This window comes from Frigoribacterium faeni (assembly GCF_007988805.1).
GTDB classification, from domain to species: Bacteria; Actinomycetota; Actinomycetes; order Actinomycetales; family Microbacteriaceae; genus Frigoribacterium; species Frigoribacterium faeni.
Window position 1 is genome coordinate 1 of record NZ_BJUV01000009.1, and the last position, 106,525, is coordinate 106,525.

The window sequence follows — 106,525 nt, forward strand, 5'->3', positions numbered from 1 at the left end:
GGGCATGGTGAGTGAGGCGCCTGACCCGGCCCCCGGTGGTGGGTCGCCGCTCCTGTTCCGCGGCCCCGCTCCCCCGGACACGACGAAACCCGTGACCGACGGGCGGTCACGGGTTTCGTGGTGATGGGGGCTGACGAGCGATCAGGATCGGACGGTCACACCGGCCAGCGTCTTCTTGCCCCGACGGAGGACGACGAGCCCCCCGGCGAGCATGGTGTCGGCCACGGGCGAGTCGCCGTCGGTCACTCTCGCGTTGTTCACGTAGACCCCGCCTTCGCCGGCCGCCCGGCGGGCCGCCCCGAGCGACGCGACGAGTCCGGTGTCGACGAGCGCCTGCGCCACGGTCGTGGTCGTCGTCGCCTCGGCCGACGGGAGCTCCGCCACGGCGCTCCGCAGCGTGGACTCGTCGAGCGAGTCGAGATCGCCGTTGCCGAACAGAGCGCCGGCGGCATCGATGGCCGACCGGGTCGAGGAGTCTCCGTGCACGAGACGGGTGACCTCCCAGGCCAGGGTGCGCTGCGCCTCCCTGGTGAACGGGGTCTCGGCCACGACCGACTCGAGCCGCTCGATCTCGCCGCGGTCGAGGAAGGTGAAGACCTTCAGGCGCGACACGACGTCGGCGTCGTCCGTGTTCAGCCAGAACTGGTACATCGCGTAGGGGCTGGTGAGCTCGGGGTCGAGCCACACCGCGTTGCCCTCGCTCTTGCCGAACTTCGTGCCGTCGCTGTTGGTGATCAGCGGGGTTCCGATGGCGTGGACGGACACGCCCTCGGTCCGGCGGATCAGGTCGGTGCCGCTGGTGAGGTTGCCCCACTGATCGCTGCCTCCGGTCTGGAGGACGCACTCGTACTGGCGGAACAGCTCCCGGTAGTCGAGCCCCTGGAGGATCTGGTAGCTGAACTCGGTGTAGCTGATGCCGGCGTCGGAGTTGAGGCGGGCGCTGACCGCGTCCTTCTTGAGCATCGTGTTGACGCGGAAGTTCTTGCCGATGTCGCGCAGGAACTCGATGGCGCTCAACGGCGACGTCCAGTCGAGATTGTTCACGACCCGAAGACCGTTGTCGCCCTCGGCGGAGAGGAACTTCTCGACGTGCACCCGGATGCTCTCGACCCATTCGGCCGTCTGCTCGGGGGTCTTGAGGACGCGCTCGGCGGTCGGTCGAGGATCGCCGATCAGACCGGTCGAGCCGCCGACGAGTCCGAGAGGACGGTGGCCTGCGAGCTGCAGACGCCGCATCGTCAGGAGCTGGACCAGGTTGCCGAGGTGCAGGCTCGGAGCCGTCGGATCGAAGCCGCAGTAGTACGTGATCGGCGGGCCGGCGAGGAGGGATTTCAGAGCATCGGCATCCGTCGAGACGTGCACGAGGCCGCGCCAGTTCAGTTCGTCCCACACGTCGTCGAACGTGGGGTCGTTCCGTTGGCCGGCCAGGACGTCCGCGGTCGTTTCACTGGTCACCCGAGAACGGTACCAGCGTCAGCCCGATCGCCCCGCCCGGCGGACGGCCGGGCGGTACGACGAGACCGTCGGATCGTCCGTGATCCAGAACCGCCAGGGGAAGTCGGCGCCACCGGCCTCTCCCGCGACGCCGACCCGAGGCCCCGCCGACACCGCCCCGACGGGGGTCTCGGGCAGGGTCAGGGCGATCCGGCCCGCACCCAGGTGCGAACCGTCGTCGGCGAGGTCGATTCCGAGCGCCGACCCGAGCCTCCCCGGCCCCCTCGCGAGATCGCGGTCGTCCCGCGACGTCGGCCTCCGCGATCGAGCCGTCTCCAGGCCGCCGACCACGGCGCCGGCCCTGAGCAGGACGCCGGACCCCTCGCCCGCGGGACCGCACACGAGGTTGACGCACCGGTGGATCCCGTACGACAGGTACACGTACACGGTGCCGGCCCCGCCGAACATGCTCGCGTTCCGGGCGGTCGGTCCGCGGTGCGCATGCGAACCCGGGTCGGCGCCCTCACCGAGATAGGCCTCGACCTCGGTCAGTCTCAGCGAGACCCCGCCGACACGCAGAACGGCCCCGAGGAGGCGCGGTGCCACCTCGAGGGCCGTTCCCGACAGCAGACGCATCGCATCGCCGGGCGTGGTCTCGGTCACGGGACTAGAAGAAGTCCTGCCCGGTCGTGATCACGATCACGACGACGGCCACCAGCACGACGACGCTGACCGCGACGACGATCGGCAGCAGCCACGGCCGCCGCACGGGCGGGGTCGGTCGGCGGTCGGTCACGACGCCCTCGGCGCGAGGTCGCGGACCAGCCCGGCCGTGCGCTCGGTGAGCGCCGCCAGCTGTTCGGCGACGCGCTCGGGCGCGGTGCCGCCCGCGCCGTCGCGACTCGCGATCGAGCCCTCGACCGTCAGGACCGGACGGATGTCCGGTGTGAGGTGAGGCGACACTGCGGCGTACTGCTCGTCGGTCGGCTCGTCGAGCTCCAGACCGTTCTGCTCGCAGAACCGGACCAGCTCGCCGCTGATCTCGTGGGCGTCCCGGAACGTGACGCCCTGCCGGACGAGCCACTCGGCCACGTCGGTCGCCAGCGAGAAGCCCTGCGGTGCGAGCTCGGCCATCCGCTTCTCGTCGAACTGGAGCGTGGCGACCAGGCCGGTGAAGGCGGGCAGGAGCACCTCGAGCTGCGTGACCGAGTCGAAGACCGGCTCCTTGTCCTCCTGGAGGTCCCGGTTGTAGGCGAGGGGCAGGCCCTTGAGCGTCGCCAGGAGACCGGTGAGGTTGCCGATGAGCCGCCCCGACTTGCCGCGCGCGAGCTCGGCGATGTCGGGGTTCTTCTTCTGCGGCATGATCGACGACCCGGTCGAGAACGCGTCGTGCAACCGGACGAAACCGAACTCGCGCGTCGACCAGAGGATGATCTCCTCCGACAGGCGCGAGAGGTCGATGCCGATCGACGCGGCGACGAAGGCGAACTCGGCGACGACGTCGCGACTGGCCGTCGCGTCGATCGAGTTCTCGGTCGTGCGGTCGAAACCGAGGTCGGTGGCGACCTGCACGGGATCGAGCCCGAGCGAGCTGCCCGCCAGGGCGCCGGCGCCGTAGGGCGACGCGGAGGCACGGTGCGACCAGTCGCGGAGCCTCTCGAGATCGCGGACCAACGGCCAGGCGTGAGCGAGCAGGTGATGCGCCACCAGCACCGGCTGCGCGTGCTGCAGGTGGGTGCGACCCGGCATCACCGCGCGGGGGTGCGCGGTGGCCTGGGCGGCGATCGCGTCGACGAGGTCGACCACGTGCCGAGCGATGACCGTCGCGTGATCGCGGAGGTAGAGCCGGACGAGCGTGGCGATCTGGTCGTTGCGGCTGCGGCCGGCGCGCAGCTTGCCGCCGAGCTCGACCCCGGCGATGCCGATCAGACCGCGCTCGAGCGCGGAGTGGACGTCCTCGTCGGACTCGGCGGCGACGAAGCGGCCGTCCGCGACGTCCGACTCCAGCCGGTCGAGAGCCGCGATCATGGCATCGAGCTCGGTGTCGTCGAGGTAGCCGGCCGTCGCCAGCGCCCGGGCGTGAGCCCGAGACCCGGCGATGTCGTACGGAGCCAGCTGCCAGTCGAACTGGGTCGACTTGCTGAGCGCGGCGAGCTCGGCGGACGGCCCGGAGGCGAAGCGGCCGCCCCAGAGGGCGCCCGCCTCGCCTGCGCGCTGGTTCGGCGTCGTCGCGTCGGCCACTACTGCTGGGCCAGGTCGCGGCGGGCCGAGATCTTGCTCGGCAGCGACCAGATCTCGATGAAGCCCTTGGACAGCGACTGGTCGAAGGTGTCGCCGGTGTCGTAGGTCGCCAGGTCGAAGTCGTAGAGGCTGGCGTCGCTCTTCTGGCCGGTGACGACGGCGCGGCCGCCCTGCAGCTTGAGCCGGATGTCTCCCGAGACGTATTTCTGGGTGTCGTCGATGAAGACGTCGAGCGACCGCTTGAGACCCGAGAACCAGAGACCGTCGTAGACGAGGTTCGACCACTCGGCCTCGACCCCGCGCTTGTATCGACCGAGGTCGCGCTCGATGGTCAGCGCCTCGAGCGCCTCGTGCGCCTGGATCAGGGCGATCGCGCCGGGGGCCTCGTAGACCTCGCGGCTCTTGATGCCGACGAGGCGGTCCTCGACCACGTCGATGCGGCCCACGCCGTGAGCGCCGGCGAGCTCGTTCATCTTCTCGACGATGCCGAGCGGCGTGTACGCCACGCCGTCGATGGCGATCGGGACGCCTGCCTGGAACGTGATGACGACCTCGTCGGCGTCCTTGATGACCGCCGGGTCCTGCGTGTACTCGTAGAGGTCCTCGATGGGCGGGTTCCACGGGTCTTCGAGGAACCCGGTCTCGACCGCGCGGCCCCAGACGTTCTTGTCGATCGAATACGGGTTCGCCGCACTCTGCCGGATGGGCAGGTTGTGCTGCTCGGCGTAGACGATCGCCTTGTCGCGGGTCAGGGCGAGGTCGCGGACCGGAGCGATGCTCGTGAGGTCGGGAGCCAGGGCGGCGACGGCCGCCTCGAACCGGACCTGGTCGTTGCCCTTGCCGGTGCAGCCGTGGGCCACGCTGTCGGCTCCGAGCTCCTTCGCGACGCGGGCGAGGTGCCGGGCGATCAACGGACGGCTGAGAGCGCTCACCAGCGGGTAGGTCTTCTGGTACATCGCGTTGGCCTTGAGGGCCGGCATCAGGTAGTCGCGGCCGAACTCCTCCTTGGCGTCGACGACGACCGACTCGACCGCGCCGCAGTCGAGTGCGCGCTGGCGGATGTCGTTCATGTCCTCACCGCCCTGTCCGACGTCGACGGCCAGGGCCACGACCTCCTTGCCGGTGGCATCGGCCAACCAGCCGATGCCGACCGAGGTGTCCAGACCTCCCGAGTATGCGAGGACGACGCGTTCCGCCATGGTTCTCCTAAGTTCGTGTGTGGGTGGGTGATGCCGGTGGCCCCGCCGGGGCCGGGCCACCGGGTCGTTCAGGATGCGGTCGTGAGCCGACCGCGACCGCTCAGTGCTCGAGCAGCCAGGTGAGCAGGGCCTTCTGGGCGTGGACGCGGTTCTCCGCCTCGTCCCAGATGACGCTGGTGGGTCCGTCGATGACGTCCGACTCGACCTCGTAGCCGCGGTCGGCGGGCAGGCAGTGCAGGAAGATGGCGTCGTCGTCGGCGTGCGCCATCAGCGCCCGGTCGACCTTGAAGCCGCCGAAGACGGCGACGCGCTCGTCCTTCTCGTCTTCCTTGCCCATCGAGACCCAGGTGTCGGTGACCACGACGTCGGCGCCGTCGACCGCGGTGCGGGCGTCGGTCGTGACCTGCACCGAGCCTCCGGTGGTCTCGGCGATCCGCTCGGCGTCGCGGATGACGGACTCCTCGGGCTGGAAGCCGTCGGGGGCTCCGATCCGGACGTGCATGCCTGCCGTGGCACCGGCGAGCAGGTACGACTGACCCATGTTGCAGCGGCCGTCGCCGACGAACGCCACCGTGAGACCCGCCAGGCGGCCCTTCTTCTCTCGGATGGTCTGGAGGTCGGCCAGCAGCTGGCAGGGGTGGAAGTCGTCGCTGAGCGCGTTCACGACGGGTACGGTCGTGCCGGCGGCCATCTCCTCGAGACCGGACTGCGCGTAGGTGCGCCACACGATCGCGGACACCATGCGCTCGAGGACGCGAGCGGTGTCGGACGGGGTCTCCTTCCCGCCGAGCTGGCTGTTGGCCGTCGCGATGATCAGCGGGCTGCCGCCCAGATCGGCGATGCCGACCGCGAACGAGACGCGGGTACGCGTCGAGGACTTGTCGAAGATGACGGCGACGGTCTGAGGACCCTCGAGCGGGCGGCGCGACCAGCGGTCCGCCTTGAGCTCGTCGGCCAGATCGAGGACCTCGATCAGCTCGGTGGGGCTGAGGTCGTCGTCGCGGAGGAAGTGCCGGGTCATGCGAGGCCTTTCAAGACGGAGCTGAACAGGGTGATGAACTCGTCGATCTCGGACTCGCCGACGATGAGGGGCGGCGCGAGACGGATGCTCGAGTCGTTCGGTGCGTTGATGATCAGGCCGGCCTCGAGTGCCCGGGCGTTCAGCTCGGCGGCGACGGGCTGCGTGAGACCCAGGCCGATGAGGAGCCCACGGCCCCGGATCTCGCCGATGAGCGGCGAGCCGATGGCGGCGATCGCCTCGCGCAGCTGATCGCCCCGCGCGACGGCGTTCAGGATGAGGTCGGACGCCTCGATCTCGCCGAGCACCGCATTGGCTGCGGCGGTCGCCAGCGGGTTCCCGCCGAACGTGCTGCCGTGCTGACCGGCCTCGAAGAGGTCCGACGTCTCGCCGAAGGTGACGAGTGCGCCGATCGGGACGCCGCCGGCGATCCCCTTGGCGACGGTGATGGCGTCGGGCACGATGTCGAACTGCTGGAACGCGAACCACGATCCCGTCCGGCCGACTCCGGTCTGGATCTCGTCGAGGACGAGCAGCGCTCCGTGACGGGAGGTGAGCTCGCGGGCCTTCTCGAGGAAGCCCTCGGGGAGGTCGAGCACGCCGGCCTCGCCCTTGATGGGCTCGACGAAGAGCGCGGCCACCCGGTCGTCGAACGCGGCCTCGAGAGCGGCGATCGTCGTCTCGATGTGCTCGACGCCGGCGACCATCGGCTCGAAGGGCTCGCGCAGGGCGGGCTTGCCGGTGAGGGCGAGCGAGCCCATCGTGCGTCCGTGGAACGAGTTCTGCAGCGCGAGGATGCGCGTCTTCGAGCCGTCTCCGCGGTTGAGGCGGGCGAGCTTGAACGCCGCCTCGTTCGCCTCGGCGCCGCTGTTGCCGAAGTAGACCCTGCCGCGCTCGCCCGCACCGGTGATGCGCTTGAGACGCTCGGCGAGCTCGATCTGCGGCGCGCTGGCGAAGTAGTTCGACACGTGGATCAGTGCGGCCGCCTGGGTCGCGAGGGCGTCGACCAGCACGGGGTGGGCGTGTCCGAGCGCGTTGACGGCGATGCCGCCGAGGAAGTCGAGGTAGCGCTTGCCGTCGACGTCGTGGACGTGGCAGCCTTCGCCGTGCGAGAGCATCACCGTCGGCGTGGACAGCGAGCCCATCAGCGAGTCGCCGAATCGGCGCTGCCAGGTACCGCCTTGGGTCTGGATCATGGTCACGACTGTCCTTTCGTCTCGGCGCCGGCGTGCGCGGCGGTCTTTCCGGTGGAGGTGACGACCGGGGCGCCGTAGGACGCCGCCCGATCGTCGGGGATGACCTCGGTGCCCGACCCGCGCTGGGTGAAGACCTCGAGGAGGATGGAGTGCGGGATCCGTCCGTCGATGATGGTCGCTCCCCCGACGCCGCCCACGACCGATTCGAGGCACGCCGTCATCTTCGGGATCATGCCCGACTCGAGCGACGGCAGCAGATCGGTGAGGGCGGAGACGGTGATCGCCGCGACCAGCGACTCCCGGTTCGGCCAGTCGCTGTAGAGCCCCGCGACGTCGGTCAGCATGACGAGCTTCGTCGCCTCGAGGGCGATCGCCAGGGCGCCGGCCGCGGCGTCCGCGTTCACGTTCAACGCTGAATCGGGATGATCCTCGTTGGTCGCGATCGACGAGACGACCGGGATGCGCCCCGCACGGATCTCGGTCAGGACCGAGCTGGGGTCGACCTCGGTGATGTCGCCCACGTGTCCGAGATCGAAGGTCTCGCCGTCGACGACGACTCCGCGGCGACGCCCCTCGAAGAGGGTGGACCCCTCGCCCGAGACGCCCCGGGCGAGATCGCCGTGCTCGTTGATGAGGTCGACGATCTCACGGTTGACCTCGCCGGCCAGGACGTCCCGGACGACCGAGATGGCCTCGGTGCTGGTGTAGCGGTATCCGCCGCGGAACTCGCTCGGGATGCCCGCGGCCTCGAGCGCCGCCGAGATCTGCGGCCCGCCGCCGTGCACCACCACGGGGAAGAGACCGGCGTAGCGGAGGTAGACCATGTCCTCGGCGAAGGCGCGCTTCAGGGCGTCGTCGACCATGGCGTTGCCGCCGAACTTGACGACGACGACCGTGCCGGAGAACCGCTTCAGCCAGGGCAGCGACTCGATGAGGGTGGCGGCCTTGACGGCGGCGAGCTCCTGCTCGTCGCTGTGCACCACGTCGGAGACGGCCATCAGCTGGAGTACGCGCTGTTCTCGTGCACGTAGTCGTGCGTGAGGTCGTTCGTCAGGATCGTCGCCTCGGCGTCGCCGACCTTGAGGTCGACCAGCACGTGCACGGCCCGCGGGGTGAGGTCCACGGCGTCGCTCGGCTGGTCGGGTGCACCGGCGTGACAGACCCGGACGCCGTTCATGGTCACGTCGACGTCGTACGGGTCGAACTCGGCCGAGGTCGTGCCGATGGCGGCGAGCACCCGGCCCCAGTTGGGGTCGTTGCCGAACACGGCGGCCTTGAAGAGGTTGTTCCGGGCGATGGAACGGCCGACCTCGACGGCCTCGACGTCGCTGACCGCCCCGACGACCTCGATGCGGATGTCGTGCGCGGCCCCCTCGGCGTCGGCCTGCAGCTGCTCGGCGAGGTCGGCGCAGAGCTCGGTGACGGCGGCCTGGAACGCCGCCTGGTCGGGGACGACGTCGGACTCGCCGCTGGCGAGGAGCACCACGGTGTCGTTCGTCGACATGCAGCCGTCGGAGTCGAGGCGGTCGAAGGTCACCCGCGTCGCTTCGCGGAGCGACGAGTCGAGGACCTCGGACGGCAGGTCGGCGTCGGTCGTCAGGACGACCAGCATGGTGGCGAGGCCGGGAGCCAGCATGCCCGCGCCCTTGGCCATGCCGCCGACCACCCAGCCGTCTCCGGCGACCACGGCCTGCTTGGGCTTCGTGTCGGTCGTCATGATGGCCGTGGCGGCGGCGAGACCGCCGTCGTCGTCGAGCTCCGCCGCCGCAGCGGTCGCGCCGCCGAGAACCTTGTCGCGGAAGATCTGATCGCCCACCCCGATGAGCCCGGTCGAGCAGACGACGACGTCGGTCGCCGAGATCCCGAGCGCGTCGGCCACGGTCTCGGCCGTCGCGTGGGTCGTCTGGAAGCCGAACGGACCCGTGAAGCAGTTCGCGCCTCCGGAGTTGAGGACGACCGCGTCGGCGATGCCGTCGGAGACGACCTGCTGCGACCAGAGGACGGGGTGGGCCTTGGCCCGGTTGCTGGTGAAGACGGCCGCGACCGCCTTGCGGCGACCCCGGTTCACCACGAGGGCGACGTCGGGCCTGCCGGTGCTCTTGAGGCCGGCCACGACACCGGCGGCGAGGAATCCCTGGGCTGCGGTGACGCTCACGGTGCCACTCCGTTCACGGTCAGGCCGGCGGTCTCGGGGAGGCCGAGGGCGATGTTGGCGGACTGCACGGCCGCTCCGGCCGTGCCCTTCGCCAGGTTGTCGATGGCGCTGACGACGACGAGCCGGTCGGCGTCGGAGTCGACGGCGAGCCCGATCAAGGCCGTGTTGGCGCCGACGGTGTCGGCCGTGCGGGGGAACTCGCCCTCGGGCAGCAGGTGCACGAACGGCTCGTTCGCGTAGGCGGCCTCGTACGCGGCGCGGACGTCGCCGGCGCTCACCCCCGGCTCGAGGGTGGCCGTGGAGGTCGCGAGGATGCCCCGCGACATCGGGACGAGGACGGGAGTGAAGGAGATGCTCACCTGAGCGGCACCGGCCACCCGGAGGTTCTGCTGGATCTCGGGCACGTGGCGGTGCACCCCGCCGACGCCGTAGGCCGACGCCGAGCCCATGAGCTCGCTGGCCAGCAGGTGCGGCTTCAGGGCCTTGCCCGCACCGGACGGCGCCACCGCGAGGACCGAGACCAGATCGGTGCTCTGGACGACCCCGGCGCGGATGGCCGGTGCGAGAGCGAGGGTGATCGCGGTGACGTTGCAGCCGGGAGCGGCGATGCGTCGCTCGCCGACGAGCAGGTCGCGCTGGCGGGTGCCGTCGGAGTGGACGAGCTCGGGCAGGCCGTAGGCCCAGGCGCCGTGGAACTCGCCGCCGTAGAACCGCGCCCAGGCGGTCTCGTCGGTCAGGCGGTGGTCGGCGCCGCAATCGACGACGAGCGTCTCGCGGGGCAGCTCGGCCGTGATCGCGCCCGACTTGCCGTGCGGCAGGGCGAGGAAGACGACGTCGTGGCCGAGGAGGTTGGCGGGCGTCGTCTCGACGAGAGTGAGGTGAGCGAGCGAGCGAAGCTGCGGCTGCAGCGCGATGAGGGGCTGCCCGGCGTTCTGGAACGCCGTGACGGTCCGCACCTCGAAGTCGGGATGCGCGGCGAGGAGCCGCAACAGCTCGCCGCCGGCGTAGCCGCTGGCGCCGGCGACGGCAACGGAATATGGCATGGGTCCACCCTAATGTTCGATTCGGTCGAGGATCGGGGGCGGCGACGCCGGGCGAGTGTCAGTCGCGGAGCGCCGCCCCGAATCGCTCGCCCGCCAGGCGGACGGACCCCTGCTTGGCCTCGGTCGCCTCGGCGGCCGTGAGGGTGCGGTCGTCGGCACGGAACCGGAGCGCGAAGGTGAGGGACTTGGAGTCCTCGGGCAGACCGGCCCCGCGGTAGTCGTCGACCAGTCGGACGGACTCGAGCAGCGGGCCTCCGCCGTCGCGGACGGCCGAGAGCACGTCACCCGCCGGCACCTCGACGCGGACGACCAGCGACAGGTCCTGAGTCGCTGCCGGGAAGGACGAGATGGCCGTCGGCTGGACCTCGCCGGCGGACGAGCGGAGCACCGCGTCGAGGTCGAGCTCTCCGACCGCGACGACCCGGGGCAGGTCGAGCGCCTCGGCCACGCGGGGCAGGAGCTCTCCGGCATAGCCCACGACCTGGCCGTCGACCAGGATCTCGGCCGTCCGGCCGGGGTGCAGCGAGACGTGCGACCCCTGACGGAACACGAGCATGGCGCCGGCGGCGTGCGCGGCGACCCGGAGGTCGTCGAGGACGTCGGCGAGAGACGCCGCGACGGCGGGCTGGCCGGGCTGGCGCTCGACGGACTGGCCGAGCGACAGGACGGCGACGTGACGCGGCTGGGGCGGCAGGCTCGCCTCGAGCTCGGCGAGCAGGTCGTCTCCGGGGCGCTGGGGCCCGGGAGGCACGGTGTCGGTGCCGTAGGACCGACCGGACTCCGGGAGGAAGACCGTGCCCGTCTCGAAGAGCGCCAGGTCGACGAGACCGCGCGACGCGTTGCGGCGGGCGATCTCGAGGAGGCCGGGGACCAGCGAGCGGCGGAGTTCGGGCGCGGCGACGTCGAGCGGGTTCGCCAGACGGACGGCGGGTGCCGGCGAGCCGTCGGCCGAGCCGAAGAGGGCGTTCTGCTCGTGACCGACGAACGGATAGGCCGCGACCTCGACCAGGCCGGCTGCCGCCAGCGCGGACGAGACCTGCCGACGGAGCTTCTGCTCGCGCGTCAGACCGCGACCGGGAGGCGCGACGGGGAGGACGGACGGGATCCGGTCGTACCCGGTGATCCGGGCCACCTCCTCGACGAGCGAGGCCGGGTCGACGAGGTCGGGACGCCAGGTGGGCGGTGTCACCGACCAGCCGCCGTCGATCGGGTGCACGTCGGCGCCGATGGCCGAGAGGGAGTCGGCCACCTCGGCGTCCGGGTAGTCGACGCCGATCAGCTGAGCGGCCCGACCGGCGGGCAGGACGATGGATCGCGGAGGCGTCGAGGCGTCGAGCGTCGAGCCCAGGGAGTCGATCGTTCCGCCCGCGAGCTCGACGAGGAGGTCGAGGACCCGCTGCGCGGCCGCGAGGGAGACCTGCGGATCGACGCCGCGCTCGAAGCGACGCGAGGCCTCGCTGGGGAGCTTGTGGCGACGCGCCGAGCGCGCGATCGAGACGGGGTCGAAGGTCGCCGCCTCGATGAGGACGTCGGTCGTGCCGCTGGTGATCTCCGTGCGGGCACCGCCCATGACGCCGGCCAGGCCGACCGGACCGGTCTGATCGGCGATCACGAGGTCCTCGCGGTCGAGGGTGCGCTTCTGGCCGTCGAGGGTCTCGAGCGTCTCGCCGGACGCGGCGCGGCGGACGGTGAGTCCGCCGTCGAGCCGGGCGAGGTCGTAGCCGTGGATCGGCTGCCCGAGCTCGAGCATGACGTAGTTGGTGATGTCGACGGGGAGCGAGATCGATCGGACGCCGGCGAGGCGGAGCCGCGCGGACATCCACGGAGGGGTCGACCGGCCGGCGTCGATGCCGCGGACGGTGCGCGTGACGAACGTGGTCACGGCGGCGGCCCCGCGGACGGGCGCCTCGTCGACGACCTCGACCGGGAACCCGTCCGCCGCGACGGGCGAGACGGCGTCGGCCGGGTCGCGGAACGACGCACCGGTCGCGTGCGAGTACTCGCGGGCCACGCCCCGGATGCTGAAGGCGTAACCGCGGTCGGGCGTGACGTTGATCTCGACGGCGGCCTCACCGAGACCGAGGAGGGCCACCGCGTCGGTGCCGACCTCGGGATCGAGGCCGAGGCTCGACAGCAGGAGGATGCCGTCGTGCTCGTCGCCGAGACCGAGCTCGCGGCTGGAGGCGATCATGCCGTCGGAGACGTGGCCGTAGGTCTTGCGGGCCGAGATGGGGAACGGACCGGGCAGGACGGCCCCGGGCAGCGAGACGACCACCTTGTCGCCCACGACGAAGTTGTGCGCCCCGCAGACGATGCCGCGGACGTCGTCCGGGCCGACCGCGACCTGGCACCAGTTGATCGTCTTGCCGTTCTTCTGCGGCTCGGGAGACAGCTCGAGCACCTGGCCGACGACGAGGGGCCCGGTCACCTCGCCGAGGTGGACGTCCTCTTCTTCGAACCCGACGGAGACGAGCGCGGCGTGGACGTGCTCGAGGCTCACGTCGTCGGGCAGGTCGACCCACTCGCCGAGCCAACTGAGCGGAACCCGCATCAGACCACCATCCCGAACTGCTCGCTGAACCGCACGTCGCCCTCGACCATGTCGCGCATGTCGTTGAGGTCGTTGCGGAATTGGAGGGTGCGCTCGATGCCCATGCCGAACGCGAAACCCTGGTACTCGTCGGGGTCGATGCCCGCGGCGCGGAGGACGTTGGGGTTCACCATGCCGCAGCCGCCCCATTCGACCCACCGGGCGCCGCCCTTGGCGTTCGGCTGCCAGACGTCCATCTCGGCGCTGGGCTCGGTGAACGGGAAGTAGTTGGGCCGCAGTCGGATCTGCGCGTCGGCGCCGAACATCGACCGGGCGAGGTGCTCGAGGGTGCCCCGCAGGTTGGCCATCGTCAGGCCTTTGTCGATGGCGATGCCCTCGATCTGGGTGAAGACCGGCGTATGCGTCGCGTCGAGCTCGTCGGTGCGGAAGACGCGGCCCGTGGCGACGTTGTAGACCGGCAGCTGCTTCGACAGGAGCGTGCGGATCTGCACCGGCGACGTGTGGGTGCGCAGCAGGAGGTGGTCGTCGACGGGGTCGACGAAGAAGGTGTCCTGCATGGCGCGAGCCGGGTGGTCGGCGTCGAAGTTCAGGGCGTCGAAGTTGAACCACTCGTGCTCGAGCTCGGGGCCTTCGGAGACCTCCCAGCCCATGCCGACGAAGAGGTCGAGCATCGACTCCTGCAGGAGGGCCAGCGGGTGGCGGGCTCCGACCCTCCGCCGGGTCGGCAGCGCCGTGACGTCGACGGCCTCGTCGGCCAGCCGCGCGGTCTCCTCCAGCTCGACGAGCTCGGTCTCGCGCGTCGCGACGGCCTGGTTCACCCTGCCCCTCGCCTGACCGACGAGCTTGCCCGCGGCGGCCTTCTGATCGTTCGGCAGATCGCGGAGACCGGCGTTCATGCGCGCCAGCATCGACCCGTCGCCGGTGTGCCGGGCGCGGGCGGCCTTCAGCTCGGCGACGGAGGCCGCGGTCGTGATCGCCACGAGGGCGGAGTCGACCGCGGACGCGACGGCGTCTTCGGTGATGGGGACGGTGTCTGACACGAGAACCAAGCTTAGCGATGCCGAGGAGGTGCGCCGCGCCTCCTCGGGGACCGGCGGCGGACGAGACGGCTGGGGAGGACGGAGGCGAGACTCAGGGCTGGGTCGTCTGGGAGTCGCCCGTCGTGGCGTCGATGTCCGGCCGACCGGCGGCCGCGAGGGCGCCGGGGCCGCCGAGTCCGCCACGACGCGGCTTCGTCAGGACGCCGCGCCGGCCGGTCCGTCGGTCGACGACGCGCACCACGTACGAGAACGCCAGGTTGGTCAGCAGGTAGACGACCAGCACGACCGCGAAGAGGGTGAAGGTGTAGGTGCTGCCGTACGACGTGCCGAGCCGGTTGAGCCCCACGCGCGTCAGCTCGACGTAGCCGACGATGTAGCCGAGCGAGGTGTCCTTCAGCAGGACGACGAGCTGCGCGAGGATGATCGGCAGCATCTGGCGGAACGCCTGCGGGAACTCGATGGCGAACCGGGTGCGCACGGGCGAGAGGCCGATGGCCAGCCCCGCCTCGCGCTGCCCCTTCGGCAGGGCGGCGATGCCCGAGCGGAGGGCCTCGCCGATCAGGGCGCCGTTGTAGACCGCCAGCGCGGCGACGACCGCCCAGAACGGCCCCGTCGAGAAGACGAGCAGGATGAACAGCATCATCAGCAGCACGGGCATGCCGCGGAAGAACTCGAGCACGACGGTCGTCGGGACACGCACCCAGGCGGTCCGCGCCGTCCGCAGGAACGAGAACAGCACGCCGATGACCACGGCCAGGACGGACGCGACCGCCGCGGCCTGCACGGTGGCGAGCCAGCCGCGCCCGATGTTCCGCCAGAGGTTGCGGTCGAGCAGGATGTCCCAGCGGTACGGGTCCAGCACGCTCGCGGTGACGGCGCCGTTGGCGCTGACCCGGGGGCGGCCGAGCAGGTAGACGACGTAGGCGACCAGGGCGAGGACGAGCACGACGCCGACGATCGAGATGACGCGCGACGTGCGGCGGGCCTTGGGGCCGGGAGCGTCGTAGAGGACGGAGGTGCTCATCGGAGGACTGCGACCTTCTTCTCGACCACGGCGGCGAGACGGCCGAGGGTGATGGTGACGACCAGGTAGAAGAACGCCACCGACAGGAGCACCGTGATGACGGCGTCTCCGCGGTCGTTCGCGATGAAGCGGCCGGCGGCGAACATCTCGGCGACGAAGAACCCGCCGGCGACCGAGGTGTTCTTCGTCAGGGCGATGATGACGTTGATCAGCGGAGGGATCACCATGCGGATCGCCTGCGGCATGATCACGAGCGTGAGCGTCTGGCTGAAGCCGAGGCCGATGCTGCGCGCCGCCTCGGCCTGGCCCACGGGCACGCCGTTGACGCCGGACCGGACGGCCTCGGCGACGAACGGCGAGGTGTAGAGGGTGAGGCCGATCACCGCGAGCGGGAAGTAGCCGATGCCGACGCCGAGGTACGGCAGCACGAACGCGCAGAAGAAGAGCACGAGCGTCAGCGGGATGTTGCGGATCGCCTCGGTGTAGACCGTCGCGAAGGCCCGGAACGAGCCGACCGGCGAGATGCGCATGGCGGCGATCACGAAGCCGATCACGATCGCGCCGACGCCCGACAGCGCCAGGAGCTGCAGCGTCGTGACGAAGCCGCCCCAGAAACGGGGCCAGTTGTCGGTCACGGCGTCGAAGCCGGGGATGACGTCCAAGGGGTTCACCGGGACTCCAGGTCAGAGGGCTGCCGCGGGGGCAGGAGGCGGTGGTGGGCACCGCGCGCACGGAGCGTCGCGGTGCCCACCGGGGTGGTGATCAGTACCGGTCGATGGCCGGGGGCTCGGGCGTCGGCAGGACGGCGCCGGCCGTGGCCTCCCAGAGCTCGTCCCAGGTGCCGTCGTCCTCGGCGTCCTGCAGGGTGTCGTTGATGAACATGCGGAAGTCGGTGTCGTCGAGACCCAGACCGATGCCGTAGGGCTCCTCGGTGAAGGGCGCGCCGACGACCTCGAACTCGCCCTCGTTCTGGTCGGCGAGGCCGGCCAGGATGACGTTGTCGGTGGTCACGGCCGCGACGGCGCCGGTGCGCAGGGGCTCCAGGCAGTTCGAATACGTGTCGGTCGCGATGATGTCCGTCGTGTACTCGGCGACGTTCGCCTCGCTGGTCGAGCCGCTGACCGTGCAGACGGCCTTGCCCTCGAGGTCGTCGGCGCCCTCGATGCCCTCGGGGTTGCCTTCGAGGACGAGGAGGTCCTGACCGGCCGTGTAGTACGGGCCGGCGAACGAGACGACCTCCTTGCGGGCGTCGTTGATCGTGTACGTCGCGATGACGAGGTCCACGTCGCCGTTCTGGATGAACGGCTCGCGGTTGGCGGAGACGGTCTCGACCCACTCGATGTCGCCGGCGGCGATGCCGAGCTTCGCCGCGACGAGCTTGCCGATCTCGGCGTCGAAGCCCTGGGGCACGCCCGAGCCGTCGTCGAGACCGAACAGCGGCTGGTCGAACTTGGTGCCGATGGTGATGGTGCCGGCCTCGGCGAGGCGGGCCATGGTCGTGCCGTCCTCGAAGTCGGCGACCTCTTCGACGTCGACCGAGCTCTCGGGGGCGGCCGAGTCGGTGCAGGCCGAGAGGCCGAGCACCGTGACGGCGGCTGCGGCTACGGCGACGAATCCCTTGCTGAGTCGCATTCTGTTCTCCTTGCTGTGTGACCCGAGCGCCAGGCGGCGGACGGGGGCTCCGGGGTCGCGCCTCCCGACGGAGGCGCGACGACGACGGGGTCGGTCAGTGCGTGAGGATCTTGGATAGGAAGTCGCGGGCGCGGTCGGACGAGGGCGCCGTGAAGAACTGCTCGGGCGTGCTCTCCTCCACGATCTCGCCGTCGGCCATGAACACGACGCGGTCGGCGGCCTTGCGGGCGAAGCCCATCTCGTGGGTCACGACGATCATCGTCATGCCGTCCTTCGCCAGCTGCACCATGACGTCGAGCACCTCGGTGATCATCTCCGGGTCGAGCGCGCTCGTCGGCTCGTCGAGCAGCATGACCTTCGGGTCCATCGCGAGGGCGCGGGCGATGGCGACGCGCTGCTGCTGACCGCCGGAGAGCTGCGATGGCATCTTCTGGGCCTGGTTGGCGACCCCGACGCGCTCGAGCAGCTCCATGGCGCGCTTCTCGGCCTCGGCCTTGCTGCGCTTGCGCACCTTGATCTGGCCGAGCGTCACGTTCTCGAGGACGGTCTTGTGCGAGAACAGGTTGAAGCTCTGGAACACCATGCCGACGTCGGCGCGCAGCCGGGCGAGCTCGGAGCCCTCCTCGGGGAGGCGCGTGCCGTCGATGGAGATGACCCCGTCGTCGATGGTCTCGAGACGGTTGATCGCACGGCACAGGGTCGACTTGCCGGAACCGCTGGGACCGATGACCACGACCACCTCACCCCGGGTGACGGTCGTCGTGATGTCCTTCAGAACGTGCAGTTCACCGAAGTGCTTGTTGACGTGGTCGACGACGACGAGGGGTTCCATGCGTCCACACAAACAGCTGGGTCTGGTGCACGCAAACTCACAGCGGATTCGTAACAGAACCGAAACGACGCGTCCGGTCCCCTGAGGAGCCGATCCGCGCCTCCTCGGTCGTCAGCTGCGGTGGGCGAACGCGCTCTCGTACAGGCAGACCGAGGCGGCGGTGGAGAGGTTCATCGATTCGGCGTGACCGTAGATGGGGACGACCACGGCGCGGTCCGCCAGAGCGAGGTCGTCGTCCGTGAGACCGCGCGCCTCGTTGCCGAACAGCCAGGCGGTCGGAGCGGCGAGGACGCCCTCGACCCGGGCGTCGAGCAGGTCGTCGCCCTTGACGTCGGCGGCCAGCACCTGGATGCCCGCCTCGGCGCACCGGGCGACGACACCGGCGAGATCGATCCCCACGGCGACGGGGACGTGGAACAGCGAGCCCGTGGTCGCCCGCACCACCTTCGGGTTGTAGAGGTCGACGCTGCGGCCGGTCATGATGACCGCGTCGGCGCCGGCCGAATCGGCGGCCCGGATGATCGTGCCCGCGTTGCCCGGGTCGCGCACCTCCTCGAGGATCGCGATCAGACGGGGCCCGCCGTCGCCGGTGTCGGCGAAGACGTCCTTGACCGCGGTCGGGAACTGCCGGCACACCGCGACGATCCCCTGGGGGGTCACGGTGTCGGCCATCGCCGCGATGACGGCCTCGCTGACGAACTCGATGTCGAGGTCGGCCTCGCGGGCGGCCTCGGCGACCTGCGGGTGACGCTCGAGCGCGGTCGGCGTGACGAAGAGGTCGACGAGCAGCTCGGGGCGGAACGCGAGCGCCTCGCTGACCGACTGGGGCCCCTCGAGGAGGAACAGCCCGGTCTCGGTGCGCGCGTCGCCCTTGGCCAGCTTGGCCACCGCCCGGACTCGGGGCGAACGGGGGTTGTCGAGGAGGGAGGAGCTCATCCGTTCACTATGCCGCACGGGGGCGCGCAGTCCGGGGCCCGCGCCGTGGCGGGCGGGTTAACGACGACGACCCGGGCGGCGGGGCCGTCCGGGTCGTCGAGGTGGTGCGGGGTGGATCGCTGTTACGCAGCGGCCTTGGGGGCCGACGTGTCGGCGGGCAGCGCGGCCTTCGCGGTGGCGACGAGGCCGGCGAAGGTGGCGGGCTCGTTGACGGCCAGCTCGGCCAGGATGCGACGGTCGACCTCGACGCCGGCCAGGGACAGGCCCTGGATCAGACGGTTGTAGGTGAGGCCGTTCTGACGCGACGCGGCGTTGATGCGCTGGATCCACAGGCGACGGAACTCACCCTTGCGGGCACGACGGTCACGGTACGAGTAGACGAGCGAGTGGGTGACCTGCTCCTTGGCCTTGCGGTACAGGCGCGAACGCTGACCGCGGTAACCCTCGGCGCGCTCGAGGACGACGCGACGCTTCTTGGCGGCGTTGACCGCTCTCTTGACTCTTGCCATTTTCTTGTTCCTCTACGTTCGTGTCAGCGGTCAGTGACCGAGAAGCTTCTTGGCGACCTTGGCGTCGGCGGGGGCGAGCACCTGGTCCTGGTTCAGGCGAGCCTTGCGCTTGGCGCTCTTCACCTCGAGGTTGTGGCGCATGCCGGCCTGCTGCTTCATGATCTTGCCGGATCCGGTGACCTTGAAGCGCTTCTTGGCGCCGGAGTGGGTCTTCTGCTTGGGCATGTCTTACTTACTTTCTTCTGTCGGTCGTTCGGCCGGTGCGTCGGCCGGGACCTCGTCGGACGTCGGGTGCTTCGGCGCCTTGTTGGCCGCCTTGCGAGCTTCTGCCTCGGCCTTGGCCTCGGACTTGTTCTTGTGGGGGCCGATCACCATGACCATGTTGCGGCCGTCGATGGTCGGGGTCGACTCGACGCTGCCCCACTCGGAGACGTCTTCGGCGAAGCGCTGCAGGAGGCGGACACCCTGGTCGGGTCGTGACTGCTCACGACCACGGAACAGGATCATGGCCTTGACCTTGTCGCCGCCCTGGAGGAAGCCCTCGGCGCGCTTGCGCTTGGTCTCGTAGTCGTGCTTATCGATCTTCAGGCGGAAACGGACCTCTTTCAGGATCGTGTTCGCCTGGTTGCGACGCGCTTCCTTCGCCTTCTGCGCGGCCTCGTACTTGAACTTTCCGTGATCCATGATCTTGGCCACGGGAGGCTTCGAGTTGGGGGCCACCTCGACCAGGTCGAGCTCGGCCTCTGCCGCGAGACGCAGGGCCATGGCGATGGGGACGACACCGACCTGTTCTCCGCCAGGTCCGACGAGGCGGACCTCGGGGACGCGAATACGGTCGTTCGTACGGGGATCGCTGATGCGGAGCTCCTCTGTCGTTGCTTCGTCACCCGCCGGACCGGTGGTCTCGGCAGGGAAAGAGGAGGTTCGCGACACCATGCCCCGGCCGAACAGGTCTGCTCGGACGGTGCGACAGCTCGTCGCTGCACCCTGGCTGCCTGCCCTCGGAGAGGATCGGCGGGGTGCCAACAACCCGGTAACCTAATCGAACGGTCAAGCGCGGGTGGGAGAATCTCCACTTTCGCACCGAAGCAGATGCTTCGGAGCCTGGACGAGCTTAGCAGAGGATCTTCACGTGAGCCACACCCCCGACGACAACCCGACCGGCGCCTCCTTCACCGATGGCCCCGGCGACGAGGTCCGCGACATCGCCGACGTCAACGCGGTCGAGGTGATCAACACCGTGGCCGTCCACCTGATGAGCGCCGCGGCCGTCAAGGTCGGGCTCGCCGACGACCCCCGAGCCCAGACCGACCTCGACGAGGCGCGCAAGCTGATCACCTCGCTGGCCGGCCTGATCACGGCCAGCGCCCCGGAGATCGGCGACCAGCACGCCCGGGCCCTCCGCGACGGCCTGCGCTCGTTGCAGCTCGCGTTCCGCGAGGCCTCGGCGTTCCCCGACCCGATCGGTCAGGGACCGGGCGAGAAGTGGACCGGTCCCGTCAACTGACCCGCCCTCGGGGTCCCCGGTCGGTCCGCCGCGCGGGTGTGGCCTCCGCGATCCTGTCGTCTAGACGGACACGACCTTGACGGCCATGCTGTCGACGCGGTCGGCGATGACGGCGTCGGCCGACCAGGCTGCCTGCAGTCGCCCGAGCAACGCGGTGAGCCCGTCGCGGTCGAGCCCTGGACGGACGCCCAGCTGCACGACGATCTCGGGCCCGCCCAGCCGGGCCGCCTCGTAGCCGGGGGCGATGACCAACCCGACCAGCGCCTCCTCGGCTGCGGACCCGTCGAGGAAGGCTCGCAGCACGGCCTCGTCGGCGTGGCTCGGCACCCACGGGAGGTCCTGCGCCACGGCCCACACGGCCGGACGTCGCAACGCGAACGCCGTCGGCGAGCCGGGATCGAGCATCAGCCGGTCGGTCGACTCCGCCGCGGCCGCGAGGGCTATCCGCCGTGCGTCGGCGGGGACGGGACGAGCCGTCGGGCTCCACGCCGCGAGGGTCGCGACCGAGGTGAAGGCGGGCAGCACGTCGCGGCCGTCGGGGCCGGCCACGGTCACGATCGAGAGCTCCTGGGTCTTGTCGACCCGTCGTCCGTTCTCGTCGAGCCCCTCCTCCCCTGCCACCGCGACGAGCGGCACGAGCAGGCGCGCCGGCCTCAGGGCGTCGACCACGGCGTCTTCGCCCAGCTCTCCCGCATGGAACCGCTGGAGGGCCTCGAGGAGGCGCGGGTCGGCCGAGCCGTCATCACCCGCGTAGGCGGTGTCGTGATGCTGGAACGTCCGCCCCGCCCACGGGTGGCCCGCGCTGTCGGAACCCGTCGGGGTCATCAGTCGGAGGCGACGTCGAGGGCCGCGGCGAGGGTGAACGCCCCCGAGTAGAGAGCCTTGCCGACGATGGCGCCCTCGAGGCCCTGGGGAACGAGCTCGCGCAGGGCGACGAGGTCGTCGAGGCTCGAGATGCCGCCCGACGCGATGACGGGACGCTCGGTGCGGTCCATCACCTGGCGGAGCAGGTCGACGTTCGGACCCTGGAGCGTGCCGTCCTTCGTCACGTCGGTCACGACGTAGCGGGCGCAGCCGGCCTCCTCCAGGCGAGCGAGGACCGTCCAGAGATCGCCGCCCTCCTCGGTCCAGCCACGGGCGGCCAGGGTGGTGCCCCGCACGTCGAGGCCCACGGCGACCGCCTCGCCGTACTCGGCGATCACGTGGGCGGCCCACTCGGGGTTCTCGAGGGCGGCCGTGCCGAGGTTGATCCGCTTCACGCCGGTTCCGAGCGCATCCTCGAGGGATCGGTCGTCTCGGATGCCGCCGCTCAGCTCGACGTTGATGCCCTTGACCTGCTTGATGACCTTCTTGATCACACCGCGGTTGTCGCCCCGCCCGAACGCGGCGTCGAGGTCGACCAGGTGCAGCCACTCGGCGCCCTGGTTCTTCCAGTCGTCGGCGGCCGCGACCGGGTCGCCGTAGCCGGTCTCGCTGCCCGCCTCGCCCTGGGTCAGGCGCACGGCCTGACCGCCGGAGACGTCGACGGCCGGGAAGAGGGTCAGGGAGGGAGTGGTGCAGAAGTCGCTCATGTCGTCTCTCTCGCGGCGATGCCGCGCGGATCGTCCGCCGCCTGCCGGAGCAGGACGGGTTGCGGGTTCGGGGTGCTGGTGCGTGACTGCCGATTCGGGCTCAGAGGGTGCCGAGCCAGTTCGAGAGGAGCCGGATGCCCGGCCGCCCCGACTTCTCGGGGTGGAACTGCGTGGCCCAGAGGGGGCCGTTCTCGACCGCGGCGACGAAGCGTCCGCCGTGGTCGGCCCAGGTGACGTGCGGTTCGGGGAACGGCGGGATGACGTCCAGCGTCCACGACCGCGCGGCGAAGGAGTGCACGAAGTAGAACCGCTCGTCGGCCACGCCGTCGAACAGGACGCTTCCGTCGGGGACGTCGACGGTGTTCCAGCCCATGTGCGGCAGGATGTCGGCCTCGAGCCGGTCGACGATGCCCGGCCACTCGCCGAGCCCGCCCGCCGTGGCGCCGCGCTCGACTCCCCCCTCGAAGAAGACCTGCATGCCGACGCAGATGCCCATCACCGGGCGGCCGCCGGCGAGCCGCCGATCGATGAGCTCGCTCCCCCGGACGGACTCGAGCGCGCTCATGACCGCGCCGAAGGCGCCGACCCCCGGGACGAAGAGCCCGTCGGCGGCCTGGACGCGGCCGCGGTCGGCCGTCAGCTCGACGTCGGCTCCGGCCAGTTCGAGGGCCTTCACCGCGGAGTGGACGTTGCCGCTGCCGTAATCGAGGACGACGACCGAGGGACGCGCGGTCACAGCGCACCCTTGGTCGAGGGGATCCCCACGACGCGCGGGTCCGGCTGGACGGCCTGACGCAGCGCCCGGGCGAAGGCCTTGAACTCCGCCTCGGCGATGTGGTGCGGGTCGCGCCCGCCGAGCACACGGACGTGCACGGTGATGCCGGCGTGGAACGTGATGGCCTCGAAGACGTGACGCACGAGGGAACCCGTGAAGTGCCCGCCGATGAGGTGGAACTCGAAGCCCTCGGGCTCGCCGGTGTGCACCAGGTACGGCCGACCGGAGATGTCGACGACCGCCTGGACCAGCGCCTCGTCGAGCGGCACGAGCGCGTCGCCGTATCGGGCGATGCCGGACTTGTCGCCGAGCGCCTGCCGGAGGGCCGTGCCGAAGGCGATGCCGATGTCCTCGACGGTGTGGTGCGCGTCGATGTGCGTGTCGCCCGACGCCGTCACGTCGAGATCGATCAGGGAGTGCTTCGACAGCGCGGTGAGCATGTGGTCGAAGAACGGGACCGACGAGTCGATCGAGGACGCTCCCGTGCCGTCGAGGTCGAGCGAGAGCGTGATCCGCGATTCGCTGGTCTGTCGCTCGAGGGACGCCGTGCGGCTGCTGGTCTGTTCGGTCACGAGGAGAGCCTAATGTCGCGCAGGGCCTCGAGGAACGCGGTCGTCTCGGCCTCGGTGCCCGCGCTCACCCGCAGGTGGTTCGGGATGCCCAGATTGCGCACGATGATGCCTCGCTCGAGGAGTCGCTCGAAGACGTCGTCGGGATCGTCCACTCCGCCGAAGAGCACGAAGTTGGACCAGGTCGGCCACGGCGTGTAGCCCAGCTCGGTGAGGACCGAGACGATGCGGTCGCGTTGCGTCGAGATCTCGCCGACCATCGCCAGCATCTCGTCGGCGTGCGACAGAGCGGCCACCGCTGCGGCCTGGGTGAGGGACGACAGGTGATAAGGGAGGCGCACCAGACGGAGCGCATCGGTCACGGCCGGGTGAGCGGCCATGTACCCGACCCGTGCTCCGGCGAAGGCGAAGGCCTTGCTCATGGTGCGCGACACGATGAGGCGCTCTCGCCCCTCGAGGAGCGTCAGCGCCGTCGGCTGACCGACCGGCATGAACTCGGCGTAGGCCTCGTCGACGAAGACGAGCCCGTCGGTGGCGTCGTAGGCGGCTTCGACCGTGGCGAGGTCCAGAGGGGTGCCGGTCGGATTGTTCGGACCGCAGAAGAACACGATGTCGGGGTCGGTCCGTCGGATCTCGGCCACGGCCGTCTCGGGCGAGATCGTGAACCCCTCGTCCCGGGCGCCGTCGATCCAGGTGCTGCCGGTGCCGGCCGCGATGATCGAGTGCATCGAGTACGTGGGCGGGAACCCGAGGACGGACCGGCCGGGCCCGCCGAACGCCTGCAGGATCTGCTGGATGACCTCGTTGGAGCCGTTGGCAGCCCAGATGTTGTCCCGGGTCAGTCCGTGCCCGAGATACCCGGCGAGAGCATCGCGCAGGATCGTGAACTCGCGATCGGGATAGCGGTTCACCTGGAGCACGGCCTGAGCCACCGCTTCGACGATGTCTCGTGCGACGTCCTCCGGAATGGGATGCGTGTTCTCGTTGACGTTCAGAGCGACCGGCACGCTCTTCTGCGGCGCACCATAGGGCGTCAGACCGCGGAGGTCGTCACGGATGGGAAGGTCGTCGAGACTGAAAGGCACCCGACCATCGTAAGACGCGCACCCTCGGCCGTTCGAACGCCCGGCGGCCGCCGCTCCGCCGCGGCCCCGAGGAGCCCCGAACGGACCCGGTGGTCGCGCTCGGACTCCGGACTAGTTCGAGTACTGCGTCGGCACGGCCAGCGACTGACCGGCGGCGACCTCGGTGCTCGACAGGTTGTTCAGGCGGACGATGTCGCTGATGACGTCGCGGGGGTCTTTGGTCGGTGCGATCTCGGAGGCCACCTGCCAGAGCGTGTCGCCCCCGTCGACCGTCACGTACTCGAACGTGGTCGTGCTGCTCAAGTTCGAGGCCACGGCGCCGGGGCCCGCGAGGAGGATCGCGCCGACCACGGCGGCGACGACGAGCGCCACGACGGCGCCGAGCACACGACGACCGCGTCGCGTGATGCGGAGGCGCACGCGCGGCACGGCCTCTCGAGCGGAGGCGGGGACGTCGGCACCGCGGGGCGTTCCGGAGTCGGAGGAGATCGTGCGGGGGGTGATCGTGATGGCGCTCATGAGGTGGTCCTTTCACCGCTAGAGAAGTCGTACGTGTTCGTGCCCGGCGATCGGCCGGGAACACCGAGCACGAAGACGTGTTCCGAACATATCTTCGATTGAAGGCGATTTCAACCCCGATGTTCGATTTCTCGGACCCCGTTTCGCGACACACTCGAACATGTGTTTCGCTGACGGCGCCCTGTCCGATACGGTTTCGATCGGTGGCGTGAGTCAAACACCGACCACCGACATCGACGGCAGGAGAGACATGAGCGACCCGCAGCGCACCCGGGCGACCGACGACGGCTCGGTGATCCGCAAGGAGCTGACGGCCAAGCAGACGTCGATCCTGACGGCCATCCAGCAGAGCATCGGTCAGCGCGGCTATCCGCCGAGCATGCGCGAGATCGGCGACGCCGTCGGACTGAAGTCGCTCTCGAGCGTCACCCATCAGCTGAATCAGCTCGAGCTCGCCGGTCGGATCCGTCGCGACCCGAACCGGCCCCGCGCCCTCGAGGTCCTCAGCGACGAGGCCCCCGTGCTCGCCCCCGTCACCACGATCATGACGACGAGCGACGACGGCGACACGGCGCACGTCCCCATGGTCGGTCGCATCGCGGCCGGCATCCCGATCACGGCCGAGCAGCAGGTCGAGGACGTCATGCCGTTGCCGCGTCAGCTGGTCGGCAAGGGCGACCTCTTCATGCTCCGCGTGGTCGGCGACTCCATGATCGACGCCGCGATCTGCGACGGCGACTGGGTCGTCGTCCGCCAGCAGAACTCCGCCGAGAACGGCGACATCGTCGCCGCGATGCTCGACGACGAGGCCACCGTCAAGGTGTTCCGACAGCGGGACGGACACACGTGGCTGCTGCCCCGCAACAGCGCCTTCGAGCCGATCCTCGGCGACCATGCGCAGATCGTCGGCAAGGTCGTGGCCGTTCTCCGATCGGTCTGATCGACCGACTCCCCGTCATCGGACGACGAGCCCCTCACCTGGCCGGGTGAGGGGCTCGTCGTCCGTGGGCGAGGGGCCTAGCTCGAGACCGCCGGAGCCGAGACGAACCCCGAGAGCGCGTCGACGTCGCTCGGGTAGACCCGCGCGTGCACCCTGGTGCCGCCTTCTTCGTAGTCGGAGTGGACGATCTGTCCGGCGTCGTGGAGATGGGAGACCACGTCGCCCCTGTCGTAGGGCACGAGGAGGTCGAGCTCGACATCCGGCATCGGCAGGGACGTCGCGATGCGCTCGAGGAGTTCGTCCATCCCCTCACCCGTCCGGGCCGACACGAAGACGGCCGTCGGCTCGAGTCCCTGGAGCACGAGACGCTGATCGGCGTCCACCAGGTCGCTCTTGTTGAAGACGACGATCTCGGTGATGTCCCGACCGTCGACCTCGCTGATGACCTCGCGGACCGTCGCCAGCTGGGCGGACGGGTCGGGGTGCGATCCATCGACGACGTGCACGATGACGTCGGACGCCGAGACCTCCTCGAGCGTCGAACGGAAGGCCTCGACCAGCTGATGGGGCAGGTTCCGGACGAATCCGACGGTGTCCGCGTAGGTGAACGGTCGGCCGTCGGTCGTGGTGCTCTTCCGCACCGTGGCGTCGAGGGTCGCGAACAGGGCGTTCTCGACCAGGACACCGGCACTCGTCAGCCGGTTCAGCAGGCTCGATTTGCCGGCGTTGGTGTACCCGGCGATGGCGACGGACGGCACCTCGTTGCGATCGCGGTTCGCCCGCTTCGCATCGCGAGCCGGTTTCATCTCCTTGATCTGCCGACGGAGGCGCGCCATGCGCGTGTGGATGCGCCGGCGGTCGAGCTCGATCTTCGTCTCACCCGGGCCACGGCTTCCCATGCCGGCTCCGGCACCGCCGACCTGACCACCGGCCTGACGCGACATCGAGTCGCCCCAGCCGCGCAGACGGGGCAGCAGGTACTCGAGCTGGGCCAGCTCGACCTGGGCCTTGCCCTCGCGGCTCTTGGCGTGCTGGCTGAAGATGTCGAGGATGACGGCCGTGCGGTCGATGACCTTGACCTTGACGACGTCCTCGAGGGCCCGACGTTGGCTCGGAGCGAGCTCGGTGTCGGCGATGACGGTGTCCGCCCCGAGCGCCGCGACCGTCATCCGCAGCTCGTCGGCCTTGCCCCGGCCGAGGTAGGTGCTGGGGTCGGGATGGGGGCGGCGTTGCAGGAGCCCGTCGAGGACGACGGCCCCCGCGGTCTCGGCCAGCGCGGCCAGCTCGCGGAGGCTGTTCTCGGCGTCGGACAGCGAGCCCTGCGAGTAGACGCCGATCAGGACGACGTTCTCGAGCCGGAGCTGCCGGTACTCGACCTCGGTGACGTCTTCGAGCTCGGTGGACAGGCCCGCGACGCGACGAAGCGCCTGCCGGTCCTCTCGATCGAACTGGTCGCCGTCCGAACCGCCGTCGTGGAGCGAACGGGTCTGGATGGCCTGGGCCGGGGAGAACACGGTGTAGCCGGACGCCCGCGAGGCCGCACGATCGAGCACACGCGCGACGACGTCGTCGCTCTGCTCGGGTCGCTCGGCGTCGAGCGGGGTCGTGGGGAGGTCTGTCATCGAAGTGATACTAGCCCTTTCGTCAGGCGTGGAGCAGGGAGCCGGTACGGGCGCCGTGCGGTTGGCGGGTAGGTTGTGAGGCATGGCCAGCGAGCACTATTTCTCCTCCGATCCGGGGAGCGACCCTCGCCGCCGGTCGATCGAGGTGACCCTCGCGGGTCGCGATCTGACGCTGACGACGGCCGCCGGCGTCTTCAGCCCCGACCGGGTCGACGCCGGCACGGCCGTCCTGCTCGCCGAGACTCCGGCGCCGCCGACGGCGGGCCATCTGCTCGATGTCGGGTGCGGGTGGGGCCCCATCACACTGAGCCTCGCGTTGTCGTCGCCCGACGCGACGGTCTGGGCCGTCGACGTGAATAACAGAGTCCTCGACCTCGTGCGCGACAACGCCCGAGCCCTGGGTCTCCCCAATGTCAACGCCGTGACACCCGACGATGTTCCCGACGACCTCCGCTTCGCGACGATCTGGTCCAACCCGCCGATCCGCGTCGGCAAGGGCGAGCTGCACGGTCTGCTTCAGCGGTGGCTGCCGCGCCTCGAGACGGGCTCGGACGCCTGGCTGGTCGTCCAGAAGAACCTCGGATCCGACTCCCTGCAGCGCTGGATGAACGAGACGATGGCCGATGCGGTCGACGTGACCCGCGCCTCCACCAGCAAGGGCTATCGGGTTCTGCGCGCACGCCGCCACTGAGCTGCAGGCCGACGCGAGGCGTCAGAGCTCGAGTGCGCCGTTGTACACCAGCTCGGCGGGTCCGCTCAGCGAGACGTGCTCGCCGTCATCGGCCGCGAACACGCGCACCCCGACCGTCCCTCCGGGGACGTCGACCCTCCACTGGTCGGGAGCGCCCCGACCCGCCCAGTGCCTCGTCGCCAGAGCGGCCGCGGCAGCCCCGGTGCCGCACGAGAGCGTCTCGCCGCTGCCACGCTCGTGCACGCGCATGCGGATGCGGCCGATGCCGTCGACCACGAGAGGGTCGGCCGGGACGACGAACTCGACGTTCGCCCCGTCGGCCGGGGCCGGGTCGAGGACGGGGAGGTAGTTCAGGTCGAGGCCGTCCAGCTCGTCGTCGGACGCGAGCGCGACGACCACGTGCGGGTTCCCCACCGACAGCGACAGGCCGGGTCGCGCCGCGTGCAGGTCCCGGGCCCGGACCGTCGGCGAGTCGTCCTCCAGAGACCACGGCCCCAGGTCGACCTGGAATCCCGTGGCGCTGCGCTGCACCTCGCGCACGCCGGCACGGGTGCCGATGGCGAGGGTCTCGCCCGGCTCCAGCGAGACCAGACCGCGCTCGGTCAGATACCGGGCGAAGACGCGGATGCCGTTGCCGCACATCTCGGCCGCGCTGCCGTCGGCGTTGTGATAGTCCATGAACCACTCGGCCGAGGGGTCGACGGCGAGGATCGCCGCGCCGTCGGCGAGGTTCGACGAACGGACGGCTCTGATCACGCCGTCCCCGCCGACGCCGAAACGACGATCGGTCAGGGCGCGGATCGACGCCGGGTCGAGGGCGAACGCGCCGTCGGGGTCCGAGAACAACACGAAGTCGTTGCCGGTGCCCTGGCCCTTGGTGAACTGCAGGGTGGTGGTCACCCGGCGATCCTAGCGAGTGCCGCCTCGACGCCGGCCGGGTCGCCGGACCGCGTCCAGACGACGTCGGGGTAGCGCCGGAACCAGCTCACCTGCCGCCGGGCGTAGCGACGGGTCAGAGCGGACGTGGCCTCGACGGCCTCGGACTCGGACAGCTCGCCGCGGATCTGCCCGAGGGCCTGGGCGTAGCCGATGGCACGGCTCGCCGTCACCCCGTCCTCGAGGCCGCGAGGCAGGAGCTCGCGCACCTCGTCGACCAGCCCGTCGGACCACATGCGCTCGACCCGCTCGCCGAGTCGCTGGACCAGGACGCTGCGCTCCTCGGCGACGCCGACGATGGTGGAGGCGCGCCACCGAGGCGCCTCGTCGGGCAGCACCGCGGAGAACGGCTCCCCCGTCAGCTCGCCCACCTCGAGCGCCCGCACGAGGCGCCGCGCGTTGAACGCCCCGATCCTCTCGGCGGCCTGAGGATCGCGCTCGTGGAGGAGCCGATGGAGGGCCCCGGGCCCGCCCTCGGCTGCCAGGGCCTCGTATCTCGCCCGGATGTCGGGATCGGTGCCGGGGAACCGGAAGTCGAACAGCACGCTCGAGACGTACAGCCCCGATCCTCCGACGAGGATCGGCACGGCACCCCGGTCGAGGACGCCCTCGACGATGCTCCGGGCCCGCCTCTGGTACCACTCGACGCTCGCCTCGTCGGCCACCTCGAGCTCGTCGAACAGATGATGGGGTACGCCACGACGTTCGGCGATCGGGAGTTTCGCGGTGCCGATGTCCATCCCCCGGTAGAGCTGCATGGCGTCGGCGTTGACGATCTCGGCGGCCTGGCCACAGGCACGCAGCCTCTCGGCCAGGTCGAGCGAGAACGACGACTTCCCTGTGCCGGTCGCCCCGACGATCGCGACCAGCACGTCAGCGGAGGTCGTCGTCGGTGTCGTAGATCGGAGTCGTCGACACCCGGAGGGTCGGCAGTCCCAACGAGACACGGGAGGTTCCGGAGGCGCGGGTCGAGTCCGCCCCGGACGCCGGCACTCCGCAGGACGCGGCCTCCGCGCGATCCCAGGCGTCGCCCGCCCGCGTCCGACGGACGTCGAAGACGGACCCCGGTGACGCGTCCGCCAGGAGATGGAACGTCGCGGCTCCGGTCACGTCGACGGTGACGACGTCACCGGGACGCGGGGCGCTCCGACCGGCGGGCAGCTCGACGTGGACGAGTCGGCTGTCTCGGGCTCGCCCGGAGAACCGGTGCGTCTCGGCGTCCTTCCGCCCCTCCTCCGCACTGACGAGCACCTCCACCCGACGACCGACCTGCGCCGCGTTCTCGGAGGCGGAGATGGAGTCCTGAAGGGCGGTGAGACGCTCGTAGCGCTCCTGGACGACGGCCTTGGGGATCTGGTCGGCCATGTCGGCGGCCGGCGTGCCCGGTCGGATGGAGTACTGGAAGGTGAAGGCCGACGCGAAGCGCGCCTCCTCCACGACGCGGAGGGTCTCGGCGAAATCGGCCTCGGTCTCGCCCGGGAACCCGACGATGATGTCGGTCGAGATCGCTGCGTCGGGCATGGCAGCCCGCACCCGGTCGATGATGCCCAGGAATCTCGCACTGCGGTAGCTGCGCCGCATGGCCCGCAGCACACGGTCGGAACCCGACTGCAGGGGCATGTGCAGCTGGGGCATGACCGTGGGCGTCTCGGCCATCGCGTCGATGACGTCGTCCGTGAAGGCCGCGGGATGCGGACTCGTGAAGCGGACCCGTTCCAGCCCGTCGATGGAGCCGACCGCTCGGAGGAGCTTGCCGAACGCGAGTCGATCGCCGAACTCGACACCGTAGGAGTTCACGTTCTGGCCGAGCAGGGTGACCTCGACGGCACCGTCGTCGACCAAGGATCGGACCTCGGCCAGGATGTCGCCGGGACGTCGGTCGCGCTCTCTACCGCGCAGGGTGGGGACGATGCAGAAGGTGCAGGTGTTGTTGCAGCCCACCGAGATGGAGACCCACCCGGAATGGGTCGAGTCTCGCTTGGTGGGGAGGGTGGACGGGAACACGTCGAGGGACTCGAGGATCTCGACCTGCGCCTCGTCGTTGTGTCGTGCGCGTTCGAGGAGCGTGGGGAGGGCCCCGAGGTTGTGCGTCCCGAACACCACGTCGACCCAGGGCGCCCGATCGAGCACCGTCTGCTTGTCCTTCTGGGCGAGGCAGCCGCCCACGGCGATCTGCATGCCGGCGTGCCGTCGTTTGACGCCGGCCAGCCGACCGAGGGTGCCGTAGAGCTTGTTGTCGGCGTTCTCCCGCACCGCGCAGGTGTTGATCACCACCACGTCGGCCTCTCGGCCGTCCGCCGGCGCATAGCCGGCCGCCTCGAGGGAGCCACTGAGCCGTTCGCTGTCATGCACGTTCATCTGACAGCCGAAGGTCCGGACCTCGTAGGTGCGAAGGCCTCGGGCGCCGGATTCCTCCAGAGGAGCGTCGGGGACCGGGAGAGGCGTGACCGTCGACATAGTGCAGAAGTCTACGGCCGCCAGCCACCCCTCGGGATCATCGGAACCGCACGCCACCTCGAGTACCGCTGCCCCGCGGGAGGGCCTTCTCGACCGCCCTGCGGATGGTCTCGGACCGATAGCCGCGACGCATGAGGTACCCGTTGAGACGACGCTCGGCCGTCGCTCGATCGAGGCCCTGCAGCGACGCCGCTCTCTTCATGGCCCACTCGTCGGCCCGCGCCTGCTCGTCGTCGTCGTCGATCTCGGCCATGGCCTGCTCGATGAGCTCGGGAGCGATGCCCCGTGCTCGGAGTTCGGACGTGACCGCGCCCCGTCCGAGGCCCTTCCGTTCGTGCTTGGACCGGACGAGGTTGTCGGCCAGCTCACGGTCGTTGAGCAGACCGACGCCCTCGAGGCGTTCGACCTCGTCGAGGACGACCTGCTCGTCGAGATCACGGGCACGGAGGAGGTCGGTCATCTCGGACGACGAGACCCCGCGACGAGACAACGCGTGCAGACTGACGTTCTCGGCTCTGCTGCGTTGCGCGTCGATGCCCTCCGGCTCGACCTGGCCGTCGTCGTCGTCGTCATCGATCGGGGCCGCCGGGGCGGCCGTCGCATCGACGGCGCGGGGACCGGCCCAGTGCTCGCTGATGGCCGCCAGCGCCGCCGCGGTCGACGACACCGCATCAGGACGATGAGCATCGGTCTCGGCGACCGATGCGTCATCCGCACCGTCCGCTCGTACCCATTCGTCTTGCGCCGTCGCGCCGCCCCGGGCTGCATGTTCGTCACCTCGGGCAGGGCCGCTCTGCACCTCCGATGCCTCGTCGGTCGTCGGACCGCGTCGCTTCTTCGGCACGGCCTCCACCGGCGCACTGCCCGTGGCCGGACGGCCCGCCCCGCGCCGCCCGAACAGGGGCGTGACGGGAGCGAGGTCGTCGGCGGGAGATGAATCGTCGCGCGAGGTCATGCGCCCTTACGTGCGGCGATCTTGGTCTCGATGGACGGGACGGGCGCCTCAGCGGCGACGGCACCACCCACACCGAGCTTCGCCAGGATCTTCTGTTCGATCTCGTCGGCGATCGGCTTGTTGTTGATCAGGAAGTTGCGCGAGTTCTCCTTGCCCTGACCGAGCTGGTCGCCCTCGTACGTGTACCAGGCTCCGGACTTGCGGACGATGCCGTGCTCGACGCCGAAGTCGATCAGGCTGCCCTCGCGGGAGATGCCCACCCCGTAGAGGATGTCGAACTCGGCCTGCTTGAAGGGCGGAGCCATCTTGTTCTTGACCACCTTGACGCGGGTCCGGTTGCCGACCGCATCGCTACCGTCTTTCAGGGTCTCGATCCGGCGGATGTCGAGGCGCACCGAGGCGTAGAACTTGAGCGCCTTACCGCCGGCGGTGGTCTCGGGGCTGCCGAAGAAGACGCCGATCTTCTCGCGCAGCTGGTTGATGAAGATCATCGTGGTGCCGGTCTGGCTGAGCCCGCCGGTGAGCTTGCGGAGCGCCTGCGACATGAGTCGGGCCTGCAGACCGACGTGCGAATCGCCCATCTCGCCCTCGATCTCGGCCCGGGGCACGAGCGCGGCGACGGAGTCGATGACGACGAGGTCGATCGAACCCGACCGGACCAGCATGTCGGCGATCTCGAGGGCCTGCTCGCCGGTGTCGGGCTGCGACACGAGCAGGGCGTCGATGTCGACGCCGAGCTTCTTCGCGTACTCGGGGTCGAGTGCGTGCTCGGCGTCGATGAAGGCGGCGATGCCGCCGTTGCGCTGGGCGTTCGCGATCGCGTGCAGGGTGAGCGTCGTCTTACCCGACGACTCGGGACCGTAGATCTCGACGATGCGACCACGGGGGATCCCGCCGATGCCGAGCGCGACGTCGAGGGCGATCGACCCGGTGGGGATCACCGCCACGGGAGCACGCTCGTCGCTGCCGAGGCGCATGACGGCGCCCTTGCCGAACTGTCGGTCGATCTGCGCGAGTGCCGTCTCGAGGGCCTTCTCGCGGTCTGCTACTGAGGGCATGATGTTCTCCTTCGTGGTGGTCGTCCGTGCGCCTGTAGGCTGTCGCGTCGCCGTCGACCGATGGTGCAGGGTCGGAGACGGTACGACAAGGCTGGTGTCTTCGGCTGGAGCCGGAGACTCGGGAACGTCGATACGAGAACGCTACGGACGACCACCGACATCGATCATTCGACGGCGGCCAGGTGTGCGTATCTCGGACCGGACAGGCCCTGTGGAGGACGCTACCACCCGTGCGAACGCATGTTCGAACCGGGCCGCCCGGCGTGTCGAACATCCGATCGACGGGGCGGGGCGGGGCGGGGCGGGGCGGGGCGAGCCTCCTCGACGCCCCCCGGAGCCCGCTCTACCTCTTGGGCTCGGGGAGACCCGCACCGTGTCGACGGGCGAGAGGGACTCCCTCGGCCTCGCAGAGCGCCGACCAGATCTCGTGCGGCGGAACCCCGTGAGCCAGCGCCTCGTCGGAGGTGCGCTCCCCCAGTGCCGACAGCACGAGGTCCCGTGTGACGACGCGACCGTACGCCTCGCCGAACTCGTCGACGACGGCACGGGTGAACTCGCTCTTGCGCATCAGGGGAGGATACCCCGCCGGGCATCGCCTCGCTCCAGCCGACATCGGGAGCCGGACCCGACGCGGACGACGAACGCCCCCGGCGTGAGCCGGGGGCGTTCGAGACGGCGACCGAGGTCAGCGCACCGCGAGGTCGGTGTCGAATTCGGCGACGAGGTCGTCGGGCAGGGTGTCGGGGATGGGGTTCAGACCCTCGATCACGGCCATGCGGTCGCCGACCTCGCGCATGATGACGGAGATCGGCGTCTCGAGGGCGTCGGCCACGGAGGCGAGGATCTCGGAGCTCGCCTCTTTCTGACCACGCTCGACCTCGCTGAGATAACCCAGCGCCACGCTCGCCTTGCTGGCGACCTGGCGGAGAGTGCGGCCCTTCTGCAGGCGGAAGTCGCGAAGGACGTCACCGATTTCTTGACGTACCAGAACCATGGGACCCTCCTCCAGATGGGGACAGCCCACCACGACGGGATTATCGGCGGTGGGTTGAGTAACACTAGTGCTGAGCTGGTTGTCACTGTAACCAGCAGGGACTGTATGACACTTGTGAACCCGATAGATGTAACGAGACCGAAACGCGGTCTATTCCCGTGTCTCGACCAACCAGGCCTGAAGTGCTGCGAGTGATTCGGAGACCGTGCCCCGTCGGATGGCTCCCCGATCGCCGTCGAGGGTCAACGGGACGACCCGGGTCTCGTCGCCCCAGGAGAGACCGACGAACACCACGCCGGGATCGTGCCCGCCCTGGGGGTCCGGGCCTGCGACGCCGGTCGTCGCCACGCCGATGTCGGCCGGCGTGCCGTCGGTCTCGAGCACGCGCCGCACCCCGACGGCCATCGCCTCGGCGACGTCGGGATCGACGGGACCGCGCAGCGCGAGGAGGGAGGCGTCGACCCCGAGGAGACTGTGCTTGAGCTCGGTCTGGTAGGCGACGATCCCCCCTCGGACGACGGCGGACGCGCCGGGGACGGCGATCAGCTCGGCGACGACGAGACCGCCCGTGAGCGACTCGGCGACACCCACGGTGAGCCGACGCCGGGTCAGCTCCGCGACGATCTCGGCGGCGACGGTCACGACGAACGGCCGTGCTTCGCCGCGACGCGGAGGTAGTCGAGGCCGGAGACGACCGTCGCGAGGACCGCCGCCGTCATGAGGACGCCGTTGACCCAGTGCATCCCCGGGCCGAGGAGGTTCCAGAGCGGGAAGAGCGCGAGGGTCACCGCGACCGCCTGGAGGACGGTCTTGAGCTTGCCGCCCTTGGACGCGGGGATGACGCGATCGCGGATGACGATGAAGCGGAACACCGTGATGCCGATCTCACGGACCAGGATGACGACGGTGACCCACCACGGCAGCTCGCCGAGGATCGAGAGCGAGACCAGGGCACCGCCGATCAGGACCTTGTCGGCGATGGGATCGACGATCTTGCCGAAGTCGGTGACGAGGTCGAGCCCCCGGGCCAGCATGCCGTCGAGGCTGTCCGTGAGGATCGCGACGACGAACAGCACGGCGGCCCAGATGCGCAGCGACCCGTCGGCCCCGTCGTCGATCAGGAGCCAGGCGATGAACACCGGCGCCATGAGGATGCGGACGACGGTGATGATGTTGGCGATGTTGCCGGTGCTGGCCGGTCCGGGACCCGAGCGGGCGACGCGGCCGCGGAACGAGAAGGAGGAACCCCTCCGGGGCGCGTCGGGGGTGTCTCGTTCGGTCACGTCAGTCTCTTCCGGTCAGGTTCCAGGCGTCTTCCGAGCCCTCGTCGTCGTCGACCTCGGTGTAGCCGCGGGTCATGGCCTCGACCGGGTCGTCGTCGATCGCGACGTCCGCACCACCCGCCGGGGCGGAGGGCCGGCCCGACGGAGCGGCGTCGCCCCCGCGGATCTTGGCGAGGACGCCCGGCAGCTGCTCGGTGGTCACGAGGACGTCACGGGCCTTGGAGCCCTCGGACGGCCCGACGATGTCTCGCGACTCCATGAGGTCCATGAGGCGCCCCGCCTTCGCGAATCCGACCCGGAGCTTCCGCTGCAGCATCGAGGTCGAGCCGAACTGCGTGCTGACGACGAGCTCCGCCGCCGCGAGCAGCAGTTCGAGGTCGTCGCCGATGTCGCCGTCGATCTCCTTCTTCTCGACCACGGCCGCCACGTCGGGACGGTAGTCGGGGCGGGCCTGACGGGTGACGTGCGCCACGACCTGGGCGATCTCGCTCTCCTGCACCCACGCCCCCTGGACGCGCATGGCCTTGGAGGCGCCCATGGGGAGGAACAGCCCGTCGCCCTGGCCGATCAGCTTGTCGGCACCCGGCTGGTCGAGGATGACCCGCGAGTCGGTGACGCTCGACACGGCGAACGCGAACCGCGAGGGGACGTTGGCCTTGATGAGCCCGGTGACGACGTCGACCGACGGCCGTTGCGTCGCGAGGACGAGGTGGATGCCCGAGGCGCGGGCGAGCTGGGTGATGCGGACGATGCTGTCCTCGACGTCGCGCGGGGCCACCATCATCAGGTCGGCGAGCTCGTCGACGACCACGAGGAGGTACGGATACGGCTTGAGGGACCGTGCGCTGCCGGCGGGCAGGACGATCTCGTCGTTGACCACGGCGCGGTTGAAGTCGTCGATGTGACGGAAGCCGAAGCTGGCGAGGTCGTCGTAGCGCATGTCCATCTCTTTGACGACCCACTGCAGCGCCTCGGCGGCCTTCTTGGCGTTCGTGATGATGGGCGTGATGAGGTGCGGGACACCGGCGTAGATCGACAGCTCGACCCGCTTCGGGTCGATCAGGACCATGCGCACGTCGGCCGGCTTCGCCCGCATGAGCAGCGAGGTGATCATGGAGTTGACGAAGCTCGACTTGCCCGATCCGGTGGCGCCGGCCACGAGGAGGTGCGGCATCTTGGCGAGGTTGGCCACGACGTAGCCGCCCTCGACGTCCTTGCCGACGCCGATGGTCAACGGGTGCGTGCTCTTCGACGCGGCCGAGGACCGCAGGACGTCGCCCAGGGCGACGATCTCCTTGTCGGTGTTGGGGATCTCGACGCCGATGGCGCTCTTGCCGGGGATCGGCGACAGGATGCGGACCTCGTTGGAGGCCACGGCGTAGGCCAGGTTCTTGGTCAGGGCGGTGACCCGCTCGACCTTGACGCCGGGGCCGAGCTCGATCTCGTAGCGGGTGACGGTCGGGCCCCGCTTGAGCCCGGTGACCTTCGCATCGACGTTGAACTGGTCGAGCACCTGGGAGATCGCGGCCACGATGGCGTCGTTCGCCTCGCTGCGCGCCTTTGCGGGCTCGCCGACGGCGAGGGTGCTGACCGCGGGGAGACGGTACGGGGCGTCGTCGGCCGCGGCCACGTCGAGCGAGGGCGGCGCGGGGTCGTCGACGTCGGGAGCCAGGAAGGCCGACGCGGCGTCGCTCTCGCCCTCGGGGGGCGTCCCTCCGGGCACCGGCAGAACGGTCGTCGCAGCCGTCGGAGCCGGCGACGGCGGGACGGGGATGCCCTGAGCCCGCACGGCGTCTTCGGCCCGGTCGAGATCGGCGAGCAGGTCGGTGGAGAAGACGTCGGTCTCGGCCGTCGAGGGCGTGGGCGGGGCGACCCGTTCGGGAGTCGACGTGGGCGCGACCTCGGCCGCGACCCTCTTCTTCTTGCGTCGCCCGAGCACCTCGGTCGGGGCCGTCTCGGCCGCCGGACGCACGAGAGGGGTGTCGTACGCGGGGTCGTCTTCGCGCTGGTCGGCGTTGCGGCGCCACCAGGGCAGCGTCTCCGGTTCGCCGTCGTCGTCGCCGGCGGTGGCAGTGGCGGATCCGCCGGCGCTCGGATCGACCGTCTCGCCGAAGAGGTAGGAGTAGAGCTCGCCCAGACGGCGGCCGATCCGGTTGGGCGGCGTCTTCGTGATGATGAGGACGGAGAAGGCCAGGAGCACCACGACCAGCGGCACGGCCACCCACTCGGTCGCCAGGGCGACCAGCCAGGAGGCGACCACCCAGCCGAGCACGCCGCCGCCCGTGGCGAGGGCGGGCATGCCGTCGGACGCCTGCGGCTGGCCGCCGAAGATGTGGCACAGGGCGCTGATCGACACCAGCGAGAGCCCGAGCCCGATGCCGATGCGGGTGTTGTCGTGCACGGACGAGGGGTGGCGGAAGAGCCAGCCCGCGAAGAGGATCATGATGACCGGGAGGGCGTACGCCACCCGACCGAAGAGGCCGCCGAAGGTGTACGCGTCGAACGCGACCGCGACGGGACTCGTCGGGTTCAGCCACTCGACGACGCCGCCGGCGATCGCCAGGAGGACGAGGAAGAACGGCACGCCGTCGCGACGCTCGCTCTTGTCGAGCGTCTCGCGTCCGAGGAGGCGGAAGGCGGCGCCGGTCATGTGGGCCAGGCCCATCCAGGCCGCGGCGAGCGGATTCGGACCCTCGTGCACCGGAACGGGACCTCGGGCGGCGGGGAGCTTCTTGGTGGCCTTGGTCGCGTCACGCGCCGAGGACGCACGCGAGCCCGCGCGCGAACGCGGGGTCGACTTCGTGGGCGTGGCCATGGGCTCCACGGTACCGCCCACCACCGACGGCGGTCGGATGCAGGGGCGTGTGTCAACGACTCGACCCACGGAGCGGAGGCTCCGTGGGTCGAGTCGGATCCGGGCTCGAGGCCTCAGGCGCTGATGACCACCGGGACGATCATCGGACGCCGACGGTGCTGCGTGTTGACCCAGCGGCCGACGGTGCGACGGACGACCTGGCTGAACGCGTGCGTGTCGCGCGTGCCGTTCTCGGCGGCCTCCGTAAGGGCCGCGATGATCTTCGGCTTGACGTCGTCGAAGACGCGCTCGTCCTCGGCGAAGCCACGCGACTGGATCTCCGGACCGACGACGACGCGACCGGTCGAGGCGTCCATCGCGATGAAGACCGAGATGAAGCCCTCCTCGCTGAGGATGCGGCGGTCCTTCAGATCGGCGTCGGTGATCTCGCCGACGGTCGAACCGTCGACGTAGACGTACCCGAGGTCGAGCTGCCCGACGACCGTCGCGACGCCGTCGCGGAGGTCGACGACGACGCCGTCCTCGCCGAGGATGGTGTTCTGCTCGGGCACACCCGTGCGGACCGCGAGAGCGGCGTTCGCGTAGAGGTGGCGGTGCTCGCCGTGGACGGGCATCACGTTCTTCGGGCGCAGGATGTTGTAGCAGTAGAGCAGCTCGCCGGCCGAGGCGTGTCCGGAGACGTGCACCTTGGCGTTGCCCTTGTGGACGACCTTCGCACCGAGCTTGGTGAGGCCGTCGATCACGCGATAGACCGCGTTCTCGTTGCCGGGGATCAGGCTGGACGCGAGGATGATCGTGTCGTCGGCGCCGATCTCGATCTGGTGCTCGAGATTGGCCATGCGCGCGAGGACCGCCATCGGCTCGCCCTGCGACCCCGTGCTCATGTAGACGATGCGGTCGTCGGGGAGGTCCTTCGCCTTCTTGGCGTCGATCAGGACGCCCTGGGGCACCTTGAGGTAGCCGAGGTCGGCCGCGATCCCCATGTTGCGGACCATCGATCGACCCATGAACGCGACGCGACGACCGTTGGCGTGCGCCGCGTCGAGCACCTGCTGCACCCGGTGGACGTGGCTCGAGAAGCTGGCCACGACGACCCGGCGGGGGGCACGGCGGATGACGTCGTCGAGGACGGGCCCGATGTCGCGTTCGGGTGCCGTGAATCCGGGGACGTCGGCGTTGGTCGAGTCGGGCAGGAAGAGGTCGACCCCCTCCTCGCCGAGTCGCGCGAAGGCGCGGAGGTCGGTGATCCGGTCGTCGAGGGGCAGCTGGTCCATCTTGAAGTCGCCGGTGTGCAGGACGGTGCCCGCGGAGGTGCGGATGGCGACCGCGAGCGCGTCGGGAATCGAGTGGTTGACGGCGATGAACTCGAGGTCGAACGGGCCGAGCGACTCGCGTCCGCCCTCCTTCACGGCGAGCGTGTAGGGGCTGATGCGGTGCTCTTTGAGCTTCGCCTCGATCAGGGCCAGCGTCAGCTGCGACCCGATGAGCGGGATGTCCTTCCGCAGACGGAGCAGGTAGGGGACGGCGCCGATGTGGTCCTCGTGACCGTGGGTCAGCACGACGGCGAGGATGTCGTCGAGACGATCACGGATGGGCGAGAAGTCGGGCAGGATCAGGTCGACGCCGGGCTGGTGCTCTTCGGGGAAGAGCACGCCGCAGTCGACGATGAGGAGCTTTCCGTCGATCTCGTAGACGGTCATGTTGCGACCGATCTCGCCGAGCCCGCCGACCGGGACGACGCGGAGCGTGCCCTTCTCGAGAGCTCGCGGAGTGTGGATTGTCGTGGGCATCTGTTCCTTCGGTTGTGGTGGGGCTCGTGCCCCGGATGGAGATCGTGGACCGCGCGGGCGCGGTGGTCAGCGGGTGGTGCCGTGCACCTTGGGCAGCGCGCCGCCTGCCGCGGCGTTGCGGTCGGGCCGGAACCGGCTGAGGTCGAGGCCGGGGATCGCCCCGACGTGCGACAGCTCGTCTTCGATCAGCGCGGCCTCGGTGTCCTCCGGGCCGACGAGAGGGAGACGCACCCGCGGGCTCGAGATGCGGCCCAGGCCGTGCAGGATGTACTTCGCCGCCACCGTGCCGGGGACGTGCGTCATGACGGCCCGCACGAGCGGCTCGAGCATCTGGTGCGCCTGGGTCGCCGTGTGCAGGTCGCCCGCGTTCACCGCGTCGACGATGGTCCGGTACGGGGCGGCGGCGATGTTCGCCGTCACCCCGATGAGCCCCGAGGCGCCGATCGCGAGGTGCGGGAGGACGTTGGCGTCGTCGCCCGAGAAGTAGAGGAGGTCGGTCTGGTTGAGCACCCGGCTCACCTCGGCGAAGTCGCCCTTGGCGTCTTTGACGGCGACGATGTTGGGGTGCTTGGCGGCACGCAGCAGGGTCTCGTACTTGATGGGGATGCCCGTGCGCCCGGGGATGTCGTAGAGGATGACCGGGAGGTCGGTCGCGTCGGCGATCATGCGGAAGTGGGTGAGCACGCCCGCCTGCGTCGGCTTGTTGTAGTACGGCGTGACGATCATGACGCCGTCGGCGCCGGCCTTCTCGCTGGCCTTGTAGAGCTGGATGGCGTGCGCGGTCTCGTTCGAGCCGCCGCCGGTGATGATCTTGGCGCGCCCCGCGGCCACGGACTTGCCGACCTCGACGAGGCGGAGCTTCTCGGGGTCGGTCAGCGTGCTGGTCTCGCCCGTGGTCCCGGTGACGACGATGCCGTCGGCGCCCGCCGAGATGCAGTCGTCGATGTGCTTCTCGACCGCAGGCCAGTCGACTTCACCGTCTGCGGTGAAAGGGGTGACGAGAGCGACGAGGACCTGACCGAAGGGGTTGCTGTTGTTCGACACCCGGCTAGCGTACTGGCTCGAGTCCGACGGCACGTCGGTGGACGGGCCCGGAGCGCCGGGCCCGTCCACCGGAATCAGGGTGCGACGCGGCCGTTGGTGCCGAACGCGGCGTAGGTCAGCGGCATGAGCTCGGCCCAGATGTCTTCCATCTTCTCGGCGCACATCTCGATCTCGCGCTGCGGGAACGACGGGAAGTGCATGCCCTCGCGCTTGGTGCGCAGGCTGAGGAAGTTCATGAGCGAGCGCGCGTTGACGGTGACGTACATCGACGAGTAGATGTTGAGCGGCAGCACGATGCGGGCGACCTCGCGGGCGACGCCGGCGTCGAGCATCCGCTTGTAGGCGGCGTACGCCTCGCGGGAGGTGCGCTCGGTCTCGTCTCGGACGAGGGCGCTCTGCTCGGGCGTGCCCGGCAGGAAGTCGTAGGCGCCGGGCTTGCCGACCTGCTGCAGATTGCGGGTCTCGGCGGGGACGTAGAAGACCGGGTTCAGCTCGCGGTAGCGGCCGCTCTCCTCGTTGTAGCTGGCCATGCGGTGCCGCATGAACTCGCGGAAGACGAAGATGGGCGCCTGGACGTAGAAGGTCATCGAGTTGTGCTCGAAGGGCGAGCCGTGGCGGTCGCGCATGAGGTAGTTGATGAGCCCGGCGCCCTTGGTCGCCTGGGCGCCGTCGGCCGAGGCCTGCGCCCCGTCGAGCGTGAGCTCGCCCATGGTCGACACCCGCGCGGCGAAGAGGACGTCGGAGTCGTGCGCGCTCGAGCGCACCAGCTCGACGGTCACGTCGGACCGGAACTCGACGGCCGGCTCGGGGGGAGCCGGGGTGGGGGCGGGCGGGGTCACGGCTTCTGCATCGGTCACGGCGACGACTCTACAACCGGCCGCCGACAACGACGCGGGCCTCCCGCCGACCCGACCCGCGCCTCCTCGGCGACGCACCCGGACGTCCCCGAGGAGGCGCGCCTAGGCTCGACGAGGAGGGCGCGGTCGCGTCCCGTCCCCGACCGGAGAGCAGGATCCATGACCGACGCACCCCGGACCGTCCTGATCGCCGGAGCCTCCGGACTGATCGGCACCGAGCTCACGAGCCAGCTGCGCGCCGCCGGCCACGCCGTCCTCTCGCTCGTGCGGGGCGAGCCGCGCGACGACACGCAGTTCACCTGGGTGCCCTCCGCCGGGATCGTCGACCGCACGCTGCTCGAGCGGGCGGACGTCGTCGTGAACCTCGCCGGCGCGTCGCTCGGCCGCCTGCCGTGGACCCCCGGGTACAAGAAGCAGATCGTCGCGTCCCGCGTGGACAGCACGCGGACCCTCGTGGCCGGCATGCGCGCCGCCTCGACGACGCCCGCCGCCTTCCTCAGCGGCTCGGCCGTCGGGATCTACGGCGACCGCCCCGGCGAACGTCTGACGGAGGACAGCCGACGCGGGTCCGGGTTCCTGAGCGACGTCGTCGCGGCCTGGGAGGACGCCGCGCACACGGCCCCGGAGGGCGTGCGCGTCGTCACGCTGCGGACGGGCCTCGTGGTGGGCCCCGGCGGTGCGCTCGCGCCCCTTCTGCCCCTGACGAAGCTCGGTCTCGGTTCGCGGCTCGGGACGGGCGACCAGTACTGGCCCTGGATCAGCCTGCACGACGAGGCGGCCGCGATCGTGCACCTGATGGACTCCGCGATCCAGGGGCCGGTCAACCTGGCCGGACCGACTCCCGCCTCCAGCGACGCCCTGACCCGCCGACTCGCCCACGACCTGTCGAAGCCCTACGCGTTCACCGTGCCCGAGTTCGTCATCTCGGCCGCGATGCAGGAGGCCGGGCGCGAGCTCCTCCTCCCGAGCCAGCAGGTGGTGCCGCAGAAGCTGCTGGCCGACGGGTTCGTATTCCGTCACCGGACCGTCGACGAGGCCGTCGACGCCCTGGCCGCCGGTCTCTGACACGACCGCGGCGACTCAACGCCTCGAGTCGCGCCTCAGCTTGATGGCCCAGCGGATCGTCTGACGCGCCCGCCGGCGGTCGCCGCAGGCGTCGTAGGCGAGGCCGAGTCGGAACCAGGTGCGGTAGTCGTCGGGCGCCTCGTCGACGGCCTCCCGGTAGGCGGGGAACGCCGCGTCGGCCGCCTCACGGTCGTAGCGGCCCGACGGACGTCGGGGGACGTCGTCGACGGGCAGCTGCCCCGTCTCACGGAGCTCGCGCACGATCGCCTGCGTCGTCAGTCCGAAGCGCAGCTCGGCGACGAGGGCGAAGACGCCCAGCAGAGGCAGCACGACCAGGGCGATCCCGAGTCCGATCGCCACGGGGTCGCCGGTCGAGAAGAAGGCGATCGCACGCTGTCCCACCAGTGCGATGTAGAGCACGAGCAGGGCGGCCATCAGCAGGGCGCCGACGCGGCCCTTCATCGAGCGTCCGCCATCAGTCGAGAGGCAGGACGCGGTCGAGCCCGACGACCACGCCCGTGATGCCGGGCGTCGCCGCCAGGGCCACGAGCAGACCCTGCTCGTACGCACGGGGCGAGAGGGTGTCGTGGGTCAGGGTGAGGGTCTCCCCCTCGCCGCCGAACACGACCTCCTGCTTCGCCACGACGCCCCGGAGGCGCATGCTGTGGATCGGCACGCTGGCCACCTGCTGACCTCGTGCCCTCTGATCGGAGGACGGCGCCGACACCGGCCCCAGGTCGCGACGGGCCTCCGCGATCAGCTCCGCGGTGCGGACCGCCGTGCCCGACGGGGAGTCGACCTTGCCCTGGTGGTGCGCCTCCACGATCTCGACGGATTCGTAGAAGCGGGCCGCCATCGTGGCGAAGCGCGTCGCGAGGACGGAGCCGAGGGAGAAGTTCGGGACGACGAGCACGCCGGGGCCCGCGACGTCGGCGACGACGGTCGAGAGCTTCGCGATCCGCTCGGAGCTCCAGCCGGACGTTCCGACGAGGACGGGGATCCCCGCCCGGACGGCGTGCTCGACGATGCCGGGGCTGACGGCGGGGTGCGTCACGTCGACGACGAGATCGGCGCCGACGATGCGGTCGAGGTCGTCGCGCGACGACAGGCCGGCGTGCAGCTCGAGATCCGGAGTCCGCCCGATCAGGTCGACGATGAACGTGCCGAGCGTGCCCGTGGCCCCGACCACGGCGATGCGGGAAGTCATGGCTCAAACCTACCCGGCGCGACCGGTGAGGCCGTCGAATAGCATCGGTGGATGCCCCGATTCCGCGAGATGCCCGTGAGCGCGCCCCGCGCCTCCTCGTTGCTGTCCGAGTACTTCGCCGAGCGGGCCGCGACCTTCCCCGCGGCCCAGGGCGGCTACCGCACGGCGACGCCGGTCGACGCCGCGTTCGCTCCCCCGGCGGGCGTCTTCGTCGTGCTCGAGGAGGGGGACGATGCCTCCGCGGAGGCCCCGGCCCTGGCCTGCGGCGGGGTCCGCCGGCTCGACACGGCGCCCGGGGCGCCGGTGCGCTACGAGGTCAAGCACCTCTTCGTGAGCCCCTCGGCACGGGGCCGCGGACTCGGTCGGACCGTCCTGCACGAGCTCGAGCGGAGGGCGCGGCGATTCGGCGCCGACGAGGTCGTCCTCGACACCAACGACGGCCTGGAGGCGGCGGGCGGCCTCTACCGTTCGGCCGGCTACACGGCGATCACGCCGTACAACGACAACCCGAACGCCACCGCCTGGTACGGCAAGCCCCTCGGCTGACCTCGGTCAGATCGACTGATCGACCGGCAGCCCCGTCCGCAGCTCGACGGGCAGGTGGCCGAGATCGTTGTGCGTCACGAGCTCCGGCGGCTTCGCCGACCGCACCCGGATGATGGTCAGCCCCGCGTTCGCCTGGTTGACGCCCATCCACCGCCAGGCGGGTGCGCCGAAGACCTCGCGGACGAACCAGCCGATGACGAAGTTGTGGGTGATCAGGAGGTCGTGACGATCGTCGCGCGCGGGGGTGAGCCACTCGGACACCGCGTCGGCCATCTGGGCCTGCCCGGCCTCGATCTCCTCGTCGGTCACTCCCCCGAAGAACGGCTTGTAGGACGCCGGCATGTCGGGTGTCGGACCCGAGGGGACGCAGTCGAACAGCAGCGTCGACGGCTCCGACTCGAGCGCGGGCATGCGCTCGGTCATGATGCGCGCGGTCTCGGCTGCGCGCTCGAGCGGGGAGTGCCAGGCCGCGTCGAACGGCACACCGCCCAGGCGTTCGGCGATCATCCGGGCCTGGCGCTTGCCGCGCTCGGAGAGGGGGCCGTCGGGCAGACCGTGCTCGGCGTCCTGCTGTTCACCGTGGCGGACGAGGTACAGGTAGTGGGACACCGTTGTCTCCTGATTCATGGAAGCGGGATCGAGCTCGACGTCGACGTCGACGACACGGGCAGCGGGAGGGTGGACTCGTCGACCTCGCCGACGACCACGGTCGAGAGCGGACCGTTGCGGAGCGCGGCGGCCAGGTCGCGGACCTCGTCGGGATCGACGGCCTCGATGCGGGCGAGCGAGGCGTCGAGATCGACGAACTCGCCGGTCGACAGCTCGGCGCGGCCGAGACGGTTCATGCGCGTGTCGCTGTCCTCGAGGGCGAGAGCCGCCGCGCCGCCCAGCTGCCCGAGGGCGCGGCGCTGCTCGTCGGACGTGATGCCGACGGTCGCGATCGACTCGAGCTGGTCGAGCATCAGCCGGGCCACCTCGCCCGCGTTCGCCGGGGCGCAGCCGGCGTACAGCCCGAAGAGGCCGGCGTCGGAGTAGCTCGGGGCGAACGAGTAGACCGAGTAGGCGAGGCCTCGTCGCTCGCGCACCTCCTGGAAGAGACGGGACGACATGCCGCCGCCGAGCACGGAGTTGAGGACGGCCATGGCCGAGCGGCGCTCGTCGCGGATGGGGATGCCCGGCACCCCGAGGAGGACGGTGGCCTGCTCGAGCGGACGCCGGACGACCAGCAGGGGCTCGCCCTGCGAAGGGAGGACCGGCGTGGTCGGGCGACGGGGCACCGGAGGCGCGGCGTCGGTCGACCACGCGGACCGCCGGAGCGCCGCGTCGAGTCGTGCGACGAAGCGGTCGTGGTCGACCGCGCCGGCGACGGTGACGACCAGGTCGCGGGGGCGGTAGTTCGCCCGGTAGTGACGATCGACGTCGTCTCGGGCCGCAGCGCGGATGCTGTCGGGCGAGCCGCCGATCGGACGACCGAGCGCGTGGTCGCCGAAGACCGACTCGAACAGGCGCTCGCCGCCGACGTCGCCCGGATCGTCGTCGGCCATGGCGAGCTCGTCGAGGATGACGCCGCGTTCGGTCTCGAACTCGACCGGGTCGAGGGTCGACGAGGTGAGCATGTCGGCGAGGACGTCGACGGCGTCGTCGAGGTCGACGTCGCGGACCCTCGCGTAGTAGCAGGTGTGCTCTTTGCCGGTCGCGGCGTTGTGCTCGCCGCCGACGGACTCGAACGACACGGCGATGTCGAGCGCCGAGCGGGTGGTCGTGCCCTTGAACAGGAGGTGCTCGAGGAAGTGCGTGGAGCCCCGGTCCCCGGACTCCTCGTCGCGGGATCCGACCGCGACCCAGAAGCCGACCGTGGCGCTCCGCGCACCCGGCATGCTCTCGCTCAGGACACGGACCCCCGTCGGGAGGACGCTCCGTCGGACGAGCGAACCGCCCGTCGCGGAGAAGGAGAGCTCGACCTCGTCGAGGGATAGCGCGACCGGTCCGTTCATCGACCCGAGCCTACCGCCCGCACCTGGCACCCGAAGTGGGGGACGTGAATGTGGACAAACAGACGGGTTCGTCTGTCCTCATCGGTGCTACAGTCTGATCTACCGCAGTCGATCCGTCCCCCCGCGAGGTCGTCTGCGGCGGCTGGTCGGACATCATCGAAAGGTCCGGAGCGCGCGTCCCCCCACGCGGCTCTAAGCCGATATGTCCCAAGGAGCCACGCTGTGACGGTCGATTCCCCCCAACCGGCCGTCCAGCGTCTCCCTGGCCGTCCCCGCGCCGATCAGACCACTCCCGGCGCCCGCGCCCGCGTGCTCACCACCGCCGACCGCCTCTTCTACGACGAGGGCATCCGCGTCGTCGGCGTCGACCGTCTGATCGCCGAGTCGTCGGTCACCAAGGCCACCTTCTACAAGCACTTCGGCGCCAAGGACACCCTGGTGCTGCAGTTCCTGGCCGGACGCCACGATCGTGACGTGGCCGCCCTCGCAGAGATCGTCGCCGCCTCCTCGGACGGCCGCGACGCCGTCGTCCGCTTCGTCGACGCCGCCGTCGCCCGCATGCAGGAGCCCGGCTTCCGAGGCTCCGCGTACGGCAACGCCGCCGCCGAGTTCAGCGACCCCACCCACCCCGCGCGGGTCGCCATCGCCGAGCACCGCGAATGGCTGACCGACGCCCTCGTCGACCTCTTCAAGAACGCCGGGCACCCGATGCCGGGCGACGCGGCCGACGACTTCCAGCTCGCCCTCGACGGCGCCCAGATCGGCGCCTACGCCGGTGACGCCATCGCGGCGTCCGCGGCTCTGCGGCGCACCACGGAACGCCTGCTCTCGGCCTGACCGGCACCGCGCCTCCTCGACGCCGCATCGCCCTGCCGCGGCGTCACGCCCGGTGACGGACGACGCCGACGAGCCCGGGAGGCGCGGATCGGCCCCGGAGGCGCCCCTCCCGGCCGCGCGATCGGACTACGCCGAGACCCGGTCGAGGTCGAGCACCTGGAGGCGCGTCAACTGGACGCGGGCCGCCTGCGCGAGCTCGACGACCTGCTTGGCGTTGGTGGCGCTCGCCACGGGAGCGACGACGTTCGGCTTGGTCAGGAGCCAGGCCAGCGAGATCGCGGCCGTGGAGACCTCGTGCACGGACGCGACCCGATCGAGCTCGTGCAGGACGCGGAGACCCCGCTTGGTGAGGTGCCTCGAGAGGTCCGACCGACGCCGCGACCCGGCGAAGTCGGCCCGCGTGCGGTACTTGCCCGACAGGAACCCGCTCGCCAGGGCGAAGCGCGGCATCACACCGAGGCCGAGCTGCTTGGCGACGCGGGCCAGACCGGTCTCGTACTCCTTGCGGTTCAGCAGGTTGTACTGGTTCTGCAGGGCCACCATCGGCGCGACGCCGAGCATCCCGGCGGCGATGCGGGCCTCGTAGAGCCGATTGCCCGAATGGTGCGAGCCGCCGAAGTAGCGCACCTTGCCGGCGCGGATGAGGTGGTCGACGGCGAGCAGGGTCCGCTCGAACGCCACCTCGGTGTCGTCGACGTGCAGGTAGAGGAGATCGATGCGGTCGGTGCCGAGCCGTTCGAGCGAGGCCTCGACGGCGCGCTCGATGGCCTTCGGCGTGAGACCGGGGTGATCGGCGCTCTTGCCGACCTTGGTGGACACGACCATGTCGTCACGCGATCGACGCGAGCGCATCCACGAGCCGATCATGATCTCGCTGCGCCCCCCGGCGTACGAGTCGGCGGTGTCGACGAAGTTGCCGCCCAGATCGAAGTAGGCGTCGAGCACGGACCGCGTCTCGGTCTGGTCGGCCGTCCAGCCGAAGACGTTGCCGCCCAGAGCCATCGGGAACACCCGGAGGTCGGACAGCCCGAGGCGACGTCTCGGCTGGATGATCCCGAGATCGACGGGGACGGTGGCCTGGCCGACCGGCCCCGTGGGGGTCGCGGCGGGGGCCGCTGTCGGCGTCGCACCCACACGGACGGCGTCGGCCGCCTGCGCGGTCGTGGCCGTCGAGTCGGTCACCGACATCCCCTCTCTTCCGACGCTCCCGCCGTGCCCCTGATCGACACGTGCTATGGTCTGCGCCTCTCGGTCAGAGTACGGGCCCGGACGGGTCGGCGTCCGCCGCCGCACCGAATCGTTACGAGAGATTTCCGAGCATTCTCCGAGGGGGTCGGACGGCGCCGTGGGCCGGCCTCGGAACGACGGCGAGCCCGCCACGACCGGGTGGTCGCGACGGGCTCGTCGGGTGAGGCCGTGTTACGCGTCGACCGACTCGTCGGTCGACGTCTCGGTCGCACCGCTCGAGTCGGTGTCGGCCTCGTCGGCCACGACCGGGGCGAGCGACAGCTTGCCGCGGTCGTCGATCTTGGTGATCTCGACCAGGATCTTCTGGCCGACTCCGAGGACGTCCTCGACGTTCTCGACGCGCTTGCCACCGGCGAGCTTGCGGACCTCGCTGATGTGCAGCAGGCCGTCCTTGCCGGGGAGGAGCGACACGAACGCACCGAACGACGCGATCTTGACGACGGTTCCGAGGAACTGCTCGCCGATCTCGGGGTTGGTGGGGTTCGCGATGGCGTTGACCTGGGCGCGGGCCGCCTCGGCCGAGGGGCCGTCGACGGCGCCGATGTAGACGGTGCCGTCTTCCTCGATGCTGATGTCGGCACCGGTCTCGTCCTGGATGGCGTTGATCGTCTTGCCCTTCGGGCCGATCAGCTCGCCGATCTTGTCCTGCGGGATCTGGACCGAGATCACGCGGGGCGCGGTCGGGGCCATCTCGTCGGGAGCGTCGATCGCCGAGTTGAGCACGCCGAGGATGGCCGTGCGGGCCTCCTTGGCCTGCTTCAGCGCGGCGTCGAGCACGGCGGTCGGCAGACCGTCGAGCTTCGTGTCGAGCTGGATCGCCGTGACGAACTCGCTCGTGCCGGCGACCTTGAAGTCCATGTCGCCCAGAGCGTCTTCCGCACCGAGGATGTCGGTCAGCGCGGCGTAGCGCGTCTGGCCGTCGACCTCGTCGGAGACGAGGCCCATGGCGATGCCGGCGACGGGGGCCTTGAGGGGCACACCGGCGTTCAGCAGCGACAGGGTCGAGGCGCAGACCGAGCCCATCGAGGTCGAGCCGTTGGACCCGAGGGCCTCGGAGACCTGACGGATCGCGTAGGGGAACTCCTCGCGGCTCGGCAGCACCGGCACGAGGGCGCGCTCGGCGAGGAAGCCGTGCCCGATCTCGCGACGCTTCGGCGAACCGACTCGACCGGTCTCACCGGTCGAGTAGGGCGGGAAGTTGTAGTGGTGCAGGTAGCGCTTCTTGGTGACCGGGCTCAGCGAGTCGATCTGCTGCTCCATCTTGAGCATGTTCAGCGTGGTGACGCCCATGATCTGGGTCTCGCCGCGCTGGAAGATGGCGGAGCCGTGCACGCGCGGGATGACCTGGACCTCGGCGTCGAGCGGACGGATGTCGGCCAGGCCGCGACCGTCCATGCGGATCTGCTCGGTGAGGATGCGGCCGCGGACGACCTTCTTGGTCGCCGACTTGTAGGCGGCGCCGACCTGGCCGATGGCCGACTCGGGCAGCTCGCCCGCCTCGACCTTGGCGGCGATGGCGTCCTTGACGGTGGCCTTGAGGGCGTCGTCGGCGTCCTGGCGCTCGATCTTGCCCGCGATCTTGTAGACCTCGGCCAGCTCGGTGCCGGCGGCCGCGGTGACGGCCTCGAGGACCTCGTCGGTGTAGGGCAGGAAGACGGGGTAGTCGGCGATCTCCTTCGCGGCCTGGGCGGCCATCGTGGCCTGGGCCTCGACGAGCTGCTTCAGGAACGGCTTGGCGGCCTCGAGACCCTGTGCGACGACGGCCTCGTCGGGCTTCGTGGCGCCGCCCTGGATGAGACCCCAGGCGTGCTCGGTGGCCTCCGCCTCGACCATCATGATCGCGACGTCGTCGTTGCCGGCGGCGTCGGTGACGACACGGCCCGCGACGGTGAGGTCGAAGACGGCGTCGGCGAGCTGGCTTGCCTTGGGGAACGCGACCCACTGGTCGCCGATCAGCGCGAGGCGGACACCGGCGATCGGACCCGAGAAGGGCAGACCGGAGATCTGGGTGGAGGCGCTGGCCGCGTTGATCGCGAGAGCGTCGTAGAACTCGTCGGGCGCGATGCTGAGCACCGTGATGACGACCTGGACCTCGTTGCGCAGGCCCTCGACGAACGAGGGACGCAGCGGCCGGTCGATCAGGCGGCAGACCAGGATGGCCTCGGTCGAGGGACGGCCCTCGCGACGGAAGAACGAGCCGGGGATCTTGCCCGCGGCGTACGAGCGCTCTTCGACGTCGATGGTCAGCGGGAAGAAGTCGAAGTTGTCCTTCGGCTTCTTGCTGGCGCTGGTGGCGGACAGCAGCATGGTGTCGTCGTCGAGGTAGGCGGCGACGGCTCCCTGGGCCTGCTGGGCGAGACGGCCGGTCTCGAATCGGATGGTGCGCTTGCCGAACTTGCCGTTGTCGAGGACGGCTTCGCCGAACTTGATCTCTGGACCCTCCATGTGGGGGTTTCTCCTCTTTGTTTTGAATCGATGCCCCGTGTGGGCCTCGATGTCGTACCGGGAGCGGGCGGCGTGGACGGCATGAGGACATGCACGTGCAGCAACGCGACGGAGGCGGTGGCACGTCTGGCCAACAGTAGAGACGGTCGGACCCCGCACCCGATCTCGACGCGGAGGCGTCGCTCGGGGCATTCCGCCTGTCACCACCGGTGACCAGCAGCCGTACCGGCCTGCTCCGAGCGCGATCCTAGCACCCGAGGACGACGGGACGACGGGAGGCGCGAGGGCGTGGCCCCCGACCAGGAGGCGCGGTGCGGCGGGAGCACGGCTAGGGTCGTCGGCATGGCTGCTCGCGAGACGTCCCGGCGGAACCCGGCGACGCGCGTGCTCGCGGCGCTGAGCGGCGCCTCCCTGGTGCTGGGTCTGGGCTCCCTCGCCGTCGTCTCCCCCGCGGCGGCGGCCGACTACCCGACCTGGGCCGAGGTCGAGGCGGCCAAGGGCGACACCGCCGCCACACAGCGACAGGTCGACCGGGTCGTCGCGTCGCTCGACGGCCTCGAGAAGACCGCCGCGGCCCGCAGCGACGACGCCGTGGCCGCCGCTCAGGCGGATGCCGAGGCCGAGGCGGCGCTGGCCGCCGCCTCGCAGGCCGCCGACCAGCTGGCCGATCGGGCCGCCCGCGCCGCCGCCTCGGCCGACGAGGCTCATCAGCAGGCCGGGCGGTTGGCCGGAAGGCTGTTCCTCACGGGCGGGACGCAGTCGATGAGCAGCGAGCTGTTCGCCTCGGACGACCCCGACGCCGTCCTCTACCGGCTGGGCGCGTTGACGCAGCTCGGCGACCGCTGGCAGAACGTCCTCTCCGACGCCACGGCGAGCAGCAACACCGTCGCCTCGCTGAGCGCGCAGGCGTCGGCCGCGGCGACCGAACGGGACTCGCTCGCGCGTGAGGCCCGCACGGCGGCCGACACCGCGACCGCCGCGCAGGCGCGGGCGGACGCCGAGGTCACGAGCGCGACCGAGCAGTCCACCGAGCTCTACGCCCAGCTGGCGACGCTGAAGGACACGAGCGCCGAGGTCGAGCAGCGGTACCGCACGGGAGTGGCGGCGCGAGCGGCGTACGAGGCCCAGCAGAAGGCGGCCCGGCGCGCGGCGGCCGAGGCCGAGGCTGCTCGGACGCCGTCGGCCCCGGCGGGCGGAGCGGAGACGTCGAGCGGAGGCAGCGGGTCGGCGGGCTCAGGCTCGGGCTCCGCGGGCGGCGGTTCGACCGCTCCCCCGAGCGGCGCCGTCGACGACCCCGCCGGCGCCAAGGCGTTCGCGGCGACGCTGGTCGGCACCGGGTCCGAGTACACCTGCCTGGTGCAGCTCTGGAACAAGGAGTCCGGTTGGCGGACCACCGCGAGCAACCCCGGCAGCGGCGCCTACGGTATCCCGCAGTCGCTCCCCGGGAACAAGATGGCGTCGGTCGCCTTCGACTGGCAGACCAACTACCGCACCCAGGTGACCTGGGGCGTCGGCTACATCCGCCAGTCGTACGGCACCATGTGCGGCGCCTGGGCCCACTCGGTGGCGAACGACTGGTACTGAGCGGCACGCGCCGCAGCTCACGCGGTGGACGGACGAGACGACGCCCGGAACGAGAGAACGGCCCCCTCCGCCTGCGGAGGGGGCCGTCGTCGAGACGTTCGGAGCGCGAAGACTAGCGGCGCAGGCCGAGACGACCGATGAGCGCACGGTAGCGCTCGATGTCGACCCGGGACAGGTAGCCCAGGAGGCGACGGCGCTGACCGACGAGGAGCAGCAGACCACGACGCGAGTGGTGGTCGTGCTTGTGCTCCTTCAGGTGCTCGGTGAGGTCGAGGATGCGCTGCGTCATCACGGCGACCTGGACCTCGGGGGATCCGGTGTCGCCGGGGTGGGTCGCGTATTCTTCGATGATCCGGGTCTTGACGTCAGGTGCGAGTGCCATAGGTGGATCCCCTTTCAGTTCGTTGCGCGGTGCTCGTCACCGGATGTGCGAGCTCTCTTTCTCCGCGGCCGTTCAGACGGCAACCTGTGGAGCCTACCAGACCGGAGCCGCGGCCTTCGATCGGGACTGAGCCGGGCGTCGACGGCGACGCGGCAGCGCGAGCCCCACGAAGGCGGCTCCGAGCGCGGCTCCGAGCGTGTTCATGACGAGGTCCTGCGGGTCGGAGAAGCGGGTCGCCGACAGGTAGGCGGCCTGGTAGCTCTCGATGCCCACCGTGGCCGCGAAGCCGACGACGATGCCGACCCACCAGAAGCGCTTCGGCAGCAGCAGGGCCGGGAACATGCCCATCGGCACGAACATGGCCACGTTGGCGGCGGCCTCGACCCGGGCGAAGGTGATCCACGAGGTCTCGTCGTGCCGGGCGAAGGCGTCGAGCGCCCGCCAGAGGAGCTCGCTCGTGCCCGAGCCGTAGACGCTGGGGCGGAGCGTCATCCAGGCGACCCCGGCCAGATAGACGACGGTCAGCAGGAGGAGGAAGGCGCGGCGCATGACTCCATGGTGCGGCACCCGACCTGCGAGCACGGCCCGGAGCGGCCGGAGTTCAGCCCGGAGGACGACAGGGCTCCGCCGAGCGTCGGAGGGAGCCGGGGAGGCGCGGTGTCAGGAGGTCCGTCACCGCGCCTCCTAGGCTCGTCGCGTGGACGCACTCGCCGAACTCCTGGCCCGGATCAGCCGGCTGGCCGATCCCCTGCCGACCTCGTGGCTGCTCACGAGCATCGCGGTCGGACTGCTGCTGGTGCTCGCGCCCGGCGCCTGGCACACCGTGCGGCACGCCGTGACGGTCGTGCACGAGGGCGGGCACGGGCTCGCGGCGGTGCTGACCGGACGACGTCTCACGGGGATCCGGCTGCACTCGGACACGTCGGGGCTCACGGTGTCGAGGGGTCCGCGGACCGGCCCCGGGATGGTGATCACGCTGCTCGCCGGCTACACCGCGCCCGCCGTCGCGGCGCTCGGTGCGGCGTGGCTGCTGTCGGCCGGGTACGCCGCGGGACTGCTCTGGGCGCTGCTGCTCCTCCTGGGCCTGATGCTGGTCCAGATCCGCAACTGGTTCGGCCTGTGGGTCGTGCTGGTCGGGGCCGCCCTCGTCGTCGCCGTGACCTTCGCGGCGTCGCCGACCTGGCAGAGCGTCTTCGGCGTCGTGGTCACCTCGGTGCTCGGCTTCGGGGCCCTGCGGGCGGCGCTCGAGCTGCAGCGGAGTCGGCGCCGGTCGCGGACGACCGGCTCGGACGCCGACCAGCTCGCCGGCCTGACCCGGCTGCCCGGCATCGTCTGGGTGGGCGTCTTCGTGATCGTCGCGCTGGCGTGCCTGGTCGGCGGCGCCGCGCTGCTGTTCCCGCAGACGCTCGACGCCGCCCGGAGCCTCGACCTCTCGCGCTAGGCCGGAGCGGACGAGAGCGCGTGCACGGGCACGCGGCCCTCGAGACGTGCGCGTCCGCCGAGGCCGTCGAGCTCGAGCAGGACCGCGACCCCGGCCACGACGTAGCCGGCGCGCTCGAGCAGGGTGATCGTCGCTTCGACCGTGCCTCCGGTCGCGAGGACGTCGTCGACGATCAGGACGCTCGACCCGGCGGGGATCTGGTTCGGGCGGAGCTCGAGGGTCGCCTCGCCGTATTCGAGGGCGTAGCTCTCGCTCAGCACCTCGCCGGGCAGCTTGCCGGCCTTCCGCACGGTCAGCACGCCGACGCCCTGCTCGATGGCGATGCCCCCGGCGAGCGCGAAGCCCCGCGCCTCGATGCCCGCCACGGCGACGAAACCTCCGTCGAAGGGCTCGGAGAGGGCGGTCGTGACCGTGGCGAAGGCGTCGGCGTCGGAGAACAGGGGCGTGACGTCGCGGAACAGGATGCCGGGCTTCGGGAAGTCGGGGACGACGGCGATCTTGCTGTCGACGAACGAGGAGGCGTCGGTGACGGTCATGGGGTCAACGGTAGTCGCGTGGCGTCCCCTCCCCGTGCCGCACGTCACGATCGTGTGAACAGTCGGGCCCGATGTCGGGGGCCCGTGCGAGAGTGCACGCATGTCGCGGTTCATCGTCCCCCCGTACCTGCTCGCCCACCTCGCCGAGGCCGAGTCGCCCCGCCTGCACCGGGCGCCCCGCGCCGCCCGGAACGGGCTCCTCGCGATGGAGGCCGTCGACCGCAACGCGACTCCCCCGGTGACGCGGGGCGTGCTCGGGGGCGGCTCCGTGCTCGAGCGGACGGTCTTCGACGCGGAGGGCACCGAGGAGCTGCCCGGCGTGCGCGTCCGCGGCGAGGGCGAGCCCGCCACCGACGACGTCGCGGCGACGGAGGCCTACGACGCGCTGGGCGCGACCTACGCCCTCTTCGACGAGGTCTACGGCCGGTCGTCCATCGACGGCGCCGGGCTGCCGCTCGACGCGACGGTGCACTACGGCGTGGACTACGACAACGCGTTCTGGAACGGCGAGCGCATGGTCTTCGGCGACGGCGACGGCGAGGTGTTCCAGCGATTCACCGCGTCGGTCAGCGTCATCGGCCACGAGCTGACCCACGGCGTGACGCAGTACACCGCCAACCTGACGTACCAGGGCCAGTCCGGCGCGCTGAACGAATCCGTCAGCGACGTGTTCGGCGCGCTCGTCGAGCAGCACCTGTTCTCGCAGACCGTCGAGCAGGCGACCTGGCTGATCGGCGAGGGTCTCTTCACCCCCGAGGTGCAGGGTCGGGCGCTGCGCTCGATGAGGTCCCCGGGCACGGCCTACGACGACGACGTGCTCGGCAAGGACCCGCAGCCGGGCCACATGGACGACTACGTCGAGACGGACGACGACAACGGCGGCGTGCACCTCAACTCGGGCATCCCCAACCGCGCCTTCTTCCTGGTGGCCGAGGCGCTGGGCGGCACCGCGTGGGATCGCGCCGGACGGATCTGGTACGACACGCTGACCGGCGGGTCGCTCTCGACCGAGGCGACCTTCGCTCAGTTCGCCGCTGCGACGGTCCTGGCGGCGACCGCGCGTTACGGCGCGGACTCCGACGAGGCCCGCGCGACGTCGGCCGGGTGGGCCGGCGTCGGAGTGATCCCCGCACCCTGACACGGGCCGGGGGTACCATCGCGCACATGAAGGTCACCGTGTCGCGCTCCGGCGGGTTCGCCGGTCTGACCCGGACGTGGTCGGTCGACGTCGATGCCGAACCCGACACCGAGTCGTGGCTCGTGCAGCTCGACGGCCTCCCCTGGGGGCAGACCCCATCGGGCGGGCAGATGGTCCAGCCCGATCGGTTCGTCTGGGTCATCACGGCCGACACCCGGCCGAGCCGGAAGGCCAAGCTGCCGGAGCAGCAGGTCACCGGCCCGTGGCGAGAGCTCGTCGATCGCGTCCGGACGACGTCCGACGCCGAGGCGCGGACATCCCCGTGAGCGACCGGTCCCGCCGGCCCGGCCGACGACGCCCGTCCGGCGAGATGATGGCGGGGGCGCTGGCCGTGGTGGTGCTCGTCGCCGGCGGAGCCGCCGTCGCCGTGGTGCAGCGCGACCGACCCGAGGTCGTCCACGGTGCAGCGACCGCGCCTCCCTGGCAACGACCGGGCGTCGACCGACTCGACGCGCGCGCCGCCGCCGCGGGTCTCGAGAACGTCTGGGGGCGCGACCTCGCGATGCACGTGCACACGCACCTCTCCATCACCGTCGACGGCGAGCCCGTCGTCGTGCCCGGCGACATCGGGCACGACGCCGACGCGAGCTTCGCCGCCGAGATCCACACGCACGACACGACCGGCATCGTGCACGTCGAGTCCCCCACGCGTCAGCGGTTCGTGCTCGGACAGCTCTTCACCGAGTGGGACGTCGCCCTCGACGCCACGAGCATCGGCTCGCTCGGCGCCGACGACGGCTACCGACTGCACGCCTTCGTCGGCGGAGGCGAGTACGAGGGCGACCCCGCAGGCATCCCGCTCGGCGACTTCGAACGCATCGACCTCGTGCTCGCCCCGAGCGACGAGACCGTCACCGCCCCGGCGGCGTACGTCTGGCCCGACGAGTACCGCTGACCGGGGCCGACGAGGCTACGGCTCGACCGGCCACCGGACGGGGACGTCGAGCCGGAGCGACGAGCGCTCGGCGTCGCCCCCCGAGGCGATCGCCTCGATCAGACGTTCGGCGGCGACGCGACCGAGGTGCTCGCCGTCGACGTCGATCGCCGGCACTCCGACGAGCCCCAGGGCGTCGACGACCATCCGCTCCGAGCTGACCGTGAGCGACCGGCCCCGGTGCTCGTCGCCCCGCAGCACGTACATCAGCCCCAGACCGATGGCCGTCGCGTACGGCACGACGGCCGTCGCCCCCGACGCCAGGACGTCGGCGCTGGCCCGGACGCCCGCCTCGAAGGTCGACGGATACGGCCCCAGCACGGTGAGCTCCGCGAGCCCGCCGGCCGCCGCGACGACGGCCGCGGTGCGCTGACGGTTCTGCCACGACCCGTCGGGGCCGCCGAGGTAGGCGATGCGCTCGTGCCCCTGTTCGACGAAGCGCGAGACGAGCGCCCCGAAGGCGGTCGCCGTGTCGGCCACCACCGAGGAGGCGCCGGTCACCTCCCGGTCGACGAGCACGGTGGGCTTGTGGCCGATCGCGAGGCGGACGACGTCGTCCGCGCCCCGGGGGGCGACCACGATGAATCCGTCGACCTGATGCGACAGCCTCTCGAAGGCCACGAGCTCGCCGACCTCGGCGAGGGGGTGCACGGCGACGGTGAGCTGCAGGTCGGCTCGACCGGCCGCAGCCTGGGCGCCCGCGATGATCGGCGTGAAGAAGGCGTTGTCGAGGGTGGGGACGACGACGGCCACGACTCCCGAGCGGCCGCGGGCCAGCTGGCGGGCTGCCCGATTGGGCACGAAGCCGAGCTTCCGGGCCGCGGCGAGGACCCGTGCCGCCGTGTCGGGCGAGACGAGCTCGGGCCGGCTGAGCACACGGGACGCGGTCGCCTTCGACACGCCGGCCAGGATCGCGACGTCGGCGAGCGTCGCCAGTCGTCCGGCGGCCGTCACGGTCGGCCCTCGATCGGTGCGATCGCGCACCCGCCGCACCCTGTCGTGCACCCCGTCGTCATGGGCCCCAGCCTAGGCCGTGGATGCAACCGGTCCCACGGTGGACCCGACGGCTTGTAACAAGCTGTTTACACGGACGGACCGGTTCAAGGCCTGACTGCCCCATAGGCTCGATGTAACCGGTTTCACCCGACGTGGGATCGGCGAGCCATCTCGAGTCCGCCCCGATCGGAGGAACCCGTGACGTCCCGCAAACCCGCGCTGCTCCTGCTGCTGCCGGGCCTCGCCTTCCTGCTGATCGGGTTCGCGGTGCCCTCGCTCGCGATGCTGTTCGCGCCTCCCGGGGTCACCGCCGGCGAGATCGTCGGACGCCTCGGCAGCATGCTGACCGACCCGTACGACCTCCGCATCATCGGTCGGACCGTCGGTCTCGGCCTGATCGTGACCGGCATCTGCGTCGCCCTCGGGTTCCCGATCGCCTACCTGCTCGCCCGCTCGACCTCGCGCTGGTCGGGCGTCCTGCTCGCGCTCGCGATCTTCCCCCTGCTGCTCAGCAACGTCGTCCGGACCTTCGGCTGGCTCGTGCTGCTCGGCAAGAACGGCGCGATCGGCCAGGTGCTCACCGTCCTCGGCCTGGTCGACGAGGCCCCGCAGCTGCTCTACACCGAGCTCGCCATCGTGCTGGGTCTGACCCAGCTGTTCCTGCCGCTCGCGATCATCTCGTGCTACTCGGCGGTCGCCCAGGTCGACCCCGGGCTCGACGACGCCGCCCGGGGACTCGGCGCCAGTCGAACCCGCACGTTCTGGAGCATCGTCGTGCCCCTGTCGCTGCCCGGCGTCGTCGTCGCCGCGACCCTCGTCTTCGCCGGCTCGGTCACCGCCTACACGACGCCCTACCTGCTCGGCGGCTCGGGGCAGCGCATGCTCGCCACCCAGCTGTTCTCGTACTCGAGCGTCACCATCGACTGGGCCGGGGCCTCGGCCACCGCGCTGATCATGACGGTGCTCGTCTTCGTCGTCTCGGGGCTGTCGTCGCTCGTCGCCCGGAAGGGAGCCACCTCGTGAAGACCCGCCGTCCGGTCGCCGGCACGCTCGCCGTCGCCGGCTACGTCGTCATGATCGTCCCGATCCTCTTCGTGGTCGCCACCGCGTTCACCAGCGAGAGCACCCTGCGGTTCCCGCCCCGAGGGTTCTCGCTCCGCTGGTTCGAGGCCGCGCTCGGCTACGACCCGTTCCTCTCGGCGCTGCTGTCGAGCCTGCAGCTGGCCCTCGCCGCCACGGTGCTCGCCCTGGCGGTGGGCATCCCCGCCACGCTGGCCATCCACCGCGGCCGCCTCCCCGGCAAGGGTCTGGTCGAGGGGCTCTTCCTCTCGCCGCTGATCGTGCCCGAGCTGGTCGTCGGCCTCGCGCTGTACCAGCAGCTGGTAATCGGGTTCCGGCTCGACAACTTCCCCGTGCTGCTGATCGGCCACACCGTGCTGATGCTGCCGTACGCGGTCAGGGTGACCGGCGCCTCCCTGGCTCTCGCCGACCCGGCGCTCGAAGAGGCGGCCAGGGGCCTCGGCGCGTCACCGCTGCGGGCCTTCTTCACGGTGACCCTGCCCCTGCTGCGCCCCGGCATCTTCTCGGCCGCGCTGCTGAGCTTCGTCACCTCGTTCAACAACGTGCCCCTGTCGCTGCTGCTGCAGAGCCGCGACTTCCGCACCCTGCCCGTCACGATGCTCGACTACGTGCAGCAGAGCTACGACCCCATGGTCGCCGCGATGGCCACCCTCATCCTCGCGGGCACCGTCGTCATCGCCGTCATCGCCGAACGCACCGTCGGCTTCGCCAAGATCTTCGGAGGCATCAACAGATGAGCACCGCAGCAGAATTCGTCGCCGTGAGCCAGGTCTTCGGCGACTTCACCGCCGTCGACTCGATCGACCTCGCCATCGCCGAGGGCAAGCTCACCACGCTGCTCGGTCCGAGCGGCTGCGGGAAGACCACCAGCCTGCGCATGCTCGCCGGCTACGCGGCGCCGACCTCGGGCACGATCCGCATCGCCGGCGTCGACAGCACCCGCACCCCGCCCGAGAAGCGCGATCTCGGCATGGTGTTCCAGTCGTACGCGCTGTTCCCCCACCTGAGCGTCGCCGACAACGTCGGCTACGGCCTGAAGCTGCGCGGCGTCGACACCACCGAGCGCCGTCGCCGGGTGATGGAGACCCTCGATCTGGTCGGTCTCGCGCACCTCGCCGCCAGCAAGCCGAAGAAGCTCTCGGGCGGACAGCAGCAGCGCGTCGCCCTCGCCCGCGCGATCGCCATCCGGCCCAAGCTGCTGCTGCTCGACGAGCCCCTCTCGAACCTCGACGCCCGGCTGCGGGTGCAGATGCGCGCCGAGATCCGCCGCATCCAGGGCGAGACCGGGCTCACCGTCGTGCTCGTCACCCACGATCAGGACGAGGCGCTCGAGATGAGCGACGACATGGTGCTGATGCGCGCCGGACGCATCATGCAGCAGGGCGCGCCCCAGCAGGTCTTCCCGAACCCGGCGAACCGCTTCGTGGCCGACTTCCTCGGCTACGAGAACTTCGTCACGGCCGCCGACGGCACCCTCCTCGCCGTCCGCCCCGAGCACCTCACGGCCACGGCCGACGTGACCCCGGGAGGCGCGGCGCACGACGGCCTGCAGCTCACGGGCCGCGTCACCGACGTCGCGTACCGCGGGGTCGACCTGCTCGTCACCGTCCAGGCCACCGACGCCAGCGGCGCCGACGTGCGGCTGCTGTCGGACGTCCGCAGCACCGGCGCCGAGTCGGTCGCGATCGGCGACCGGGTGACCGTGAGCGCGCCCGCCGGGCGGCTCGTCGCCCTCGCCGACTGAGCGCCCCCGGCTGCGGCCGACACCGCACCTCCTCCGTCTCCCCTCCCTCGTTCCACACCGCCCGGCCTCGACGAGGCCGCCCCGAAAGGACACGACCATGACCACCACCATCCGCACCCGCCTGGCGCTCGTCGCCGGGGTCGCCGTGACCACCCTCGTGCTGGCCGGCTGCTCGTCGAGCGGCGACGAGCCCGACGCGAACACGATCACCGTGAGCACCTTCCCGTTCGGGGTCGAGGAGTTCCAGGAGGCGGTCATCGACCCGTTCACGGCCGAGACCGGCATCGAGGTCGTCGTCGACACCGGTTCGAACTCGGACCGCCTGTCGCAGCTGCAGCTCGCCGGCGGGGACCCCGAAGTCGACGTCATGCTGATCTCCGACTACTACGCCGCCCTCGGCCAGGAGGACGACCTGTTCCAGCAGGTCGACGCCGCCGCCGTGCCCTCGCTGGAGGACATCGCCGACTTCGCCACGGAGGACGCCTACGTCGGACCGGCCTACAGCTACCAGCTGAACGGCACCATGTACTCGACGGACGAGCTCACGGCCGACGAGGCCGCGCAGTGGAGTCTCTACGGCGAGTCGAGCGTGGCGGGGAAGGTGGCCCTGCCCGACATCGCGGTGACCGCGGGCCAGCTGATGGTCTCGGGCGTGGCCGACGAGTACGGCGACGGGCCCTACGACATCGACGCCGCCCTCGAGCAGCTCGGCGAGTGGTCGCCGGGGGTGCTGCAGTTCTACAGCTCGTCGACCGAGGTGACCAACCTGCTGACCCAGGGCGAGATCGTCGCCGCCGACTCGCTCAGCGGATTCGCGACCGACCTCGTCGCGTCGGGCGAGCCGATCGCCTGGACCGCCCCCGAGACCGGGCGCTACATGGCCACCAACCGGGCGATGATCCCCACGGGCGCGGCCAACGTCGACGGCGCGAACCGCTTCATCGACTACCTGCTGTCGGAGGAGGCTCAGACCGCGTCGGCCGAGATCGTCGGCGACCTGCCGGTGAACCCCTCGGCGACCGTCCCCGACACGATCGAGGCCGTCGTCGGCGACATCGCGGCCGACCCCGTGGCCGCGGGCTACGCCACGCTCGACCCAACCGAGCTCGTCCCGACGCGCTCGGAGTGGGTCGACCGCTTCGCCCGCGAGGTGACGTCGCGCTGATGAGCACCCCCCTGCCCGGCGCCTACCTCGACCGCATGCCCAAGGTCGACCTGCACTGCCACCTGATCGGCACCGTCCGGGCGAGCACCTTCGCCGAGCTCGCCCGTCGGGAGGGCCTCGTGCTGCCCGACGAGCCCGAACGGATCTTCGCCGACATCAACTCGCTGCCGCCCGACCCGGCGCTCTACCGCGACACGCGCATCCCCGTGCCCCAGGGACGCAGCGCCGACGAGCCCGACGTGTCGTACTCGCTGTTCCAGGCGTCGAACTGGGTCGTCGACGTGCTGCGCGACGCCGACGACCTCACCCGCATCGTCTACGAGGCCTTCGAGGACGCCCACCGCACCAGCGCCACCCGGCACCTCGAGCTCTTCTTCGACGCCGTGCCGCCGCACCTCGCCTCCCTCGGCTACGCCGGATCGGTCGAGGCCTACGCCGAGGGCATCCGGCTCGCGGAGCGCGACTTCGGCATGACCGGTCTGATGATCCAGGGCATCGACCGCAGCAGGAGCGGCGAGCACGCCCTCGAGCTGGTCCGCCAGGTGGTCGACAACCAGCACGAGTACGTCGCGGGAATCGGCCTCGACAACCTCGAGACCTCGGGCCCGCCCGAGCGGTTCGTCGACGCGTACCGGCTCGCGGGCGAGGCGGGGCTGGGGCGCACCGCCCACTCGTCCGAGCACTCCCCCACCGCCGTCAACACGATCACGTGCGTCGACCAGCTCGGCTGCGACCGGATCGATCACGGGTACTACGTGCTCGAGGACGACGACGTCGTCGCGCGCATGCGCGACGAGCAGGTGACCTTCACGGTCGTCTCCACCACCTCGCGGCGCTCGTGGCGTCCGTGGCGACGCGCCTCGATCGAGGCCATGCTCGACGCCGGCCTGCGCGTCGTCCCCGCCTCGGACGACCCGGGGATGTTCCCCACCACGCTGGCCGACGAGTACCGCATCGTCCACGAGCAGATCGGCGCGAGCCCGGAGCAGGTGCGCGCCATGGCCTACGCGGGCGTCGACGCCTGCTGGCTGCCGGGGGACGAGAAGGAGGCGCTCCGGGCGCGGTTCGACCGCGAGCTGGCCGCGCTCGACCACGAGTTCGGCGTCTCCGGCCGCTGACCTGCGGCCGGCCGCCCGTGGCGGACCGGCGACGAGCGGACAGCCCTCCCGGGGAGGCGCTAGCCGACCACCGAGAGGCGTTGCGTCGGGCGGGTCATCGCCACGTAGAGACTGGCGTTGCCCCGCTCGGACGACTCCCGCACGCCGTCGGGGTCGACCAGGACGACGGCGTCGAACTCGAGGCCCTTCGACGTCGCCGGGCTCAGGACGGAGATCGGCTTGGTGAGCGACGCCGTGCCGGGCGCGACCTGCCCCGGGAACACCGGGGACAGCGCCTCGACGAGCGGCGCGACGAGCCCCTGGGGCGCGATGACGGCCAGCGTGCCCTCGGCGTCGACCGCCCGATCGGCGACGACCGCCTCGACGGCCGTGGCGACGAGGGCGTCGCGAGGCGCGCCTCCTCGGGAGGCGTCCGACCCCGCGGCCCCGGCGTCGACGGGGACCTCCCGGACGGGCCACTCGCTCGAGCGGACCGAGCGGCTCGGCGTGATCCGCAGACCCGAGGCGACGGCGATGCGCTCGGCGTACTCGACGATCTGCGTCGGCGTCCGGTAGTTCACGGTGAGCTCCTCGAGGGTCCAGGGCGCGGAGGTGGGCGCCTCCGACCCGCGACGACGACGGCCGAGCAGGCTCTGCAGGGCGCGGTCCCACGACGACGCCGACGCCGGGCTCGAGGCCTGGGCGATGTCGCCCACGACGGTGAAGGAGCGCAGCGGGCAGCGACGCGAGAGCAGGCGCCACTGCATCGGCGAGAGCTCCTGCGCCTCATCGACCACGACGTGGCCGAACGCCCAGGTGCGGTCGCCCGCCGCCCGTTCGGCGGTGGTCATCGAGGCGGCGCGCTCGGCGAAGCCGCCGGCGATCTGCTCGGCCGAGACCATGCCCTCGACGCCCATGTTCTCGATGGCGCGCTCGGCGTTCTCGATGTCGCGCTTGCGCTGCTGCTTGCGGGCCAGCTTGTCGGGATCCACCCCGGCCTGGAACTCGCCGAGCAGCTCGGCCGCCTCGTCGAGCAGGGGCACGTCGGAGATCGTGAACTCCGACCCCCGGGCCCGCAGCAGCAGGGCCCGCTGCTCGGGGGTCCACCGCGGCGTGAGCGAGGCCAGCCAGTTCGGCCGGGCGTAGAGGTCCTCGACGAGCTTCTCGGCCGAGAGGGGGATCCACGCCGTGTTGAGCAGCACGCGGACGTCGTACGACTGCCGGATGTCCTCGCGGAGGACGGCCTCGTCGGACTCGTCGACCGTGGTGCCGTGCTCGCGCATCTGGGCGACCAGCAGACGGGTCAGGGCGGACAGCGCCGCCTTGTTGAAGGTGACGCGCCCCTCGTTGTGCGGCTTGCCGCGTTCCTGCGCCCGACGCATCGCATCGCCGACCAGGTCGGGCTGCACGACGAGACGCTCGCCGTTGATGTCAATCGTCGTCGCCTCGGTGGGCCGGATCTGCCGGGAGCGGACGGCGCGACGGATGAGGTCCGCCATCTCGGCTCGGCCCTTGATCGCGGCCGTCTCGGGGGCGTCGTCGATCTGCGACTCGACGCCCGGGTAGAGACCGCCGAGGCTCGAGAGGACGACGCCGCTCTCGCCGAGGGAGGGCAGCACCTGCTCGATGTACCGCAGGAACGACCGGGAGGGGCCCACGACCAGCACGCCGGAGCCGCGGAGCCGTTCGCGGTGCGAGTACAGCAGGTAGGCGGCACGGTGCAGGGCGACCGCCGTCTTGCCGGTGCCCGGACCGCCCTGCACGACGAGCACGCCGTCGAGGGGCGCGCGGATGATGCGGTCCTGCTCGGCCTGGATGGTGGCGACGATGTCGGTCATCCGACCGGTCCGCTGGGCCGTGAGGGCGGCCATCAGGGCCCCTTCGCCCTGGAGCTGGACGTCGTCGCGGTCGAGCAGGTCGGGGTCGAAGACCTCGTCTTCAAGACGGGTCACCGAGCGGCCGTCGAGCGTCAGATGGCGACGGGCGCGCACCCCCTGCGGCGTGGCCGCGGTGGCCTGGTAGAACGCGGCGGCGCCCGGGACGCGCCAGTCGAGCAGGATCGGGTGGTGGGCCCGATCGCGGAGGCCGATGCGCCCGATGTAGCGGTAGCGACCGCCCTCGCCCGAGACGGCGGGGCTCTCGGGATCGCCGCTCTGGCCCAGCGTGTCGGGCTGCTCGAGCTCGAGCCGGCCGAAGGCGAGGCGCTCGTCGACGGCGCCGAGCTGGGCGATGGTGTCCTCGTAGAGACGGGCGTACGCGTCGCGCTCGCTCCGGCTCTGGTGGTTGCCGCCGACGGACTCGCGACGGACGCCCTCCAGGCGGACGCGGGCGTCGGCCTTCAGCTCGTCCAGTCGGGTGTAGAGGGTGCCCACGTAGGCGCGTTCGCGGTCCAGCTCGGAAGACAACAGTCACTCAACCCTTCGGGAAAGTCGGCGTGTCAGTCTACCCGTCGCCGACAGGCCGAACGCCCCTCGCCGTGTGGCCAGGGGCGTTCGAGTGCGGTGCTCGGGCGCGTCGCTCAGAATTCCTCGTGGGTCTCGGGGTCGCCGTCCCAGAGTCGTCCGCGTTCGAGGCCGCTGATGGCCGCGACCTCGCTCCCGCTCAACTCGAAGTCGAAGACGTCGAGGTTCTCGCGCTGTCGACCGGGATCCGCCGACTTGGGCACCGGCACGGCGCCGAGCTGGACGTGCCAGCGGAGCACGATCTGCGTCGGCGTCCTGCCGTGCGCGGAGGCGATCTCGGTGATGACGGGCTCGGTGAGGAGCTCGCTCTGCTTCGCCAGAGGGCTCCAGCTCTCGGTGACGATGCCCATCCGCTCGTGGACGGCGCGGAGCGCCGCCTGCGGGAAGTACGGATGCAGCTCGATCTGGTTGACCGCCGGCACGACGCCGGTCTCGTCCGAGAGACGCTGCAGGTGCGCCTCGGTGAAGTTCGAGACTCCGATGGAACGGACGAGACCGTCCTCCTGCAGCTTCACGAAGGCGCGGAACGAGTCGACGAACTTATCGAGGCGCGGCAGCGGCCAGTGGATGAGATAGAGGTCGACGTAGTCGAGGCCGAGCGTCGTGCGGCTCTCCTCGAAGCTGGCGAGGGTCTCCTCGTAGCCGTGGTGGCGGCCGGGCAGCTTCGTGGTGATGACGAGCTCGTCGCGGGGGACGTCCACCCGACGGACGGCCTCGGCCACGGCGTCCTCGTTGCCGTAGTTGAGAGCCGTGTCGAGCAGGCGGTAGCCGGACTCGACGGCGACCGCGATCTGCTCGGCGCCCTCGGCGCCGTTCATGCCGTAGGTGCCGAGGCCCAGGCTCGGGAGGGTGCGGCCGTCGTTGAGCCCGATCGAGGGGGCCGTCATCAGCTCACGCCGAGGAGGTCGATGACGAAGATGAGGGTCTTCCCCGAGAGGGGGTGGCCGCCGCCGGCCGGACCGTAGGCCAGGTGCGGGGGCAGGACGAGCTTCCGGCGTCCGCCGACCTTCATGCCCGGGATGCCCTCCTGCCAGCCGCGCACGAGGGCGGCGAGGGGGAAGTTGATGGGTTCGCCGCGGCTCCACGAGGCGTCGAACTCCTCGCCGGAGTCGTACTCGACGCCGAGGTAGTGCACGTTGACGGTGGAACCGGCCTGGGCTTCGGCGCCATCGCCGACGGTGATGTCGGTGATCTGCAGCTCGCTGGGGGCCGGGCCCTCGGGGGCGTCGATCTCGGGCTTGATGCTGGGGTCGTGAGTCATACCGACCATCCAACCACCGACCGACGACGCCGCGACCCGCGGGACCGTCGGACGACCGTCCCGACCGACGGGACGGCGATGGCGGGTCGACCGCTCGTGTCCTCCCTGCGAGGCTCGAGTGGTCGACCCACCGTCCGTTCCCACCGAGATGCGCTCATCGATGCGAACGAATGGACGATACCTCCGTCGTCGGGCCGCGCAAAATCGACGAAGATGGAGCCTTGTCCACTCCGACCCGTCCCCCGCGCCGACCGCTCGTCGTCGACCTCTCGCCCCTCCGCGCGAGCCCCGCCTTCGCCCGCCTCTTCGTCGGCAACACGGTCAGCGGCATCGGCACACAGCTGACCGTCGTCGCCGTCGGGCTCGAGGTCTACGACATCACCGGCTCGACCTTCGCCGTCGCCCTCGTCGGAGCGTTCTCGCTCCTGCCCATGATCGTCGCGGGTCTCTACGGCGGCATGCTCGCCGACGCCTTCGACCGGCGCAAGGTCGCGCTGGTGGCGGCGGTCTTCGCCTGGCTGTCGACCGCCGCCATCGCGCTCCACGCCTGGCTCGGCATCCGCGAGGTGGCCCTGCTGAACGTGCTGGCCTGCGTCAACGCCGTCGCCGGCACGATGATCTCGACCTCCCGGGCGGCGATCGTGCCACGTCTGCTCCCGCTGCGCCTCCTGCCGGCCGCCTCGGCCCTGAGCGGCATCGGCACCGGCCTCATGCTCACCGTCGGCCCCGCGCTCGCGGGGGTGCTCGTGGCCGGCGTGGGATTCCCCGTGACGTACACGGTCGACGTCGTGCTGTTCTCCTTCGCCTTCGTCGGCATCCTCACGCTGCCGCCCATCCGCCCCGAGGGCGCGACCCAGCGCCCCGGTCTGTCGTCGCTGGTCGAGGGCATGCGGTTCCTCCGGCGGTCGCCGAACATCCGGACCACGTTCGTGGTCGACCTGATCGCCATGACGTTCGGGCAGCCGAGGGTGCTGTATCCGGTCGTCGGGGCGATGGTGATCGGAGGAGGCGCGGTGACGGTCGGAGCCCTCACCGCCTCCTACGCCATCGGGTCGCTGCTCAGCAGCGTGTTCTCCGGGCGACTCGGCCAGGTGCGGCTGCAGGGACGGGCCGTCAACCGCGCGATCACGGTCTACGGCGCGTTCGTGCTCGCGTTCGGCGTCGTGCTCGCCCTCACCCCGGCGCGCCAGGGCGGGGGCCTGCTCGACGGGCTCGAGAGCGCGCAGCCGGTCGCCCTCGCGGCCGCCGCGCTGGCCCTGGCCGGCGCCGGGGCCGCCGACAACGTCAGCTCGATCTTCCGGTCGACCATCCTGCAGGCCGCGGCCCCCGACGCGATGCGCGGGCGACTGCAGGGCATCTTCATCGTCGTGGTCACCGGCGGACCGCGGCTCGGCGACCTGTTCGTCGGGATCGTGGTCGCGCTCGGCGTGATGTGGCCGCCCCTGCTCGGCGGTGCGCTGGTCGTGGTGCTGATCGGCGTCGTGGCCCGTCTGACCCCGTCGTTCCGGCGCTACGACGCGGAGGCGCCGACGCCCTGAGAGCCGGGGAGGCACGGGTCCGGTCGGGGTCGCGGCCTACCACTGCGGCGGCAGCGGCCTCCCCCACTGGTCGTACGCGGTGGGCCTCGAGGCGCCGTCCGGGTCGCCGTACCCGTCGCCGCGGCCGGCCGGCGGCAGGTCGGGCATCGCCCCGGTCGGCTGCGGCGCATAGCCCACGAACGCGGCGGGAGGAGCCTGCAGCGCCGCCCGGCTCGCTCCCAATGCCCGGAGCAGCTCGGCCTCGTCGCGGCTGGCGACCTCGTCGAGCTCGCGACGGCCCTTGACCATGCGCTGCCGCGTCGACGCGAGCCGGGTGGCGTCGGACACGAACCGCTTCATCGCCGGACCGAGCCCGTTCGCCACCGCCCAGCGGCGAGCGCGCCGTCGTCCGGCCGAGGTCGAGAGCATGCCGACCTCGTCGGCGCTGAACCAGCCCACGGCGGCGTACTCGGCCAGGCGGGCGTGCGTCACCCGACGCTCGTTGCGGCGGAGGAACACCACCAGGCCGACCATGGCGAGGAAGATCGGCACCTGGACGAGCAGGTAGTAGACGAAGAAGCCCGGACCGACCACGATGAGCGCGCCGTTCCAGAGGGCGTGCAGGGCGATCGCGGGCACGAGGCCCAGGAAGAAGAACCCGATGGCGCCGAACGGCCCCGTCCTGCGGGCGGCGTAACCCAGCGCGATGCCGGTGCACGCCGTGTACATGACGTGCGCGAACGGCGACATGAGCGCCCGCACGACGAACGTGAAGACGAGGGCCTGCCGACCCGACGCGACGTCGTCGGCGACCGCGATCGCGAAGTACTGGATGTTCTCGACGAAGGCGAAGCCCGCCGCCACGGTCGCCGCGTAGACGATGCCGTCGACCGGGCCGTCGAAGTGCCGCCGGAAGATCCAGAGCACCAGCAGCACGCCGAACCCCTTCGCGCCCTCCTCGACGATCGGAGCCTGGACGACCGCGCCGAAGACATCCGCGGCGTCGCCGCCCGCCAGTCCGAACATAGCCTGGACGTTGCCCACCACGACGTCCACGATCAGGGCGGTGCCGACCGCCACGACGGCGCCCCAGAGGAACGCGAAGAGGAGGGCGACCCGGGGCTCGGGCTCCCACCGATCGACCAGCCAGATGCCGAGGAACACGATCGCCAACGGCACGAACGCGAGCAGCCCCCCGGCCACGATCAGCGACGGGCGCAGGAAGATCAGGAAGTAGACCACCACGGCGAGCGCGAAGACCCCGATGACGGTAAACCCGACGGCCAGCGCGACGGTGCTCGCGACCCGGGGCCGTGGAGGCGCGGGCTGGGCGAACACCGGCTGCACCGGGTACCAGACCGGTCGCGGATTCGGCGTCACCGAGCCCGTCCGCATGCGGGCGTCGTCGCGGGGATCGTTCCAGGTCATGACCCGACCCTAGAGGCCGCGGCCCCGCCCGGGCCGGGGCGCGCGCGACGGTATTCTCGGGGCATGGCCTCGACCCGATCCCTGCCCGAGGACCCGACGATGCTCCGGTACGTGATCATGCGGGTCTGGCACGACTTCCTGCGCCACCGCACGATCGACGCCGCCGCCTCGCTGACCTTCTTCGCCATGCTCGCCCTGGTGCCGACGGCCCTGGCTCTCGTGTCGGGCGTCGCGCTGTTCGTCGACGACGGAGACGCCGTCGACGAGATCCTCGGGGTCGCCGGCTACGTGCTCACCCCGAACGCCGTCGAGACGCTGCGCGGCCCCCTCGAGCAGATGCTCAGCCTGTCGAACCCGGGCGTCGCGTTCGGCATCGGCCTCTGGCTGACCCTCTGGTCGCTCTCGGCCTACACGACCGCGTTCGGCCGGGCGATGAACACCGCCTACGAGGTCGAGGAGGGGCGCCGCATCTGGAAGTTCCGCGGACACATGATGATCGTCACGCTCGTGCTGATGGTCTCCTTCGCGCTCATCGCCGTCATCCTCCTGGTCACCCCCACCCTGAGCGACGCCGTCGCGGCCCGGATCGGCGTCGGACGTCCGTGGACCGACCTCTACAACGTGTTCAAGTGGCCCGTGCTCGTCGCGCTCGCCGTGTTCGCCGTCGCGATGCTGTACTACTTCACCCCGAACGTGCGTCCCCCGCGCCTCCGGTGGGTCTCGTACGGGGCGATGGTCGCCCTCGGCGGCTGGGCGGTCGCGACGGTCGGCTTCGCGGTGTACGTGCTCACCGTGTCGAACTACGACCGCTTCTACGGCTGGGTCGGGGGCGTCGTGGTCGTGCTGCTCTACGCCTACATAAGCAACTTCGTGCTCGTGATCGGCGGCGAGCTCGACAGCGAGATCCTGCGCATGCGGCAGCTGCGACGAGGGGTGCAGGCCGAGGAGGTCATCCCGCTGCCGATGCGCGACACCGCGCGCAATCACATCCTGGCGCGCAACACGGCCTGGGACATCCGCGTCGGACGCGCCATCCGCGAGCGGTCGCTCCGCGAGAACGGCGGCGTGCTCGACCCCGACGAGCTGCGACGCCTGCACCTGCACTCGCCGCACGGTGCGGTCGTCGAGCACGGCTCACCGCTCACGGCGCCCTCTGCGGGAGGCGCGGCGGCCGAGTGACCGGCGCCGCGCCTCCCGAGGGGGATCAGCCGGCGGTCTCGTCGGCGGGGTTGCGCGCGCCGACGGAGTTCGCGGCCCGGGCCACCGCGGCGGCCGGGTCGTCGACGTCGATGATTGGGATCGCGCTGGTGATCGCCTCGAGCCCCGACAGGCGGGCGGGCGAGAGCACCTTCCGCACCTGCTCCTCGCTCATCAGGCCGGCGGCGACCACGAGCGCCGAGATGGATCCGTTGGTCGTCAGAGCCGTGTGCGCGATCGCCGCGGCCGCCGCGTAGCCGATGTAGGGCGTGAGCGCGGTGACGCTGCCGACGTTCGTGTCGACCTGCTGGCTGAGCCGGGCGCGGTTGGCCTCGATGCCGTCGACGCAGTTGACCCGGAGGGTGCGGCAGGCGTAGGTCATCCACTGGAGGCTCTGCATCACGGAGTGCGTGATGACGGGTTCGAAGGCGTTCAGCTGCAGCTGTCCGGCCTCGGCGGCCATGGTCACCGTGACGTCGGCGCCGGCCACCGAGAAGGCGACCTGGTTGACGACCTCGGGGATGACCGGGTTCACCTTGCCCGGCATGATCGACGACCCCGCCTGACGCGGCGGGAGGGTGATCTCCCCGAGACCGGCCTGCGGACCGGACGACAGCAGGCGCAGGTCGTTGCAGATCTTCGAGAGCTTGATCGCGCTCCGCTTCAGGGCGCCGCTCAGGGTCATGAAGACGCCCGTGTCGCTGGTGGCCTCGATGAGGTCGGGCGCCGTCACGAGGTCCATGCCCGAGAGCTCGCCCAGGTGGCGTCGCACGGCCTCGGCGTACTGGGGGTCCGCGGTGATGCCCGTGCCGATCGCCGTCGCCCCGAGGTTGATCTCGCCGAGCAGCGGCACGACGTCGCGCAGCCGCTGGACGTCCTCGCCGAGCGTGTGGGCGAAGCCGACGAACTCCTGGCCGAGGGTCATCGGGACGGCGTCCTGCAGCTGCGTGCGGCCGACCTTGAGCACGTCGTGGAACTCGGCGCCCTTCGTGGCGAACGACGTCGCGAGGAGGTCGAGCTCGTCGAGGAGGCGACGGAGCGTCAGCACCATGCCGATCTTGACCGACGTCGGATAGGTGTCGTTGGTGCTCTGGCTGCGGTTGACGTCGTCGATCGGATGCAGGTGCGCGTAGTCGCCCTTGGCGTGGCCCAGCAGCTCGAGGGCGCGGTTCGCGATCACCTCGTTGCTGTTCATGTTCGTCGAGGTGCCGGCGCCGCCCTGGATCACCCCGACGGCGAACTGGTCGTGCAGGGCCCCGCCGCGGATCTCGACGCACGCCCGCTCGATCGCCTCGGCCTTCGTGCGGTCGAGCACCCCGATCTCGACGTTGGCGCGTGCGGCGGCCTGCTTGACCAGCGCCAGGGCGATGACGAGGTCGGGGTAGACCGAGATCGGGCGCTGCGAGATGGGGAAGTTCTCGAGGGCCCTCGAGGTGTGGATGCCCCAGTAGACGTCGGCCGGGACCTCGCGGGTGCCCAGGGAGTCGGTCTCGATGCGGGTGGCTGGTGCTGAATCGGTCGTCACGGGTGGTGCGCCTCCGGTCGTCAGTCGTGCCCGGTCGTCGTCGACCGGACGGTCCCTCGACCCTACCGGCGCCCTAGCGGTGCAGGGCGGGCACGATGAGGTAGATGCCGTACAGCACGCCCAGCCCGCAGAGGACGAAGCACGCGTAGCCGGCGACGCGACGGGCGGGGGTCCGGCCCTCGACCGTGAGCAGACGCAGGCCGAACGAGTAGAGCGAGACGAGAGCGGCGGCGGACACCAGCGACACCAGCGCCACCACGACGAAGGCGGACCAGTCGATCATCAGCGTGCCTCACCGTCGGTCGTGGAGCCGCCGCGGGAGGCGGCGGGCTCGGGCGGGTCGTCCATCCGCACGAACGTCGACTCGACGCCCGCGGCGGGGGTGTCCACCCGGCCCTTCCGCTCGGCGCGACGCGCGCGGCGTCGGGACAGCACGGAGGTCGCGGCGACGTCGACCTCGATCGCGGAGCCCTGGTCGTGCGGCTTCCGTCGCGAGATCAGGAAGATGCCGGCGATGACGGCGGCGCCCACGAGGGCGTCGATGACGAGACCGGCCGTGCCGAGGGAGGCGACGAAGGCCGCGACCGCCCCGACCGCTGCCGAGGCCGGCAGGGTGATGAACCAGGCGACGACGATCTTGCCCGCCGTGCCCCACTGGATCTTCGCCCCGCGACGACCGAGCCCGGCGCCGATGATCGAACCGCTCGCGACCTGGGTCGTCGAGAGGGCGAACCCGAGGTGGCTCGACGCCAGCACCGTCGCGGTCGTCGACGCCTCGGCCGCGAACCCCTGGGTGGGCTTGACCTCGGTGAGCCCGCCGCCCATGGTCTGGATGATGCGCCAGCCGCCGGTGTAGGTGCCGAGCGCGATCGCGAAGGCGCAGACGACGACGACCCAGAAGGGCGGACCGGAGTCGGGGGTGAGGAGCCCGCCGGCGATCAGGGTCAGCGTGATCACGCCCATGGTCTTCTGCGCGTCGTTCGTGCCGTGCGCCAGCGCGACGAGGGACGACGTGAAGATCTGCCCGTAGCGGAAGCCGCCGCGCTCGCTCTTGTCGTCGCGGCGTCGGGTGATCGTGTAGGCCAGGCGCGTGGCCGTGTAGCCGACCACGCCGGCGATCAGGGGCGCCAGGAGCGCGGGCAGGACGACCTTCGACAGGACCACGCCGAAGTCCACGGAGCCGAGCCCGGCCCCGACCAGCGCCGCCCCGATCAGCCCGCCGAAGAGCGCGTGCGACGAGCTGGAGGGCAGGCCGCGCAGCCATGTGAACATGTTCCAGACGACGGCGCCGATCAGGCCCGCGAAGATCATCTCGGGCGTGATCAGCACCCCGCCCTCGCCTTCGCGGATGATGCCGCCCGACACGGTCTTGGCGACCTCCGTGCTGAGGAAGGCGCCGACGAGGTTCAGCACCGCGGCCACCGTCACGGCGACCTTGGGCTTCATCGCCCCGGTCGCGATCGGCGTCGCCATGGCGTTGGCCGTGTCGTGGAACCCGTTGGTGAAGTCGAAGAAGAGGGCCAACGCGATGACCAGGACGACGATGAGCGTGATATCCACCGGGCGAGTGTCACAGGTAGGTGAACCCCGGTCAACTCGGAGACGACCGGCGGGGTACAGGCGGGTGGCCGGGAGGGGTCACACGTGAGGCACGAAATCCTGCCACGCGCGACGGCGCTCGCCGCGCGGGTCGTGCTCGACGCGGTCCCGGGCGTCGATGATCAGGGTGCGTCGCCGGAACGGGTCGTAGGTCGGCCAGTCCGCGACCGCCCCGGTGCGCACGAACTCGAGCCAGCGCGCCCGGGTGCGGGCGGCCGTGCGGAGGAACGACCGCCGCCCGCCGAGCAAGCTCATCGCCCAGCCGAACGCGGAGCCCATCCGGTCGTAGATCGCCCAGAGCTCGAGACCGTGGAACGCGTCGACCCCCGCGACCCGGAGGATGCGCGTGGTGGCGTCGAACCGGTAGAACCGGACCGGCTGGTGCACGGCGTGCCGTTCGGCCACCTTGACGCTGGGGAACCAGAAGGCGTAGTCCCCGCCGAAGTCGAGGGCAGCCGGTCGCGACGGCAGCCCCGGGTAGTGCTTCTTGATCTCCTTGCGCGACTTCTTGGCCGTCGCGGCGAAGATGGCGCGGATGCGCGGCTTGGTCGTGGCCAGGATGTCCCGTCGTCCCGTGAACACCGACCCCTCGCGGTCGTTCGTGCCGATGATCAACGGGACCGGGTGGGCCCGGCCGGCCTTGAAGGCGTCGAGCGGGCGTTCGGGCAGGAAGTCGCCGTCGATGACCGGGCTGAAGCAGATGGTGCCGGGGTCCTCGTCGGGGGTCCGGAGCTGGAGCTGGCTCGCCGCCCGGACGAGCGCGCCGGTCGGCGCCGAGTCCAGCAGAGCCGCGGCGTCGTCGACGGAGGTCGACTCGAGGTCGTCGTCATGCAGGGCGTGCGTCAGCGCCTCGAGGAACTCCCCCGCCCAGCGTCGGGTGACCTCGGGCGGGTAGATCGCGTTCGGCGGGGCGCTCTGGGCGATCACGCCGTGGAACAGGCCGCGAGCGCGGGGCACCGTCATCAGCGTGGTCACCGCGTTGCCGCCCGAGCTCTCGCCCGAGAGGGTCACGCGCCCGGGGTCGCCGCCGAACGCGGCGATGTTGTCGCGCACCCACTCGAGCGCCGCGACCTGGTCGCGGAGTCCGAGGTTGGACTCGAGCGGTCGCTCCGGAGTCGCCCAGTGGGTGAAGTCGAGGTATCCGAAGGCCCCCAACCGGTAGTTGAAGCTCACGTAGACCACGCCGCCCTCGCGCACGAGGGTCTCGCCCTGTCTCGGGAACTCGCGGGACGAGCCGACGCTGTACGCGCCTCCGTGGACGTAGACCAGCACGGGCAGCCCGTCCCCCGGGGCGCTGCCCGCCGGCGCGACGACGTTGACCGTGAGGCAGTCCTCGCTGAGCGGCGTCGTCGCGTCGACCCCGACGAACTGCACGCGGTCCTGCGGCGCCGCCGGGCCGAAGCGCGTGGCGTCGCGGACCCCCGCCCAGCTGCTCGGCGCCTCCGGAGCGCGGAAACGGAGCCGCCCGGTCGGCGGGGCGGCGAACGGGATGCCGCGCCAGGCCAGGACGCCGCGCTCGTCCAGACCGCGGACCTCGCCCTGGCCGGTCGTGCGGACGAGGAGGTCGCTCGAGGGGATCACCCTGCGATGCTACGAGCCGCCGCCGGGGGCGGTGCGCCCGTTCACCCGACGTTCTCCTAGAGAGACGCTGAGAGGATGGGACGTCTTTTGCAGTCGCTGCATCCGTGCGACTCACCGTCACCTTCGAAGGGCCCCGGCGCACATGGAACTCGGCGAGCTGCTCATCATCCTGACCGGGTCGCTCGTCGTGACCGCGTTCGCGCGCTGGCGCGGGCTGCCGGCGCCCCTGCTGACGGTGGGCGTCGCCCTGCTCGTCTCGCTGATCCCCGGGGTGCCCGACATCGAGATCGACTCCGAGGTGATCCTCACCGTGGTGCTGCCGCCGCTGCTGTACTCGGCCGCCCTCGACGTGTCGCTGCTGAACTTCCGCGAGAGCCGGGTCCAGATCGCCCGCCTCGGCGTCGGAGCCGTGGTGGTGACCGCCTTCGCCGTGGGAGGCGTCGCCTATCTCATGATCCCCGACATGACCCTGCCGGCGGCGCTGCTCGTCGGGGCCGTGGTCGCGCCTCCCGACGCCGTCTCCGCCGCGGCGATCGGCCGCCGACTCGGGCTGCCCCGCAAGGTGATGACCGTGCTCTCGGGCGAGAGCCTGATCAACGACGCCGCCTCGCTGACGCTCGTGAAGGTGTTCCTGGCGATCGTCGGCGGCGCGAGCCTGACCCTGCTCGACGACCTCGGCATCTTCGGCCTGGCCATCGGGGTCGGCGTCGCCGTCGGCCTGCTGCTCGGGTTCGTCGCCCACCGGGTGCGGATGCGCATCGACGACCCGGTCATCGAGAACGTCATCGGCCTCCTCCTGCCGTTCGTCGCCTACATCGCCGCGGAGGAGCTGAGCGGCTCGGGCGTGCTGGCGGTCGTCGCCGCCGGCCTCTACGTCGGCTTCAACTCGCCGCGGACCGGCTACGCGACCCGGCTGCAGGAGCGCCCGTTCTGGTCGGCGGCGGACGTCGTGCTCGAGGGGTTCGTGTTCGCCCTCATCGGTCTCCAGCTGCGGGCCGTGGTGCTCGACGTCGCCGAGAGCGAGCGAGGTCTCGGGCAGAGCGTGGGCGTCGCGCTGGCGGTGCTCGCCGTGGTCGTGCTCGTGCGACCGCTCTTCGTGTTCGGCAGCTACTACGCGGCCCGCGCCTACCGGTACTTCTTCCTGTCGACGCTGCTCCGACGGCTCCGCCGGATGCCGTCGCTGCGGAAGGTCCGTCAGGCGCCCGCGCTGCGCTCGGTGCGATACCACCCTCAGCCCCGGATGGACTGGCGGCAGCTGACCGTCATCTCGTGGACCGGCATGCGCGGGGTGGTCACCCTGGCGGCCGCCGTGTCGATCCCCACCGTGACCGAGTCCAGCATCGCCGTCCCGGCCCGCGACACGATGTTCCTGATCGCCTTCATCGTCACGGTCGGCACGCTGCTCCTCCAGGGACTGACCCTGCCGGTCGTCATCCGCGCCCTGGGCGTGCGCGACGCCACCCAGCGCGACCGCGATCTCGCCGCCGAGCTCGAGATCTTCTCGACGAGCACCGAGGAGACCGTGGCGTACGTGGCCGGACGCCGTGCCGCCTGGGAGGAGCGCTGGGGGCCCGAGCTCACCGAGCGCGCGATCCAGGCCGCGACGACGCGGCTGCTGCGGCAGAACGAGGCCCTGCAGCGCACGGCGCTCGACGACGCCGACGAACGGGACGCCTCGGGCGCGACGGAGGCCCAGGCGGCCCGCCGACGCGAGGCCCCGCACGCCGTGGGGGTCATCCGTCGCGAGCTGCTCGCCAAGCGCCGCGAGGTCGTGCTGCGCGAGCGCGACGCCGGCAACCTCGACGAGGAGGTCATGCGTCGGGTGCTGCTCGGCCTCGACGCGGAGGAGCTCGCGATGGACACCTCGGCGCTCGCGAGCACGCGCTCGTGAGGCCCGGACCGGGCGTATCGTGAGCGGCGGTGCGACAGGAGGGCGGACGGCAGTGACAGCGGAGACGAGCACGACGGCGGACGGCACGGCGGCGGGGCCCGTCAGGGTCGAACCGAACGCGTTCCGGCGCTGGTACTCCGGGCTGCATCCCTCGTTGCAGCTGATCGGCCTGCAGCTCTGGCTGCCGCTGTTCTTCATCGTCGGTTTCTGCCTCTGCTACATCGCCGCGTTCCACGCACCCCACCCGCACGACGTGCCCGTCGCCGTGGTCGGATCGAGCTCCGAGCTGCAGACCGTCCTCGACGAGTCCTCCCCCGGCGTCGTCGACCTCCGCTCCTACCCCGACGTCGCCGCGGCACGCGACGCGGTCACCGCCGGTCGGGTCGCCGTCGCCTACGATCCGGGCGCGGACGCGATCTACACGGCCAGCGCCCACCAGTACCAGGTGGCGGCCCTCATCCCCGCGTTGATCACCCCGGCCATCGAGGCCCGGGGAGGCGCGGCGCCGGCGGTCACCGACCTCGCGCCCCTGCCCCCGTACGACGAGTACGGCACCGTGTCGATGTACCTCATGCTGGCGTGGTGCATCGGCGGCTACATGGTCGCGATGTTCATCGGTCTGATGGGCGCCCCGCTGAGGCACCGGACCCGGACGACCGTCATCGTCGTCGGCGGCGCGCTCATCTCGCTGGTCACCAACGTCCTCGCCGGACCGGTGGTCGGAGCCGTCCAGGGGCATCTCGGCGAGCTGTTCCTGCTCGGCTGGGGATGGATCATCGCCATCGGGCTCGCGGTCAACGGCATCAGCTACTTCGTCGGCCGCTTCGTCGCCCTGCCGGCGATGATCGTCTTCGTGTTCCTGTCGATGCCGGCGTCGGGCGGCGCGTATCCGGCCTGGTTCATGCCCCAGCCCTTCGCCTGGCTCAACAACGTCGTCGTGGGCAGCGGGATCACCGAGATGCTCAAACGGGTCCTCTACGACGTGGGCCCCGGCTACGGGCGCGGCCTGACGATGATGGCCTGCTACGCCGTGGTCGGCGTGGTGCTGATGATCGTCGGGAAGATGTGGTGGGAGAACCGCCGCATCCGGCGCATCGTCAGCGGACGCACCACCATGTTCATCGACGCGCAGAACGCCAACCGGGACTTCCTGGCCGCGGAACGCGACGAGGTCCTGCGCCGGCACGGACTCGTGTCGACCGACACGGGCACGATCAACGCGCTGCCCTTCGACGAACGCGACGACCTCGACGAGCGCACCGCGGGCGACATGTTCCTCGGGTCGACCAACGGCCTCGAGGACGACACCCTCGACACCCGCCCCATCAGCACGCGACCCGGCCGATAGCCTGGTCCGTCGTGAAGAGAACCGCCCTGCACCGCCTGCTCGTCGTGGCCGTCGTCGTCCTCCTGGCCGTCGCCGCCGCGCTCTACGTCCTGTCCGTCACACTGGCCCCGTCGGGCGGACCCGAGGTCGCCGGCACGTTCGTCGGCTACGCGTGGGGTGCCGTCGTCGCCGCCGTGCTCGTGGGCATCGTCGACTTCTTCGTCCGCTCGAACGGACCGCGCGCCCACGACGACCGGGCGAGCTGACCGACCGACGGTCCGACGCGCTCTCAGTCCTCGGTCTCGGCGTAGGCGGCGGCCTGCCGTCGGTCGACGAGGGTCTCGTCCGCCCGGCGATCCCCACGTCGGGAGCGGAGCGCCCCGGCGCCGAGGTTGGCCACGAGCAGCACCGATCCGACCACCGAGACGACGACTCCCGGGCCGCCCACGACGGCTCCCCCGACGAACGCCAGGACGCCGAGCGTCGAGATCCCGGCCGGGAGCCGACGAGACGTCCGCCACGACCGGGCCGGCCCCGCGGCGGATCGTCGCACACCGGGCGTCGCCCACGTGCGATCGGCGCCGAGGCCGTGCCCTGCAGTCATGTCGATCCCCTCGTCGGCCCACGGCCTCGCGACCCGTCACCAGGACGGCGTCTCGCGACGACTCTAGGGAGTCGGGATGTCGGCCGCGCCCCCCTGTCGAGGGGGCAGCGGACGGTCGGCGACGACGCTCGCGAGATCCGCCCCGAAGGTGAACTCGTGCCGGACGCTCCCCCCGGCCAGCACTCCCGGCAGCCACGCCGCGGCGTCGCTCCACATCTCGCCGAGCGGCAGTCGCTCGAGGTCGAACCAGGAGGGGGCCAGCTCGTCGCTCTCGACCGGCTCGCCGTCCCACTCCGTGGTGACGAAGACGGTCGACCGCTGGCTCCACGACTCGCGGTGCGGGAACAGGTACAGCAGCTCGCCGCGACGGTCGAGGGACTCCGGACGGATCACGACCCCCGCCTCCTCGTGGCTCTCGCGGACCGCGGCGTCGAGCGCCGTCTCGCCCGGCTCGAGCTTGCCGCCGAGCCCCACGTGGTGGCCCGTGCCGAGCCCGCGCTTCTTCCGACCGAGGAGCACCTGCGTCCGACCGTCGTGGCGGCGGAGGAGGTAGGTGACGCAGACGCGGTAGACCATGCCGCGAGGCTACCGTCAGGTCGTTCGCAGGTCGACGACGCGTAGGGTCGTCGGCATGCCCGAGACACCCGACGCTCCCCGGGGAGGCGTTCCGGAGTTCCGCGGCGCCGGTCGCAGCCTCGAGGTGCTGCGCGCCGAGGCGCACGACGAGCTCTCCGCCCTGATCGAGCTCCGGTGCCGTGGCGGGGAGGATCCCTGGGACGTCATCCCCGGGCTGCCCACGGTCGACGAGCAGGTCGTCATCTCCCTCCGCGCGGCGGCGCGCGGCGTCGACGGCGTCCCGATCGGCGGCGGCCGCGGCCCGGGCGACGAGCTGCACTTCCTGCGGACGGTGGCGCTCTGGCACCCCGAGCTGTCGACCGCGGTCTGGTCGCTGATGGGCCGCATCGACGCGGCCTCGCGCTGAGTCCCCGTCGACCGCCGTCGGTGGTCCGCCGTAGCCTGGGCGCATGCTCTGGAGCGACGTCGTCACGGTCACGCTCGGCGCCTTCGTGGGCGCCGGCGCCGCCTTCGCCACGAACCTGCTCGTCCGGCACCTCGAGAGCCGACGGGCCGAGGCGGCGGCCCTCAACGAGCTGGTGACCGAGATCCACTTCCGGCGCGTCCTCCACCGCATCGACCCCACCCCGAGCCCCGACGCGGCGGCCACCGACCCCGACTACGCGGCGGCGCGCCGATCGATCTCCGGGCTGCGCGGGGTCGTGCGCGCCGCGCGGCGTCGCACCACGCCGAGGTCGCCGGCGCTGCCGGTCCTCAACGAGATGACCCTGGCCTGCAACACGTTCCTCGACGCCAGCGACGACGAGCCCGACTCGTACCGTCTGCACCTGATGCAGCTGCACGCCCGGCTCAACGCGAGCGTCCGCCGTCTCCGCTCCGACCGTCGGGCCATCGCCGACCTCGAACCCGGAGAGGCCCGGCTCGGGCCGACCGTGGCGGGTCTCCGAGCGCCGACGGCGCTCCTCGCCCCGTCCGACGCCGACGGGCACGCAGCCCGGTCGCGTAGCCTCGCGGCCATGACCACTCCGAACGACGCACGCCGCCAGGCCGATGCCCGCCGTGAGGCCGCCGCCGCCGGCGCCGATCCCGACGCCACCCTCACCGTCGCCGGGGCGGGCTCCGACGCCGCCCCCGAGAAGGCGGGCACCGCCGAGCAGACGGACGACGAGCGCCGCCAGGCCGCCGCCCCCGACCCGGCGGACTCCGACGTCGCGTCGGACGAGTACCCCGCCGTGCCGACGCACGACGGACTGACCGACGACGACCGGGCGCTCTGAGCCGCGCCTCCTCGGGCCCGCGCCTCCTCTGACCCGGAGCGCCGAGCACGGCCGATCGGCCGCCCGTCGCGCCTGACTAGGCTGGAGCGATGGCTTCCGTCCCCGCGCCGCGCGCTCCGAAGAGACCCGTCACCCGCAGCCACCACGGCCACGACTTCGTCGACGACTACGAGTGGCTGCGCGCCAAGGAGGACCCCGAGGTGGTCGCCCACCTCGAGGCCGAGAACGCCCACACGGCGGCCGAGACCGAGCACCTCGCCGCCCTGCGCGAGACGCTCTTCGACGAGATCAAGGGCCGCGTGCAGGAGACCGACCTGGGCGTGCCGGTCCGCGAGGGCTCCTGGTGGTACTACTCGCGCACGGCGGAGGGATCGCAGTACGGCATCCACTGCCGCGCCCCCATCTCGGGCGACGACGACTGGACCCCGCCCCAGATCCGCGCCGACCAGCCCGCCGACGGCGAGGAGGTGCTGCTCGACGGCAACGTCGAGGCCGAGGGCCACGACTTCTTCTCGCTGGGCAGCTTCGACGTCTCGCCCGACGGCGGGCTGCTCGCCTACGCCGTCGACACCGAGGGCGACGAGCGCTACACCCTGCGGATCCGCGACCTGGCCACGGGCCGCGACCTCGCCGACGAGGTGACCGAGACCGCGCCGGGGGCCGTCTTCGACGCGACCGGCCGGTACGTCTTCTACCCGACCGTCGACGAGTCGTGGCGACCCGACACCATCTGGCGGCACGAGGTCGGCTCGACCGGGGACGACGTCACGGTGTTCACCGAGTCCGACGACCGCTACTGGATCGGCGTCGGGCTCACCCGGAGCCGGCAGTACCTCGTCGTCGACATCGGCTCGAAGATCACCAGCGAGACCTGGCTGCTCGACGCCGCCGACCCGACCGGCGACTTCCGCGTGGTCTGGCCGCGGCGCGAAGGCGTCGAGTACGAGGTCGAGCACGCCATCGTCGCCGGCAGCGACCGCCTGCTGATCGTGCACAACGACGGGGCCGAGAACTTCGAGCTGGTCGACGTGCCCGCGGACGACCCCCTGTCGACGACCGACCGCCGCGTGATCGTCGAGCACCGCGCCTCCGTCCGTCTCGAATCGGTCGACGCGTTCGCCGGACACCTCGTGGTCGAGTACCGCCGCGACGCGCTGCCCCGCTTCGCCGTCGTGCCCCTCGGCCCCGACGGCTACGGCGCCATCGCCGAGATCGAGTTCGACGAGCCGCTCTTCGCGGCCGGCGCCGGCGGCAACCCGGAGTTCGCGCAGCCGACCGTGCGGTTCGGCTACACCTCGTTCGTCACGCCCTCCACGGTCTACGACCTCGACGTGCGCAACGGCGAGCGCCGGATGCTGAAGCGCCAGAACGTGCTCGGCGGCTACGACCCCGCCGACTACGAGCAGGCCCGCGAGTGGGCCACGGCCGCCGACGGCACGCGCATCCCCGTCTCGCTCGTCTGGCGACGCGACGCCGCGCCCGAGTCGGGGCCGGCGCCGCTGCACCTCTACGGGTACGGCTCGTACGAGCACAGCATCGATCCCGGCTTCAGCGTCGCGCGGCTCTCGCTGCTCGACCGCGGAGTCGTCTTCGCCGTGGCTCACGTGCGCGGCGGCGGCGAGATGGGCCGCGCCTGGTACGAGGACGGCAAGACCCTGACGAAGAGGAACACCTTCACCGACTTCGTCGACGTCGCCGGCCACCTGATCGACGAGGGCCGCACGACGCCCGAGATGCTCGTCGCCGAGGGCGGCAGCGCGGGCGGACTGCTGATGGGCGCGATCGCCAACATCGCGCCCGAGCGCTTCGCCGGGATCGTCGCGGCCGTCCCGTTCGTCGACGCCCTGACGAGCATCCTCGACCCCGACCTGCCGCTCACCGTCATCGAGTGGGACGAGTGGGGCGACCCCCTGCACGACGCCGAGGTCTACGAGTACATGCGCGGCTACACGCCGTACGAGAACGTCCGCGAGGGCGTCGCCTACCCGCGCATCCTCGCCGTCACGTCGATCAACGACACCCGGGTGCTCTACGTCGAGCCGGCCAAGTGGGTCGCGCGGCTGCGCGACGTCGGCGCGCCGGTGCTGCTCAGGACCGAGATGGCGGCGGGCCACGGAGGCGTCAGCGGTCGGTACGAGTCGTGGCGCGAGCGGGCGTTCGAGCTCGCCTGGATCCTCGACGTGCTCGGACGCGCCTGAGCCGCGGGCCCGGGCGGGAGCGCCGGGCCGGAGGATCGTGCAGCCGAGGAGGCGCGGGCCGGGTGGGCACCGCACTAGCCTGACCCGCATGGATCACGTCGCACTGCTCAGGGGCGTCAACGTCGGCACGGCGAAGCGCCTGGCCATGGCCGACCTCCGACGCGTCGCGGCGGACCTCGGCCACGCGCGACCCGAGACCGTGCTGAACAGCGGCAATCTCGTCTTCGACAGCGCGTCCCTCCTGCGCTCCGCCGACGTCCGGCGCCTCCGCGACGCGATCGCGGCCGCCACCGGCGTGGACGCCGAGCTGGTGGTGCTCGACGCCGAGACCTTCGTCCGTCTCGTGGACGCCAACCCGTTGCGGCGCGACGGTCGGGAGCCGGCGCGGCTGTCGGTGGGCTTCGCTGAGGCGGGCGCCGGCCTCGACGGCCTCGCGCCTCCCTCGGCCGATCTCGGCGACGAGGAGCTCGTCGTCGCCGACGGCGCCGTCTACCAGTGGCTGCCCCACGGCGTGCTGGCCTCCCGCGTGCCGGCCGGCTGGTGGCGTGCCGTGCCCGTGACGGTCACGGCCCGGAACGACGCGACCCTCCGGAGGATCCGGGCCCTGCTCGCCCGACGCGGCGACTGACCGCGGCTCAGTCCTCCGCGCCGAGACCGCGCGCGAGCTTCGACTTCGACGTCGAGACCACGGCGCCCGCCGCGACGAGGCGCTCCTCGACGGCGTCGAGCAGGCCCTCGCCCGGCTGGCCGTCGACGCCCGGGGCCAGCTCGACCTCCCATTCGCGCCACGACCGCCGAGCTCCCGAGACCAGGTCCGACGCGGTCACGTCGTCGTCGGCGATCTCGGCGAGCGCACGACCGTGGGCCGCCTCGAGCACGGTCACCGTCCGCGTGGTCTCGAGGCGGAGGACGGGAGCGACCTCGCGGCCGTCGAGCTCGCCCGCGACGAGCTCGAGCAGGTCGCGGGGCACGGACTCGTCCGCCGCGCCGAGCGGCCAGTGGACCTCGCGGCGTCCCTGCCCTCCGGCCTGCGGGGGCAGCTTCAGGTGCCAGCCCTCGTCGCCTCCGCCCTCGCGCCGCCGCAGGGTCGTCCGCGCTCCGAGCAGCGCGTGCCCGGGGGTGTCCCAGTACGTCGCCGTCAGGTCGACGGCCGCGCGGACGTCGATGCGGTCGATCGCGAGCCCTTCCCCGGCCGCGCCGGTCGGGTCGGGCAGGACGGCGGCCCGGTCGACGTCGTACTTGCGTTCGATCTCGATCTGCTCGGTGCGGCTCATGCCTCCTGTTCTATCCGGTCCCGGTGAGCGCTGCCGGGACGTCGTCTCCTGGACACCGCCCGCGCCTCCCGGGGGCCCGGGGCGTAGGGTCGTCGCATGAGCGACGTGGCCCCGAGTCTTGCCGGTTGGATGGCGCGTCAGCGCTGGTACGCGACGAAAGGGCGGACGCCCTCGCTGCGGGTGATCGGGTCGTACGAGGCCGATCTCGGCGACGCCCTCGCGCTGACCCTCCTGATCATCGACGACGGGGCCGACAAGCCGGTGCTGTACCAGGTGCCCCTCGTCAGCCGCTCGGCCCCGCTGCCCGGCGGCGACGCGGCGTTCATCGGGTCGGCCGACGGCCGGTACCTGTACGACGGCCCGCACGATCCCGCCTACGCGGCCGAGCTGCTCCGCACGATGACGGACCAGGCGCGCATCGACGGCGCCGACGTCGTGGTCGAGGGCACCCGCATCGTCGACCCGGGCCGGGTGCGTCGCTCCCGCGTGCTGTCGGGAGAGCAGTCGAACACCTCGATCATCTACGACGTCGAGGGCGGCCCCGTCGAGCACGTCATCGCGAAGGTGTTCCGGGTGCTGCACCACGGCGACAACCCCGACGTCACGACCCAGGCCTCGCTCACCCGCGGCGGGTCGACCCACATCCCGTCCTCCTTCGGCTCGCTGCGCGCGACCTGGTCCGACGTCGGTCGCGAGGGCGGCACGGCCACCGGGCACCTCGCGTTCTCTCAGGAGTTCCTGCCCGGATTGGACGACGCCTGGCGCGTGGCCCTCGGCGCCGCAGCCGCCGGGACCGACTTCACCGCCGAGGCCCACGACCTCGGGGTCGCCGTGGCCGAGATCCACGCGACGCTGGCCGCCGACCTCGGCACCGTCGCGGCCGGGACGGACGAGGTCGCCGGAGCCCTCGCCAGCATGCGCCGTCGGATCACCACCGCCGCGCGCGAGGTGCCGGAGATCGCCGAGCACGCGGCGGCGATCGGCGCGGTCTACGACGCGGCCGAGCACCTCGCCTGGCCCGATCTGCAGCGGATCCACGGCGACCTGCATCTCGGGCAGGCGCTGCTGTCCGAGCGGGGCTGGATGCTCATCGACTTCGAGGGCGAGCCGCTCCGGCCGATGCCCGAGCGCTCGCGAGCCGACCTGCCGATCCGCGACATCGCGGGCATGCTGCGGTCGTTCGACTACGTCGCCGGGTCCCTCGCGCACGAGTCCGAGCCGGTCGACGCGAGCGGCTGGGCGCACGACGCCCGCCGGGCGTTCGTCGACGGCTACATCGCGTCGTCCGGCTTCGACGTGCGGGCCTCGCGCGCCCTGCTCGATGCGTTCGAGATCGACAAGGCGGTCTACGAGGCGATCTACGAGAGCCGCAACCGGCCCGACTGGCTCGGCATCCCGCTCGCCGCCGTGGCGCGGCTGGCCGCGCGCAGCGCCCCCGCCGCCGACTGAGGCGACGTCGCCTCGGAGCCGACACCGCGCCTCCTCGGCCTCCCCTCCTCAGCGCGACGAGGAAGGAGCCGAGGAGGCGCGGGTCGTCCTCTACGGGCGCGGCACGTTCCGCAGGTTCGACCGCGCCATCGCGACGGCCTCGCCCGCCCCGCCGTTCATGACGATCTTCGACATGGCGAGCGAGAACCCCTTCACCTGGGCTCCGGTGATGGTCGGCGGGAGCGAGAGGGCCTTGGGGTCGGTGGCGATGTCGACCAGCGCGGGACCGTCGTGCTCGAAGGCGGCCTCGTAGGCGTCGCGCAGGTCGCGGGGGTCGTCGACGTGGACGGCGTGGATGCCGATCGCCCGCGCCACCGCCGCGTAATCGGTGTACGGCACGTCGACGCCGAAGTCCGGGAATCCGTCGACGAGCATCTCGAGCTTCACGAGTCCGAGGGTCGAGTTGTTGAACACGACGATCTTCACCGGCAGCTCGTACATCTTCGCCGTGACCAGCTCGCCCATCAGCATCGAGAGCCCGCCGTCGCCCGAGATCGACACGACCTGGCGGCCGGGGTGCGCCATCTGGGCCCCGAGGGCGTGCGGCAGGGCGTTCGCCATCGATCCGTGCAGGTACGAGCCGAAGATCCGGCGGCGCGGGGTCGGCGTGATGTAGCGGGCCGCCCAGACGTTGCCCATGCCCGTGTCGGCCGTGAAGACGGCGTCGTCCGCCGCCACCTCGTCGAGCAGGGAGGCCGCGTACTCGGGGTGGATCGGTCGCATCCGCTCGACGTTCTTCGTGTAAGCGCCCACCGCGCCCGTCATCAGCTTGTCGTGCTTCTTGAGGGTCTTCTCGAGGAACCTCCGGTTCCTCTTCCGCTGCACGAGCGGCGTCAGCGCCCGGATCGTCGGCGCGATGGCGCCGTGCACAGGCACGTGCACGTCGGCACGGCGACCGATGACGGCGGCGTCGACGTCGACCTGCGCGATGCGGACCCGATCGCCGTCGGGGAGGAACTGCGGGTACGGGAAGTCCGTGCCGAGCAGCACGAGCAGGTCGGCGTCGTGGATGCCCGCATGGGCCGCCCCGTAGCCGAGCAGCCCGGTCATGCCGACGTCGAACGGGTTGTCGTACTGGATGACGTCCTTGCCGCGCAGGCTGTGCCCGATCGGGGCGCCGATCAGCTCGGCCAGGGCGATGATCTCGTCATGCGAGCCGCGCCCGCCCTCGCCGACGAAGAACGCGACGGTCTTCGCCTCGTTGATGGCGTCGGCCAGCGCCTGGACGTCCTGCCGGTCGGGCACGAGCTCGGGAGGGCGCACGCTGACGTACGCGGGCACGGTGCCCGCCGCGTCGAGCTCGGCGATGTCGCCCGGCAGGGTGATCACGCTGACGCCCTCGCCGGCCAGGGTGTGCCGGACGGCGCTCGCGACGACCGAGGGCGACTGCGCAGCGGTGGAGATCATCTCGGTGTAGCCCGAGCACTCGACGAAGAGACGATCGGGGTGCGTCTCCTGGAAGTAGTCCGAGCCGATCATCGCGCTGGGGATGTGGCTGGCGATCGCGAGCACCTTGGCCCGGCTGCGATGGGCGTCGTAGAGACCGTTGATCAGGTGCAGGTTGCCGGGGCCGCAGGAGCCGGCGCAGACGGCGAGCTCGCCGCTCATCTGGGCGTCGCCGGAGGCCATGAAGGCGGCGGCCTCCTCGTTGCGGACATGGATCCAGTCGATCCCGCCCTCGGCCGAACCGCCCGTGCGGCGCACGGCGTCGACGATCGGGTTCAGGCTGTCGCCGACGATGCCGTAGATGCGCCGGACCCCGGCGGTGACGAGCTGGGCGATGATCTGATCGGCGACGGTGTCTGCCATGGTGTTCCTTTCGTGAGGCGTGCTGCCGGCCGGAGCCGCAGCCGTGCGGGGCGGGCGCCACGTCGCGACACCGCTGCCTCCCAGCCAACTCCCCCGGCGCTCCCCGCCGACTGGGCTTAGCCTGATCACATGAGTGACACCGCCACGTCCTACGTCCCCGCCGCCGGCACCATCACCATGTTCAGCACGTCGTGGTGCGGCTACTGCGCGCGTCTGAAGCAGCAGCTCGGCAAGCAGGGCATCGCGTACACCGAGGTCAACATCGAGGAGGTGCCCGGCACCGCCGAGCTCGTCGAGCAGGCCAACGGCGGCAACCAGACGGTGCCGACGATCATCTACCCGGACGGGTCGACGGCGACGAACCCGTCGCTCGCCGACGTGCAGGCCAAGCTCGGGCTCTGAGCCGCGGCGGTCCGGCCGCGGCGCGGCACCGCCTCCCGGGCACCGCATCGCACCGCGTTCCGTGCACCGCACCGCACCGCGTTCCGTGCACCGCACCGGATTCCGCGCACTGCACCGCGTTCCGTGCACCGCACCGGAACTAGTCGCGGTGCCGTGCCCGACACGCGGTGCAAAGCGTCCGCAGGATCGGCCGCATCGCTCGATCCGTGCGATAACCCGCCGCATCGCGTGCCGTGCACCGCACCGTGTTCCGTGCACCGCACCGGAACTAGTCGCGGCGTAGTGCCCGACACGCGGTGCAAAGCGCCCACGGGTTCGGCCGCATCGCTCGATCCGCGCGATAACCCGCCGCACCGCGTTCCGTGCGCTGCACCGCGTTCCGCGCACCGCACCGGATTCCGCGCACTGCACCGAAACTAGCCACGGCGCAGTGCTCGAGATGCGGTGCGGTGGTTTTCCGCGGCGGACGACCGGGCCCGTCCGCGCGGCGCCGGCGGGAGCGCGCCGCACCGCGTTCCGTGCACGGCACCGGAACGAGATGCGATGCGGTGCACGGAATGCGGTGCGACAGCGTCCGCGGGTGACGCCTCAGCTCTGGGCGGGCGGCGCGAAGAACTCGATCTGGTTGCCGTCGAGGTCCTTGATCATCAGGGCGTGGCCGAAGTCGACGTCCTGCAGGTCGGATTCGATCCCGACCGACGTGGCGTGCTCCTGCCAGGCGACGATTCCCTCGCGGTCGGCGACGGCCAACCCGATGTGGTCGAGTCCGGGCACGGTCGGGTCGAACGACGCCGAGGAGCCGTCGGAGTACGCGGTCACTCCCAGGATCTGTCCGTTGCCGACGGAGAAGATCCGACGGTCGAGGCCATCGAGCTCGATGCGCCCGACCGGGCCGGCGCCCAGCAGCTTCTCGTAGAAGGCGAGGCTCGCTTCGAGGTCGGAGACGGTGATGGCGACGTGGGCGTAGCCGGAGAGTTCGGGCATGGGAGGCTCCTTCGGTGGTCGGGATTCTCCATCCACCGAACTCGCCCTCGCTGAGAGGCCTCTCTCCTCCCCCGACGGCGCGTCCCCCGACCGGTCCACCGATCCACCGAGGAGGCGCGTCCCAGGATCGCATGGTCGGCACCATGTCCTGCATGACCGATCTCGATCTCCGCGCCCTCCTCATCCAGTCGCGATTCGACGACCCGTCGGAGCGGCGGGCGCACGCACGCGGTGAGCTGGTGCGCGTCGCGCCCGGCCGTTACGTCGAGTCGACCGCGTGGGCCGGGCTGCGCTACGAAGAGCGACATGCCTCCCGTGTCGTCGCCGAACTGGGGAGACTCAGCACCGATGTCGTGGTGTCGCACGTATCGGCGGCGGCCCTGTGGGGCATGCCTCTGATCGGTCGGCTTCCCGGACGGGTCGAGACCACCGATCCGAGCCGAGTGAGGACGCACACGGGCACTCACGTCACGAAGTACGCTGCCTCGCTCCGTGACTCGGATTACACGGTCCGGCACGGCCTCCTCGTCACCTCCCCTGCCCGGACGGCCGTCGACGTCGCTCTGTCGAGCTCGCGCGGGCAGGCGGTCGCGCTCCTCGACTACTGCTTGCGAACGGGACTGTGCACGATCGCCGAGTTCCGCGAGTGTCTCGATCAGCGGGACAGGACTCGGGGCCGAGCTCGCGCCTCCTGGGTCGGGGACTTCGCGAGTCCGTTGACGGGTTCGGCCGGCGAGTCCGTACAGCGGGTCACGATGGACGGGCTGGGGTTCCCGCCGCCGCAACTCCAGTGTCGCCACGAGGACGACGACGGCCTCATCGGCTTCACGGACTTCGGGTGGGGGCGCTTCGGGGTCTACGGCGAGTTCGACGGATTCGTGAAGTACCTCGACCGAGAGATGCGGCACGGGCTGACGGCGGAGGAGATCGTCGTGCTCGAGAAGATCCGGGAGGACCGCATCCGCGCCCTGGACCACGTGAGCGCCGTGACGCGCACGATCTGGCGTGACTTCGCGACGCCCCAGAAGATCGCGGCGCGTCTGGAACGCGCGGGGGTGCCACGGGTCCGCACCGCCTATCGGTCGCTGCACCGAGACTAGACGCGGCGCCGTGCACGGAATGTGGTGCGACGTGGTGCCGCGACGGGCCGTGCCCGCCGACCGGGCGGCCCCATCCGGGCCGGGCCGGGCGAGAAGGCGACCACGGCACTGCACCGCGTTCCGCTCGGCGCACCGGAACTCGACGAGGTGCAGCGCACGGAACGCGGCGCGACACGTCCGCACCGCGTTTCGGGCAGCGCACCGCGACTAGACGCGGTGCGGTGTGCGGAACGCGGTGCGGAGAGCGCAACCTGGCGCGGCGCGCGGGACGCGATGCGGTGTGCGGAACGCGGTGAGGTGTGTGGGACGCGGTGAGGTGTGTGGGACGCGGTGCGGCGCACGGAACGCGGTGCGTTGCACGACGCGCGGTGCGGCGTACGGAACGCGGTGCGGTGTACGGGACGCGGTGCGACACGTCCGCACCGCGTTCCGGGCAGCACACCGGGACTAGACGCGGTGCGGCGCGCGGGACGCGGCGCGGCGCACGACACGCGGTGCGGTGGGCAGCGCTCGGCGCAGCGCGGGCTAGCGCTCGAGCGCCTCGGTCAGCAGCGCGATCAGCGCGTCGAGCTGCACGTCGGTGGAGGCCGCGATCTCGCTGTCGTCGCCGTCGAGCGCGCGCGCCGCGAGGCCCGCCTTGCTGTCGATCAGCTCGGCGATCTTCGTGTCGATCGTCTGCGCCGCGATGACCCGCCAGGCCGTGACCGGCTCCTCCTGCCCGATGCGGTGGACGCGGTCGATCGCCTGGGTCTGCTCCGCGTCGGTCCACGACAGCTCGGCCAGGACGACGTTCGACGCCACCTGCAGGTTCAGCCCCACGCCGGCCGCGGTCAGCGAGCAGACCACGACCGAGACCTCGGGGTCGTTCACGAAGGCGTCGATCTGACGCTGGCGGACGGCCGGGCTCTGATCGCCCCGGATCGACGAGTACCTGATGCCGCGCTTCGCGAACGTCGCCTCGGCCGTGTCCATGACGTCGATGTGCTTCGCGAAGAAGACGACCTTGCCCACGTTGCGCGCCAGCTGAGCCGTGTAGTCGGCTGCCAGTCCGGCCTTGGCCTGACCGATGCGGCGCACCATGCTGAACACGTTCTCGCCGGACGACGCGGAACGCGAGTCCTCGAGCTCCCACTTGGCGACCTGGCGGACGAGGTCGTGGTCGACGCCGTCGACGCGGACCCCGGAGGTGCGGGTCGCCAGGGCGGTGCGGTACCGCTCGACGAGACGGCGGGCCAGTTCGCGCTCGGCCTCGCGGATGGAACGACCGACCTCGTCGTCGAGCTCGACCGGGAGGTCGGCGACGCGACGGGCGGGGATGTCGGCGGCGACGTCGACCTTGCGGCGGCGCACGATGCCCATGTCGATGACGATCTCGCGGGCGGACGAGAAGAACCCGGGGTCGGCCGGGGTCAGCCCGGCGTCCTCGAGCTGCTCCATCAGTTCGGCGTTGGGCTTCTTGTCGCCGATCCAGCCGAGGAACTCCCAGATGGCGCGGAAGTCCTCGATGTCGTTGATCAACGGCGTTCCCGTGAGCGCCATCAGCAGGGGGTGCGCCGTGCGCTGGCGGATCCGCTGCGACAGCTGCATGACGTGCCGCGAACGCTGCGACTCCTTGTTCTTGATGAAGTGCGCCTCGTCGACGATCATGCCCTTGAAGCCGAGGTCGCCGAGCCAGCCGACGTGACGGTCGAGCACCTCGTAGTTGACGATGACGACGTCCGCGAACGCGTCGAGGTTCTCGCCGTCGCCGTGGATGACCGTGGCGCTGCGGGTCGGCGTCCAGAGCTGGACCTCGCGGGCCCAGTTCGTCTTGACGACGTTCGGCACGACCACGAGCAGCGGGTACGCGTCGGCCGCCTGGGCGGCGAGCAGCGACTGGGCCGTCTTGCCGAGACCGGGCTCGTCGGCCAGGAGGTAGGTGCGGTGACCCTGGCGGGCGGACTCGACCAGCTGCGCCTGGTGCCGCATGAGCGTCGCGCCGGCCGGGGCGTCCACCGTGGTGGGGTCGGGCAGCGGCATGCAGGCGGGCCCCCCGCCGGCGCCGTACTCGAACGACTTGAACAGGGGTCCGAAGAGCTCCCAGTTGGCGAGGCGGACCGGGTGCGCCTCGCGGGCGACCTCGGCGAGCGAGAAGTCGGGGGCGAGGAACGGGTTCGCGAGCTGACGGGAGACCACCGACTGCGGGACGACCTGGCGCTCGGACACCACGGGCGCCGGCGCCTTCTCGGTGACGATGACGAGCTCCTCGGGTGCGAGCTCGAGCCCCGCCGACATCTGCATGTCGCGCTTCAGGGCCTTGGCGGTCTCGGAGACGACGGCGTCCTCGCCGAGCAGCGCGATCAGCGAGGTGTCGCGGGCGGCGGTCTTCGCCAGGATCTGCGCCACGCCGTCGAGCCGCTTCATCTGCTCGGCTCGCTCGGAGTCGCTGATCGCCTTGTCGACCTTGACCCGCGCCCGCTCCTCGCGCATGAGGAGGGCGATCACCTGGAACTTGGTGCGCGACGAGGGCTTCACCTGGCCCCGCTGGGCGGCCGCCTCGACCTCGCGGACGGCGCGGGCGAGGACGGGGATCAGCCCGTCGTTGTCGACGTCGCGCCGACGGTGCGATCGCTGAGCGGTGCGGGTTCCGCCCGATTGACGTTGGCCTGGTCGAGCCAAGGCTCCTCCTCGTGGTCGACGCGGACGCCGACGGTGCTGTGCCGTCGGGACGACGGCGATGCGATGCCGGGCGGCGCTCGATGCGCTCGACCATGCTCGCGGTGGGGCTGGACGTGGGTGCAGCTGTGGTGTCCGCAGAGAGACGGCTCACCACGCCAGGTCGGGATCGACGGGCACGAGCGGACCGGACGAGGACGGGGCCTCGTGGCGGGCCGGGTCGAACGACGACGCGGGCGGTGATGCTGCGGTCAGTTTACGCGCACCGGAGGGTCGGACGCCACCCGCGCCTCCCCGTGTGTCGGACCCGCGTCAGCCCTCGCCCCGCGACCTCGACCACAGCGTGCCGCTCGCGGCGCCGATGAGCTGGACGGCCTTGCGCCGACCGGAGTCGGTGCCGAGCGTCGCCTGGCCGCCGGCGTGGGCCAGCAGCTGCGACGCGACGGCCGGAGCGAGTCGGTCCGCCCAGAGGGGAGCCCGCTCGGACCACACCCGGGTGACCTCGTCGGCGAGACGTTCGCAGGCCCGGGCCTCGGCCTCGTCGCCGTTGCCGCGATGCCACTGCCCCGTCACGACCAGATGCGCCACGAGGGCGGCCGCGTCGCGGGCGGGGTGTCCGACCCCGGCCGTGTCGATGTCGAGCAGACCCGTCACCCGCCAGGGCTCGTCGGGATCGACGAAGAGCTGCTCGAGGTGGAGGTCGCCGTGGATGACCGTGAGCGGATCGCCGATCCAGCTCAGCCGCCGCCGCTCGATCTCGTCGTAGAGGGCGTCGATCTCCCCGGCGTTCTGCGGCAAGGCCGTGCGGAGCGTTCCCCTGTGCCAGGCCCCGTGGTCGAGGGCGTCGGACTGCGCCGGGGTGCTCACCGGGACGCTGGTGGTCAGTCGGCCGATCTCGGCGATCTGCTCGACGAAACGCGGGTCGTCGGCGAACTCGAGCACGTGCTTGCCCGCCGGGACGCCGGCGACCCGCTCGAGCACGAGCAGCCCGTCCGCGCGTGACGCCAGCACCGTCGGGACGGGCACGCCCTGGCCGAGGAACGCCGCGTGCAGCGCGACGATCGGAGCGACGCGATCGGGACGGATGACCTTGAGGAAGAGCGTCGCCTCGGGCGAGTCGAGCCGGACGACGGCGCGCTTGCCGGGCCGGTAGGCGGCGACGCTCAGCACCGGGGCCGTGACGACGATGCCGAGGGCGGCCAACGACTCGACCACCCGGTCGGGGAACGTCACCCCGGCGAGCGCCGGCAGCATCGGGTCGGCGGGGTACGCCCAGACGGCGAGGGGCTGGCCGGTGACCGGGTCGCGGGTGAGCACCGACGACCCGTCGACCGCCCGGGCGTCGGTGTCGATGAAGGTGAGGACCGTGGCGGTCGTCCCGACGGAGTCGACGGTGTCGACCTCGTAGCCGTAGAGGAATCCGCTGCCCGAGGGCTCGACGGAGTGCGGCCGGAACGAGACGACGGTCACGCCGGAGTTCGCGAACGCCGCAGGGAGTACCTCAGCCGAGTTGGGCCACACCCCGACAGTGAAGCAGCAGCGGCCCGTCGCTCCCGTGGGCCGGGCCGCGCGGTGACCGAATCGTGACCGTTAGTCTGGATTCGTGGACGGACGGGGCGCGTGACGGGTCGAGGCGCGGGTCGGGGCGCATGAGGATCGTCTCGCGCATCCGCCAGACGAAGCGCACCCCTCTCCTCCAGGTCGTGAAGACCTCGGCCGCCGTGATCGCGGCGTGGTTCGCGTCGGTGGCCCTGCTGCAGCAGCCCCTGCCGATCTTCGCGGCGATAGCCGCCCTGCTCGTGGTCCTGCCGAGCGTCAACCAGTCGTTCGTCCGGGGCCTGGAGCGCAGCGTCGGGGTGATCGCCGGGGTGCTCATCGCGTTCGCCGCCGGCCAGGTGTTCGGCGACGCGACCTGGATCGTCCTCGTCATCGTCGTCGTCAGCCTCCTCGTCGCCTGGGCGTTCCGGCTGACCCCGAGCTCGGCGAACCAGGTGCCGATCTCGGCGATGCTCGTGCTGGCGATCGGGGCGCAGACGCCCGACTACGCCCTCGACCGGGTGCTCGAGACCGTGATCGGCGCGGCCATCGCCCTCGCGATCAACGCCCTGATCGTGCCCCCCGTGCTGCTGGCGCCGGCGCATCTCGCGGTCGGTCGGCTGGCTCGCGACATCGCCTCGGTGCTCGACGAGACGGCGGCGACGCTGGCCGAGCCCTCCGACCACGACCGGCTCGACGCCGCCCTGGCCGACGCCAGAGCCCTGCGCGCCAGCCAGTCCCGTGCCGTCGCGGCCGTCACGGCGGGCGACGAGAGCCTGCAGCTGAACCCGCGCGCCAGTCGCAACCGCTCGGTGCTCGAGGCCGACGGCGCCCTGCTCGACCGGCTCACCGTCGTGGTCAACCGCGTCGTCGGCATGGTGCGGTCGGTCCACGACAACTACGACGCGAGCCTCGCCGACGACCCCGTCGTGCAGGACATCGCGCGCGACCTCCGTCGCGCGGCCCACGACGTGCGTCTCCTGGCGAGGAGCACCGAGGAGGCGCGGCCCGGTCCCGCAGACCCGGCCGACTCGACGAGGTCGACCGCCCCCGACGACGCCCCGGCTCTGACCGCTCCCATCCGGGTGCTGCGACCGGACCCCGACAACTGGGTGCTGGTCGGCTCCCTCCTGGAGGACCTGCGGCGCGTCCGCGAGGAGATCATCGGCTAGCATCCGACGATGCGACGGGGCCAGGGCACGGGGGACGCGGCGGAGACGACCGCGGGCCACGACGACTACGCGCCGTTCGGCCTCGAGCGCGACCCCTCGACCTCCGGCCTCGTCCGACAGACCGTCGAGACGGCGTCGGGCCGGACCGTCGTCCACCATCGCCCCGGCGCCGACGGCCGATCCGCGGGCCGCCGCGCCACGGTGTTCCTGCACGGGGCGGCGGGGTCGTGGACGACCTGGACCCCGTTCCTCCGGGCCGCCCGGTCGATCGACGTCGAGGTCGCCCGGCCGGTGCTGATCGACCTGCCCGGCTGGGGCGCGTCGCCCGAGCCCCGCCCGGGGCTCGACGTCGACTCCGCCGCGGCCGTCGTCGTCGAGGTGACCGAGGCCCTCGGAGTCACCGAGTTCGACCTCGTCGGGCACTCGATGGGCGCGTTCGTCGGCCTGCACCTCGCCGCCCTCCGGCCCGACCTCGTGCTCTCGGTGTCGATCGTCTCGGGGACGACCTTCTCGGCGCTCGACGCCGTCGCGCATCCCGGCCGGGGTCTCCTGCGGTTGCCGGCCTTCACCCTGCTGCGCGCCGGCTTCGGGGCGCTCCCCCGCGCCTCCTCGGCCCTGCTCCGGGGCGCCGCCCGCGTGGGCCTGCTCCGGGCGCTGTCGGCCCCGGTGTTCCGGCACGTCGGACGCGTGCCCCGGTCCGTGCTCGACTCGTTCGTCGCCGAGCTGCGGCCCCGGGGCTTCCTCGCCGCGTCACGGTCGGGCCGGACCTACGACACCGACCTGTGGCGGGGCATCGAGTGCGACGTCGCGGCGGCGGGCGGGGCCGACGACGTGTTCGCGCGACCGTCGGACCTCGACCGGCTGCGCGAGGTCGTGCCGCACGCCCGCACGACCCTCCTCGCCGACTGCGGGCACTTCGCGCACGTCGAGCGGCCGTTCGAGACGCTGAGGTTCCTCGGCTGGAGCGCCTGAGCCGTCGGGAGACGAGGAGGCGCGGGTCACCCCTCCGGCGCGGCGTCGGCCCCGGAATCGGTCCCGCCCTCGACCTCGCGCACGATCATCGCGATGCAGCGACCGTTGCCCAACGGCCGGAAGTGGCCGTCGACCGGGAACGTGACGTTGACGGCGCCCGGCAGCACGCTGCCCTCGGTGACGTGCGCGTCGAACCCCGACGCCATGGACGTGACGCGCGCGTTGGCGTCGAGCTGGTCGGCCAGGTGGAGCAGGTCGGCGTCGCGCGGCGAGAACGCCCTCAGCGCGCGGTTCGGCAGCACGAGAGACCATCGGGTGCCCGAGAAGGGGCTGTTGACCGTCACCATGCGGGCGATGCGCTGGTCGGCGTCGGTCGTGACCATCATGGTCTTGCCGATCAGGCCGCCCTTGCTGTGACCGAGCACGATCACGTCACGGAGGTCGTGCGCGTCGAGGACGGCCTGCGCGACCTCGGCGGTCGCCCCGATCGGACGCCGGTTGTGGCCCATGCCCGGCACGACGACGATCGGATGCCCCGCCGCGTTCAGCCGGTCGGCCACCGGACGCAGGAACCGCCAGGTCTCGTAGACCCCCGGGAGCAGCAGCACGGGCTCGCGGGACCCCTCGCGGTACTCCCGTGGCACCGACCGGCGCGAACGAGGCACCAGATGGACCCGCCAGACGAAGACGTAGTCGAGGAGCAGACAGCGCACGAAGCGCCAGAGCCCCACCCGCCGTCGGCCCGGCCGCTCACGGGAGGGCGCGTTCGTCATGCCGTCAGCGTAGGCGGCCCGACCGGGCGGTGCCCGGGAGGCGGAAGGACCCGACGGCGCCGGGCAGGCGGCCCGACCGGAGGAACCCCGGCAGACGGCTCAGACGGCTCAGACGGCGCTCTCGCCGACGGGGACGACCCCGAAGGGCTCGCCGTCGGGCCAGGCGACCGCTTCGACGGCCTCGGTCGACATCGCGAGCGCGAGGTCCCACTTGGTGCAGATGGAGGCCCACGGCGGCGGGAACTGCGCCGCGTCGCGCAGCAGCTGGAGGGCGAAGGCGCCGTGCCCGGCCCGGGCGGCGGCGCTGGCCGCGTCGGGCAGCGACCCGACCACTCCGCGGACGACGAGCACGCGGTGCTCCCAGCTCATCAGCTCGATGTCGTCGAACGCCTGCCAGGCGCTCTCGATCTCGCGACGCAGTCGCACGATCTCCCGCGACTCGGACCCCGTCAGCATCGGTGCGTCGATCATGTCGCCCCCCTCAAGGCCGGGACGGCCCGCCGAGCGGACCGATCCGTCTGTCGGCACCGTACCGACTGACGAGAAGATATCACCCCTCGATACCGATGGGAACCGTACCGAGGGAACCGGTTCCCTCCTGATGGATCGACGACGGAAGAGAGGGCGGCCGCGCCCCCGTCCGCCCCGCGGCGTGATCGAGCCGACGGACGTGTCCCCCGAACCCTGAGCCCACACGGAGGGCCCGCGGTCTACCGTCCACGACGCACCCACCGGTGCGAAGACCACGTCTTAGACCCACCACGAACGGGAGTCCACATGTTCCAGGGATCCGACACGCTCCGCGACAGCATGCAGAAGGTGCTCGTCGACCTCATCGAGCTGCACGTGCAGGGGAAGCAGGCTCACTGGAACCTGCTCGGCTCGAACTTCCGCGACCTCCACCTGCAGCTCGACGAGATCGTCGACGCGGCCCGCGAGTTCTCCGACGAGGTCGCCGAGCGCATGCGCGCCGTCTACCTCATCCCCGACGGCCGCACCTCCACCGTCACGAGCGCGACCAGCCTCGCCGAGTTCCCCGAGGGCCCGGTCGAGACCACCGAGGTCGTCGACCTCATCGTCGACCGCATGTACGCGGTCACCACCACGATGCGCGCCGTGCACGACGACGTCGACGACGAGGACCCGACGACGGCCGACGTGCTGCACAGCATCCTCGAGCGCCTCGAGCAGCTCGCCTGGATGACCGGGGCCGAGAACCGCCACCCCGAGAAGGAGTCGCGTTCGAAGACCACGCGCGACCGCGACGAGAAGGCCGCGGCCGAGGGCCTCGACCGCGTCGGCGCCATCGCCAACTGACCCGACCGGCGACCAGCCCCACCATCCCGTGAAGGCACCGTCCCTGGATGCGCGATCCGCGCCTCCCGGGCGGTGCCTTCTCCCGTCGAGAGGACGACCCGCATGACCGAGAAGTTCGACCACGTGATCGTCGGCGGCGGCATGACCGCCGACGGCGCCGCCAAGGCGATCCACGAGACCACCCCCGACGCGACGATCCTGATCCTGAGCGCGGACGTCGACGCGCCCTACACCCGGCCTGCCCTGTCGAAGAAGCTCTGGATCGACCCGGACTACACCGAGGACGACAACGACCTGGGCACGGTCGCCGACTCGGGCGCCGAGCTCCGACTGCGCACCATGGTCGAGTCGATCGACCGCACGGCCCGCACGGTGACGACCACGGAGGGCGACGTGGTCGGCTACGGCCGTCTGCTGCTCGCGACCGGCGGCAGCCCCGCCGCGCTCGACCTGCCCGACGACGACCGCGTGATCTCCTTCCGCACCGCCGAGGACTACCGCCGGCTGCGGTCGCTCTCGGGCGGGGGACGGCACGTCGCCGTCGTCGGGGGCGGCTACATCGGCACCGAGATCGCGGCCGCCCTCGCCCAGAACGGCACGCGGGTCACGCTCGTGTTCCCCGACGACGTGCTCGGCGGCTCGGTGTTCCCGGCGGAGATCGCCGCGACCTTCGAGAAGGCCTTCGAGGAGGCGCGGGTCGCGCTGGCCCGCGGACGTCGCGTCGAGAGCGGCACGGCCGACGACTCCGGCATCCACCTCGTCCTCGACGACGGCTCGACGCTCGATGCCGACGCCGTGGTGGTCGGACTGGGCATCTCGGTCGACGACTCGCTGGCCGCCGACGCGGGGCTCGCCGTCGACGACGGGATCGTCGTCGACGAGCGGCTGCGCACCGACGACCCGGACGTGTTCGCGGCCGGCGACGTCGCCTCCTACCCCGACGCGATCCTCGGACGGCGTCGGGTCGAGCACGTCGACAACGCGAAGTCGCAGGGGCCGGTGGCGGGCCGCAACATGGCCGGTGCCGACGAGGTCTACGACCACACGCCGTACTACTACTCGAAGGTCTTCGACATCTCGTACGAGGCCGTCGGCACGCTCGACGCCTCGCTCGACACGGTCGTCGACGACAAGGGCGACGGCCGCTCGGTCGCGTACTACCTCGGCGAGGACGGCGTCGTCGCCGGCGTGCTGCTGTGGAACGTCGAGGAGGCGCGCGACGCGGCCCGGGAGACCCTGGCCGCCGGCGCGGTCCCGCGCGACGAGCTGGTGGGTCGCATCTGACGCACCGGCCATCCGCCTCCACACGGACGCCCGCCCGGTCTCTCGACCGGGCGGGCGTCGTGTCGTCCGACGGGATCAGCCGAACAGGAAGCTCTCGCGACCGGCGCGGTCGAGCTCGACGGTGAAGATGCCGCCGCTCAGCGGGTGGCGCTCGAGCTCGTCGTCGCTCATCTCCTCACGAGCCGACCCCACGAAGAGCGTGCGCATCTCGGGGCCGCCGATGGCGATGCCGGTGAGCTTCGGCGCCGGGAACGCGATGCGGTCGATCAGGTCGCCGTCCTGGTCGAGGTGGACCACGACGCCCTCGCCGTAGATCGCACCCCAGAACTCGCCCCGCTCGTCGCGGACCAGCCCGTCGTGCATCCCGCCGCTGGTGAACGGCACCACCCGGCCGAGCTCGCCGTCGGCGCCCCAGGTCGCCTGGAACACCGTCTTCACCCCCGTGTCGGTGAACCACATCGTGCTGCCGTCGTCGTTCCACTCGAGTCCGTTGAAGGTGGTGAAGCCGCCGCGCAGCCTCGTGACCTGCTCGTCGGGGCCGACGCGGTACATCAGGGCGTCGGGCTCCTCCTCGGTGACGTCCATGCCGCCGACCACGAAGGCGCCGAACGGGTCGCACTTGCCCTCGTTGAAGCGGATGCCGTCGTGCCGATGCGGCAGGTGGGCGATCTCGCGGAGGTCCCCGCCCTCGTCGTCGGTCGTGACGATCCGGTCGCCGAGAGCCATGATCAGCCCTCCGTCGCGACGGCGCTGCAGGCTCGCGAGCGGGGCCGGCAGCTGCGTCGTGCGGTCGTCGGTCCCGTCGGCGCTCGTGCGGTGCAGGACCCCCGGCGTGATGTCGCACCAGACGAGCTCCTGCCGGTCGACGTCCCACACGGGGCTCTCGACGAGCACCGCCTTCGCGTCGAGGAAGAGTCGGGGCTCGGACGTGGTTCCGGTGGGGAGGGGCATCGTCCCGGTCTACCAGGCGAGCCCCGGGGCGCGCCCGTTCCGTCCTCCCCCGGGGTACGCACCGCCCGATTGCACACAAGTCCCTGCGAGGCGCGGACACGAGGAGGCGCACCGGGCCACCGTAGAGGGCGTGACGGACATCCTCGACAACCCTGACGACACCCAGACCCCGGTCGACCCGGGCACCGCGCGTGAAGCCGGAGCCTGGCACCGCCCCGAACCCCGGGAGGACGGCTACGTCGCCCTGCGGTCCTACGGCGCCATCGGCGACGGCCGGACGGTGGGCCTCGTGGCCCGCGACGGGCAGATCGACTGGCTCCCCATGCCCGACCTCGACAGCGACCCGGTGTTCTCCGGCATCGTCGACGCCGGCCGGGGCGGCCGCATCGAGCTCCGTCCCGTCAGCGACGACTTCGAGGTGCAGCGCGAGTACGTCGAGAACACCAACGTCCTCGTCACGCGTTTCCGCACCGCCACGGGTGTCGTCCAGGTGACCGACGCCCTCGTCACGGGCGTGGCGGGGCGTCTGCCCTGGGCCGAGCTCGCGCGGCGGATCGAAGGGCTCGAGGGGTCGGTCGACATGCGCTGGGCGGTCGTGCCCGGCAACACGTTCGGCACGCATCCGATCCGCCGGGTCGACACCCTGCACGGGCCGGTGCTCCGCGCCGCCGACATCAACCTGGCCCTGGTCGGCTTCGAGCACGGTCGGCTCGACTCGATCGAGCCGGGCGACGGTGAGGCCCACGGCGGTCCGCACCGCTTCTGGGGCGAGTTCAGCACGCACGAGGGCTCGCGCTCGCTGATCTGCCTCTGCGGCGTCGACGACGAGCCCCTGCATCTGCCCGACCCGCACGTCGTCGACCGGGGCATCGACCGGACGGTGCGCAACTGGCAGTCCTGGTCGGACGAGTTCAACTGGGACGGCCCGTGGGCCGACGCCGTCCAGCGGAGCGCCCTCGCCCTCAAGCTGCTGATCTTCAGCCCCACCGGCGCCATCGCGGCCGCCGCCACGGCGGCCCTGCCCGAGAACTTCACGGGCGACAAGAACTGGGACTACCGCTTCGCCTGGGTCCGCGACCTCGCCTACACCGTGAACGCCCTCGTGCGCTTCGGCCTGCGCGAGGAGACGCAGGCCGCGGTGTCCTGGCTGCTCTCGTCGCTCAAGGCGAACGGCCACGAGATGCGCATCTTCCTGAACCTCGACGGCACCGTCCCCGACGGCACGCACGAGACCGGATCCGAGGGCTGGCGCGGCATCGGCCCGGTCTACAAGGGCAACCCCGCCGGCGAGCAGCTGCAGCTCGGCACCTACGCCGACATCCTGGCGATCATGAGCCAGTACGCGGCCGACGGCAACATCCTCGACGAGTCGACCGGCGATCTGCTGGCCGGCTTCGCGGACGACGCCTGCCGCCGCTGGCAGGAGAAGGACTCCGGGATGTGGGAGCTCGGCGACGAGCAGCACTACGTCAGCAGCAAGATGGGCTGCTGGCAGGCGATCGACGCAGCCCTGCACCTCACCGAGGTGGGTCAGATGCATCCCGACCCGGACGACGTCGAGCACTGGAAGAAGAACCGCGACCTGATCGTCGAATGGGTCGCCGAGCACGGCTGGTCGGAGGAGCTCGGCGCGTACGTCATGCACCCCGGCAGCGACAAGCTCGACGCCTCGGTGCTGCTGCACGCGCCCAGCGGCTTCGACCGCGGCGAGCGCATGTCGCGCACCATCGACGCCATCCGCCGCGAGCTCGGGGCGGGGCCGCTGGTCTTCCGCTACAGCGAGGTCGACCAGGAGGAGGGCACGTTCCTGGCCTGCGCCTTCTGGCTCGCGAGCGCCCTCGCCTGCGTCGGCCGACAGGGCGAGGCCGTCGAGCTCATGGACCAGCTGGTCGTGCAGCCCAACGACCTCGGCCTGATGACCGAGATGATCAGCGCCGACAACGGCGAGTTCCTCGGCAACCTGCCGCAGGGGCTGAGCCACCTGGCCCTGGTCAACGCCGCCATCACCATCGACGAGATGGGCCGCGAAGGCACCACCGACCACCTGGAGGGCCAGTGACCACGGCAGACGCCACCCCGTCGCTCCCCGCGACGGCCGACGAGCTCGCGCTCGTCGACGGTTGGTGGCGGGCCGCCAACTACCTCACGGTCGGGCAGATCTACCTGATGGAGAACGCGCTGCTGACCCGGCCGATCGCGGCCGACGACATCAAGCCGCGCCTCCTCGGCCACTGGGGCACGTCCCCGGCGCTGAGCTTCGTCTACGCCCACCTGAACCGCATCATCCGCCGCGACGACCGCGATCTGCTCTACGTCTGCGGACCGGGCCACGGCGGACCGGCGATGGTGGCCAACACCTGGCTCGAGGGCACGTACTCCGAGCTGTTCCCCGAGGTCTCGGCCGACGCGGTGGGGATGCAGAGGCTGTTCAAGCAGTTCTCGTTCCCGGGCGGCATCCCGTCGCACGCGGCGCCCGAGACACCGGGGTCGATCAACGAGGGCGGCGAGCTCGGCTACTCGCTGAGCCACGCCTACGGTGCCGTGCTCGACGATCCCGATCTGGTGGCCGTCTGCGTGATCGGCGACGGCGAGGCCGAGACCGGCCCGCTGGCGACCAGCTGGCACGCGAACAAGCTGCTCGACGCCCGTCACGACGGCGCGGTGCTGCCCATCCTCAACCTCAACGGCTACAAGATCGCCAACCCGACCGTGCTCGCCCGCATCCCCGAGGGCGAGCTGCTCGAGCTCCTGCGGGGCTACGGATACGAGCCCATCGTGGTCGCCGGCGGCTTCGACGGCGAGGATCCGATGCACGTGCACGAGCGGATGGCCGCCGGCCTCGATCGCGCGTTCGCCCGGATCGACGAGCTGCAGCGCGAGGCGCGCACCGGAGACGGCGTCGAGCGTCCGCGCTGGCCGATGATCGTGCTGCGCACCCCCAAGGGCTGGACCGGCCCGAGGGTCGTCGACGGCGAGCGGATCGAGGGCACCTGGCGTGCGCATCAGGTGCCCCTGAGCGGGGTCCGCGAGAACGACGAGCACCGGACCCAGCTCGACGAGTGGATGAGGTCCTACCGTCCCGCCGAGCTGTTCGACGGCGACGGGCGCACCATGTCGTGGCTCGACGGGCTGCGTCCCCGCGGCGAGAAGCGGATGAGCGCCATCCCGGCGTCGAACGGCGGCCTCGTGCGCCGCGACCTGTCGCTGACGGACTACCGGGCGCACGCCGTCGAGACCTCCGACGACCGGCGCACCCAGGCCGAGGCGACCCGGGTGCTCGGCCGGTGGCTGGCCGAGATCGTGCGCGACAACCCGTCGACCTTCCGCCTCTTCGGACCCGACGAGACCGTGTCCAACCGGCTCGACCCGGTGTTCGACGTGACCGACCGGGTGTGGGCCGCCGACATCTGGCCCGAGGACGAGCACATCGCCCCGAGCGGACGCGTCATGGAGGTGCTCAGCGAGCACCTCCTGCAGGGGCTGATGGAGGGCTACCTGCTGACCGGCCGACACGGCCTGCTCAACACCTACGAGGCGTTCGTGCACATCGTCGACTCGATGTTCAACCAGCACGCCAAGTGGCTGGAGAGCGCCGACGGGATCGACTGGCGGGCGCCGATCTCGTCGTTCACCTACCTGCTGTCGTCGCACGTCTGGCGACAGGACCACAACGGCTTCTCGCATCAGGATCCGGGGTTCCTCGACGTCGTCGTCAACAAGCAGGCGCACCTCGTGCGCATCTACCTGGCCCCCGACGCCAACACCCTCCTGGCCGTCGCCGACCACGCGTTCCGGACGACCGACACCGTCAACGTGATCGTCGCCGGCAAGCAGGAGTCGCCCGCCTGGCTGTCGCTGCCCGAGGCGGAGGAGCACGTCCGGCGCGGTGTCGGCATCTGGGAGTGGGCCGGCACCGAGGGCACCCCGGTCGAGGGCGTCGACCCCGACGTCGTGCTCGCCTGCGCGGGCGACGTGCCGACGCTCGAGACGATCGCGGCCGCCGACCTGCTGCGGCGGTCGCTGCCGTCGCTCCGCACCCGCGTGGTGAACGTCGTCGACCTCATGCGCCTGCAGGACGTCCGCGAGCACTCGCACGGTCTGACGAGCGACGACTTCGACGCGCTCTTCACGACGTCCGCACCGGTCGTGTTCGACTTCCACGGGTATCCGTCGCTCGTCCACCAGTTGACGTACCGCCGGACGAACCACGACAACCTGCACGTCCGCGGGTTCCAGGAGCGCGGGACGACGACCACGCCCTTCGACATGGCGATGCTCAACGACATCGACCGCTACCGCCTGGTGCTCGACGTGCTGCATCGTGTGCCGGGTCTGGCCGACGAGCACCCCGAGCTGGTGGCGGACGTCGAATCGCGTCGGGAGATCGCCCGGCAGTACGCGTACACGCACGGTGAGGACCACCCCGACGTGACCGGCTGGCAGTTCGGCGACTGAGCCGCGGCCCCGAGCGTCGACACCCGCGTCTCGCGCACCGCACCGCACCGCGTCTCGTGCACCGCACCGGCCCTCGTGCACCGCACCGCGTCTCGTGCACCGCACCGGCCCTCGTGCACCGCACCGCGTCTCG

The 106,525-nt window shown here is 71.4% G+C and carries 102 protein-coding genes; 34 read left to right on the forward strand and 68 right to left on the reverse strand.

Annotation, left to right across the window (positions count from 1 at the left end; all coding sequences use genetic code 11):
- Positions 1-141: 141 nt before the first annotated feature.
- The 20 genes from tyrS to infC all read right to left on the reverse strand — a co-directional run bounded on the left by tyrS (position 142) and on the right by infC (position 19,668).
- Positions 142-1,455, reverse strand: a complete 1,314-nt coding sequence (tyrS, locus tag FFA01_RS05740; RefSeq protein ID WP_244289712.1) for a tyrosine--tRNA ligase — start codon at positions 1,453-1,455, stop codon at positions 142-144.
- An 18-nt stretch (positions 1,456-1,473) separates the two neighbouring features.
- Complete coding sequence (locus FFA01_RS05745) at positions 1,474-2,070, reverse strand: DNA-3-methyladenine glycosylase (RefSeq protein ID WP_146854083.1); 597 nt, start codon at positions 2,068-2,070, stop codon at positions 1,474-1,476.
- A 31-nt stretch (positions 2,071-2,101) separates the two neighbouring features.
- The gene (locus tag FFA01_RS16395) at positions 2,102-2,230 is read right to left on the reverse strand and encodes a hypothetical protein (RefSeq protein WP_259394109.1); all 129 of its coding nucleotides are present in this window, start codon (positions 2,228-2,230) and stop codon (positions 2,102-2,104) included.
- Entirely contained in the window at positions 2,227-3,675 is a 1,449-nt protein-coding gene (argH, locus tag FFA01_RS05750) for an argininosuccinate lyase (protein ID WP_146853910.1), read from the reverse strand. The genes FFA01_RS16395 and argH overlap by 4 nt, the downstream gene beginning before the upstream one ends.
- Positions 3,675-4,874 carry an argininosuccinate synthase gene (locus tag FFA01_RS05755; RefSeq protein WP_146853912.1) on the reverse strand — a complete coding sequence of 400 codons (1,200 nt, stop codon included), beginning with the start codon at positions 4,872-4,874 and terminating at the stop codon, positions 3,675-3,677. Before FFA01_RS05755 ends, argH begins: the two co-directional genes overlap by 1 nt.
- Before the next feature lie 100 nt (positions 4,875-4,974).
- Positions 4,975-5,895 (reverse strand): ornithine carbamoyltransferase, encoded by a 921-nt coding sequence (gene argF, locus FFA01_RS05760; RefSeq protein WP_146853914.1) that lies wholly within the window; start codon positions 5,893-5,895, stop codon positions 4,975-4,977.
- Positions 5,892-7,088, reverse strand: coding sequence for an acetylornithine transaminase (locus FFA01_RS05765; protein WP_146853916.1), 1,197 nt, complete (start codon positions 7,086-7,088; stop codon positions 5,892-5,894). Before FFA01_RS05765 ends, argF begins: the two co-directional genes overlap by 4 nt.
- 2 nt (positions 7,089-7,090) lie before the next feature.
- Positions 7,091-8,086, reverse strand: coding sequence for an acetylglutamate kinase (gene argB, locus FFA01_RS05770; protein ID WP_146853918.1), 996 nt, complete (start codon positions 8,084-8,086; stop codon positions 7,091-7,093).
- On the reverse strand, positions 8,086-9,243 hold the full coding sequence (argJ, locus tag FFA01_RS05775) for a bifunctional glutamate N-acetyltransferase/amino-acid acetyltransferase ArgJ (protein WP_146853920.1): 1,158 nt from the start codon (positions 9,241-9,243) through the stop codon (positions 8,086-8,088). Before argJ ends, argB begins: the two co-directional genes overlap by 1 nt.
- Entirely contained in the window at positions 9,240-10,286 is a 1,047-nt protein-coding gene (gene argC / locus FFA01_RS05780; RefSeq protein ID WP_146853922.1) for an N-acetyl-gamma-glutamyl-phosphate reductase, read from the reverse strand. Before argC ends, argJ begins: the two co-directional genes overlap by 4 nt.
- Before the next feature lie 58 nt (positions 10,287-10,344).
- The gene (pheT, locus tag FFA01_RS05785; protein ID WP_146853924.1) at positions 10,345-12,837 is read right to left on the reverse strand and encodes a phenylalanine--tRNA ligase subunit beta; all 2,493 of its coding nucleotides are present in this window, start codon (positions 12,835-12,837) and stop codon (positions 10,345-10,347) included.
- Positions 12,837-13,877 carry a phenylalanine--tRNA ligase subunit alpha gene (pheS, locus tag FFA01_RS05790; RefSeq protein WP_146853927.1) on the reverse strand — a complete coding sequence of 347 codons (1,041 nt, stop codon included), beginning with the start codon at positions 13,875-13,877 and terminating at the stop codon, positions 12,837-12,839. The genes pheT and pheS overlap by 1 nt, the downstream gene beginning before the upstream one ends.
- A gap of 91 nt (positions 13,878-13,968) precedes the next feature.
- Positions 13,969-14,901, reverse strand: a complete 933-nt coding sequence (locus tag FFA01_RS05795) for an amino acid ABC transporter permease (RefSeq protein WP_146853929.1) — start codon at positions 14,899-14,901, stop codon at positions 13,969-13,971.
- Positions 14,898-15,563 carry an amino acid ABC transporter permease gene (locus tag FFA01_RS05800; RefSeq protein ID WP_146854085.1) on the reverse strand — a complete coding sequence of 222 codons (666 nt, stop codon included), beginning with the start codon at positions 15,561-15,563 and terminating at the stop codon, positions 14,898-14,900. Before FFA01_RS05800 ends, FFA01_RS05795 begins: the two co-directional genes overlap by 4 nt.
- A gap of 100 nt (positions 15,564-15,663) precedes the next feature.
- Entirely contained in the window at positions 15,664-16,533 is an 870-nt protein-coding gene (locus tag FFA01_RS05805; RefSeq protein WP_146853931.1) for a glutamate ABC transporter substrate-binding protein, read from the reverse strand.
- Between the two features lie 94 nt (positions 16,534-16,627).
- Entirely contained in the window at positions 16,628-17,365 is a 738-nt protein-coding gene (locus FFA01_RS05810; RefSeq protein WP_146853933.1) for an amino acid ABC transporter ATP-binding protein, read from the reverse strand.
- A 111-nt stretch (positions 17,366-17,476) separates the two neighbouring features.
- On the reverse strand, positions 17,477-18,301 hold the full coding sequence (locus tag FFA01_RS05815) for a TrmH family RNA methyltransferase (protein WP_146853935.1): 825 nt from the start codon (positions 18,299-18,301) through the stop codon (positions 17,477-17,479).
- A 122-nt stretch (positions 18,302-18,423) separates the two neighbouring features.
- Positions 18,424-18,810 carry a 50S ribosomal protein L20 gene (gene rplT / locus FFA01_RS05820; protein WP_146853937.1) on the reverse strand — a complete coding sequence of 129 codons (387 nt, stop codon included), beginning with the start codon at positions 18,808-18,810 and terminating at the stop codon, positions 18,424-18,426.
- Between the two features lie 30 nt (positions 18,811-18,840).
- Entirely contained in the window at positions 18,841-19,035 is a 195-nt protein-coding gene (gene rpmI / locus FFA01_RS05825) for a 50S ribosomal protein L35 (RefSeq protein WP_043596704.1), read from the reverse strand.
- A gap of 3 nt (positions 19,036-19,038) precedes the next feature.
- Complete coding sequence (gene infC, locus FFA01_RS05830) at positions 19,039-19,668, reverse strand: translation initiation factor IF-3 (protein ID WP_244289724.1); 630 nt, start codon at positions 19,666-19,668, stop codon at positions 19,039-19,041.
- Positions 19,669-19,942: 274 nt separating this feature from the next.
- On the opposite strand from infC, the gene FFA01_RS05835 reads away from it, so the two are divergent.
- The gene (locus FFA01_RS05835; RefSeq protein WP_371859179.1) at positions 19,943-20,317 is read left to right on the forward strand and encodes a DUF1844 domain-containing protein; all 375 of its coding nucleotides are present in this window, start codon (positions 19,943-19,945) and stop codon (positions 20,315-20,317) included.
- A gap of 60 nt (positions 20,318-20,377) precedes the next feature.
- Here the strand turns inward: FFA01_RS05835 and FFA01_RS05840 are convergent, their stop codons facing one another.
- From FFA01_RS05840 to FFA01_RS05865, 6 genes are all read right to left on the reverse strand, one after another.
- Entirely contained in the window at positions 20,378-21,142 is a 765-nt protein-coding gene (locus FFA01_RS05840; protein WP_146853939.1) for an SseB family protein, read from the reverse strand.
- The gene (priA, locus tag FFA01_RS05845; protein WP_146853941.1) at positions 21,142-21,888 is read right to left on the reverse strand and encodes a bifunctional 1-(5-phosphoribosyl)-5-((5-phosphoribosylamino)methylideneamino)imidazole-4-carboxamide isomerase/phosphoribosylanthranilate isomerase PriA; all 747 of its coding nucleotides are present in this window, start codon (positions 21,886-21,888) and stop codon (positions 21,142-21,144) included. Before priA ends, FFA01_RS05840 begins: the two co-directional genes overlap by 1 nt.
- A gap of 100 nt (positions 21,889-21,988) precedes the next feature.
- Positions 21,989-22,624, reverse strand: a complete 636-nt coding sequence (hisH, locus tag FFA01_RS05850; RefSeq protein WP_146853943.1) for an imidazole glycerol phosphate synthase subunit HisH — start codon at positions 22,622-22,624, stop codon at positions 21,989-21,991.
- Complete coding sequence (gene hisB, locus FFA01_RS05855; protein WP_146853945.1) at positions 22,621-23,235, reverse strand: imidazoleglycerol-phosphate dehydratase HisB; 615 nt, start codon at positions 23,233-23,235, stop codon at positions 22,621-22,623. Before hisB ends, hisH begins: the two co-directional genes overlap by 4 nt.
- Complete coding sequence (locus FFA01_RS05860; protein ID WP_146853947.1) at positions 23,232-24,317, reverse strand: histidinol-phosphate transaminase; 1,086 nt, start codon at positions 24,315-24,317, stop codon at positions 23,232-23,234. Before FFA01_RS05860 ends, hisB begins: the two co-directional genes overlap by 4 nt.
- 111 nt (positions 24,318-24,428) lie before the next feature.
- Positions 24,429-24,836 (reverse strand): LysM peptidoglycan-binding domain-containing protein, encoded by a 408-nt coding sequence (locus tag FFA01_RS05865; protein ID WP_146853949.1) that lies wholly within the window; start codon positions 24,834-24,836, stop codon positions 24,429-24,431.
- A 250-nt stretch (positions 24,837-25,086) separates the two neighbouring features.
- Here FFA01_RS05865 and lexA point away from each other — a divergent pair, with 250 nt between their 5' ends.
- On the forward strand, positions 25,087-25,776 hold the full coding sequence (gene lexA / locus FFA01_RS05870; RefSeq protein WP_146853951.1) for a transcriptional repressor LexA: 690 nt from the start codon (positions 25,087-25,089) through the stop codon (positions 25,774-25,776).
- A gap of 77 nt (positions 25,777-25,853) precedes the next feature.
- Here lexA and hflX read toward each other — a convergent pair whose 3' ends face one another.
- Positions 25,854-27,398, reverse strand: a complete 1,545-nt coding sequence (gene hflX, locus FFA01_RS05875; RefSeq protein ID WP_146853953.1) for a GTPase HflX — start codon at positions 27,396-27,398, stop codon at positions 25,854-25,856.
- Positions 27,399-27,480: 82 nt separating this feature from the next.
- Here hflX and FFA01_RS05880 point away from each other — a divergent pair, with 82 nt between their 5' ends.
- Positions 27,481-28,089: a class I SAM-dependent methyltransferase gene (locus tag FFA01_RS05880; protein WP_146853955.1), complete on the forward strand. Its 609-nt coding sequence runs from the start codon at positions 27,481-27,483 to the stop codon at positions 28,087-28,089.
- A gap of 21 nt (positions 28,090-28,110) precedes the next feature.
- Here FFA01_RS05880 and dapF read toward each other — a convergent pair whose 3' ends face one another.
- The 13 genes from dapF to thyX all read right to left on the reverse strand — a co-directional run bounded on the left by dapF (position 28,111) and on the right by thyX (position 42,260).
- Positions 28,111-28,989 (reverse strand): diaminopimelate epimerase, encoded by an 879-nt coding sequence (gene dapF / locus FFA01_RS05885; protein WP_146853957.1) that lies wholly within the window; start codon positions 28,987-28,989, stop codon positions 28,111-28,113.
- On the reverse strand, positions 28,986-29,897 hold the full coding sequence (gene miaA / locus FFA01_RS05890; RefSeq protein WP_146853959.1) for a tRNA (adenosine(37)-N6)-dimethylallyltransferase MiaA: 912 nt from the start codon (positions 29,895-29,897) through the stop codon (positions 28,986-28,988). Before miaA ends, dapF begins: the two co-directional genes overlap by 4 nt.
- 1 nt (position 29,898) lies before the next feature.
- Positions 29,899-31,482 carry a tRNA (N6-isopentenyl adenosine(37)-C2)-methylthiotransferase MiaB gene (gene miaB / locus FFA01_RS05895; RefSeq protein ID WP_146853961.1) on the reverse strand — a complete coding sequence of 528 codons (1,584 nt, stop codon included), beginning with the start codon at positions 31,480-31,482 and terminating at the stop codon, positions 29,899-29,901.
- A 37-nt stretch (positions 31,483-31,519) separates the two neighbouring features.
- Entirely contained in the window at positions 31,520-32,149 is a 630-nt protein-coding gene (locus tag FFA01_RS05900; protein ID WP_167627296.1) for a regulatory protein RecX, read from the reverse strand.
- A gap of 284 nt (positions 32,150-32,433) precedes the next feature.
- Positions 32,434-33,495 carry a recombinase RecA gene (gene recA, locus FFA01_RS05905; protein ID WP_146853965.1) on the reverse strand — a complete coding sequence of 354 codons (1,062 nt, stop codon included), beginning with the start codon at positions 33,493-33,495 and terminating at the stop codon, positions 32,434-32,436.
- A gap of 343 nt (positions 33,496-33,838) precedes the next feature.
- Entirely contained in the window at positions 33,839-34,063 is a 225-nt protein-coding gene (locus FFA01_RS05910; RefSeq protein ID WP_146853967.1) for a DUF3046 domain-containing protein, read from the reverse strand.
- A 117-nt stretch (positions 34,064-34,180) separates the two neighbouring features.
- Positions 34,181-34,489, reverse strand: a complete 309-nt coding sequence (locus tag FFA01_RS05915) for a helix-turn-helix domain-containing protein (RefSeq protein ID WP_055794896.1) — start codon at positions 34,487-34,489, stop codon at positions 34,181-34,183.
- A gap of 150 nt (positions 34,490-34,639) precedes the next feature.
- Positions 34,640-35,131: a CinA family protein gene (locus tag FFA01_RS05920; protein WP_146853969.1), complete on the reverse strand. Its 492-nt coding sequence runs from the start codon at positions 35,129-35,131 to the stop codon at positions 34,640-34,642.
- Positions 35,128-35,772: a CDP-diacylglycerol--glycerol-3-phosphate 3-phosphatidyltransferase gene (gene pgsA, locus FFA01_RS05925; protein WP_146853971.1), complete on the reverse strand. Its 645-nt coding sequence runs from the start codon at positions 35,770-35,772 to the stop codon at positions 35,128-35,130. Before pgsA ends, FFA01_RS05920 begins: the two co-directional genes overlap by 4 nt.
- A gap of 1 nt (position 35,773) precedes the next feature.
- Entirely contained in the window at positions 35,774-38,587 is a 2,814-nt protein-coding gene (locus FFA01_RS05930) for an FtsK/SpoIIIE family DNA translocase (protein WP_146853973.1), read from the reverse strand.
- A gap of 113 nt (positions 38,588-38,700) precedes the next feature.
- Positions 38,701-40,377, reverse strand: coding sequence for a ribonuclease J (locus FFA01_RS05935; RefSeq protein WP_146853975.1), 1,677 nt, complete (start codon positions 40,375-40,377; stop codon positions 38,701-38,703).
- 66 nt (positions 40,378-40,443) lie between these two features.
- Positions 40,444-41,421, reverse strand: a complete 978-nt coding sequence (gene dapA / locus FFA01_RS05940; protein ID WP_146853977.1) for a 4-hydroxy-tetrahydrodipicolinate synthase — start codon at positions 41,419-41,421, stop codon at positions 40,444-40,446.
- A 74-nt stretch (positions 41,422-41,495) separates the two neighbouring features.
- Complete coding sequence (gene thyX / locus FFA01_RS05945) at positions 41,496-42,260, reverse strand: FAD-dependent thymidylate synthase (protein ID WP_146854089.1); 765 nt, start codon at positions 42,258-42,260, stop codon at positions 41,496-41,498.
- Between the two features lie 177 nt (positions 42,261-42,437).
- On the opposite strand from thyX, the gene FFA01_RS05950 reads away from it, so the two are divergent.
- A complete protein-coding gene (locus FFA01_RS05950) occupies positions 42,438-43,343 on the forward strand; it encodes a TIGR01777 family oxidoreductase (protein WP_146853979.1) in 906 nt (301 codons plus the stop codon).
- 15 nt (positions 43,344-43,358) lie between these two features.
- Here FFA01_RS05950 and FFA01_RS05955 read toward each other — a convergent pair whose 3' ends face one another.
- Both FFA01_RS05955 and dapB read right to left on the reverse strand, forming a co-directional pair.
- Complete coding sequence (locus FFA01_RS05955) at positions 43,359-43,805, reverse strand: tetratricopeptide repeat protein (protein WP_146853981.1); 447 nt, start codon at positions 43,803-43,805, stop codon at positions 43,359-43,361.
- Positions 43,806-43,818: 13 nt separating this feature from the next.
- Positions 43,819-44,550, reverse strand: coding sequence for a 4-hydroxy-tetrahydrodipicolinate reductase (dapB, locus tag FFA01_RS05960; protein WP_146853983.1), 732 nt, complete (start codon positions 44,548-44,550; stop codon positions 43,819-43,821).
- 51 nt (positions 44,551-44,601) lie between these two features.
- On the opposite strand from dapB, the gene FFA01_RS05965 reads away from it, so the two are divergent.
- The gene (locus FFA01_RS05965) at positions 44,602-45,096 is read left to right on the forward strand and encodes a GNAT family N-acetyltransferase (RefSeq protein WP_146853985.1); all 495 of its coding nucleotides are present in this window, start codon (positions 44,602-44,604) and stop codon (positions 45,094-45,096) included.
- A gap of 6 nt (positions 45,097-45,102) precedes the next feature.
- Here the strand turns inward: FFA01_RS05965 and FFA01_RS05970 are convergent, their stop codons facing one another.
- Complete coding sequence (locus tag FFA01_RS05970) at positions 45,103-45,705, reverse strand: histidine phosphatase family protein (protein ID WP_146853987.1); 603 nt, start codon at positions 45,703-45,705, stop codon at positions 45,103-45,105.
- Between the two features lie 14 nt (positions 45,706-45,719).
- Positions 45,720-47,090: a M16 family metallopeptidase gene (locus FFA01_RS05975; RefSeq protein ID WP_146853989.1), complete on the reverse strand. Its 1,371-nt coding sequence runs from the start codon at positions 47,088-47,090 to the stop codon at positions 45,720-45,722.
- A gap of 222 nt (positions 47,091-47,312) precedes the next feature.
- Between FFA01_RS05975 and FFA01_RS05980 the strand changes: the two genes are divergently transcribed.
- A complete protein-coding gene (locus FFA01_RS05980) occupies positions 47,313-47,927 on the forward strand; it encodes a TetR/AcrR family transcriptional regulator (RefSeq protein WP_244289715.1) in 615 nt (204 codons plus the stop codon).
- Between the two features lie 126 nt (positions 47,928-48,053).
- Here FFA01_RS05980 and FFA01_RS05985 read toward each other — a convergent pair whose 3' ends face one another.
- On the reverse strand, positions 48,054-49,115 hold the full coding sequence (locus FFA01_RS05985) for an aldo/keto reductase (protein WP_146853993.1): 1,062 nt from the start codon (positions 49,113-49,115) through the stop codon (positions 48,054-48,056).
- 231 nt (positions 49,116-49,346) lie between these two features.
- Positions 49,347-51,620, reverse strand: coding sequence for a polyribonucleotide nucleotidyltransferase (locus FFA01_RS05990; protein ID WP_146853995.1), 2,274 nt, complete (start codon positions 51,618-51,620; stop codon positions 49,347-49,349).
- 342 nt (positions 51,621-51,962) lie between these two features.
- Here FFA01_RS05990 and FFA01_RS15885 point away from each other — a divergent pair, with 342 nt between their 5' ends.
- On the forward strand, positions 51,963-53,204 hold the full coding sequence (locus FFA01_RS15885) for an aggregation-promoting factor C-terminal-like domain-containing protein (protein WP_167627297.1): 1,242 nt from the start codon (positions 51,963-51,965) through the stop codon (positions 53,202-53,204).
- A gap of 112 nt (positions 53,205-53,316) precedes the next feature.
- On the opposite strand, the gene rpsO is transcribed toward FFA01_RS15885, so the two are convergent.
- Both rpsO and FFA01_RS06005 read right to left on the reverse strand, forming a co-directional pair.
- Positions 53,317-53,586 carry a 30S ribosomal protein S15 gene (gene rpsO, locus FFA01_RS06000; protein WP_146853997.1) on the reverse strand — a complete coding sequence of 90 codons (270 nt, stop codon included), beginning with the start codon at positions 53,584-53,586 and terminating at the stop codon, positions 53,317-53,319.
- Positions 53,587-53,679: 93 nt separating this feature from the next.
- On the reverse strand, positions 53,680-54,135 hold the full coding sequence (locus tag FFA01_RS06005; protein WP_146853999.1) for a VanZ family protein: 456 nt from the start codon (positions 54,133-54,135) through the stop codon (positions 53,680-53,682).
- A 148-nt stretch (positions 54,136-54,283) separates the two neighbouring features.
- On the opposite strand from FFA01_RS06005, the gene FFA01_RS06010 reads away from it, so the two are divergent.
- A complete protein-coding gene (locus FFA01_RS06010; RefSeq protein ID WP_146854001.1) occupies positions 54,284-55,027 on the forward strand; it encodes a M50 family metallopeptidase in 744 nt (247 codons plus the stop codon).
- On the opposite strand, the gene FFA01_RS06015 is transcribed toward FFA01_RS06010, so the two are convergent.
- Positions 55,024-55,563, reverse strand: coding sequence for an adenine phosphoribosyltransferase (locus FFA01_RS06015; RefSeq protein ID WP_146854003.1), 540 nt, complete (start codon positions 55,561-55,563; stop codon positions 55,024-55,026). The two genes, FFA01_RS06010 and FFA01_RS06015, sit on opposite strands and share 4 nt — an antisense overlap.
- A 100-nt stretch (positions 55,564-55,663) precedes the next feature.
- Between FFA01_RS06015 and FFA01_RS06020 the strand changes: the two genes are divergently transcribed.
- From FFA01_RS06020 to FFA01_RS06030, 3 genes are read left to right on the forward strand one after another with little or no spacing between them, the layout of a single operon-like run.
- A complete protein-coding gene (locus FFA01_RS06020; protein ID WP_146854005.1) occupies positions 55,664-56,701 on the forward strand; it encodes a M4 family metallopeptidase in 1,038 nt (345 codons plus the stop codon).
- 26 nt (positions 56,702-56,727) lie between these two features.
- The gene (locus tag FFA01_RS06025) at positions 56,728-57,027 is read left to right on the forward strand and encodes a protealysin inhibitor emfourin (RefSeq protein WP_146854007.1); all 300 of its coding nucleotides are present in this window, start codon (positions 56,728-56,730) and stop codon (positions 57,025-57,027) included.
- A complete protein-coding gene (locus FFA01_RS06030; protein ID WP_146854009.1) occupies positions 57,024-57,656 on the forward strand; it encodes a hypothetical protein in 633 nt (210 codons plus the stop codon). The genes FFA01_RS06025 and FFA01_RS06030 overlap by 4 nt, the downstream gene beginning before the upstream one ends.
- 15 nt (positions 57,657-57,671) lie before the next feature.
- Here the strand turns inward: FFA01_RS06030 and FFA01_RS06035 are convergent, their stop codons facing one another.
- Positions 57,672-58,679, reverse strand: a complete 1,008-nt coding sequence (locus FFA01_RS06035; RefSeq protein ID WP_244289717.1) for a LacI family DNA-binding transcriptional regulator — start codon at positions 58,677-58,679, stop codon at positions 57,672-57,674.
- Positions 58,680-58,889: 210 nt separating this feature from the next.
- Here FFA01_RS06035 and FFA01_RS06040 point away from each other — a divergent pair, with 210 nt between their 5' ends.
- From FFA01_RS06040 to FFA01_RS06060, 5 genes are all read left to right on the forward strand, one after another.
- Positions 58,890-59,714 carry an ABC transporter permease gene (locus FFA01_RS06040; protein WP_244289718.1) on the forward strand — a complete coding sequence of 275 codons (825 nt, stop codon included), beginning with the start codon at positions 58,890-58,892 and terminating at the stop codon, positions 59,712-59,714.
- Entirely contained in the window at positions 59,711-60,508 is a 798-nt protein-coding gene (locus FFA01_RS06045) for an ABC transporter permease (RefSeq protein ID WP_244289719.1), read from the forward strand. Before FFA01_RS06040 ends, FFA01_RS06045 begins: the two co-directional genes overlap by 4 nt.
- Complete coding sequence (locus FFA01_RS06050) at positions 60,505-61,515, forward strand: ABC transporter ATP-binding protein (protein ID WP_146854011.1); 1,011 nt, start codon at positions 60,505-60,507, stop codon at positions 61,513-61,515. The genes FFA01_RS06045 and FFA01_RS06050 overlap by 4 nt, the downstream gene beginning before the upstream one ends.
- Before the next feature lie 97 nt (positions 61,516-61,612).
- Complete coding sequence (locus FFA01_RS06055) at positions 61,613-62,680, forward strand: extracellular solute-binding protein (protein WP_146854013.1); 1,068 nt, start codon at positions 61,613-61,615, stop codon at positions 62,678-62,680.
- The gene (locus FFA01_RS06060) at positions 62,680-63,798 is read left to right on the forward strand and encodes an adenosine deaminase family protein (RefSeq protein ID WP_244289720.1); all 1,119 of its coding nucleotides are present in this window, start codon (positions 62,680-62,682) and stop codon (positions 63,796-63,798) included. The genes FFA01_RS06055 and FFA01_RS06060 overlap by 1 nt, the downstream gene beginning before the upstream one ends.
- A 59-nt stretch (positions 63,799-63,857) precedes the next feature.
- Here FFA01_RS06060 and FFA01_RS06065 read toward each other — a convergent pair whose 3' ends face one another.
- The 3 genes from FFA01_RS06065 to FFA01_RS06075 form a co-directional block, all read right to left on the reverse strand.
- Complete coding sequence (locus FFA01_RS06065; RefSeq protein WP_146854015.1) at positions 63,858-66,185, reverse strand: HelD family protein; 2,328 nt, start codon at positions 66,183-66,185, stop codon at positions 63,858-63,860.
- A 110-nt stretch (positions 66,186-66,295) separates the two neighbouring features.
- Positions 66,296-67,129 (reverse strand): aldo/keto reductase, encoded by an 834-nt coding sequence (locus FFA01_RS06070; protein WP_146854100.1) that lies wholly within the window; start codon positions 67,127-67,129, stop codon positions 66,296-66,298.
- On the reverse strand, positions 67,126-67,500 hold the full coding sequence (locus FFA01_RS06075; protein ID WP_146854017.1) for an FKBP-type peptidyl-prolyl cis-trans isomerase: 375 nt from the start codon (positions 67,498-67,500) through the stop codon (positions 67,126-67,128). Before FFA01_RS06075 ends, FFA01_RS06070 begins: the two co-directional genes overlap by 4 nt.
- Before the next feature lie 221 nt (positions 67,501-67,721).
- Here FFA01_RS06075 and FFA01_RS06080 point away from each other — a divergent pair, with 221 nt between their 5' ends.
- Entirely contained in the window at positions 67,722-69,038 is a 1,317-nt protein-coding gene (locus FFA01_RS06080; protein WP_244289721.1) for an MFS transporter, read from the forward strand.
- A 36-nt stretch (positions 69,039-69,074) separates the two neighbouring features.
- Here the strand turns inward: FFA01_RS06080 and FFA01_RS06085 are convergent, their stop codons facing one another.
- Positions 69,075-70,445 (reverse strand): PrsW family intramembrane metalloprotease, encoded by a 1,371-nt coding sequence (locus tag FFA01_RS06085; RefSeq protein WP_244289722.1) that lies wholly within the window; start codon positions 70,443-70,445, stop codon positions 69,075-69,077.
- 63 nt (positions 70,446-70,508) lie between these two features.
- Between FFA01_RS06085 and FFA01_RS06090 the strand changes: the two genes are divergently transcribed.
- Positions 70,509-71,624 (forward strand): YihY/virulence factor BrkB family protein, encoded by a 1,116-nt coding sequence (locus FFA01_RS06090; RefSeq protein ID WP_146854021.1) that lies wholly within the window; start codon positions 70,509-70,511, stop codon positions 71,622-71,624.
- 25 nt (positions 71,625-71,649) lie between these two features.
- Here the strand turns inward: FFA01_RS06090 and FFA01_RS06095 are convergent, their stop codons facing one another.
- The 4 genes from FFA01_RS06095 to FFA01_RS06110 form a co-directional block, all read right to left on the reverse strand.
- Positions 71,650-73,167, reverse strand: coding sequence for an aspartate ammonia-lyase (locus FFA01_RS06095; protein WP_146854023.1), 1,518 nt, complete (start codon positions 73,165-73,167; stop codon positions 71,650-71,652).
- Positions 73,168-73,240: 73 nt separating this feature from the next.
- Positions 73,241-73,450, reverse strand: a complete 210-nt coding sequence (locus tag FFA01_RS06100; RefSeq protein WP_146854025.1) for a hypothetical protein — start codon at positions 73,448-73,450, stop codon at positions 73,241-73,243.
- Positions 73,450-74,727: an inorganic phosphate transporter gene (locus FFA01_RS06105; protein WP_146854027.1), complete on the reverse strand. Its 1,278-nt coding sequence runs from the start codon at positions 74,725-74,727 to the stop codon at positions 73,450-73,452. The genes FFA01_RS06100 and FFA01_RS06105 overlap by 1 nt, the downstream gene beginning before the upstream one ends.
- 78 nt (positions 74,728-74,805) lie before the next feature.
- On the reverse strand, positions 74,806-76,347 hold the full coding sequence (locus FFA01_RS06110; RefSeq protein WP_146854029.1) for a carboxylesterase/lipase family protein: 1,542 nt from the start codon (positions 76,345-76,347) through the stop codon (positions 74,806-74,808).
- A gap of 142 nt (positions 76,348-76,489) precedes the next feature.
- Here FFA01_RS06110 and FFA01_RS06115 point away from each other — a divergent pair, with 142 nt between their 5' ends.
- Genes FFA01_RS06115 through FFA01_RS06125 form a run of 3 tightly spaced genes read left to right on the forward strand, consistent with a single transcriptional unit; the run spans position 76,490 to position 79,831 of the window.
- Positions 76,490-78,238 carry a cation:proton antiporter gene (locus FFA01_RS06115; RefSeq protein WP_146854031.1) on the forward strand — a complete coding sequence of 583 codons (1,749 nt, stop codon included), beginning with the start codon at positions 76,490-76,492 and terminating at the stop codon, positions 78,236-78,238.
- 52 nt (positions 78,239-78,290) lie between these two features.
- Positions 78,291-79,586, forward strand: coding sequence for an ABC transporter permease (locus FFA01_RS06120; protein ID WP_146854033.1), 1,296 nt, complete (start codon positions 78,291-78,293; stop codon positions 79,584-79,586).
- An 11-nt stretch (positions 79,587-79,597) separates the two neighbouring features.
- Complete coding sequence (locus FFA01_RS06125; protein WP_146854035.1) at positions 79,598-79,831, forward strand: hypothetical protein; 234 nt, start codon at positions 79,598-79,600, stop codon at positions 79,829-79,831.
- A gap of 23 nt (positions 79,832-79,854) precedes the next feature.
- Here the strand turns inward: FFA01_RS06125 and FFA01_RS06130 are convergent, their stop codons facing one another.
- The gene (locus FFA01_RS06130) at positions 79,855-80,169 is read right to left on the reverse strand and encodes a hypothetical protein (protein ID WP_146854037.1); all 315 of its coding nucleotides are present in this window, start codon (positions 80,167-80,169) and stop codon (positions 79,855-79,857) included.
- Between the two features lie 63 nt (positions 80,170-80,232).
- Complete coding sequence (locus FFA01_RS06135) at positions 80,233-80,745, reverse strand: 8-oxo-dGTP diphosphatase (RefSeq protein ID WP_146854039.1); 513 nt, start codon at positions 80,743-80,745, stop codon at positions 80,233-80,235.
- 55 nt (positions 80,746-80,800) lie between these two features.
- Here FFA01_RS06135 and FFA01_RS15890 point away from each other — a divergent pair, with 55 nt between their 5' ends.
- The 4 genes from FFA01_RS15890 to FFA01_RS06155 all read left to right on the forward strand — a co-directional run bounded on the left by FFA01_RS15890 (position 80,801) and on the right by FFA01_RS06155 (position 84,848).
- Entirely contained in the window at positions 80,801-81,151 is a 351-nt protein-coding gene (locus FFA01_RS15890; protein WP_167627298.1) for a hypothetical protein, read from the forward strand.
- A gap of 43 nt (positions 81,152-81,194) precedes the next feature.
- Positions 81,195-82,022, forward strand: coding sequence for a hypothetical protein (locus FFA01_RS06145; RefSeq protein WP_146854041.1), 828 nt, complete (start codon positions 81,195-81,197; stop codon positions 82,020-82,022).
- 89 nt (positions 82,023-82,111) lie between these two features.
- On the forward strand, positions 82,112-84,220 hold the full coding sequence (locus tag FFA01_RS06150) for a S9 family peptidase (protein WP_146854043.1): 2,109 nt from the start codon (positions 82,112-82,114) through the stop codon (positions 84,218-84,220).
- Between the two features lie 88 nt (positions 84,221-84,308).
- On the forward strand, positions 84,309-84,848 hold the full coding sequence (locus FFA01_RS06155; RefSeq protein WP_146854045.1) for a DUF1697 domain-containing protein: 540 nt from the start codon (positions 84,309-84,311) through the stop codon (positions 84,846-84,848).
- A 7-nt stretch (positions 84,849-84,855) separates the two neighbouring features.
- On the opposite strand, the gene FFA01_RS06160 is transcribed toward FFA01_RS06155, so the two are convergent.
- A complete protein-coding gene (locus FFA01_RS06160) occupies positions 84,856-85,494 on the reverse strand; it encodes a CYTH domain-containing protein (RefSeq protein WP_146854047.1) in 639 nt (212 codons plus the stop codon).
- A gap of 96 nt (positions 85,495-85,590) precedes the next feature.
- Here FFA01_RS06160 and FFA01_RS16400 point away from each other — a divergent pair, with 96 nt between their 5' ends.
- On the forward strand, positions 85,591-86,943 hold the full coding sequence (locus FFA01_RS16400) for a maltokinase N-terminal cap-like domain-containing protein (protein ID WP_146854049.1): 1,353 nt from the start codon (positions 85,591-85,593) through the stop codon (positions 86,941-86,943).
- Positions 86,944-87,033: 90 nt separating this feature from the next.
- Here the strand turns inward: FFA01_RS16400 and FFA01_RS06170 are convergent, their stop codons facing one another.
- Positions 87,034-88,791, reverse strand: a complete 1,758-nt coding sequence (locus FFA01_RS06170) for a pyruvate dehydrogenase (protein ID WP_146854051.1) — start codon at positions 88,789-88,791, stop codon at positions 87,034-87,036.
- 129 nt (positions 88,792-88,920) lie between these two features.
- Between FFA01_RS06170 and FFA01_RS06175 the strand changes: the two genes are divergently transcribed.
- Positions 88,921-89,193, forward strand: coding sequence for a mycoredoxin (locus FFA01_RS06175; RefSeq protein ID WP_146854053.1), 273 nt, complete (start codon positions 88,921-88,923; stop codon positions 89,191-89,193).
- A 588-nt stretch (positions 89,194-89,781) separates the two neighbouring features.
- On the opposite strand, the gene FFA01_RS06180 is transcribed toward FFA01_RS06175, so the two are convergent.
- The gene (locus FFA01_RS06180) at positions 89,782-90,177 is read right to left on the reverse strand and encodes a VOC family protein (protein WP_146854055.1); all 396 of its coding nucleotides are present in this window, start codon (positions 90,175-90,177) and stop codon (positions 89,782-89,784) included.
- Between the two features lie 152 nt (positions 90,178-90,329).
- On the opposite strand from FFA01_RS06180, the gene FFA01_RS06185 reads away from it, so the two are divergent.
- Entirely contained in the window at positions 90,330-91,277 is a 948-nt protein-coding gene (locus FFA01_RS06185) for a type IV toxin-antitoxin system AbiEi family antitoxin (RefSeq protein ID WP_146854058.1), read from the forward strand.
- A 525-nt stretch (positions 91,278-91,802) separates the two neighbouring features.
- On the opposite strand, the gene FFA01_RS06190 is transcribed toward FFA01_RS06185, so the two are convergent.
- Complete coding sequence (locus FFA01_RS06190; protein WP_146854060.1) at positions 91,803-93,935, reverse strand: DEAD/DEAH box helicase; 2,133 nt, start codon at positions 93,933-93,935, stop codon at positions 91,803-91,805.
- Between the two features lie 309 nt (positions 93,936-94,244).
- Entirely contained in the window at positions 94,245-95,402 is a 1,158-nt protein-coding gene (locus tag FFA01_RS06195; protein WP_146854062.1) for a phosphotransferase family protein, read from the reverse strand.
- Between the two features lie 179 nt (positions 95,403-95,581).
- Between FFA01_RS06195 and FFA01_RS06200 the strand changes: the two genes are divergently transcribed.
- Together FFA01_RS06200 and FFA01_RS06205 are read left to right on the forward strand one after the other, a co-directional pair.
- Positions 95,582-96,640, forward strand: coding sequence for an FUSC family protein (locus FFA01_RS06200; RefSeq protein ID WP_146854064.1), 1,059 nt, complete (start codon positions 95,582-95,584; stop codon positions 96,638-96,640).
- A 9-nt stretch (positions 96,641-96,649) separates the two neighbouring features.
- Positions 96,650-97,612: an alpha/beta fold hydrolase gene (locus FFA01_RS06205; protein WP_146854066.1), complete on the forward strand. Its 963-nt coding sequence runs from the start codon at positions 96,650-96,652 to the stop codon at positions 97,610-97,612.
- 26 nt (positions 97,613-97,638) lie between these two features.
- On the opposite strand, the gene FFA01_RS06210 is transcribed toward FFA01_RS06205, so the two are convergent.
- Positions 97,639-98,385, reverse strand: a complete 747-nt coding sequence (locus FFA01_RS06210) for an esterase/lipase family protein (RefSeq protein WP_146854068.1) — start codon at positions 98,383-98,385, stop codon at positions 97,639-97,641.
- Positions 98,386-98,493: 108 nt separating this feature from the next.
- Positions 98,494-98,856 carry a hypothetical protein gene (locus tag FFA01_RS06215; RefSeq protein WP_146854070.1) on the reverse strand — a complete coding sequence of 121 codons (363 nt, stop codon included), beginning with the start codon at positions 98,854-98,856 and terminating at the stop codon, positions 98,494-98,496.
- 306 nt (positions 98,857-99,162) lie between these two features.
- Here FFA01_RS06215 and FFA01_RS06220 point away from each other — a divergent pair, with 306 nt between their 5' ends.
- Together FFA01_RS06220 and FFA01_RS06225 are read left to right on the forward strand one after the other, a co-directional pair.
- Positions 99,163-99,702 (forward strand): Dps family protein, encoded by a 540-nt coding sequence (locus FFA01_RS06220; protein ID WP_146854072.1) that lies wholly within the window; start codon positions 99,163-99,165, stop codon positions 99,700-99,702.
- A gap of 102 nt (positions 99,703-99,804) precedes the next feature.
- Complete coding sequence (locus FFA01_RS06225; protein WP_146854074.1) at positions 99,805-100,986, forward strand: NAD(P)/FAD-dependent oxidoreductase; 1,182 nt, start codon at positions 99,805-99,807, stop codon at positions 100,984-100,986.
- A 75-nt stretch (positions 100,987-101,061) separates the two neighbouring features.
- Here FFA01_RS06225 and FFA01_RS06230 read toward each other — a convergent pair whose 3' ends face one another.
- The gene (locus FFA01_RS06230) at positions 101,062-101,937 is read right to left on the reverse strand and encodes an SMP-30/gluconolactonase/LRE family protein (protein WP_146854076.1); all 876 of its coding nucleotides are present in this window, start codon (positions 101,935-101,937) and stop codon (positions 101,062-101,064) included.
- Positions 101,938-102,181: 244 nt separating this feature from the next.
- Here FFA01_RS06230 and FFA01_RS16100 point away from each other — a divergent pair, with 244 nt between their 5' ends.
- Positions 102,182-103,996 carry a glycoside hydrolase family 15 protein gene (locus FFA01_RS16100; RefSeq protein ID WP_244289725.1) on the forward strand — a complete coding sequence of 605 codons (1,815 nt, stop codon included), beginning with the start codon at positions 102,182-102,184 and terminating at the stop codon, positions 103,994-103,996.
- The gene (locus FFA01_RS06240) at positions 103,993-106,392 is read left to right on the forward strand and encodes a phosphoketolase family protein (protein ID WP_146854078.1); all 2,400 of its coding nucleotides are present in this window, start codon (positions 103,993-103,995) and stop codon (positions 106,390-106,392) included. The genes FFA01_RS16100 and FFA01_RS06240 overlap by 4 nt, the downstream gene beginning before the upstream one ends.
- Positions 106,393-106,525 lie beyond the last annotated feature (133 nt).

What these genes read in the sequence shown, in the direction of transcription:
- FFA01_RS06175 (WP_146854053.1), top strand. Translation starts at nt 88,921, where the DNA reads ATGAGTGACACCGCCACGTCCTACGTCCCCGCCGCCGGCACCATCACC.
- FFA01_RS06225 (WP_146854074.1), top strand. Translation starts at nt 99,805, where the DNA reads ATGACCGAGAAGTTCGACCACGTGATCGTCGGCGGCGGCATGACCGCC.
- FFA01_RS05810 (WP_146853933.1), bottom strand. Translation starts at nt 17,365, where the DNA reads ATGGAACCCCTCGTCGTCGTCGACCACGTCAACAAGCACTTCGGTGAA.
- FFA01_RS06075 (WP_146854017.1), bottom strand. Translation starts at nt 67,500, where the DNA reads ATGACTCACGACCCCAGCATCAAGCCCGAGATCGACGCCCCCGAGGGC.
- rpmI (WP_043596704.1), bottom strand. Translation starts at nt 19,035, where the DNA reads ATGCCCAAGCAGAAGACCCACTCCGGCGCCAAGAAGCGCTTCAAGGTC.
- FFA01_RS06050 (WP_146854011.1), top strand. Translation starts at nt 60,505, where the DNA reads ATGAGCACCGCAGCAGAATTCGTCGCCGTGAGCCAGGTCTTCGGCGAC.
- FFA01_RS05975 (WP_146853989.1), bottom strand. Translation starts at nt 47,090, where the DNA reads ATGAACGGACCGGTCGCGCTATCCCTCGACGAGGTCGAGCTCTCCTTC.
- miaB (WP_146853961.1), bottom strand. Translation starts at nt 31,482, where the DNA reads ATGTCGACGGTCACGCCTCTCCCGGTCCCCGACGCTCCTCTGGAGGAA.
- rpsO (WP_146853997.1), bottom strand. Translation starts at nt 53,586, where the DNA reads ATGGCACTCGCACCTGACGTCAAGACCCGGATCATCGAAGAATACGCG.
- FFA01_RS06100 (WP_146854025.1), bottom strand. Translation starts at nt 73,450, where the DNA reads ATGATCGACTGGTCCGCCTTCGTCGTGGTGGCGCTGGTGTCGCTGGTG.
- FFA01_RS06130 (WP_146854037.1), bottom strand. Translation starts at nt 80,169, where the DNA reads ATGACTGCAGGGCACGGCCTCGGCGCCGATCGCACGTGGGCGACGCCC.
- FFA01_RS06135 (WP_146854039.1), bottom strand. Translation starts at nt 80,745, where the DNA reads ATGGTCTACCGCGTCTGCGTCACCTACCTCCTCCGCCGCCACGACGGT.
- FFA01_RS06185 (WP_146854058.1), top strand. Translation starts at nt 90,330, where the DNA reads ATGACCGATCTCGATCTCCGCGCCCTCCTCATCCAGTCGCGATTCGAC.
- FFA01_RS15885 (WP_167627297.1), top strand. Translation starts at nt 51,963, where the DNA reads ATGGCTGCTCGCGAGACGTCCCGGCGGAACCCGGCGACGCGCGTGCTC.
- FFA01_RS05840 (WP_146853939.1), bottom strand. Translation starts at nt 21,142, where the DNA reads ATGACCCCGACGGGTTCCGACAGCGCGGGCCACCCGTGGGCGGGGCGG.
- FFA01_RS06025 (WP_146854007.1), top strand. Translation starts at nt 56,728, where the DNA reads ATGAAGGTCACCGTGTCGCGCTCCGGCGGGTTCGCCGGTCTGACCCGG.
- FFA01_RS05955 (WP_146853981.1), bottom strand. Translation starts at nt 43,805, where the DNA reads ATGAAGGGCCGCGTCGGCGCCCTGCTGATGGCCGCCCTGCTCGTGCTC.
- rplT (WP_146853937.1), bottom strand. Translation starts at nt 18,810, where the DNA reads ATGGCAAGAGTCAAGAGAGCGGTCAACGCCGCCAAGAAGCGTCGCGTC.
- argC (WP_146853922.1), bottom strand. Translation starts at nt 10,286, where the DNA reads ATGCCATATTCCGTTGCCGTCGCCGGCGCCAGCGGCTACGCCGGCGGC.
- FFA01_RS05755 (WP_146853912.1), bottom strand. Translation starts at nt 4,874, where the DNA reads ATGGCGGAACGCGTCGTCCTCGCATACTCGGGAGGTCTGGACACCTCG.
- FFA01_RS06210 (WP_146854068.1), bottom strand. Translation starts at nt 98,385, where the DNA reads ATGACGAACGCGCCCTCCCGTGAGCGGCCGGGCCGACGGCGGGTGGGG.
- FFA01_RS05930 (WP_146853973.1), bottom strand. Translation starts at nt 38,587, where the DNA reads ATGGCCACGCCCACGAAGTCGACCCCGCGTTCGCGCGCGGGCTCGCGT.
- FFA01_RS05815 (WP_146853935.1), bottom strand. Translation starts at nt 18,301, where the DNA reads ATGAGCTCCTCCCTCCTCGACAACCCCCGTTCGCCCCGAGTCCGGGCG.
- FFA01_RS05765 (WP_146853916.1), bottom strand. Translation starts at nt 7,088, where the DNA reads ATGATCCAGACCCAAGGCGGTACCTGGCAGCGCCGATTCGGCGACTCG.
- FFA01_RS05805 (WP_146853931.1), bottom strand. Translation starts at nt 16,533, where the DNA reads ATGCGACTCAGCAAGGGATTCGTCGCCGTAGCCGCAGCCGCCGTCACG.
- FFA01_RS05865 (WP_146853949.1), bottom strand. Translation starts at nt 24,836, where the DNA reads ATGAGCGCCATCACGATCACCCCCCGCACGATCTCCTCCGACTCCGGA.
- priA (WP_146853941.1), bottom strand. Translation starts at nt 21,888, where the DNA reads ATGAGCGACTTCTGCACCACTCCCTCCCTGACCCTCTTCCCGGCCGTC.
- FFA01_RS06180 (WP_146854055.1), bottom strand. Translation starts at nt 90,177, where the DNA reads ATGCCCGAACTCTCCGGCTACGCCCACGTCGCCATCACCGTCTCCGAC.
- FFA01_RS05880 (WP_146853955.1), top strand. Translation starts at nt 27,481, where the DNA reads ATGGCCAGCGAGCACTATTTCTCCTCCGATCCGGGGAGCGACCCTCGC.
- FFA01_RS06145 (WP_146854041.1), top strand. Translation starts at nt 81,195, where the DNA reads ATGCTCTGGAGCGACGTCGTCACGGTCACGCTCGGCGCCTTCGTGGGC.
- recA (WP_146853965.1), bottom strand. Translation starts at nt 33,495, where the DNA reads ATGCCCTCAGTAGCAGACCGCGAGAAGGCCCTCGAGACGGCACTCGCG.
- FFA01_RS06220 (WP_146854072.1), top strand. Translation starts at nt 99,163, where the DNA reads ATGTTCCAGGGATCCGACACGCTCCGCGACAGCATGCAGAAGGTGCTC.
- FFA01_RS06160 (WP_146854047.1), bottom strand. Translation starts at nt 85,494, where the DNA reads ATGAGCCGCACCGAGCAGATCGAGATCGAACGCAAGTACGACGTCGAC.
- FFA01_RS06200 (WP_146854064.1), top strand. Translation starts at nt 95,582, where the DNA reads ATGAGGATCGTCTCGCGCATCCGCCAGACGAAGCGCACCCCTCTCCTC.
- FFA01_RS05915 (WP_055794896.1), bottom strand. Translation starts at nt 34,489, where the DNA reads ATGGTTCTGGTACGTCAAGAAATCGGTGACGTCCTTCGCGACTTCCGC.
- FFA01_RS06090 (WP_146854021.1), top strand. Translation starts at nt 70,509, where the DNA reads ATGGCCTCGACCCGATCCCTGCCCGAGGACCCGACGATGCTCCGGTAC.
- dapB (WP_146853983.1), bottom strand. Translation starts at nt 44,550, where the DNA reads ATGACTTCCCGCATCGCCGTGGTCGGGGCCACGGGCACGCTCGGCACG.
- FFA01_RS05985 (WP_146853993.1), bottom strand. Translation starts at nt 49,115, where the DNA reads ATGTCGGTGACCGACTCGACGGCCACGACCGCGCAGGCGGCCGACGCC.
- FFA01_RS06230 (WP_146854076.1), bottom strand. Translation starts at nt 101,937, where the DNA reads ATGCCCCTCCCCACCGGAACCACGTCCGAGCCCCGACTCTTCCTCGAC.
- FFA01_RS06205 (WP_146854066.1), top strand. Translation starts at nt 96,650, where the DNA reads ATGCGACGGGGCCAGGGCACGGGGGACGCGGCGGAGACGACCGCGGGC.
- pheT (WP_146853924.1), bottom strand. Translation starts at nt 12,837, where the DNA reads ATGCGGGTTCCGCTCAGTTGGCTCGGCGAGTGGGTCGACCTGCCCGAC.
- FFA01_RS16400 (WP_146854049.1), top strand. Translation starts at nt 85,591, where the DNA reads ATGAGCGACGTGGCCCCGAGTCTTGCCGGTTGGATGGCGCGTCAGCGC.
- FFA01_RS05795 (WP_146853929.1), bottom strand. Translation starts at nt 14,901, where the DNA reads ATGAGCACCTCCGTCCTCTACGACGCTCCCGGCCCCAAGGCCCGCCGC.
- FFA01_RS05910 (WP_146853967.1), bottom strand. Translation starts at nt 34,063, where the DNA reads ATGCGCAAGAGCGAGTTCACCCGTGCCGTCGTCGACGAGTTCGGCGAG.
- FFA01_RS05935 (WP_146853975.1), bottom strand. Translation starts at nt 40,377, where the DNA reads ATGCCCACGACAATCCACACTCCGCGAGCTCTCGAGAAGGGCACGCTC.
- hflX (WP_146853953.1), bottom strand. Translation starts at nt 27,398, where the DNA reads ATGACAGACCTCCCCACGACCCCGCTCGACGCCGAGCGACCCGAGCAG.
- FFA01_RS06215 (WP_146854070.1), bottom strand. Translation starts at nt 98,856, where the DNA reads ATGATCGACGCACCGATGCTGACGGGGTCCGAGTCGCGGGAGATCGTG.
- FFA01_RS06085 (WP_244289722.1), bottom strand. Translation starts at nt 70,445, where the DNA reads ATGACCTGGAACGATCCCCGCGACGACGCCCGCATGCGGACGGGCTCG.
- lexA (WP_146853951.1), top strand. Translation starts at nt 25,087, where the DNA reads ATGAGCGACCCGCAGCGCACCCGGGCGACCGACGACGGCTCGGTGATC.
- argF (WP_146853914.1), bottom strand. Translation starts at nt 5,895, where the DNA reads ATGACCCGGCACTTCCTCCGCGACGACGACCTCAGCCCCACCGAGCTG.
- FFA01_RS06055 (WP_146854013.1), top strand. Translation starts at nt 61,613, where the DNA reads ATGACCACCACCATCCGCACCCGCCTGGCGCTCGTCGCCGGGGTCGCC.
- FFA01_RS05965 (WP_146853985.1), top strand. Translation starts at nt 44,602, where the DNA reads ATGCCCCGATTCCGCGAGATGCCCGTGAGCGCGCCCCGCGCCTCCTCG.
- FFA01_RS05745 (WP_146854083.1), bottom strand. Translation starts at nt 2,070, where the DNA reads ATGCGTCTGCTGTCGGGAACGGCCCTCGAGGTGGCACCGCGCCTCCTC.
- FFA01_RS06015 (WP_146854003.1), bottom strand. Translation starts at nt 55,563, where the DNA reads ATGACCGTCACCGACGCCTCCTCGTTCGTCGACAGCAAGATCGCCGTC.
- FFA01_RS06020 (WP_146854005.1), top strand. Translation starts at nt 55,664, where the DNA reads ATGTCGCGGTTCATCGTCCCCCCGTACCTGCTCGCCCACCTCGCCGAG.
- FFA01_RS06005 (WP_146853999.1), bottom strand. Translation starts at nt 54,135, where the DNA reads ATGCGCCGCGCCTTCCTCCTCCTGCTGACCGTCGTCTATCTGGCCGGG.
- FFA01_RS06155 (WP_146854045.1), top strand. Translation starts at nt 84,309, where the DNA reads ATGGATCACGTCGCACTGCTCAGGGGCGTCAACGTCGGCACGGCGAAG.
- FFA01_RS15890 (WP_167627298.1), top strand. Translation starts at nt 80,801, where the DNA reads ATGCCCGAGACACCCGACGCTCCCCGGGGAGGCGTTCCGGAGTTCCGC.
- FFA01_RS05950 (WP_146853979.1), top strand. Translation starts at nt 42,438, where the DNA reads ATGACCGACGCACCCCGGACCGTCCTGATCGCCGGAGCCTCCGGACTG.
- FFA01_RS06115 (WP_146854031.1), top strand. Translation starts at nt 76,490, where the DNA reads ATGGAACTCGGCGAGCTGCTCATCATCCTGACCGGGTCGCTCGTCGTG.
- FFA01_RS06170 (WP_146854051.1), bottom strand. Translation starts at nt 88,791, where the DNA reads ATGGCAGACACCGTCGCCGATCAGATCATCGCCCAGCTCGTCACCGCC.
- FFA01_RS05990 (WP_146853995.1), bottom strand. Translation starts at nt 51,620, where the DNA reads ATGGAGGGTCCAGAGATCAAGTTCGGCGAAGCCGTCCTCGACAACGGC.
- FFA01_RS06150 (WP_146854043.1), top strand. Translation starts at nt 82,112, where the DNA reads ATGGCTTCCGTCCCCGCGCCGCGCGCTCCGAAGAGACCCGTCACCCGC.
- FFA01_RS06060 (WP_244289720.1), top strand. Translation starts at nt 62,680, where the DNA reads ATGAGCACCCCCCTGCCCGGCGCCTACCTCGACCGCATGCCCAAGGTC.
- argB (WP_146853918.1), bottom strand. Translation starts at nt 8,086, where the DNA reads ATGGCCGTCTCCGACGTGGTGCACAGCGACGAGCAGGAGCTCGCCGCC.